A 115,343-nucleotide genomic window follows, 5' to 3' on the forward strand; every position below is an offset into this window, starting at 1 on the left:
GTCTACTTCTCCAATTTTGTTGAAAATCCCTAATGTATTAGGGATCATGTTAATTTATTCGTTTTTATTACAAAGCATGAGGTGTAAAAGTTGGTTAGACCTGTGGATTTTAAATCAAAACCAATAGACCCAGACTTTGATAAAAAATATCCAGTAACAGGCAAACATCACGATCATGAAGTTAGAGCTGAAGGTATGGAAAGAGAATCTGGCGAACCCGGAAAACCTTATCCCACAAAACTTGGTATTCATGGCACGCATGTGGCAGTAGACTGGGATTCTTGTATTGCAGATGGTGCATGCATGGATGTATGTCCAGTTAATGTCTTTGAGTGGGCTTTTAACCCAGGAGCTGCTGGTACAGGTAAGGATAGAATAATAGATCCTAATAATCCAGCTGATAAGGAACTCTGGGAGAAATATAGGACCGATAAATCAGATCCTGTGAGAGAAGCTGATTGCATATATTGCATGGCTTGTGTTGCTGCATGCCCTGTAGCAGCAATTAAAGTAACACCACCATAAGTTCAATTAAAAATAAGTCTCCAAACCTTTTTTAGTAGTTTCCTTATACATTACTTCCTTTAATTTTTTGAAATCTTCCTCAATCTGTGATCGTAATTGAGGATTATAGAGAGCAGCGGCCGGGTGAAGAGTTGGCATCACATGCACGTTGATCCCTGATATTGATATATTAAAAAGTTGTCCTCTAACGCTTGTTATGTTTTTTACTTTAATTCCAGATTTGGTTAGTACATAGTTTGTTGAGTGTTTTCCTAAAGTTACAATAATTTTTGGTTTTATTATAGCGATTTGTTTATCAAGATAAGGTGTGCATGTTTGGACCTCATCCGGATATGGATCTCTATTTTCTGGAGGTCGGCATTTTACTACATTTGTTATGTATACTGATGATCTTGGTATTTTAAGAACATTTACTATTAGCTCAGTAAGAAGTTTTCCTGCGGCTCCTACAAACGGTCTTCCCTGTATATCCTCATTATATCCGGGAGCTTCTCCTATGAACATTATTTCTGCATGAGGATTACCTTCTCCGGGCACAGCATTCTTTCTAAACTGATGAAGACGACATTTAATACAAATTTTAATCTCATTACCCAGTTTTTCTATCTCATCGTTCATACATTATCCAGAGTAGATAATAAATTATAATAATTTATACTTAAACCACAAAAATGAAAAACTCTGCACTGAAAAATTTGCATTCTCAAGAAAAGCAGTAATTAATAGATCTGAACATCTTAGAAGCAAGGATCTCCTAACTTTGGTCGTTGAAAGTGTCGATCTGCTAGAACATGAGTTATGACGAATGACCGTGAGGATCCTCACTTGTTTCCATAAATGAGAGAACATACTTATCACAATGATGTTGAGTTAAAATGATGCGACTATCAGTCTTTCATATACTTATATCTTAAAAAGCTGGATTTTTAATGGTTTTATAAATTTGTTATGAACTTGGTTAGTGCCATTATTATTCCATGTTCATACAAATCAGTTCTGGAAATAATTCCTCTCGTAAGTATGCCTATTGCTCCCTCTTCATACTTTATATTTTTTCTCCCTGATATGTCATCCATAATTAATCCAAGTTCTTCTCCAGATAATAATCTAGGAAGGATTTTGGATGGGCATTCAAACCATCCAGAAAAACCTGTGGATACTTCTCCAGATTTTGATAGTATAACAATAAATCCCATACAATAATACCTTTCAAACAATTTTATGACACCCCCCTCGATACCGACACCGAAGTCAGCGTTTTGAACGAGTTTCAATGCATTTTTAGCACGATTAAAAGAACCATGAAATACTTGTTCATTAATTGGTTGCGAAGGTACATAAGAATTAACATTGACTCCTACTACCTCAATATCTTTATAAAACTTAGAGAACGCTCTCCTTGTGGCCTCAATTTTAATTTTATTTGTTGAACCCACTGCTATGATCATATAGTTAAAATTAATTATAACCAAAAAATAAGTTTTTTGGTTATGCTGACTGAAACCTAAGAAGAGCTTCAGGCTAACCTGAAGCTTGACCCCCATGCATCGGTTACTCTCCAAGTACTTGAAGAGTAAAACACATCTCATCGATGTGTTTTCCGATTACATGGGTTGGTCTTTCTCTTAGGTTTCAGTCAGCAATTATCAGTATTTCTAACATAAATATATCTCTTATCAATTTTTAAGTTGACGTAATTTGTTTCATGTAAAATATCAAATTATTTGTTTAAAATTCAAAAGTATAGTAATAAGTTTTTAGAAATGTTTAGGATATGTTTATTTAGGTCCTTCTTTTTTGTGTATTGTTATGGTCCAGAATGAGTATTTTGAGAGAGACCTCGATCTACTTATAGATAGGATGAAGGATTTTACTGATTCTACTACTATGGATGGTTTATTGAGGATTAAAGATAAGTTGGTTGATATGAGTAGAAGATTATTGGTGAAGATTAATCATTCTGTTATGGAGGTTCTTGTTGCACGCCATCTTTTGGAGAAAGGATTTATAGTTGATGTTGAACATAATTTAAATAATAACATAGTTTGTGATGTATACGGCGAACGAGGGAACGTGATCCATATTGTTGAGGTTGAGACTGGGTTTGTTCCTCCTGAAAATGCTCTGGATCCTGTAACATATTGGAATATAAGAGTTGCCGCAAAAATTGCACGTTACAGTATTTTTTCTCATAAGTTTAGCTTGGCTGTTCCACCATATCACATTCTAAAAATACCTGTGATCTTTCTTGAACCTCCTGAGAATAGAAGTGATGAATCATTGGTTATGTTAAAAGGTCTCGTGGATAGATATTATAGAAATCCTCCCGTTACTATGGATGAGTTAAAGAAAGCTCACTTAGAAACTGTTATAATAGTCAATGTTGATAGGCTTGAAACAAGTGAATTAACACTTAATAATTATATGAAGTTACATAATATAGATTATTTCTATTTTTAATGACCTGAAAAGATAATCTATATGAATTACCTTGAAGAATGAATTTTCAATTATTTTGCTAATGCACATTTTAGTATGAAACTCAAAAGATAGTAGGTTAATAAACTAGGATAACCAAGCTTATATTCTAGGTTTTAGATATAAGCACGTGAATTATTGTGATAAAGCTTAGGTATGTTGGTGATAAAAATATTGAAGTAAGAACATTGATAGCTGGCTTACCTGGCATTGGGCTTGTTGGTAAGTTAGCTGTAGATCATTTAATTGAGGAATTAAAACCAAAACTCGTATGTGAAATATATTCAAGTGATTTTCCACCACAGGTTAATCTAAAATCGGATGGTACTGTTACAATGCCTTTAGCTTATATTTACTATTGGGATTCCGGTGATCCTAATCGTAATTTACTGATATTTACTGGTGATGCTCAACCGTCAACACCACAAGGAAATTACGAAATGGCGTCAGCTGTCCTGAAGTTTGCTAAGAAAAGAGGCGTTACCAATGTGTATACTCTGGCAGCTTTTATGACAGGACAGCATTCTGAAAACCCGAAGGTTTTTTGTGCTGCTACAGACAATGAAACAGCTAGAACATTCGAAAAAATTGGTACTATAATAATGGATAATGGCACAATTACAGGTCTTAATGGTATTCTAGTTGGACTTGCGAGACTTATGAATATGAGGGGGGCGTGTTTACTAGGAGAGACATCAGGTTATGTTGTGGATGCAGGTGCTGCAAAGGCGGCACTCAAAGTACTTACAACAGCGTTATCTATAGAAATCAACTTAAATGCGCTCGAAGAAAAAGCCAAAGAACTCAATATGTTCATGAGAAAAATGGCCGAAGGAGCAGAGCGTGAAGAATATAGAGAAACAAGAAAAGGGAAAGAACCCCCACCACCGTACATAGGTTAATATCTTTACGTTTTAACACTCTCTAAGATTAAAGTTAAAAAGATTCCTGCTTTCGAATTCATCCATTTATTATTATCCTTTTATCTCACTTTTTCGTCCTACTTTTTCAGAGAGATTTCTGCAAAAATAAATTATGAGAAGCTGGATCACAGTTTTTTGGTATCTACCAAAAAAGGCAAACTACTCTGTTATTCTGATATTGAAAAGGAAGATTTTTGCTTTAATTTTTACTAAGAATATTCGAAAGAAAGTCTAAAACTTTACTTCTAATGAGATGTATTATTGATAGGCTTAAGCATGTATGATACTTTTAGACAAGTTGTTCTCAAGCAGGCTATGAACATATAGCTCATGTAGGTGTTGCATTTGGTACAGTTCGGAAAACGGTACAACAAAAGCCCTTAGAGTCTGAAGAATAGGGAATTCTCTGTCTTTAGACTTAACGAATGTCAATAAGAAGAAAATCATTACGTTAGATGTAGATTGTTGAGAGAGCGATACTCTTCTTGACTAAGGTCGAGAGGTTCCTGCTTCTAAGAAACTTGTTGCTTTTTTAGGATCTTGCATCATTCCATCTGAGAAGTGTAGTGTGTCATGTACTGTTTTGCTTCAGGGAAGGTGAGCAATACTCAAAAATCACATCCAAAACACCTATTAAGCACATCAACAATTCACTCTAAATAATAGACTTTCTTATCGAGCTCTTTGCACTCATCATTTCTAGCTTTAAATAAAAACTCTTATATATTGATTTTAATACTATAATTTTAGAATGAGAAAGAAGACATCAAAAGCAATACTTATGCTTATCCTATTAATTCTTGTTATTATGATTGCTTCACGGCATTATTCTTATCATGGTTATAATATTAACTCAATAGCTGAAATAAGTGCTTTTTGGAGTTCTAATTTAGTAATTATTATCAATGTGTTGTTTTTATTTTTCTCATTTTTACCATTAGTTATTGAATTAGGTCTCATTTTATTTTTAATTAAGAATAGACGTGAAATAATAGAACTCATGAGGAATTGGAAAAGTGATGGAATGAGGTCTCAAAAGAAGCAGCGTAACTTATTAATGCAGATTCTTGCATGGACTTTAGTTATCGCTCTCTTAGCTTTTACTAACATTAGCAAGCGTCCATTAACAACAGGAATCCAATTATCTAATTCGACAAAATTTTCTGGTGCCAATTTAAGCATAAGCACAAATTTCTTTCCATCATATATTCAAGAATCTATGCGTAATGTATTTTCTATTATCAATAATTTCTCATTAGTTGCCTTTGGTATTTTATTGCTGATAGTTGTTACATTCGGCATTTGGTCGTTTCATGGTAAGAGAGAACTTTACAGTTCGAGTAATGATTCAGATAAGCAACTTGAGAATATTATTATAAATACATTGCATGAATTAGAGAATCCTTTTATACAAAGTGATACAAAGAATATAATAATTAGGTGTTATGATGAGATGTGCAGAATTATAAAGGAGGCTGGTAAAGAACCAAAATCATACGAAACTGTAAGAGAATTTGAAAAAGCATGTCTGCAAACTTTTCAATGGTTACCAGCTAAACCACTTCATGCCTTAACGCTATTATTCGAGGAAACTCTTTATAGTAACCATGAAATTACTGATGATAAAATTAAAATTGCGATAAGTTCTCTTGAGGAAATACGTAAAAGTATGGCTGTTAAAAATGCTAACCACTAAGTTCGTAATAACGGCAACATTTGTGTATATTATATCTATGGTATCAATAATAACCTTTGCAGATTATTATTTAATTAAATATTTGATAGCTTTAGTCTCGGCGTTATATCTCTTTTCAATAGGTCTAAAAATTTTTAACACACAAGGCGATAAGAATCAAGAGAATATACTTATTAAAGAACCTAGGAGTAGGACGGAATATTTGCAATCCCTAATTGATCATCTCATAAAAAACAAAGATAAAAATGCAACATTGACCATACTTACAGAGGAGATCAGGGATATTGGATCTAGAATATTAGCCGCATATTTCAAAATCAATGTTTCGGAAGTTAGATCTCTGCCACTAGAAACGCTCCTTAGTGTTGTGAATAAGACTACAGCAAGAATTATTAAAGGCGAAGATCAACTTCATAACGAAAAAGAATTATTTAGTGTGATAAGCGATTTAAAAAGATTGCTTCAAAACTTTTAAAGCTAAGATGCATGAATGATAAAATGGAAAAGTAAAAAACAAAATATACATTTAACGTGCATTCTTATTTATTTGCTATGGTCTTTCACTGAACAACCTCGGCTAATGCAAATCTATTTCCAACACGTGTAATCTTCACTTTTACGTGATCGCCTTTCTTAGTGTTAGGCACAAAAATCACGAAACCTTTTATTCGTGCCACACCATCTCCACGTTGACTCACTTCTGTAATGTCTACTTCGTGTACCTCGCCTACGCTAACTGGTTTTGGTGCGTATCGTGCTGGAAATCTTCTTTCTCCCATTCTATTTTCACCTCCTTCCTACGTTAACGTGATCAAGAACTGAGCACTACGTAAAAGAACGCAGTGCACAGCCCTTAACCACGCTCAGAATTAATTCCACTTGGCTATATTTAAATCTATGCACACCTTAAAATGATGCTTTTGATATGAATAGTTATTCTTGAAATCTTAAAGTTTCTATACCTCTTTAATCTTCATTACACTGTCTCAATATGCTCTTGACTGAATTAGAAATTAAAGGAAATTTTTATTTAGCTACTTTATAGTACATCTAGTGAGACATGATGCAGCCAATAGTGGTATTTATTACGTGTCCTAATGTATTTGAAGGGCAACGCATTACTAAGATACTTATTGAAAATAAACTTGCAGCATGCATCAATTTAGTAAAAGACATAAAATCGGTTTATTGGTGGAAGGGGAATATAGAAACATCGAACGAAGTATTATTAATTGTTAAAAGTGATGCAAAAATATTGGATAAACTCATAGAAGTAGTAAAAAGTAATCACAGCTACACAGTACCTGAAATTATAGCAATACCGATCGTTGGTGGGAATCAAGATTATCTGAAATGGATCAATGAAATCATATCATGAAATTTAGCAAAGGGTTGGACAGCAGCTCCCAAATAGATAGATTTTTTATAGATGTTTAGTGTATTAAAGAATGCATGAACGTGCCCGATATGTGGTGGTAAATTGGCACCGAATGGGCACGTCTAAACATGCTCAGGATGAGGGGAGCCCCGTTGCCCCAGAAAGCCCTCTATGAAATTGAGGGGGAAGGGACGAAAGTCCATGAATCCCACAACGGTAGAATTCTTAGTTATAACTGAAAACCTGTTTTTAGAAATCACTAAAAAGGCTTTATGAACAAATGTTAATTAATTCTACTTGTTATATAATAAGAGATGATACGGTACTCGCCACGTCGTAGAATTTCAGATAGTGTTGCAGATGATAGATTAAGTTTTTTAGCTAAGGATGTTAAATTTGTTTTTCTAGGAAAATCATAATAACCAAGTTCATAAGCAATCCTAATTATACTATCTTGTTTAGGTGTTAAAATAGTCTTATTTCTAGCATAAGTTATGCTCTTTACTCTCATCTGCATACCAATCTCATGCAACTGTTTCAAGATCTTTCTTAAAATCTTATTATTTGGAATTATCAACACCAATTCACTCCAACCATCATGAAGATTTCTCATCACCGAAATGAACACATCAAAATTAGCAAAGATCTTATAAATCTCATTAAAAACACCAACAACATTAACTAAAACCTTAGTACTATCTGAATAAAGAATTTTCACACTTAAAACGTTAGGATTCTCTTTTAATTTACTAATAATATCTGAAAGCTTATTAATTGGCACACCTAGTTCAATAGTCTCCTTAATAACATAAGGACCAAACTGTTTTACTTTTAAGATTCTCACCGGTACTCCATTATTAATAAGCGATGAAACTAAGTAGTCAATAGGCATTCTTACATTTATTATAATCTCTTTAATACTAACCACCACAATAAACTTAGCAGCACATACAAAAATCTTTTAACATAAAAACTGATTAGATACAATAACCTTACCCATAGAATAGAAGAATCATGGAAAAGATAGTTTTATTTTTTATTATAAAAGTAAAGAAGAACATATATTAATGCAAATATTGGTGTTAGCCATTCATAGGGTGTAAGATTTGCTATTCCTAATATTATCAACACTACTCGCTGAAGCTTACCGATCTCCTTTCCATGCCATCCTATTATTCCAGCACTTAACATTAACATGGTAAGTATTGAATTAAATAAACCATATAATATTCTATAATAAGCATATAAATTCCATTGCTGAACAGGTATTATAAGTAAAGTAGGGTCTAGAACAAAAATGTATGGTACTAAATACCCTGCTAAAGCAAAAATGGTTGCATTTATAGCAGTTCTCCAAAATTTTGACCTTGCCAGCATAGCTCCAGCATATGATGCCAATGCGACGGGTGGTGTGACGTCAGCTAAAATACCGAAATAAAATACAAACATGTGAGCTGTGAGGAGTGCTAGAGGCATAGATAAATTATTCCATGATGCTATAGCAAGTCCTAATGCCACACCTGAGATTGTTGAGGTTATTATATAGTTGGCCGTTGTTGGAACGCCCATTCCCAGTATTAAACTGATTATCATCGCTGATAGCATAAGTAAATATATATTACCTCCCACAAAATCTATTAACCTGTAACCTATCAGAGTTGCCCAACCTGTTAGTGTAAGAATGCCCTGGATAATACCAGCAGATGATGCAGCCAAGAATACTGTTATGGAGCTTCTTAAGGATGCATCGAACGATTTTATAACACTTCTGAACATCTCACGACTACCTTTATGAAGAACAGCTATAATAATTGAAACAAAAAGTGACATAACTCCTGAAAAGTATACAGAGGCACTTATAGGTATTCCTAAAAAATATGAGATCATGCCAATGATAAAAATTATAACAGCAAATAGTATCTTAACCGGTAATATTAATGATGGTTGGGCGAACCATGCTGTAATTAATGCAACTCCTAAAGAACCTATTACTGCATATTGTGGTTCTAATCCAGCGAGAAGAAGGTAAGTTATAACAGGTATGGGAAGGAGCAGGTAGCATCGGCTTATTATAGATCTGAGAGAAGGCAGTTGTTCCTTACTTAATGGATAAACTTTTAACTTTTTAGTTACTCTATCAATAAAAATGTAAACCGATGCGAAATATAATATAGCTGGTATTGCAGCAGCAATCATTATATCTCTATAAGGCCTTCCTAAAAATTCCGCCATAACGAATGCTGCAGCCCCCATTATAGGGGGCATCAGTTGACCACCTGTTGATGCAGCGGGTTCAACAGCTCCAGCGACTTCCGGAGGATAACCTGCCTTCTTCATTAAAGGTATAGTGAACGTGCCAGTAGTTAATACATTCGCTACAGAACTACCTGAAACAGTACCAACTAACGCGCTAGCGACTACAGCAGTCTTCGCTGGACCACCTGTTCTTTTCCCCACTATACCTAAAATTAAATCAGTAATGTATTTACCTATTCCCACATTCTCCAAAAACGAACCAAAAAATATAAATGCGAAAACGTAGGATGTCATAACGTACAAAGGTATTGAAAAAATACCCTCTCTTGCATAGTACAAGTGATTTATTAACGGTCTTAAATTAAAGCCTTCAGCATACAATCCCATTAATATGAAGGCTAATGCTATTAATGGTAATGCCCATCCTAAAACCCTTCTCGTGGTCTCTAATAGAAAAAATATTGCTAATAATGGAAATATCAAATTTAGGAACGTTAGTTCCAGATAACCAGATCTTACAATTTCTGGAAAAATCAAAAAAAGATAAAAGACAGAAAAGAATGCTAACAGCCCTAATAAATAATCGTAAATTGGTATTTCTCTTATGCTCTTTCGTAAAGGATGTATTATGAACGTGGAAAAAAAGATTAACCCGAGAAGAAACGCCATACTTTGTTGTATATCAGGAGTGATTAAAATAAAAGGCAAAACAATCCCAAAACTTCTTAAAAAATTATATAGAATAAAATTAAGTCCCATCACTACGATTATTTCATACAGCGCAAAAATTATACTTACAAGCAATATTAAAAATGCAGGCAATCCTTTCCTTGCTCTTTCATATTCCGAGTATGCCTCACTCATATATATCACCTTTGAACTTAATGTATAGTAATTCAAATAAATTTATCTTTTCTACCTCGAGCGTTATATCTTTACCATTTATCTCCATACCGTTAACTGTTATGTTTGGACTAATCATGAAAGCAGTATTAATGCTTATCATGCTCCCAACACTAACGTTCAAATTATCCAAAACGTATTCTCCATTTATGACCCTCATGGTACTGTTCGTTATTAAATCGTTAGTCGAAGAAGCCAGACCAGCACCATAACCAGGCCATTTTAAAGTCTTTAGATAGAACTCATTATTCTTTAAGACAAACGTCTCATTAATTCTTAATAGTTCTACACTATGCATGTAAGAGATATTAACAACTATGCGCTGCGAAAAAATAAAGAATCTCTTACCATCAACAGATACTTTTAAAACTGGTATAACTGGTGTAAAAATAATAATCAAAAAAATAATAGTTGTTATTATTACTATTAAGCGTTGCATTTTATGGTCTAAGCTCACTGGGAACTGTAATTCCTTTATCTTGGTAGAATTTTACAGCACCAGGGTGTAAGGGTATACTCATACCATTCAACGCTGTATTCAAGGATATAGAAGAAGCTCTAGCATGAGCTTGCTGAAGCTCTGTCAAATGACTAAACATTACGTCCAATATTGTATAAACTGCATCATCGGGTAAATCTGAACGCACTGCTAACATAGCCATAACAGCAGCTGTTGTAACATCAGATGTCATACCGTTATAGGTATTTTTAGGCACAGTATAAGGTACAAAGAACAAGTATCCTTGACTTTTTAATTTGTTAAAGATATCATTTGGTATATTTATCAGATTCACAGGAGTTGTTGCCGCTAATTGTGTAACCGCAGCTGTAGGTATGCCAGCTACGATAAATGCTGCATCAACCTGTCCTAATTTAAGAGCATCTGAAGCTTGCGCAAAATCCAAATTCTGTATTGTCACCTTACCCCAAAGTCCAGCTGCTTTCAAAATTAACTCACCTTCAACCGCAGTACCACTACCTGCTGCACCAATAGCAACTCTCTTATTTTCTAAATCCATCAAACTCTTAATTCCACTATCAGCCTTAACAACTATCTGAATTATTTCAGGGTATAATACGGCAACGCCTCTTATATTGCTGATAGTATTGTTAGCAAACATGTAAATACCTTTATAAGCATAATAGGCAATATCATTCTGGATAAAAACCAGTTGCGCATCTCCAGTACTCAAAGCTCTGGCATTCGTTACACTAGCACCACTAGATTGAGCAGAGGCCTGAATTTTTCCATTAGAATACTTATTTAAAATCTCTGAGAGTGCATTACCTATAGGATAATAAACACCAGCAGTGCCTCCAGTAAAAATCTTTATCTTATACTGCTGAGGGGCTTGTTGTTGAAAATATAAAGCAACTGCTATTCCTCCTAAAATTATTATTACAGCTATCACTAAAATTAATGTTTTTTGTGCAACACCTCTCAAATTTAACACCTCTCAAATCAACATTCTTTATTCATGGTATATATATTTTTGCCTGCAACTATATAATAAAATTGCAGTTGTATAATAAAATTAAAGATTTAATGATAAAGGAATAAGATCGCATTAGCAACTAGCATTGGTATTATCCCTCCTAATAATCCTATCCAGAACCACTTAAAGAATGTCATATGGTAATTAATTTTTTTCTCTAATAAACCTAAAGCAACTATATTAGCGGTTGAACCAACCATTGTAATATTTCCTCCATATGTACCACCAAACAATAAAGCCCACCAAAGTGAGGAACCGCCAATATATTGTTCTAACTCCTTGACAACAGGTATGAAAGCAGCGACAAGGACAACATTATCTAGAACGCTACTACCAAAACCGCTGACCCATAAAATTATAGAGACAGTAACAAAGAGACTATTCCCGCTGAATGTAGCCATTGCTTTAGCCATTTTATCAGTAACACCAGTGTATGCAAGGGTACCAGCCTTAGCAAACAGAAACATAAAGAATGTAAGTGTCCACCAATCGACGCCTTTCTCAACAACCTCTCTGGCATGATCTCTCTTCCATATTAAAGCAACAAAAGCTCCTGTCATTGCAGCTACAATGAGAAAAACATTCTTTTCTAATCCTAAGAGAAGCTCTATACGATAATGCAGAGCAATAAGTAATATAGTTGAAATCATTAAAATTCCACCCCTCTTAACTCTGTTCATATTAAAATGCTCTTCTTCGTTACTTATACTTCCAACAATTTCTTGAGGAATTTTTAGATCTTTCCTATACCACAAAAGAGATATTGGTATTATAGAGATTAATGCTAATAATGCTACAGGTGTAGCATGAAAGATGAAGTCTTCAAATGTGAGCCCGGCCCTTAAGGCTATTAGTATTCCTATAGGGTTTCCCAAGAGTGTTGCTGAACTTCCTATATTAGTTGCTAGGACTGCCGGTATTACAAAGGAGACTACTGGTATTTTATATTTTTCTGTGTATCTAAATATTATTGCCGTTATGAAGAGTATTGATGTTACTTCATCCACTAATGCTGCCATTAATGTTGAGATAGACATTATAACAATTAATACCTTACGTGGATCATTCCCTGTGTATTTCATAATTTTGTATAGGAACCAATCAAAGAAACCCTCTTCTTCCGCAACTCTAACCACTATCATCATAGATATGAGAAATGTTATCACATCAATGCTCATAAATTGAATCATGTGTTCTAAATCTAATGTCCTGGTTATTAGGAGTAGTGCAATACCTAAGAATGCTATTGCTAATCTAAAACGCCAAAACATGAGAGTACCGATCACAGTTGCCATAAAAATAGTAGTAGCAATAGCCTGCGTAATGTTTTGTAAAATATAATAAAGTACAAGAAAATCAATAACATTAATAACAAAAAATATTAGGAAATCACGTTTTGATCCTACCTTTGTTACTTCAAACTCCTCCATTATTCATCGCACTTTTAAACGCTATAGAAGAATAAAAACTTTAATAATTAAAAAAAGAGACCGTGCACATCAGCCTTTATGTTTAGAGTTAGTCTCTCGGAAATATCTGATTATTAAATGTAGAACTTGCGTGATATTTTAAATATAATACAGCAATCAATGCTTACGGGTTAGCATTATGTTTTGAACTTTTTCTTCAAGTTTAATTATTGGTAACATGCAAGCACATCATAGTATTTAAATATGCACAAACCTTAATTTCTTCTAATTTAGCCAACATAATTACAGCTTAAACTCCCCTTTTACGAAGAAGTGTAAAGAAATGCACTCTCAAGATCGTTAATTAGTCTGATGTATTCTTGATGCTTTCTAAGTCCTATTTCCTCCATCTCTATTCTTTCAAATCTTTCTATAAGTTCTGCACTTTCATGCTCATGTAGAACCTCATTACCCATCGGGAATAATATTTCGTTTTCTTTCATTATATGCTGACTTAAAAGGTTGACATAATTCGTAATGTTGTCTATTATTTCTTGCTTTGCTTTTTTCTCTCCGCCATAATAACGTTCGACGGCATCAGTTAATGCTTTAATGTATTTTCTACCATACTCATGCTCAATAAGCATTACACCTATTGGTCCTTCCTTTTTTGGAATACCATGAGCTTCTAGCACCGGAAATAAGACGTTTTCTTCTTTAGAGTGATGACACTTATCAACAAAGTTCTTTATGAAATCCAATATACGTGTAAAAACATTCACATCAACTATCTTATCCTCCTTTAGTCTAACTGAAATCACGTTTAAAATACGTAACATTCTTAATATAATTTCATGTTCTTCTTTTAAGACTTCTGTAGCAAGCATATATCTCATGGTTTAGAAGTATTTTTATTATTTAAATACTAACCCTTAATATTTAGGCATTATTTTGTTATTTATTGGGTTGATTTACAAAATATATCACCAGAAGACTCCCTGCTTTAGTGAGAATGGTATTAATAGGTTTAAATAATGATTTGGGCAATAGTACTATTAAGCAAGATGCTCAAAGATAACTGAATCATGAACATATACTCAAGCGAGCTATGAAAGCAAACTCCATAGCTGGAACTGTCTTGACAGAGCCCAGAACTCAAGCATAATAAAACCTCAGGTAAAAGAAACAGAGAATCTCCATCTCTCGACCTCAGTCGTGAATAGTGATAATTTAATGTCAGCAAAGGATTAATAACTAAAGGGTTTGTTGTTTTCTTCTAATTTCCTCCTCCTAAAGTGATACTCCGTACATATTGTAAGAGAGAATGCGAGCTTATAACTTTCATTCCTACCCAAAGAGTAAGCTTTCAATTGTGACTATATTTTTATATTGAATGAATTCATAACGCTAAAAAGCAGGAAAACAAGTGTTACAGTTATCACAACAGTCGGTATTATTAGTTTGTATACTTTAGGTAGTTCAGCGTTATAATGTTGGCTTGATAAAATTAGACAGCTGTGTGCAGGGCTTAGCATAACTCCCATATATCCTCCAGTGAATGCGAATAAGAGCCCATATCCTGAAAGCAATGGTATTAGTGGAGGAAACGTTAGTGCAACATACGTGAATTCAATTCCAGTTGCAAAACCAATAGAGAATGGTATAAGAAATGCCATAAAATTACCTATAGGTCCAAGAATAACAGCTAAAATACTTGTGATGCCACTCTCTTTGATGTATTGACTAAAAATTAGTGAAAAGATGATGACCAATAGTATTGTAATATTTGTTGCATGTTTAAGCGCTTTTATATAATGAACTTTCTTAGGCTTATACACTAAAATAAAAATTAATACTGTTATTGCAGTAGATATGGCTACATCGATGCCTATGAGTATTGTGAGGAGACCAATTAAAATAAAAGGCCAAAGATGGATTAGACTAGAACCATTCTTTCTAACACTTACCTGACTTTTTAATCTGGGTATAGTTAGTAGAAGCCCTACTGATGCTGCTATGATTGTTACAGGCCATGTAATTTTAATTATGTCCTGTGTTGTTGTTCCAAGTACTCCAGCAGCCAATATTACACCTTGAAAAAGAGGCCATGATGGAATCCAAACATGACGAAACCAATAATTTATGAAAGTCTCTTCATGTGGAGCAAGCCTCATTTCATCATACAGTGATTTTGTCATAACGGCAGAAACATAAGCTCCTCCTGGCATCGGGAGAAGTCCTACTACAGCAGGCGTAGAAACAGCTGCAAATTTTTCACCGAATACACTTAAACCTTCAACCATTTTAGAAGAAATATCTAAAGAACTAAATAACCCAGCCAAAAACATTGCTAAAGTGAGAGCAGCTATGACCTCAATCATGGTCAAATTAAAAGATCTCACAGTTGCACTAAGAACATCATAGCTAAGAGTAAAAACTCCATAAAATATTGTCCCAATACCTAATGAAAATGCTATATTAGTCTTCCTAAATACGAGAACTAATACTAATATAACTGACACAAAAAACGCCAATTCAGTATTCAAATACGACATATAGATGACCCCCTTAAACTTAATTAAACAGAATTTATAAAAATTTTCAATCTCACTGCGAAGTTTAATATCATTCATTTAGAGTATTTGCACTCATAATATGCATTAAAGATCGCATACCTTATAACTTGTCTTCATTAATCTTCCAATAATAAAGAAAACACTTCACATACTCCTCTCAATTATACAATTAGAAGTGACTTTCATTTAAAGAGAGATTTTACAGTTATTTCTCAGATGTGAGAGAAAAGATGATGTGAGCTCCATACCATTGAGCTCAAAATGGAAACCTCTACTAATCTCCTGTGTTCAACCTTAAATGGTAGGAATAACAATACGGAACAAACGGATGTGAGGTGTCATATGTTCCATTTTTCCATTTTATATGACATTTCCCAGAACATGTATTCATATTTACTAGCAATCATAAATATTTTTTCTAGGGTATCGTAATTAGTATAGGGTAAAGTATTTATGATGTCTTTTAGCATGTTTACTAGGTTTTTGTATTCTTCGGAAAGGTATGTTCTCGCCCAATCTTTATATATATCGTTTGTGTTGTTCTTGAGCTTTTCTTTATGATGTTCTGCAATTTCTTTATATGTCCAAAAACACGGTAGTAATGCTACTAAACCTTCAATGGGCGTTCCAAGAGAACATATCCTTACAAGAAAGTTCATGTATGCAAAATTTGTAGGAGCTGGCTCAGTTTTGATAACATCATCAATCTTCAGATTAAGCTTTTCTAACAATGCTAAATAATTATCCATTTCAGTAGTCATATCCATGTAAGCTATTTGAAGTGTTTGTTTAGCAATATTAAAATCTAGTTTAACAGATATTAAAGAAAAACAACGTGATATTTCAACAAGGTAGTTATAATCCTGTATTACATAGTATTTAAATTTCTCCATCAGTAATTCTCCTTTATAAAGCTCTAATACAAAAGGATGCTCAAAAATTTTCCTCCATATTGTATCGGCCCTATTCCTCAATTTTTCTGTAAGCATCATAAATACGCCTCCTTGTAAATTGCATCCCAGAACATGAGTTCATATTTTTGAATAATTCGACTAACATTTTTTAAGTCTTCAACATCATCCAAATACCTCTCAATAATTTTAGCCCCCTTAGTTTCTGACTCACCATATGGTTGCGCAAAAAGATCTAGAAACCCAGTTTCATTAATACCGTACTTATTTTTAAGTGCATTAGAAAGTTTTTTACAGTTACTACCCCAAACCGGTAAATTAATTATTAATGCTATAGCTTGCATTCCTGGATTTCCATAAAGTGCTAACCATGCCAAATAATGAGTGTATGCGACAGCCTCTGGTATAACTTTTACGTTTTTAAGAGACAAAACGTCTAGCCCAAGTGATTTTCCCATTTTCTCTAATAATTTTAATGCATCACCATCACTCTTGGATAATTCTAAGAAAAATTCAAACTCATCATAATACCTTGCGCCTGATGCCATTAATGCAAGACTACGAGCATCATGATACACAATGTAATATTCTTGAGAAACAAATGTTTTGAATGCAGCTAATGGTAACTCACCGTTTTCAGCATCAATTATAAATTTATGATTCAATATTAATTGATTAACACTTTTTAATTCATCCCGAATAATTTGGATTAAATCCTCTGCTTTCACCTTACAAGACCTCCTTTCTGTTTCGAAGGACGAAATCTCCTGAAGACTCCAAGATTCATACTCATTTTATAGGCACTGCTGTTATGCATTTTACTATGCTCATTGAGTTTAACTACCAAGTGGTTTAATGCTAAAAGACTCATCATCACTATAACACTAGAAACATCAAGCATATAGGCTTTTCTGTTTTAAGATGAGATTTATCATTCATGTTGTTACTATAACTGTCTGAGAGAAAAATTATTCTCCAAAAAGAAAGTAAAAAATAACACCGCTGACTATAGCGAATTGCTGGAAGTCATTTTTTCTTATAATTCCTTTATTCTTCACCTGTCATGGTTAAGCAATGCTAAATCCAAAACTAATGAACTATAGATTTTTCTTTATAAAATTCTTTTTCAAATTCTTGCTTCATTAATTCTATATCGTTCTCGGTTAGTTTTCCAAAACTTATTCTAAATTGATTATGATTGCCGCCAAAAAGTTCTCCAGGTATAATACCTATACATACTGATCTGTTCGATGATAATAGCGCTTTACTTAATTCGGTGCTGTTTTTAATTTTTGGGTGTTTAGGAAAAGCATAAAATGCTCCTTTAGGCGCGGGGTATTCAAAATCTAGTTCATCAAGCATTTGTATCAATGCGTCACGTTTAACTTTATAATATGATCTCACATAATCCAAATATGTTTTGGTGACTGATTTTAGCACACGTAATGCGATTCTCTGTGAGAAATCACTTGCACCGGCAGTTGTTAAGTATACTAATCTTCCCACATGTTCTATGTTTTTTGTATTCCAATAAATATAACCAATTCTTAGCCCAGGCAGTGAAAAGGTCTTCGAGAACGAATCTATGAGTATATCACCTGGAAAGTATGGCCTTTCATCAAAATAAATTTCATGATAAACAACGTCGTTTATTAATATTATGTCTCTGGATCTTAGCTCATCCTCTAGTTCTTTTAACTGTTCTGATGGTGGATAGTATCCAGTTGGATTATGTGGATAGTTTATGAGAACTGCCTTTGTATCATCATCTAATTTGCTGACGATCTCTGATGTTATGTCATATGCTGTAGGATTATAAAAGGTGTATTTAACTCCTGTTATCTCTGATTGTTCGAAATAATGCGGAAAATATGGTTTTGGAAGAAGCATCTTAAATCCAGAAAACATTTTAAATGTTACATATAATGCGTGTACAGCACTAGATGTAACTATTACTTTAGAAGACTCTGCAGTCTCATTTCGCCACATCTCTATAAAATGTGCTACCGCATCTCTTAGCTCACTAATACCGACGAACGGAAGATATTCGCGACCTCCATCACCTAAATCACTTAAAACCTCCTTTATTAGAACTGGAGGTTCATGAGACGGAGCACCAATATGAGCATCAACAACAGAGAATCCAAGTTTTCGAAGCCTACTACACTCATCAGAAATTGTTCTAATAGTAACCTTCTCAAATGGCATAATCCTCGTGACTCTAAAAATAATCTGAAATATAAATATTGTCAAGATATGTAATCTTAGAATTATTTTTGTTATATATATTAACTACAAACCTGCACATCATCAATTAAGAATTCAAATTACTTGGCAACTATGAAAAGAGAACTTTTCCTTCAGATCATACACCGTATCTAACAATTTCAGAGTGGATAGAGACGTATTCTCGGCTTAAAATAAGAGAGAGATGACGAACCATCGATGAACGCAAGAAGTTGATGAGTCTGATGATAACCAAGGTCCACACATACAAATGCAGACCAGAATCTTAGCAAGGCTAGACTAGAATTAGAGAAAAATAAAGAGTTATTGTAAAAAGCTTAATTATTTAATTGCATGCGATTTACCAAATTTTTAATCGAATCCTTTATATCATAGCGAACAGTTATTTTGATGTTGAGGACTAAGAGCAATGAAGATAGAAATTTATGGATTGAAGATAAACGTGGATATTAGTCCTGGGATTGACCTTGCGAAGTTAATAGTTGATGAGGCTGAAAAGCAGGCTTATGGAGTAAAAGAGGATGATGTGATTGTCGTAACTTCGAAGATAGTCTCTAAGGCTGAAGGAAGGATATATAGGTTTGCAGACGTGCAGCCATCGAGGAGAGCTAAAGCTCTATCGAGAATTTACCACAAGGATGCAAGAGAAATAGAGCTAATCCTTCGCAATAGTGATAGCATAAGCTTTATCATACCAATCTATAAGTTTATGAAAATTTATGGAAAATTTTTCAAAGATTATGCTAGAGATGAAAGGACTGCAGCAGAAATTATTAGGAAAGACCCTTACATCTTCATGACAAGTGTGAAAGGAATGCTACTTACCGATGCCGGATTAGATTTTTCAAATTCTCCAGAAGGTTACTGCACTCTACCACCTAAAGACCCAGATGAATCAGCCAAAAGAATGAGAGAGAGGATAAGAGAACTGACGAATAAGGAAGTAGCCATCGTCATTACGGATACGGAGTGGAAGCTTGATAAATTCGGATCTATTGACATAGCTATAGGATCTTCAGGTATACAACCAGTTTCAAGAAATTTCGCAAGTAAAGATTTGTATGGTAAGCCCAAATTTGGAGGCGTTGACAACCTAACGGACTTGGTTTCAGCCACAGCTAATCTACTTTTCGGCCAAACAAATGAGGCAATACCAGTAGTAATAATAAGAGGCTTAAAATATGAGAGAAGCGAGAAAGGAATAAAGGATGTTATATATGGCAAAGCGTTAAGAAGAGCCTTCAGGATGGCAATATGGGAAAACGTCAAGTTTAAACTACTCCTACTATTGCTCTCATTACTTAACATTAAATAAGCAATCCTAGCAAACACACTATGCAGAAATTTGCTGCAATATCACAGTTTTAAAATTATTCTAACTGATATAGAATCTAAAGAGACTTGAACTCATTTGGCATGGGGCCAGCTCACTTAAAAATTTGGGAGTTTTTATGAATACGCTAGGCCTTTGTTTTGCATTGCGCTTTGCATGGTTTGGTTGTTTGGGAAATTGTTGTAGAGTCGTTTTGTTCTGGCTTTAAATGTATCGAACCACCTTTCTATACGATTTCAGCCCATATTATGTTTTTTAGCCGTAGAACTTTGCATTCTAAGACCTTCTTTAATTTCTCTGCCACAGCCCCAGAGCATATGATTCCCCGCCATTCAGCTTGAGCTTTGTTTCACTTACAGAGCTACTATTCTCTTAGATTAACGTGTTTATTAAAGTAATTAAACTAAAAACCTATTTCTATTAATGATGTTTTAAAAAGCACATATTTTATTAGATCTTCAGTAGGAATATTATATGATAGATTATAAATTTTAATTAATTTTTCTCTCTTTTCCTTATTAAGGTAAAGAACATCGTCTCTTAAATCACCATTAATCATTTTAAGGATTGTTTCAAAGTATGGGCATTTCGTTTTTCCATAACATATGAGTATAATATTAACGGAATCCGGTTTTACGCCGGCAATTTTTATTGCATCAGAAATTTGATGTGTGCCGCATAATCGTAAAAGCAATTCCACATGTCTCTTATGCGAGATGTTTCTTTTTGAACTAAAAGAACGCTCTGTCCTAATTACTGCAGCGATTAAATGATGGAGAGAAGCGACAACGTCTGCATCAATCAACTGTACGACACAATCGTTACTGTTTGCTTTATCAAGAATTTCTTTAAGTGAGTCAATATTGATTGGTGAACGAACCATCATTCCCTGAATTAGTATCATTAGATCGTTAACATGCACTGTTAACAAATGATCTACCTCTTTGATTTTAACATGAGTATCGCGGCTGCTATATCTCCGTTAGTTTGTACTAGTACTTGCTTTGCTTTTTCCTTTGAAACACCAGTCTGCTCTGCAACTAATATCACATCCTCCTCTGGAATAGTTAATGGTTGTTCTTCTATAGGTTTTGATGGTGGTATTTGAAGAGCTTGCTTCTCCTCAACTATTTTTTCAGCAACTATTTGATATATATCTTGTCCACCAGCTTTTGTAACCATTACTGATGGGTTGACAAGCTTCAGAATCTTATCATCAAATATTAAATGAACCTCTCTAACACCGTTAAGCGGCTCTACGCTAATGCCCATACGCTGTAGAGTCCGCATCATATTTCTGTTCATAATTCTACTCAATCCTCAACACCTCTCCTAACTTTAATAGCTAACCCAGATTTTAAATTTAACATCTCTTCACCATTTAAAATAGCTCTTCCAACAGCTATTAATTCTTTCCTTTTATTAACTATGATAACTTCTTCACCTGCTTTTAATTCCCTAGACGCATTCTCAATAAATTTTACAAACACATTGCGTCCATTTTTTACAAAAGGCACAGCATCCTCAGATATTATCACAATATTTTTCTCTGCTAAATTATTCCCCAACAATATTCTTGCTCCATCCAATGTAAGTGCAATATATCCATCACGCGCACGTATAGTAGCTATCAGCCTATCGTTCAAATAAATTCTTCTCGGTCTCCCTTGTTTTGAAAGCTCAATACTAACATGCTCAGGAAACAATACCTTACCAACCCCTAAACCAAACTGATAGTCCGCTATTCTCCTAATTTGTGATAATGCCATGCTCAGAAGAACCACCACAAGACGATTAAATATATTTTACCTTAAATACTTATATAAATGGTGTAAGCTTTGCTTACATGCGAAATATGCGGCAAACCTATTAAGGGTCAACCCATCACTATTTTGATAGGAGGAGCAAAATTAACAGTCTGCAATGAATGTTCACGATATGGTACACCAATAAAGACCAGACAAATTTCACAAACCCAAATGACACCAGCACAACCTAGAATACAGTCAAAACCGAGTAGCAAAACAACTCAAAGAAAATTCGAAAAGGATATTTTTAATGAGAATATAAAAGTTATTGATGAATACCCATTACTAATAAAATCCGCCAGAGAAAGATTAGGATGGACCCAAGACTTTTTAGCCAGTCAACTAGGTGAAAAGGTTTCTGTAATAAAAAAGATTGAAACAGGTTCCATTGTTCCTAGCATTCAACTAGCAAGAAAAATAGAAAAAGTACTGGGCATCCCTCTCATCGAGAATATTCCTCCCGTTACGAATCTAAGCCAAAATTCTGTGCCAGCAGATTTAACATTAGGTGATATAGCAAAACTTAAAACGCCTAAAAAGACTAATGAATCAAAATGAAAATTTTCGTGTTCAGATTAGGGCATAGACACGAGCGGGACAAAAGAATAAGTACACATTGCGCATTAGTAGCAAGAGCGTTTGGTGCAGATGGTATTATATTCGATACTGTCGATGAAAAAATAGAAAAGAAAATCCATGATGTAGTAAACAGATTTGGTGGTCCATTCACATTAGAAATGGGCGTTTCATGGAAGAACTTCATTAAGAAATGGATTGAGAACGGAAATGAAGTAATACACCTTACAATGTACGGCCTTCCACTACCATCCGTAATAGATAAGATAAAAACTAGCAATAAGGATAAATTAATAATAATTGGGGCATCAAAAGTACCTAGAGAAATTTATGAAATGGCAACATATAATGTTTCAGTGACAAACCAGCCTCATAGTGAAATAGCAGCCCTCGCAGTATTTCTCGATCACCTATTTGAAGGCAAAGAGTTTTACAAAACTTTCACCAACGCTAAAATCCAAATCATACCATCAGAACGTAGAAAAAAGATAATTAATATGAAAACTAAAAAGTAACATTTGTTGAACCTAACTAACATACTACATTAAAAGTTAAATATTTTAGATTAAATAGTAAATTGAGCAAAATGTCAAGATCAGAAAATCAAGCGAGATTCAAATCATACATATCAAAACTAGCTAGAACATTTGTAGGACCAGTAGCAGAACCAGTAATCCTAGCACTATCAGAAAGAAGAGAAACCACAGAAGAATGGTTAATAAAAAGAACTGGACTCAAACTCAGCGTAATAAGAAAAGTACTCTACGAACTCTTCGACGTAGGCATTGTAAAATATCGAAGAGAAAAAGAACCAGACACAGGATGGTTCACATATTATTGGAGCCTAGACTATGAAAACCTAGCTAATGTGATACACAGACGAAAAAAATTCGTCCTCGAAAAACTCAAAAACAGACTAGAATACGAAAAACAAAACACATTCTTCATATGCCCAAATCACCCCGAAAAAAGATACACATTCGATGAAGCATACGATCACAGCTTCAAATGCCCAGAATGCGACACAGTCCTAGAAACCCAAGACAACTCCGCAATCATTAAATTTATAGAAAACCTAATGAAAAAAATAGAAACTGAAAGCCAAACAACAACAATCTCAATAGATGACCCATAAGCCTACACACACTCCAATTATAAAAACAATGACGATACACTTAAAAATCTCGTTCTACTCACATTAAGAGAGGGCCGGTCGTCTAGACTGGTTAGGATGCTGCCCTTACGAGGCGGTGGTCGCCGGTTCAAATCCGGCCCGGCCCACTTAAATTTTTAAGTGAATCCTTAAATATCGAAACATACCTTCCCATAATTGATGGAGTATGGGGTCAAAGTACGCACATCTGCTTGAGGATGCGGATGTAAAGCGTTAGTTTGAAAATTTGGCAGCCAAATCCATTGTGACAGCCACTGTGTATCTTAGAACGTTGGGATTTTACTGTGATATGAATAAAACTAACCCTATGGCTATTCTTAAGGTTACTAAATCTAAGGCTTTCAGGGTGACTTTACAGACTTTATCCGCAGAATGGAGAAAGAGGGCAAGGCTGGCTTCTATTTGTCCAGGTTTAAGAAGGTTTTTAACAGCTGGCTTTCCTATAATGGCGTTAACGTTAAGCTTAAAGTCAACATTAGAGGTGAGTCTGATGCACCACGAATAGCTGATGAGCGAGTGCCAAACAAAGAAGAGTTGGACAGAATCCTCAGGATTGTGACACCAAGAGGAAGAGTTTCAATAGCCAATGGCTTTCAGCGGGTTGAGACCGGAGTCCATTGGAAACTGTGATGGAAGCGACGGCTTGAAGCTTGGAGACTTTGTTGAAGCTGAAATCCACGAGGATGACATAGAATTCGCCAAAATTCCATCCATGCTCGTAATAAGGAAAAAGCCTCAGCAAGGCTAGACACCAATACTTCACATTTATTCCCAAACAAACGATAAATTTAAATATCTTAATATATAATCCTAGCTGAAGATGAAATAGACGATTATGGAGGAATAGGCATGGCAACTCAGGTCAAAATTCTTCCGTTATGCTATAAGGTTGCTGAACATGAAAATGTGATTTGGGTCTGTGATGGAGCAGCTAACGTCGGACAGATAGGGCATGCTGTAGGCGTTCTGCTCACTAACTTGGATAAGGGTAGGATGTGCTGCATAACAGCTGTTGCGGCTGGTTCAAAGCCGCACTTGGAAATTGCGGAGAAAGCAAAAAGGAATATTATCATAAACGGGTGTGGAAACAGATGCGCCTCAAAAGTCTTAGAGAGAGCTGGAAAAAGAATAGATTATGAGATTGACATATCAAAATATTTGAAGAAGGTGCCAACTCTCGACATTTATGAGGCGGACGTGAAGAAAATAGCAGAAGTGGTAATTAAGGAAGCAAAACTGTGACTGGGATTACGGCCTATGAAATTAGCATTACAAAAAGACCCCGTGTGCGCAGGAAATCATAAAGGAAAAGTTAAATGAGCAATGGAAACTTTGTAGAGCTTTTATTTCCTGAATTTTTTTAGTTAAGACAATTGAGATTAATGAGACTTCGCCTTGCACAAATTTGAAAAACTGAGTAAAAGAGGGATGTTCAACAAATCTAGAAAACATAATCGAGATGTAGCAAAGAGTGATTGAAAAATGATATAATCATTCGTTGTTTATAGATCTGGTGTTGTACTCCTCAATCCAAAGAACTCTACGTGCTCCAGGTGTGGGGTGGTGATTGCCTCGAAAGGAGCAGACATTTAAGAAGAGTCACATAAATGACTCTAACCGGGGTTTAGAGAGTGATGACAAACCATTGATAAACCCTAGAGGTGATTGAGCCTGATGGCGGCCAAGGTTCACACATGCAAATACAGACCAGAACACTAAAAGAGAATTCCTTCTAGGAAGAGGTTAGACATTAGGAGGATGCTGGTTTTCTTGAGTAGTTAATGGTTGTTCTGCTCGTGGCTTAACGCTAAACCTTTTATAGAGAATTCCTAAAAAACCACCACACATTAGTGCTACTATTAATCCTGATATCACATAATAGTCGCCTGAAAAAAGATACGTAACCCTTGATATATTTGTTATTAGCCATACTACCAAACTGATCAACACTCCCTTAATCATGTACGACTGTAACGGAATCTTATCATAAAAAACGCCAAAGATTATGCCCATTACAAGTCCTCCAAACAGTCCTAGGGTCATATTCATGACAGGCCCAAGAAACAATATAGTATTATAGAATTGAACTGCGGACATCGTAGAATTCTGAGGAAGAGTTGCATTAATTTCACTTATTATAGCAGCCTTGTACATTATAAAGAATACATAAGTTATTGCCGCGTTTAATAAACCATAAAGTATACCTGAAAGAAAACCAGATTTCAAACTTGCCTTAAAATCTATCACTAATACTCAATAAATATTATAAAAAGAAAGTATTAAATGTATTCTTAGTAACACATATCAAATTTTTAATAAAATGTGAGAAACCTATCTTCCATAAAAATAATAACGCTCTCACTTGTAGAATGTCAGATCAACTAGATTTGTAGAGTGGATAATATAAAGTATATGGCTGTTGCTGATATTGGTACTGTGATGTTATCCTCTATACCATAAAGTTCTGCAATCGTGGCCGTAAGCGTGATTATCAGGGCGTTTACTGGTTTCGTGAGGAATAACAAAACAAGAAGATACGACAAAGCACCTGACAACGTTCCTTCCACCGTTCCGTGGGAGTATGGTATTCTTACTTTACCGAAAGTGATGCCTGCTATGGCTGCAACTCCATCAAGAACTGTGAGCGCTAAAATACCGATCACAAAGAGATCGTTAAATAGAATATAGGAAACGCTTATACCTATAGCACCAGCTAAAAGCCCTATCCAACCAGCTCTTTTTTCATATTCACGTTCTATATCACTGATCGTTTGCTCAACAGAACTTATAGCTTTCTCGATAATCTTAAATTGTTCACTAGCATCTCTCATTTTTTTCACTATTTCATCTAGGCTAATTCCTGGCGGAGGACCTTTCACTTTTAACGCGTAAATCCATGTGGCTAAAGCTATAATAAACCCATAAAACTGTATAGGATTAATATTAATAATACGCGCAATAGGAATAGGAAGATACATAATAATGGAAAAAAGCATGTGAATAAATTTCCTTAATATTTCTGGTCTCATATTTTCATCATTAATAAGTAACAAAACGCTAATATAAAAGGAAATCGATTCTATACAATAAAACACGAACTCTTATTTTGTTATATGAATATAGAGATCATCTAATAAAAATGGGATGCCTGCATAAATTATATGAAAATTTCATGCTTTTATGTTCATCAAGATAAGAATAGTACTTGTAGTATTTGTATACGCATAACTAGATAAAGGACAAGCCAGAAGAGATATACCTTAAACCAATGATAGTTATGGAGGATGCTCTTCAAGACAAGAAAGATATCAAGGAAATATTCATTATACCTTGCTGATGTAATAGTGCTCAATATATTATAGTGATAATAAACTAAAAACTATTGGTAAAGTGTATGCTTTATAAGTTTCTAGATGCACGATTGTTTAAAACCTACCTTGATGACAGTTACATGTTCAGCAGTAAAGATAATCAAGAAAGTTCAAAGTAATTGATGCAAATAACTGTTTACAAATTGTTTAAGAAACATAACAATATTAATTAAATATTATGTTTTAAGTTTTGTATTATTTAAGATATATTCTAATGGTTTATTAAATATTTTATGAATATTCTATGAAAAAGCTGGATAATTTATTTAAATAGTTCATGATGAATTTATATACTACTACTAATATATTAAATTTGAGAAAAAATGAGCTATAGTATTAATAACAGAATTATACGCTTTATACTATTTATTTGTCATTATGCTCTAATCCTTCAATAAGGGTGATGATAAATGAAAATGAGACAGAATAAAGAATTTGAACACGTGAAATTATTACCTAACTCAACTTCATTGCAGGATGCAAGAACAAAAGTAATTACAGATGAACAGAAAGAAAGTATTAGGATTGCAAATAAAGCCGCTTTTAAAAGAAATTTAATGTGGGCAAAGGATGAGATTGAAAAGGTAGCAGGTAAACTAGGATTAATACAACTGATAAAAGATGAGGCGCTTTTAATTTATAAAGAAGCTGCTGAATATAAGCTTACGCATGGTAGATCCATACCTGTTGTTGCTGCAGCATCTCTTTATGCTGCGTGTAGGAGAAGAGGTTTGCCGATAACACTTGATGAGATAGCTGAATATAGTGAAAATAGTCGAAAAGAAATAGCGAGTTGTTATCGAGTGATTATAAGAAGTGTCAAGATAAGGCCTGACATTCCGAACCCAGTAATCTATGTTGAAAAAATAGTAAAAACACTAAATCTTAACCCTGAAGTACAAAAAGATGCATTGGACATAGTAACTAAGGCTAAAGAAAAGGGATTAATTGCAGGTAAAGATCCAGCAGGGTTCGCAGGTGCCGCAGTTTACATAGCATGCTTACAACACAGACAAGAAATAGTACAGAAGGAAATTGCCATTGCAGCACAAGTTACTGAAGTTACAATAAGAAGCAGGTATAAAGAATTAATGAAGAAGCTTGGAATAGTGATACAGAATCCATTATAAGAATCTACAGCGAAAAAGTAAGCAAACAAGGATATGCTAACTTTATTTATTTTTAACACTACTTAAGTATTGGTGTTAATCTTGAACAGATTTGACCTGCCCCCGGATGATATGCCAAAGTATTGGTATAATATTTTACCGGACCTTCCGGAACGACTTCCACCTCCTAAAAATCCTGACAATGATCCGTCAAGATTGGATTTCATTAAGAGCGTTATGATTAAAGAATGTTTAAGACAGGATTCTTTAGATGATCGTTGGGTACCGATTCCAAATGAATTAAGAGAACTTTATATTCAAGCTGGACGACCAAGACCCTTATATAGAGCTTTACGACTTGAGAAAAAATTGGGTCTCAAAAACGTTAAAATATATTATAAAAGAGAAGACTTATCTCCCACAGGCTCTCACAAAGTAAATACAGCTTTAGCACAGGCCTATTATGCATCGAAACAAGGTCTCAAGACACTTGTTACTGAAACAGGAGCGGGACAGTGGGGAACAGCCCTCTCTTATGCTTCTAGACTTAATGATCTTGATTCTGTAATTTTCTGGGTTCGTTCTGTTTATGAGTGGAAAAAAGATAGGAGAACATTCATGAAACTCTATGGTGCAAAGGTTCATGCATCACCAAGCAAGATTACTAATGCTGGTAAAAATGCATTAATGCAAAATCCGAATCACCCTGGTTCTTTAGGATTAGCAATATCTGAAGGTTTAGAATATGCTTCAAATCATGAAGGAACAGCTTATGCTTTAGGTTCTGTTTTAAATCATGTTCTTTTACACCAAACTATAATTGGGCTTGAAGCTATGAGACAGTTTGAATTAGCGGACGATTATCCTGATTTGATTGTTGCATGCCTTGGTGGTGGTAGTAATTTTGGAGGCATTGCATTGCCTTTCATAGGTGAAGCATTAAAGAGTAAAAAAGATATGAGATTCTTAGCAGCCCAATCAGAGGCGGCTCCTAACTTGATAAAAGGTGAGTATAAATATGATTATGGAGATGTTGCGGAATACACACCACTTATGAAAATGTATACGTTAGGTCATAAGGTTGAAATGATACCTATAAAAGCGGACGGTTTACGATACCATGCATCAGCACCAATTATAAGTTTACTTCGAAAACACGGAATAATAGATGCTGTAGCATATCCAGCAGATGAAAAAGCTGTATTTGAGGCGGCAAGATTTTTCATTGAGAGTGAAGGATGGTTACCAGCGCCAGAATCAAGTTACGCAATAAGGGCCGCCATAGATAGTGCGTTAGAGTATGAAAAAAGAGGCGAGAAAAAGGTTATTCTAATGAACATAAGTGGACACGGATTTTTAGATCTTCCCGCATATAAAGAAATAATATTTAAAGGAAAATAAATCATAATCAAAAACTAAAATCATTTATTTAGCACTTTTAATTTCTTCGAGTATTTCTTTAAATATTGAAACCATGTCATCAAGAATATCCAAGAGATCCTCATAATGTCCAGTTGTAATATAACCGTTTTTAAAAAGTTCTTCAACGTTATTCTCGATATTTTCCAAATCATCCAGCATTGATCTTACTTTTTGAATGACATCTTCTTTAGATGTTTTTTCATTACGTTTCATCAAATCACCAAAAATAAGTCATGCAGGATGAATATAAGCTTTTTCCAAGAACTAACATTATAGAAATAATGAAAAGCCTTAACACTACAGCGTAATAGTTATATTCTCTATAGACATAAACACAGTGACTAACAATGGTTAGGCCAAGACAGTACGAATTAGAAGAGCTCATTAGTGTGCTCTTAAAAGAACATAAGATGATAATGAATGATATCACTGAACTTAAAAATGCCATAAATGAGAAAAACCATGAAAAAATCAATGAGATATTTACCAGATTCGACTCATATCTTAATCAACATGTAATTGATGAAGAAGCTCGATTGTTAAAAATTCTCCTCGACAGTTATGGTCGGGGGGGATCAAAAGAGGCAATAAAAGTATTCCAGCAACATTTAAAAATTCATCAATTGATAAATAATATAAAGACATTAGTGAATACATCATTGGAATCATTAAATGCAGAAGAGTTAAATGCAAAAGAAATCGAATTGAATGAAATGTTTAAACTACACTTTGAAAAAGAAGAAAAAGAAATATTTCCATGGGTCATAGAAACTTACAAAAAAGTCATTAAAAAGTAATTTGTTACGTAAAAAGAAAAAGTTCGGATCTTCATTACTGTACTACGCCGAGAGATTTCAAAAACTCAATCTCTTTTGTTTCATTAGACTTTTCAATCTTTTTGTACCATGTTTTGTTATCAGGATTAAACTTGTACCCATTAGCTTTAAGATAATCTTTAATGTAATATGCATTGTACACTACTATTGTACCACTTTCTACCACAAACCTCGCTTTCTTAAACTGTCTACTCCCCATCTTACTCATCATTTATACATAAATGAAGCTAAATATAAACATTCGTAAAGATTACAAAACAAAAAATAAATTTTAAATTAAAAAATTAAGGAATCATTCACCATTTCTTTAAACCAATTAACCTTGTTATTAACACTGTACATGCATTATCTCCACTAACATTGATAGCAGTTCTAATAGCATCAGCAATTGGATCAATAACCAACATTATACCTATACCTTCAAGCGGAAGCCCTATCACAGAAAGTACATAAGCAAGCATTATAGTTCCTCCCCCAGGAATAGCTGCCGTGGCCACCGAACCAATTACAGCAGATATAATTATTAAACTATACTGATAAGATTGAAGTGGTATCCCAAATAATTGTGCTACAAACACAGCGCTTAATGCTTGATACAGTGCAGTACCATCCATGTTCACTGTGGCTCCAATAGGTAAAGTGACACCAAATACCTCATCAGGTACACCAATTTTCTTTGCGGCATCCATATTATAAGGAAGTGTTACTGCGCTTGATCGTGTTGTAAATGCTACTAAAAACGGAGTTAATTGGGCCTTAAAGTATTGAGTCGGATTCAAACCCCCTAATAATACCAGTATTGAATATATTATGAAGAAATGCATCAAAGTAAAGGCATACTGACTCATCAAAAATTTACCGTAAGCTCCCAACATTGCTGGACCATAAGTAGCCATTAACCAAACCGCATACCCAAATATTGCAATTGGTGCATAATACATAATCAATGTCACAAATGATATCGTTATTTTTGATCCTAGAGATAAATAGTTAGCTACTTTTCTTCCCTCATCACCTAATAACAAAACAGAGACTCCAAGCAGTATAGCAAATATTATCATCGTCATCGAACCTCCAACAGTAAGTAAGTTGCTGAAATCTAACTGGAAAAAGCTCATCAAAATATCCACACCACTTGGAGGTGTTGGCGGCTTATAGTCCTTAGGTGGTTGTAAACCAACACCGACACCAGGGTTAAAAATGCTTCCTGAAAGAAGACCCCAGAATGCTGCTAAAGCTGATGTGCCAATGTATAAAATTAGTATCCATAATAGTAGTGTTCCTAGTTTTCTTCCGCTGGTTATGGATGATGTTGCGCTTGCTATGGTGAATAGTATTAGGACTGGTATGATAATCCTGACTAACCTTACAAATATATCGCCCAACACTTTGAACCATGCTACAATGTTAGCTCGCGCAGCAGAATCTGGAACAGCAAAACTCAACACATAGCCAAGAACTATCCCAACAACGAATGCTATCGCGATCGCCAACAACAAAACCGTTGTCCTCCTAGGTTTAGGATTAGACGTGCACACCACCACATTAATACCACATGCAACATTTAAAAACCTTTCTACATAAAAATGCGCCGATGCCCTCTTCGCTTTGAAGAACAGGACTTTCGGGTTCTGAGTTAAATAGAGATAGATAGTGTTTCATTACAATGCACTAAATGCAGGTTCACAGGCGATAGAGATGTAAATCTTTTTATAGTGAAATTAAGATAATAGACATAGCATGGTTAGGGTTAAAGTTGTTTTTTATGCAACGTTTAGAGAGAAATTTAAGGTTAATGAGATAGACTTGGACATTGATGGTACGCTTAAAAGTCTTATAGACTCGCTTGTGAACAATCTAGGTGAAGAAGTTAGAAAAGAGCTTTATGATGATAATGCAAAATACATTAAAGGAGATGTTATAATGCTAGTAAATGGTAGATCAATAGAATATTTGGGGGGACCTAATGCAAGGTTTAACGATGGAGATAAGGTTGCAATATTCCCACCAGTGGCAGGCGGATAAAAAGATTATCTACATTGGATTTAAATATAATTAATCAATTTATAATCGGTGATTGCTGTGGTCTCTGAATTATTACTCATAGCTCTCGGTGGCAATGCATTGATAAAAAAAGGTGAAAAAGGAAGTTTCGAGGAGCAATACAAAAACGTGCAGAGGGTCGCAAAATTATTAATTCAATTAGTAGAGGCGGGCTACAAATTAGTAATAACGCATGGCAATGGTCCTCAAGTTGGAGCAACATTACTTAGGCATGATGCTGGCAGTAAGCTTTTTAATATTCCAATCTTTCCCATGGACTCATGTACTGCCGAAACCCAAGGATTTATTGGTTATATAATACAGCAGGCATTACAGAATGAAATAAGATTAAGGAGAATAAACAAAGAGGTTGTAACAGTAATAACAAGAGTTATTGTAGATAAAAATGATCCGGCCTTTAAAAATCCAACGAAACCTGTTGGACCGTTTTACAACAAAGAAGAAGTTAAAACACTTCTTCAAGAATATCCAGATTGGAAGATAATAGAAGATTCCGGAAGAGGTTATAGAAGAGTAGTGCCTTCTCCGGATCCTAAAAGCATTGTGGAATTTAAAGCAATTAAAACCCTCATTGAAAATGACTTCATCGTAATAGCATGCGGCGGTGGAGGAATACCGGTAATAGAGGAAAATAACGAATTAAAGGGGGTGGAGGCAGTAGTGGATAAAGATCTAGCTAGTGAACGTTTAGCAACACTAATAAAAGCTGATCGATTTGTCATATTAACAGACGTCGATGCTGCATACATAAATTACGGAACACCAAATCAACATAAAATAGGAAATATAAATGTAGAGCAATTAAAAAAGTATTATACCAAGGGACATTTCAAACCAGGCAGTATGGGACCTAAAATATTAGCATCAATAAGATTTATAGAAAATGGTGGAAAAGAAGCTATAATTGCGCATCTTGATAAGTTGGTGGAAGCTGTAAAAGGAATCGAAGGAACACACATATTTCAATAAAAACTATGATCTTCTTGCTTCTTCAAAGCAAAGCTTTTCGGGATCTTAGTACCTCTTTACAAGTGCAACTATTAATGTGAACATCTGTTCATGACATTCTCTATCATACCAAATCTTTTCGTATCTTGATGTCAATAATATATAGGACAACGTTGTAAATAATATAGGCATTGTGAAAATGTTAAATACGGTTATACTTAAGATTGACCCAAAAAACCCTGAAGTAGAAAAAATTAGGCTTGCAGCAAATGTGATAAAAAATGGAGGGCTTGTTGCATTTCCTACAGAAACAGTTTATGGTTTAGGTGCGAATGCGTTGGATGAAAAAGCAGTACAAAAAATATTTACAGTAAAAAATAGGCCAGCTGACAATCCAATCATAGTTCATATTGCAGATGTCAATGATTTATACATTCTCGTAGAGGAAGTGCCTAATGAGGTATTAGAGTTAGCATCAAAGTTTTGGCCAGGACCACTTACATTATTGCTTAAAAAATCTGAGTTAGTTCCAGATATAACTACAGCTGGACTTGACACTGTCGCTATAAGAATGCCTAATCACCCAATAGCATTGATGTTAATAAAAGAATCTGAAGTGCCTATAGCAGCACCCAGTGCAAACATTTCAGGGAAACCTAGTCCAACAACAGCAGAACATGTAATCAAAGACCTTAACAAAAGAATTGATGTGATAATAGATGGAGGCGATGTAACTTACGGAGTAGAGTCTACAGTCCTCGATTTGACATCAAAACCACCGTACATATTACGACCAGGCCCAATAACTCTCGAAGAAATTAAAAGTATAATTAAAAATGTTGAAGTACATCCAGCGGCAAAAGCTGAAAAACCAGTTGAAACGATAATAGCGAAATCACCAGGTATGAAATATAGACACTATGCACCATCAGCAGAGTTAATACTCATTGAAGGAGATCAAAGAAAAATACCACTAAAAGTACAAGAGACAGCTAATAAATATATTAAATTAGGTAAAAAAGTTAGCATAATAGCAACAGAAGAGAACGCTACCCTTTATAATGTACCATACATAAAAATTATCGGAAAAAGAAATGAACCAAAAACAATAGCAAAGAATCTTTTCAAAACACTTAGAGAATTAGATAATGAAAATGTAGACATAATAATAGCAGAAGGCATTGAACCCACAGGAATTGGCTTGGCTATAATGAATAGATTAAGAAAAGCTGCAGGATACAATATAATATGCACATAACAAAGAATTTTAGATTATCAAGAATACTATTGCTAACTAAAAGTTTACCTTTACAACAAAATAAATATAAAATAAATGCTCTCTAAGTGACAGACAATGATCTTGTCTTTATCTCAAATTCACAGTATTCATCACCTATTGATATGCACTTGGTCTCGGATGCTTGACACTCTATATTAAAGTGCTTAGTAAAAAATCCAGCAAACATACCCCTAATAAAATGACTTCCAACTTTTTCATCAATTCCTTTTAATTGGCATTCCCAATTATCCCATATTCTAATTTTTGCATAGTTATTTATAGGGCTATATTCAACGATTTCATAGCGACTCCACCATCCCAATGCCATAATATTTTTTAACATTAATTCTACAAGATCTCTCACAATAGATTTTCGCTGTTCATGATAAAGATCCCACATTTCTTTGCCAGAATAATATCCCATATGCCATAATACGATAGAAGAAACTTCCTCGCCAAGTTGTCTATCGAGACCATGAATGATGCCTTTCAACATAGATTTATCGGTAATTATTGCTCTCGATCCACCTATAGTAAGTGGGAAATGAGTATTATCAATAATAAAATTAGCAAATGGTTCTACAATATCAACAGATATTATACCACTTATTTTAGAAAGTTCATTTTTCAAGACTTCTGGAGAAAACGTACTATCTGTTAAATCTGCTACAAGAAAAAGATGAGCATTACCTCCTACAACTTCAGCTGAGACTATTATATTAACAATGTTTATCAATGCGTCAGCACAAGTTTTCCCTATATTAGCAAGTATCCCAGGAACGTTTTTTGCAATAATGCTAAACCCGTAAATTTTACGACCTAAAGTATTAATACTTCTTGATACATCGATAGGATGTAGTTCATGCGTCACGTATGTTTTTAATTTTCACATAAATATAAATTTATCTATTTCTCATTAAAACTAATTAAAATTATTTTTTATCAATATAAGCATTTTTCTTAAAATTATTCTAAATTAATTATGCAAAAGTTCATATATTTTATATTGTTATAGTTTTATTTATTTTTATTATACAAAAAAGAAGTTTCAAGCATGTATTCCAAGTACTTATCTGAATATTAGTATTTTGTTGTTATATTTATCACAACTTGCAAGAAGACCCCATCCGCAAGGGTGGGGATGAATTGCGTTAAACTTAAATAACTCAGAGTAGCACTTAAGTTTAGGAATGTTTCCTAACCGAGATTTGAACAGGGCTATAAACATAGCCCATGCCTTAATGAGAGGCATGGGATGGCGGAGCTGTGAGCCCCGCAAACCAGCAGATGCGACTGGAAGCGTAAAGCTCCAGGCAAACGCTGGAAGCCCCTTGCGATAGCGAGGGGTAGTTCACGTCCTAATACTTTTTTCGTTTGAATGCAAGTTTAGCTGTTAGTAGTTTTTCTGTTGTGAAACTTTTTGATGCGATATAGAGCATTATTAATGAAAATGCTATCATATAGGTTATTCCGATGATTACTGGAATATAGTTTCCATCGATTAATTTTGTAATTCCAGTGAATGCGTGCGTGAATGGTATTATGTACAGGATGGTTTTTTCTATGGGGGGTAGTTGATCTATATTTACTCCCATTACTATGAATGCTGGTAGTCCAAATAAGAGTGTTACATATGAGACTAATGCTTGTGCACTTCGTACATCTTCAGCGTAGACTGAGAGTGAGACTGCGATAGAAATTGCTGTGAGTAGTGTTATAAACATGAGTATTGCTACACCTCCTATTATTTGGGGACTGTTAACTAGTTGTGATACTTTATTTATTATTTGCGGGGGGATTTGCGATGATGATAATCCTAATATTGTATTCATATATATGGTGAAACCTCCTACGTATGATAGTACTGAAAGTATTGCGATGACCATTGAACTGGTTATTTTACCTGCTAATATGCTTACTCTTGATATTGGTGTTGATAGTAGGATTTCAAGTGTTTTGGATTCCTTCTCTGATGCTATTGCTGCTGCGACTATTTGTGACGATGTTATGATTATTATAAACACGCTTAATGGTAATGTCCAACTTTGTGATGCTAGTAAGCTGTGTACTATCTCTGGTGGTGATGGTATTTTTTCCTCCCTTACTATTGAAATGTAATTTATGTTTATTGGATTAATGATAGTGTTTGGATTTACATTAGGAGCTATTTGTTTTATTTTCCAATTGATAGTGTTTCTAATATAGCTTTGAAGGATCGGATCTAGTGTTTTGATTGCTATACCACCAGTAGCTGATATATAGGAATATAATTCTAACTGAGCCGTTGTGTTAGGATTGTATATTGTTTCTGTAAAATTACTTGGTATTACTAGGAGTTCGTTAATACCCTGGTTTTCATAGAGTTCTCTTGAGAGTTGTGTAAGATTTTTGTTAGCATTATCATTTACTATTATTAGGTTAATATTATTGAATTGTTTTATAAATGATGTTAAGTTGTTTCCCATATTAATGCCATTATATCCGTTATCTAAGTTAAGTATTGCTACGTTGAGTGTTTGTTGAGCTGTGGTTTCAGCACCGGCTTTGAACGCAAATCCTATTATTGGAAAGAAAATTAATGGGATTATTATCATGGTAAATAATGTTGTTCTGTCTCTGAGGAGGTCTTTAAGTTCCTTAATTATTATTGCCACTAATTTATTTGGCAATATTGTTCACCGCCCTTAAGAAGGCGTCCTCAAGGTTTTCTGCATTATAGTTCTCCTTTAGCTCTCTAGGTGTTCCAATATTTATTATGAGACCATCGTTAATAAACGCAACTCTATCACAAAGATATTCAACCTCTAACATATTATGACTGGAGAGTATTATGGTTATTCCGTATTTTTCACGGTAATTCTTTATGGTTTGCCTTATTTGGACCGCATGTTGTACGTCGAGTCCTGATGTTGGTTCATCAAGTAATGCTAACTTTGGTAGATTCATCAGTGAGCGTGCTAACAAAAGTCTTCGTCTCATACCCTTGGAGTATTCCTTTGTTTTATCTTTTAATCGTTCACTAAGACCTGAAATTTCGATGCCTCTTTTTATGGTCTCATTAACATTACTTTCTGAAATTTCTGCAAAGAATTTGAGAAACTCAATACCTGTTAATCTTTCATAAACACCAGCTTCTTCAGGCAGATAGCTTATAATTCCTCTAATTACCTTTGCGTTCTTAGTAACACTCATGTTTTCTATGATTACATCGCCATTTGTAGGTTTAAGAAGAGTTGCTATTATTCGCAGTGTTGTGGTTTTTCCTGCTCCATTGGGACCTATTAATCCAAAAATCTCACCTTTTCTCACATCAAAGGAGATGCCCTTAAGCACCCTTCTTTTGCCAAAATCTTTTACTAAATCCTTAACACTTACAAAATACTCACTCATACATTACTGTATCTCATTTTAATATTTAAACTCGTTTATGAACTGATTCAATAATTTTATCAATGCCACCCTATACTGTCTCTCATTACTCTAATATTTATAAGGAAACAGAAGTTCACAATTTACTATGAGGAAGAATACACATGAATCTTTAATTATAACTTTATGATTTATGAGAGTTTCATCTTATTACTTCCTCTACTTCACGGTACCATGGTTTGTTTATACCAATTTTTGCACGTTTCTCCCAATTCTTTGTTTTTGGATAATTGTCAATGATTTTACGAAGAGTGTCCATTCTTTCTGTGATTATTTTAATCTGTTCTTCTGTTAGCTTTCCAGATTCTAAAAATGTTTTCGCTAATGATTTGGCTTTATCAAGATTTATTATGGCGTCATACCAAAAACCCCAATCATCAGATAGCACTTTTGCAATATATCCTCCATCAATTGTATCTTTGTTGCTGCTATTGCTTACATCGTGGCCCATGAATAATACTATCAGATCAATTAAATCTTTAGTGTTGATAAAATGTATTTGAAGCTTTTCAAGCACTATATCGGCTAGAGTGATTGTAGGATGATCTAGTTCTAATCTTCCAGAACCTGGCTTCTCACCAAATAACACATCATGACTAAATTCAAGTTTATTAAGAAATACATCAACGTGGTATTTGTTTTGTGGATGATAGAAAATTAATCTTTTATCGCCAAATAAAACGTTAATCATACGATCTGGTTGAAAACGCATTTCTTCAAATAGTTTTGTGATCTCTTTTTTTTGCTTACTATATCCTATTAAATCCAGATCTGTAAAAAGTGGTTTCCCTTCACCAAATCTACCTAATGATCTAAATGCATTTATGCAAACTGGTTTGTCGAGTGAATGTATATATACTGCCAACGCTCCAAGAATTCTGAGATAAATACCACGCGATTGAGATTTTTCAATGATCTCTAATGCTTCCTTTAGGAATTCTTCTTCACTTATTTCTACAAAATGGGATGGACCACTCATTCTATTTCACTTATTAACCTTCAACTTTCCAGTAATTCTTTAATCCATTTTCATCGAGCTCAACTATGAATCCTCTTAATATTCCTTCAGTGTATTCACTACCAGGATTGACAATTACTGTTCTACCAATCTTATCGCTTGCGTAACTCTCGTGTATGTGTCCATGTAATCCTAGTAATGGCTGATATTTTTCTATCATTTTGCGTACAGCGGTGCTTCCTACATGTACCATCATTGGTTTCCCTCCTACGTATACAATTTTCATGTTTTTATCTAACTTGGGTGCGAGGTCTAATTTTGTATTATATGGTGGAGGGTGGAAATTAAATATAGCTCTTTCCATATTGTGTACTTTCTTTATTTTCTCCTCAAGCATTTTTTCTAACTTCTTTTCATCAACTTCTCTAGGTGTTTTCCATGGTGTCGGATTTACATAATCGTTACTTACAATCTCATAACCATATGGAAGCTCTACAATTTTATCCAAAGGATATATTATGCCCCTATCAGAATATTCTTTTATGACTTCATCGATCCAAAACTCATCATCATTCCCAGGCATCGCCATAGCTATTACTTCTCTGATGTTTACTTTCTCAATCAAAAGATTCATCCATTTTCTTATACGCTCAGTAATAAGTTCTTTAAACAAGTTCTCAAGCTTCTTTTCATTAGAAGCTATCTCTTGGGCTTCTTGCACTGTCATTACTTTGTAATAATACCCTATACCTTCAATTTGTTCTTGGAGCTTCTTCAATTCTTCAATACTATTTATAGTATACTTTTTTCCTAGGAACTCAGTTTCATAATGCCCACCTTTATCATATATTGGTACTATGGCTTTTCCAGTAAGATCGCCTGAAAGTATCAACACATTGGCTTTATATACATTTACTGCATTAATCCATTTACGCCACACAACAGTATTACCATGCACATCAACTGAGAAATAGCACCTTAATACCATTCATTTCCGCACCACAAAATCTTTGTTAAAACAAGTAAATATATTTTACTAAAACAATAATAATCTATCAAATAAAAAACATAAACCACAATTATTCACTTAGATGACCTTTTGAAGTCTAATCTCTTGAGGTTCAATAATTATTTCTTGCCTATCATTAAACTCATTAGGAATCTCAGCATAAATTTCACTTTTCACACCTATTATTTTATCGTCCACTTTTGTTTCAAATGTGTAAGGATAAAATACATAGCGATCATCACGTAGAGTCTCATCAGGTGGTAATTTTAAAATAAAATCTCCACTTTTATTATTGATAACCTTAATATCTGCAGAAGAAAATTGGTACGCATAGGAATAAACTCGCTCATCAGATTTTAAATATTCAGTAACACGTAGTTCTATAATAGCATCCTTTACATTGCCTTGGTCTATGTTTAATGTACCACGAATAATATCGCCCGGTTTATAAAAAAGTCTATCAATAATGATTGTTTCTGATCTAGACGGAGGCATCATTTTTTGAGGATATACCCTAAACCTCATTTCTTTACGCGGAAAAAGGATCTTGCCGCCCAATCTTGGTATTCCACTAACTAACGACCATTTAATTGCAAATGTTTTTAATCCAAGACTTGGCGGAAGCCATGATGGATAGGTAAGAAGTTGTTCACCTTTTTTAATTTTCCATTTAATTGATTTATTAAAAATCGTTCTAAAGAATTTATTTTTCTTTTCTATATCAAAAAGTAGTGTAATTCCTGAGACATATAAATGTACTTCCATGTTTTCATTAGAAAGAGTATTGAAGATAACCTTTATAGGTTCCCCAACAGTAAGAACATTCTTCTCAATTAGTAATTGCAATTCTAATCCCCCACAATCACTTCACAGAGATAATAATCCCTAAGCCATCCTGGTTTTCTTAGAATTTTTATCCCATCATAATCAGTATTGAACAGATGCAAACGATATTTTTTAGGTGGGATTTTCTCCCTCTTCAAGTATTCGATGAAATTCCTAACCAATGAGTTCACAGTCAATTTGAGTTGTTCGACCTTACCATGCTGATTTGAGATTGCCTTTTCATAATACATAAACATCCTATCTAGTGTGTACCATCTAAGTATTAGCAAGAAATACAGCATTCCTAATGAAGCATAAATTAATAACATTCCAGAATCGGGCCATCTGATTAATACTAAAAAGCTAAATAACAATAACAAATACACAATTCTTAAACCGAATTTAACAAGAACATAGACGTTCGCAAATTTCTTAGCGTCGGGATCTCTAAGTGCTAAGTTAATTAATGTATCGATATCTCGTTGAAGACTGAGCCATTTTCTAGGTAATGAATCCTCGATTTCGCGCCATTGTCTTATTTTCGCATCAACTCTTTTTGGATTAGTATTTCTTCCTACTCTATAACCATCAAACGCCTCTATAACAAAAGCAAAATCAGATAACATTTTACTGATATCCTTTGTCATTCAACCCACGATATATTAAAGTGTAAAAGCTACTTTATTTTCTTTTCTAATTAGCAAACATGATATTTATGTTGGCAAGATTACACATAACCATGATAATTTGTGACTCTACTTCATTAATAGTATTTAAACTTATCGTGTATTATTACAAAAGATTTATAAATTCTTAATGCACAAAATATATTTGATCTGCTATGGGAGAAGCCGCACCACCTACAGTTTTTGTTAGAAGAGCTTCTGGATTAGTAAGGACGATAGGACCATTTACTGCCTTCATGCTAGTATTCAGTCATACTGTGGGAGGAGGCATACATAAACTTTCAGTAATTGCAGCTTATAATAATCCAGGTGCTGACATAGCTTTATCTTTTCTTATCCTAGGATTAATAGCAGCAATCCCAACAGCACTAGTTTACACACTGTTAGGTTCATTAATGCCAAGAACAGGTGGAGACTACATCTTCATAACACGAGGCCTTAACCCAGCAATAGGTTTTCTTGCTTCTTGGGGCTTCTGGTTCACAGAAGTACTCTCCTATGGTATAATAGCATGGTACTCAATTGATTTCTTTGCGACAGCTTTCACTTCCGCAGGCATAGCGCTAAATGATCCTGGTTATATTTATACTGCCAAATGGTTAGCGTCCATGGAAGGGCATTGGGTTATTGGATTGCTTCTAGTGTTCGGCTTTGGTATTTTAGCATTATTAGGAATGAGAATATACGGTCTAATAGTAAGTGTGCTAGGAACAATAGCAGTAATAGGAGTCTTATCAAATGTTGCAATTCTAGCTGGAAAAACGCCGGAGGCCGCTGCAGCAGGATGGGACGCTGTATTTGGTGCAGGAACTTACGATGCAATAATCAAAGCAGCATTTAATCTGGCAGGAAAACCAACAATACCATATGTGGTCACTCCATTTAATATGACGTCAACAATTAATGCTGGAGTTGCAGCTATATGGGCATATATAGGCATCACGGCTGCAGTTTATGCTGGAGGAGAACTAAAAAGTCCTAGCAGAACATTAATAATAGCACAAGTGCTTGGTACATTACTGATAATCGCATATTATATAACATTACCATACCTTGTATATAGCATTTGGACGGTACCTAAAAGTAAGCTCGATGAACTAGGCGTTACAAAATTATTATCAGATGCTGGGATTCCACCTGATCAGGTGAAATTTAATACACTCTATCAATATGTTTATAATAATTTAGCAGGAGGCAATGCTGCAAAATTGCCAGGACTCGGTATTAACTTCCACGTTATTGGAGGTGAAATAGCTGCGCCACCTCCCGGGCTTGTAACACCATATGTAATAAGTTTAGTGCCTGGCTCTGCGCCAATCCAAATATTTAATGCTGTGACCGTCGGTATAGTTCTTTTAAAAGATATCCCGGCATTTTTCGTAGTTAGTTCAAGAATGGTCTTCGCCTGGGCTTTTGATAGATTCTTCCCGGAGTTGTTTGCTGCTGTTAACGAAATGTTCCATAGTCCACACTGGGCTGTAATACTGACTATGTTCGGTGGATTCGCTGGGGTTGTACTTAACATACTTAGTGGTGAGTGGCTGGCATCAGTTGACACTACAATGTTATATCAAGTCGCAGTGATGTTCGCAAGCTTAGCAGCGATCTTATTACCATGGGTTCGCAGAGATCTTTATGAAAAGGGTGCACGCTGGGAAATTGCTGGTGTTCCAATACTTACGATCGTTGGATTAATAGCATTTCCTGTTAACTTTTACTTCCTAATTGTTGCTGGAGCTTGGTTAAATATATTAAGAGACTTAGTTCTTCAATCAACATGGATGGGTTTTGGAGCTCTCATATTCATTGGTTTCATGGTTTATAACTATAAACGCGGAATCGACGTAAGAACCATATACACAGAAATACCACCCGCATAAAAACCAAATAAACTATTTTTTATTCTAACTTACTTATTGCTCTAGTTATATCAGTTTTTGTTATTATACCAACTAGCTTATCTTCACTGTTTACTACTGGAAGTCCACTTATATTATACGTTACCATTGCTTGGGCTGCTTCTGCTAGGTCAGCATTTTCTCTTATCACTATTAAATCTCTACTCATTATTGTTGATACCATTATTGATTTTAAAAGTAATGGTCTTAATATTTTTGAAATTCTCATTGATTTTAATTTTGTAAAAGAGATTTCAGGGAGGCTTCTTACAATATCAGCCAATGTTATTATACCAATAGGTTTATTGTTTGCGTCAGCAACAACAATACGACTGATATTATTGTTAACCATTAAGTCTATAACTCTAAAGACTGTATCGAATGAACTTACTGATATAACATGTTTTGTCATATAATCTCTAACTAGCCATCTACCTTTCATTGTACTACAAAACTTAACTATATCAAATTTTGTTACAATACCCTTCAATTTTGAATCTTCTACAATAACAAGTGAACTGATATTATGCTCAAGCATTTTTCTCGCAGCACTTTGAACCGTATCATTAGGTGATGCTGTTATCAAAGGATGTGACATAACTTCAGAAACTTTAATCTGATTAATTGGTTTTGTGATGTTTGTTAAATAACGTGTTATGTCTTTTTCAGTTACTATACCTATCGGCGTATCATTCTTAACAACTACTAACCGTGAAATGCCATAGAAAAACATTTTTTCGCTAGCTTTATCTAGTGTCTCATCAGGATCAATTGTTATAACAGTTTGTGTGTATATATTTCTAATAAACAAATAAATCACCATATAATACCCTCTTGCTACCTATATTAATACTTATTTACTAATTCTATGCAAATTCTTGCATAATACGTATGATTTATTTGAGTTATTGTTATGAGATCAATTACAGTATCGTAAAAGCTCCGGTTCTTAGGGTATTATTTTATTCATAAAATAACATTCATGTTGAAAAATCAAGCAGACGTTTTCTGATGTTTTTTGTCTTAAAGGATGGAGTTTATCATAGTTATGCAATCTTATGCGATTGCTTGTTTTCTACATAAAAGATAAATATTTTGTGTTATCTTAATTGTGCTATGGTAGATAATGATGAGTTCATTAATGAATTGAAGTACAGACTTGGTGAAAAGGTGAGTAGTGATAGTGTTGATTTATTGCTTCATAATAGGGATGCTACTCTGATTGAGGGGACTGCGATAGCTGTTGTCATGCCTACTTCTGTTTATGAGGTGTCAGAGGTTATGAAAATTTGTTATAAATATGCAGTTCCTGTTTGTCCTCAAGGTTCTTTAACTTCATTGACTGGTGCGTCTGTGCCTCAAGGTGGTATAGCTTTAGATCTTTCTAAAATGAATAAGATTATTGAAGTGCATCCTTTAGATGGTTATGTTGTAGTGGAAGCTGGTGTTAAGATTGAAGAGTTGAATGAATATTTAAAAAGTTATGGCATGTTCTTTCCTATTGATCCGGCCTCTGCTAAATCAGCTACTGTAGGTGGTGCGATAGCTACTAATGCTGGTGGTATGAGAGGGTTTAGGTTTGGGACTATGGCTAACTGGGTGCTTGGTTTAGAGGTTGTTTTATCTGATGGAAAGATTATTAGGATTGGTGGTAAGACTCTAAAACGTCGACAGGGATATAATCTTGTTGGTCTTTTCATAGGGAGCGAAGGAACTCTTGGAATTATAACAAAAGCCATATTAAAAATCACAAAATTACCAGAGGGCATAGTTAGAATAATTGCTACTTTTCCGTCTTATAAAGAAGTTTCAAAAGCAGCTTTGGAGTTACGTAAAAATTTTAATCCACTTATAATAGAATTCATTGACAGTGAACTTGCCTCCATTATATCACAATACACCGACGTAAAGATACCAATAAAACCAGGTTTTATAATGATTGTTGATATTGACGGGCCGCCTGATTCATTGCCTCAAAAAGCTAACGAAGTAGTAGAGCTCTTTAAGAATTTAGGTGCTGTTGATGTTAAATGGAGTATGGATCCTAAAGAAATGGAGAAGTTCTATGAGCTGAGACGTGCGCTGTACTCTGCTGAATTAAATCTAAGATCGATATATTCATTAAATATGATACTAGAGGATTTGATAGTGCCACCGACAAGGGTTTCTGAATTTATTGAAAAGATACATGAGCTTTCGAAAAGTATGGGTCTTAAAGTGGCACTTGGAGGTCATTTAGGTGACGGTAATATACATCCCTCCATATATTATAGTAATTCAGAGAAAGCAAAAATTAAAGAGTTTCACGAAGAAGTTTGCAAGCTTGCGATAGAACTAGGTGGAGGAATCAGTGCTGAACATGGAATAGGATTAACTAAAATTGATGCATTGAAATTTGAACTCGAAATGTTAGGGTCAGAATACGCCCTTGATATAATGAGAAACATCAAAAAACTTTTTGACCCCAGAAACATTTTGAATCCTAGAAAGATGATTATTTTAAAAGAGGCAGTAAACAGTGATGAGTAAAATTATTAATATCTTTGATGAAAATCAGGCATTAAACATAGCTAAGAGATGCTCATGGTGTGGTTTTTGTGAGTCGATATGTCCTACATTTCTTTTAACTCGTGATAAAGCTTTAGGACCAAGAGGAAGAGTTTGGCTGTTTATAGCACTAATGACAGATCAGCTTAGTTTTAATGATCCAACAGGGAATACAATTAAGTCAATTTATAATTGTCTAACGTGCAAAGCATGTACAAATGCTTGTCCAGCACGCATAGATGTGCCCATCTTAATGATAATAGCGAGAAGATTAATGGTTAGGAAAGATTTTTACCACAAATCTTTTTATGTGCAATCAATTTTAGAAAAGACTAGAAATCCACTCAAAGAGGAAAAGTGAATCATCAAAATGGATCAAGGATTTAAACATAACTAGAAAAAGTTAAAAAATATTGCTTGTTTTGCACGTCATGATTCATGTTGTTATAGGCGTTCAAACAAAGGAATTAGTACACGATAAACTGAGTATGCGTGCAATTGGGGATTAGATTGGTACATCAAAACTTGAGAATGAGATTACAAAAATAGAATAAAAAAGTTGGCTAATATTGGAGTGAGTATTATTGTAGCACAGTGCACAACATGTATATTAATGATTAAAGGAGGATTGCGATCATTAAATGCTAATAAAAAAGTTTTAGGTCCAAAGAATTGGTATATAAGCTGGTAGTTGCAAGTGAGTAATATGATGGATCTTAAAAAAAGCGTTGATGTTGTGAAGCCTATTTCAGGGGTGCCTGCGGTAACTATTAGAAGAATTAATCTAACGGTAATCTCGGACATTCATATAGGATATGAAGAAGAATTGGCGAAAAGTGGTATATTTCTTCCAAGATCTCAATTAACATCACTTCTTGAGAGAGTCAATGATCTTTATAATGCATCAAAAACAAAACGTATTGTGGTAAACGGAGATTTGAAACATAGTTTTGCTCGGCCAAGTAAACGCATCTCCATGGAAATATCAACATTTCTCAGCGCACTGTTGTCATACTATGAGGACGTTGTGATTGTGAAAGGTAACCATGATAATTATGTAGCAAATATAGCTAAAAAACATAATATTGATGTAGTTGATTACTTTTTTGAGAAAAACATATTGATAATCCATGGTCATAAAGATCCAGGTAAAGAGTATCTGGAGGGAAATGAGTATATCATAATTGGGCATGAACACCCATCAATAGGTATTAGAGACGATATTGGGCATTTAAATAAATTTATAGTAATACTTTATGTCCCGACAGTAATGAATAATGTGATAGTAGTTCTTCCCCCATTTTCGTTATTATCAGCAGGAACATTAATATCAACAAAATCGCGGAGTTCACTATTATCACCAATACTTAAAAATTACGGAATATTAGAAGATGCAATACCATTCATAATAGAAAAAGAGTTAGGTCTCATAGAACTGCCTAAATTACAATTATTAGAGAATACGATACTGTGAGAACGTGAACGTTAACTTTATTTAAATAAATTTAATTTAAACAATGGTGATTAATTATTGAGGCGATCTCAGAATCGTGGATAGTCATGCTTAAAAATATTATAAAAAGAAGTTTACAGGAAAACATGTTACCACTTCCAATATCAAAATCTGTTTGTCACAAATGGGCTTCCGGTTTAAACTTAAAAAAAGACAGTGACACAATACTGTACACTTCATGTTTATATCAGCTAATTCCCTATATCAACTCTTTTACAGAATACATGGAAAAATTTAATGTGAGTAGAGGTCATTTTTCTTCGCTGATTCCAATTCTCTCAAAGTTTTCATTTCTACTTAAGCCAAAAAAAGAGCTTACCGAAAAATCTGAAAAAATTCTAAGAAACATAGTCAATGAACTTTCTATAACGATAAATTTTGGTTATTTATATGATGAGGAGCCCTATTCTGGAGCATTACTGTATGAACTGGGATTCGAAGATGAGTTCAGGGAGTATGTTAAAAAAGTAGTAGAAATTTTTAAATCAAATAACATAAAAAAGATCATCACAATTGATCCACATACTCATTATATATTGAAAGTTGTTTACCCTAAAGTTGTAAACTTTAACATTGAAGTCGTTAATTATTTAGAACTTATAAGGCCTATGAAGAAAGCAAACCTAAGTGTTGTGATACACGATTCTTGTCTATATTCAAGATTTCTTGATATGCATGATACTTACAGAAAAATTTTAGATAATATGAGCATAGAACGAAAAGAGCATCAAGTATTCACAGCGAAGGATGTTGGTGGGTGTTGTGGTGGACCAATAGAATCTTTAGCTCCAGAAATATCAAGAAGAATAGCGGAAATACGTGTAAATGAACTATCAAAACTTTCAAAGAATATAGTAGTAGTATGTCCAATATGTCTTGCAAACCTAAGTAGAGTACCCAGTAACGTAAATATTATTGACTTGGCCGAACTATTTTAAAGGTGGGTAACATTGAATGATGTTAAATCGTGGAATGAAGCAATAAACAGAGTTCTTGAACCAACCATAATAAAGACAAAAAATATTCTCGATAATTACAAATATTTATATGATATTGCAGACAAGCTTAGAAAAGCTAAAGAGGAAGTGATTAAAAATCTTGGATATTATATAGATAAAACTATGAAGTCTGTTGAAATGGTTGGTGGAACATCATATTTAGCACGTGATAGCGAAGAGGCAAGAAAAATTATCGGCGAATTAGTGGGAACAAATAAAAAAATTGTAATGGGCAAATCAATGGTAGCATACGAAGTAGGTATCAGGCAGTATTTGATAAATATGGGAAATGAAGTGTGGGAAACAGACTTGGGAGAATTTCTTATACAGTTAGCTGATGAATATCCATCTCACATAATAGCACCAGCAATACATATGACAAAAGAAAGAGCAGCTCAGCTTTTAAAAGAAAAAATAGATCCGAACATTGATGAAAGTAGAAGCCCTGAAGACCTTGTGAAATCAGTGAGAAAATTCCTTAGAGCAAAATTCTTAAACGCCGATATAGGGATCAGCGGAGCTAACGCCGTAGCAGCAGATACAGGAGCAGTATTAATGATAGAGAATGAGGGAAATATAAGGATGACTTCCGTCCTTCCACCAACACATATAGTAATTACAGGTATAGAAAAAATCGTTCCAACGTTAGAATATGGATTTTATGAAGTTATGGTGCAATCAGCATTCGGAAGCTTATATCCACCAACATATGTAAACCTAACAGCAGGACCTAGTTCAACTGCAGACATAGAACATAATAGAGTTAGACCAGCACAAGGACCTAAAGAATTTCACCTTATTTTAGTTGATAATGGAAGAAGCAAAGCAGCACGTGATCCAGTGCTTTGGGAAGCATTATTGTGCATCAGGTGCGGGCGCTGTTACTTTCATTGTCCAATATATAAGACAATAGGCCCTTCATGGGGAATACCACCATATAATGGTCCAACAGGTGTCATGTGGAATGCAGTCATACGTGGACTTAATAACAAAAATGTCGGAGAAACTGCAATGTTATGTGTTCATGCTGGTGGATGCAAAGAATCATGCCCAATGAAGATCAACATACCTGAAGTTATACATTACATAAAAACATTATACCTAAGGTCACTATAACCATAGAACGTCAATTTATAAAGAATTAAAGTAATCTTTATAAATATCATGATACTTTGAGAAATATTATGATAGACCCAATACCTGCATTAGGCACAGCCGTAATCTGGGCTATTTCACCGATATATTATAGGGATTATTTAGTCATAAATGACGTTGTCAGAATTAATTTTTATAGGCTGTTCTATGCATCATTAGGTCTCTTTCTACCGTTCATTATATTTGGATTTAATGACGCAATAATTTATGGTTCATTAAGCGGGCTATTAACGCTAGCAGTAGGTGATACACTATATCTCTTTTCAATTAGAGAGGTTGGCGCTTCGATAGCAGCACCAGTAGCATACACTTATGTATTACTAATACAGTTTACTGCAGTATTTCTTGGTGAACAGCTCACTATTAATAGAGTTGTGAGTTCAATGATAATAATACTAGGCATTTATATGCTTTCTGATAGTAAAGGATCAGCACGGAGAAAGGGAATTGTTATGGCGTTGCTCACTGCACTGTTATGGACTGTTGGTCAATCCTCAATAAAACTTGCTACTATGGGGTATATTAATCCATTATCGATAGCATTTGCAAGAACTACTACAGCTATGTCCGCACTAGGACTTTACATGTTAATTAACAGAAAAAATAGATTCAACGCAAAAATTGATAAAAAACATCACATATTGTTAGCTACAATCTCAATATCTGATTTGGGACTTGGATCAGCCCTCTATATTTATTCTATAGGGATAATAGGACTCACTATCACAATTATATTAACAAGTGTATCACCATTATTAACGCAGATTGTATCAAAAATACTTGGAAAAGAGAACCCATCCACCAGGGATGTAATTGCTGGTTTTCTCATAGTAACCGCATTAATAATTGCTGTAATTTAAAAACATTTTCATTGTTTTGAAAGTCTTAGTAATTCTTCTGCTAATCGGTTAACCACTGAATTAACGATTATTTCTCCGTGTTCTTTTAATGCTTTTTCTGGGTGTCCCATGGAACCTGTGGAAGTGTATTTTTTCATTCTTTTTACTGTATATAATGCGGTCTCTTCTCCATAATTCCCAGAACCCTTCATAAGCTCTTTTACAACTCTTTGATTTAGGGCATATGCTACTGCAGTTTCACTTTCATCAGCATGTGTTATTGGAGTACCATATATTGATTTAATAACATCTGAAACAAGATCCCACCAATTTAATGTATACACATTTAAGCCATATTCTAAATTGAGCTCTTGAATAGCGGCTCTTATAGCAGCAGTATTGCCGCCGTGTCCATTAAGTATCAAAATTTTTTTAAAACCATGTCTTGAAAGACTTATACAGATATCTTTAATAACGTTGATAAGAGTCTCATTTTTTAAGGTTATAGTTCCTGGAAAATCCATATGATGTTCACTCATGCCATATGGTATTGGTGGTGCTATGAGAATTTTTAATTTTTCTTTAAGTGTCTCAGTAACGAGCTTAGAAATCTCTAATGCGGTATATGCATCATTATCCAATGGCAAGTGTTCTCCATGTTGTTCTGTTGAACCAATTGGTACGATTACAAAATCCACATTATTTACAATATCAGACACCTCACTCCATGTTAATTTCCCTAATAACATGTTAAATCACACTTTAACAAAACTCTAAAAATATAAAGGTGACCCTTAATAATGTGTTTTCATGAATTTAGAGATTGGTTATTACATAAAGTATATCATCAAATTTCTTAACTATTATATCAGGTTTTATAGTTTCTATTTTTATACCGAGAACATCAGCATAAGTTTTTATTGATGGTTTAAAACCTCTGTCGATTAATATAGTTTTTAATCCAAACCTCTTTGGATAGTATACATCAAATACTGGATGATCACCTACCATGATTTTAACGGAATTGTAATTAGGCAATCTATAAAATTTTTCACATGTTTTAATACATCCAACCTTATCAGATGTTATTATCATGTCAAAATAGTCTTTTAACCTAAATGTTTCAATAATCCATCTTTGATACTTATAAAGTCCATTCGTAGCTAAGATCAGAGTATGTTTTTCCTTAAGATTCATAAGGACATCAATCGCATTATCTAGTATTATTGCGTCACTTATATGCTTTTTAATTAAATCTTTAATGCTAATATTGTTTTTGCATCTAAATTTATGAGCTATCAAATTTACAATGAAATCCCAATCAAATGCTCGCACATCATTATTTCTTATGAATTCTAAATGAATGCTCATCGCTTCTTGTTTTATTAAATCAAGGTTAACATTCGTAATCGAACTTATTTTTTTATATGCCTCAGAGAGAGCAGTAGATACTGCATTATTTTTTATAATCGTATCATCAAGATCAATGTAAATGATTTTATCTTTCATTGTTTTAATACAGAAAAAGCCCAAAATAAAGGTTACGCTAGTGAAACTTTTTACAAAGAATCTTATCTATTAAAGCTTTTACTCATATCTTCTGGTTTTGAGGGCCAATTCCTCCATCTCATAGAGCTCATAGGATTATGAGCTATGTTTATAGTTCCATTTAGGTCTTGATTGAAATTATATCTATGATTTTCTCAAAGAAATCATTTGCCAATTCTTCAAGAATAATTATTTTGTTAATAAGTTTCTTTATCTTATTTAAGAGTTCTACAGAGTGCAGTGTGATTAATGTAATGTCTTATTTCATAAACCTAATAATTTTCGCTGTATAAAAATTCATAAAGTAGAATTTTTATATTAGAATCTCTTTTAAAACAAAGGAGGTTATAATGAATGATAAAATTAATAAGCTTTGATGTATGGGGCACATTACTTAACTTACATATATTTTATAATGAAGTTGCAAAAGAATTCTCGCTTCTTACTAAAAATGATAATGTTAGTACATTAAATATAATTGAAAATGCGTATGATAAAGCTAAAAATCTAAGGCGAGCAGGTAAATTCAGTGAGCATAATATATATGAAGAAAGTTCTAAATTTTTGGCTTCTAAACTCAATAGTTCTCCAAACATAGTTAAACGTGCATTTCATAGAGCCGCATTGACCGTTAATGTAGACGAGTTAGTTATGGATGATGCAAGGAATGTTCTCGAAGAAATAAGAAAGTTGGACATAAAAATTGTAACGTTAGGAAATACACTTTTCTGGCCAAGCTCTATAACGAGGATACTCTTAGAACGAACACAACTAACTAATTACATAGATGATGAATTCTATTCTGATGAAATTGGCTTTTTCAAGCCAAAATTTGAAGCATTTAACACAATGCTTACTACAATGAACGTCCCGGCATCACAAGCACTACATGTAGGAGATAGTTTGCATGAGGATTTCATTGGTTCAATTAACTCTGGTTTAAGAGGTGTCCTTATTGATCCTTCAGTGAGCGGTATTATAAAAGTATCTAAGTACGGTTTTATAATCCCTCAACTAAAATATGTTCTAAAACTTATATACGATGTCTAATTATTATCTAATATTTCAGCTTTTTGCAACTAAAATCCTGTCCTTTCAACATGAAGAAGAACGTTAAATAAATGCATGTCACGAGATGATCTGCTCTAAAGAATAGATGATTCATTATGAAGTACTGAGATAAAAAATATATAGTGATTAATTTTAAATGAAATTGCCATGACAACGATACACAAAGCAATTGGGAAAGTAATCTTTTATTTTATAGCAACCGCAATAATATTGTCATTAGTAAGCCCAATCTTAGGTTATGTAAAACCATTTTTAATAAATTACTTTGATATAACAACATATGCTCCATACATTAACTCGATAATAATAGTTGTATTTGGTTATTTAATTGTGAATAATATAGCTGGTTTATTTTATGAGACATCAAAAGATAAAATAGGAGTGCATAATGCAAATCTCATTAAAACTCTAATTAAGATATCAGGTATGGCCATTATTTTATCTATTTTGACTTCGGTGTTTAATGTCAGTGCATCAGCAGCTCTTACAATGGGTTCCTTTACTGGTCTAGTAGTAGGATTTGCCACGCAACAGGTTCTAGGACAGGCAATTGCAGGTATATTTCTACTATTTGCAAGACCATTTAAACCTGGTGATAGAATAAGAGTAGCAGGGCAGAATGGAATTGTACAAGAGATTGATATAATGTATACTGTAATTCTTAGCGAAGATGGAAAAAATCAGATACTAATACCGAACGGAAGTGTAATAGGACAAGTAATAATTAAGAATATTCAATAACTTAATAATTAGAGTTCTCACAATGTTCTTAAGTTTAAAATTTATACATTATTTTTGTGCAGAGTCTTGTATCATTCATTAAAGCCAGGAAAAAGAAAAAATAATATAAAAAGATGATAATTATTCTTCAAAATGTTATGAAACTTTTGTTATTAAAAATTTCATACTTTTCTGTTACTAAAGGAATTATTATCTTTTTAATGGTAATGTTTTTATATTGTTCGTAAGGTTCAATAAAGTATTTAAGCAACAATGTAAAATAATTATGCATGGCAAAATCGGCATTATCATTATTAGCATTTGTTTTTTATTTAATGTTTTCATTTTATGTAAAAATAGTAAATGAACCTAATATACCAGAAAATTTAGTTGTTTTTCAGTTTATTATCAGTAATAGGCTACAATATTTAAATGATTTCATGATACTATTAAGTAAGTATGGAAGAGAGTATTTTTGGACATTTGTGGTGATTTTATTATGGGTCTTTGGAAAAGAAAAAGAAAAGAAATCGAGCATATTAATGGCTTTGGGATTTATTATTGCGATCATTTTTGGTGAATTCTCTAAAATGCTTATTATGCAACCAAGACCTAGTGTATTATTTTACTTAATTCCTGAAAAATTAAATGATTATAGTTATCCGTCGGGACATGCACTGATAGTTGCTACTGGTGCAATTATAGCCTTATTAATGTTACCGTTATTCGTTTCAATTCCTCTTCTTATTGAAGCAATAGCTGTCAGTTATTCGAGAATATATATTGGAGTGCATTGGCCTATTGATATACTTGGAGGCTGGATTTTAGGAATTGCTATAGCATTATTTGCAGTATCGATGTATGAAAAAATAGATCCGGTTTATAACTTATTAATAAAAACTTGGAATAAAATAGTAAAATTTATTCATTGGTCTATTTTTTCTTAACAACATCTAATATGTCATCCAACCATTTTTTCCTGACCATTTCTTCATAAATTTTCCAAATGCGTTTAACTGTTAATAAACCAATATAAAAACCCTTGTCCTCAAGTTTTTTATAAACGTGTTCAGGAAAATCATCAGGATGCTCTATGATATCTTTCGACAATACTTCAATAATCGCGTTTCTGACATCTGAGTTTCTGGGATACGATTTTTTCATGAATAATTAATATGATTCCACAATTTAAATGTTATCTTTTAAAACAATTAAAAAATAAACAGGAAGCTCTTAATCCAAGATTCGCAGAATTTAATAATGAAATATTAACATTAAAAATTGTTTTTCTCTTAAATATTCTGATAAAAAATATATATCTTTGAATCGATTGAATACTTGGTGTCTGAGTTGTCAGAATTTGATGTTATAAATTTTGTGCTATCTAAACCATGGGTTAAAAATTATGATCCTGATGTACCATCAGAGATTGATATACCAGAAAAACCTCTTTACTCATTGGTTGATGAGGCGGCAGAATTACATCCAGAAAGAATAGCAATAATATTTTTTGGCAAGAAAATCACTTACAAGCAACTTAGAAACATGATTGATAGTTTTGCACATGCATTGCAAGAACACGGTGTGAAGAAAGGTGATGTAGTGGCTTTATTACTCCCTAATACACCACAATTTGTAATATCATATTATGCTATACTGAAAATTGGTGCCGTTGTTACACCTATAAATCCTCTTTATAAATCAGCAGAAATAAAAAGACAACTACTTGATAGTGGAGCAGAGACGATAATACTACTTGATATGCTCTATCATGAATTCGAGACTATTAGGCATGAGGTAAAAGTAAAAAGAATTATAATAACCAGCATAAAAGACTTTCTACCATTCTTTCTAAAACTGTTATACCCACTAAAGTATAAAACACCTAAGATAAAATTTGATCAATACATTTATCATTTTTTGGATTTTCTTAAGTATGCACCTGAGCACAAAGCCGTTGAAATAAACCCTAAAGAAGATATTGCAGCATTAATGTATACTGGTGGTACGACGGGAGTGCCAAAGGGTGCTATGTTAACACATTACAATCTATTATCTAATGCGCTTCAGATCAAATACTGGTATAAGCCTAAAATTGAACCAATGGTAGTGCTTTCGCTTCTTCCATTTTTCCACATCTATGGTCAGACAGCAGCTATGAATTATGTCTTTGTACATAGAGGTACCATGGTTATTCTTCCGAGATTTGATATTACTGATGTATTCAAAAGCATCAGCAAATACCATGTAACGATTTTTCCTGGCGTTCCGACATTATACATACAAATTATAAACTCTCCATTAGTAAAGAAATACAAACTAAGTACAATCGAATCATGTATTAGTGGAGCCGCACCATTACCTATCGAAGTTCAAAAAAAGTTTGAGGAGCTTACTGGAGGGAAATTAAGAGAAGGTTACGGTCTTACTGAGACAAGCCCTGTAACTCATGTAAACCCAATAATGGGTAAATTTAAAGTTGGTTCTATAGGTTTACCGTTACCTAATACCTTCGCAGCGATAGCGGATGTTGATGCTAATAAGCTATTACCTCCAGACGCCGTAGGTGAATTAGTAATTTCAGGTCCTCAGGTTATGAAAGGTTATTATAATTTGCCGGAAGAGAATGCTAAAGTGTTTTTTGAATTAGGTGGAATTAGATGGTTCAGAACTGGTGACATAGCGAAGATGGATGCAGAAGGATATTTCTATATTGTTGAACGTAAAAAAGACTTAATAAAATATAAAGGTTATTCAGTTTATCCAAGAGAGGTTGAAGAGGTTTTATATCAACATCCTGCAGTTAAAGAGGCCGCTGTAATAGGTGTTCCAGATCCTGAAGTTGGTGAGCAAATTAAAGCGTTTGTAGTGTTAAAGGATGATTTTAAAGATAAAGTGAAAGAAGAGGAAATCATAAAATTTATGAAGGATCGCATTGCACCTTACAAATATCCAAGAATTATTGAATTTAGGGATTCATTGCCTAAGAGCGTAGTTGGTAAGATATTAAGAAGAGAACTTAGGGAGGAAGAAATAAAAAAGGTTAAAGAGAAATAAATAACATTAGGGAGTTAGTTTCCATAGTTATTGTGCTTTTTTCCAAGTTTCAATATTCAATGTTTCATATTTCCATTGTACTTCTCCATTAAGGACTTCGTAGTCTATTTTTATCCTAACTACATCACCTTTATCTATCTTTCGTTTTATGATCTCATCTAATAATTTTTGATTTAATATTGCTGCACCTCTAATTGCTGCTGCTACATCTAATCCGACACTTTTAGCCTGTGCTGCCATTACATTTCTAACTTGCTTGGCGTACGCACCTGCTATTACAAGGCCTGTATTCATTGTAGGCATTTTACCACCCTCCTAATTTTAAATTGAAAGTTATTGATAAACATGTCGTCTTTTATTAATTACTTTTTAATTTTTCTAGAACAATAAACATTCTATGTGGTTATGTAGAATATACTGTGACATGTCGCAGTATAATTCCTATATATAAAACTAACTTAGACTTTTTATGTAAGTAAAAAGAAATATACTTAGAGACTGGTGAAATCCATTGTCTGACGTAGATCTAAAAGATAAAATTCACGAAGTAAGTCAAGTGCTTCGCTCACAAATTAGAAAACTTGATGAAAACTTCAAAAAATTAAAAGAGAGACGTAGTAAAATGTTTAATAATGTTGTAGATGCTGTACTGAAAAATGATATTGAAAGAGCAAGAATCTACGCGAATGAAGTAGTAACTATAGAACGTTTTAACAAACTAGTTGAGCAAAGCAAAATTGCATTAGAGTCAGTGGTCACTAGATTAGAGACAATTAGTGATATTAATGATTTCATGTCAGTAATACAACCCATAACAAGTGTAATCAGGGGTATACGTGATAAATTGAGCAATATAGTTCCAGAGATAAGCAGAAATATTGATGATGCATTGGGAGCACTTAACAACATTTACACAGAACTATCAGTAAAGACAAATATAACGATGGGCGACTTCCAAGATGTAGCAGCTGAAGAAATTATGAAAGAGGCTAAAAGCTTTGTGGAGGAAAGATCAAAGAAGACAACGGAGCCTCAAAAGGAGAAAAAGAAAAAAGAATCTTCATTAGAGGGAGAATCACAACATTAAAAATTAATTAAAGAAAATAATTCATATCAAATAAAAATCATCTGGAGGTAGAAAAATGGTTATTGCATCAGCACCAGGTAAAGTAACTTTATTTGGGGAACATGCGGTTGTTTATGGTGAACCGGCTATAGTAATGGCAATAAATAAACGCACTTACGTAGAAATGAAAGCAAGGGAAGATTCTAAAATCCGTATTAATGCACCAGATATCATAATAAGGGGTATCACATTAACGTTTGATAATAACACATTCTCAATAGAAAGTGATTCAGCAAAAATACTTTCAGAATTGAGTTATGTAACAAAGGCCATTGAACTTGTAGTAAAAAAGACTAACACTTTCAAAGGAGTTGACATAAAAGTATGGTCTGAAATGCCAGTTGGAGCAGGATTAGGTACGTCAGCATCAATAGCGGTTGCTACAATCAAAGCCTATAGTGAGATCCTAGGTTTAGAATTAAATGAAAAGGATATAGCATTCTTAGGCTGGCAAACTGAACTAGCAATACAAGGAATAGCAAGCCCCATGGATGCTACTATCACAACTTATGGAGGCATAATTCAAGTACAGCTAATAGACAATAACATTGCCATAGAAAAAATACGCACATCAACTAAACTACCAATAGTAATTGGATATATACCAAGAGAATATAAAACAAAAGACATGGTTATTAAAGTTAAATCATTAAAAGAAAAATATAACAATGTGATAACCCCCATCATTACAACTATAGGTAACATAACCAGAAAAGCAAAGCAGGCCCTTGAATATGGAAACCTAGATGAAATTGGAGATCTCATGAACATCAATCATGGTCTACTTGAGGCTTTGGGAGTATCAACAAAACAATTAAATGACATGGTATATGCGGCTAGAAAAGCAGGAGCGCTAGGATCAAAACTAACAGGTGCTGGTGGAGGAGGATGCATAATAGCATTGGCATCAAAACAAATCGAAAATGTTACTTCGGCGATAAGATCAGCAGGAGGACAAACTTTAGAATCAGGCACATCAGAAAAAGGCATCATAATAACTAACGAATAAATTATAGTCACTAAGTAATATGTACATAATTAGATACTTTTATTGTTTTAATTTATCCTTAAGCTCTTTAATACTTCTCAATATCTCTTCTTTCCCTTTTGTTTCATAAAGTATGTAATCTATAGGAAAAGCATGAATTATATCTTCTGGTCGTTTTAGACCAAAAGCTTTAAACCAGTCAACACGACGCCCAGACATTTTCTCTATAGGAAAGATTAAATCGTGAATAACAATACCATAACGCTGACCTTTGAAGAAAATAGTTACCTTTATACCTTTATTCTTAATAAGCTTTTGAAGATCAACTAAACTAAAAGACACATTAAATAGAACAAACACTCTAATATATTTCTATTTTTTATCAATACCTTCCTTATACTCCTTTCTATAATTTTTCAAGATAAGTTCCAAGCTATCTTACCACACTTTATGAACCGATTGTATGCTAGAAATATAACCACAAAATTTTGTAAAATAGAAAAATCTTCACAATTTAGAGCGCACTTGGTTTTAATTGAGTAATAGGGATCATGACCTGTTTTCCTGTTAGTAGATTTTTTACGGTTATAGCGTTTTGTGATAATTCTTTTTCACCTATGATTATGATATGTGTGAAATTTTGTGATGATGCGTATGAGAGAGTTCTTTTAAGCCCTTTTCCAGAAACATCGATTGTTACTGGTATTCCAAAGCCTCTTAGTTTTAATGATAATTTATTCATCATTTTTAATGTTTCTGGGCTTATTACGAGACTTGTTACCATTATCTTTTTTGCGTTCTTTTTAATGTCGGTTTTAAGTATTTCTTTACATGCTAATTCTACTCTATCGAGCCCTATAGCGAAACCTGATGCTGGTGTTGGATTACCACCGAATAGCTGTATAAGGTTATCATATCTTCCACCACCACCTAAAGCAATGTCGAGTCCTGGAGCATAAATCTCAAATATTACACCAGTGTAGTAAGCTAATCCTCGAGCAAATCCTAGGTCAATTAAGATATTTCTTTTATTTACTCCAAAATATATGATGTGATTAATTATTTCTTCTAAGTTTTTAAGACCGTTTTTTGCTTGTTCAAAATCTTTTAGTATTTCATGCGCTTTCTTAAAAATATCTTTTTTTGGCGTGCTTCTTATTTCTGATAGTTGTTTGAGCGTATTAATTTTTATCTCGTCAATTTTATTTTCTTTTAAAAGATTATAGGCTTCATTGGATTTGTTACGATCTATGAGTCCTGCAACTTCATCCTGTAATGATTCATCAATGTTGCTTAATACTCCTCTTAATATACCCATATGTCCGATTTTGAGGTTGTAGTTTTTAAATCCTGATTTCACAATGAAGTTAACTAACATTGAAATGAGCTCAGCATCTGCTAACGGTGAGTTTGTTCCTATGAGCTCATACCCTGCTTGCCAGAATTCTCTGTATCTGCCTTTTTGTGGTTCATCATACCTAAAAGCGTTAATTATGTAGAAAAGTCTTAAGGGTTTAGGTTCGGATGATAATTTAGTGGCAACGATCCTTGCGATTGAGGCTGTAGCTTCCGGTCTTAAAACTACTTTTCTACCACTTAAATCATTGAAAACGTACATTCTCTCTTTAATTTCTCCTCCGGATTTTGCAGCAAAAAGTTCATAACTTTCTATTGTTGGTAATATTACTTCGTCATAACCATAAAGTTTTGCTAACTTGCGAGCTCTATCCATTAATGATACTAACATTTGCGATTCGTTAGGAAGTATATCTCTCATCCCGCGTACTGTTTGGAACTCAGGCATTTAGATCACTCTTCCAATAACAAAAGCGATCAAGGATAAAAGCATTGCTTTCAAAAGACCATTTTTCACAATGTATGCATTTTTAGGATCAAGATTTCTTAATAATTTAATCATATAATAAATAAAAATGATGTCTGCGAACATAACAATGATAATATATGAGATACCAAGCAAACCAAAAACATATGGAAGAGGACTTAATGCTATAGCGCTCAGAATGAACGCAGTTGCAGCTCTACCAGCAGTTTTACTACCATAAACTATAGCGATTGTCTTTATGCCTGCTATTCTATCACCTGATATATCAGCAATGCCTTTTACAATTTCACGTCCAACATTAGATAAAAACGCAAGAATACTAAGAAGTATTGGAGTGACCCAAATACTATCGTATAGGTTTATTATATAATTGATACTTACATAAATTTGTGAATTACTTATGAAACCAGTTAAAACCCATGCAACAGAACCGCCAAAAATAAAGGGAATGGCTGTGTCGAACGCAACCATAAGATTACCTATGAATCCCATTCTCTTACCCCATATATTATATATTAATGAAACGATTAAGGCTATGGCTGCTATTATTAATGGTAGAAGACCTAAGTATAATGATAAAAAGATACCAATGCTTATCAGCACAGCCGCTAAAGATAAAGCTTCATCAGGTTTTACAATACCTTTTACTAATGGTCTATCAGGTCTATTGATCAAATCTATAGGTCGATCAACATAATCATTTACTATCATAGAGGCACCGTTAAGTGCGAAACCAATAATAAAAATAATAAGTATTGTTCTAATATCAATAAAGAAACCCATTACCACAAAGGCACCAATAAACGCCGCAATCCCCATCATGAGCCCATTAAGAGGTCTGGTCATTTTTATTAGATCAATAATTTTCTCGATAGTCCCCATCACACATGCACCTCACTTACCTCATAATAAGCAATGTCACCTTGCGCATCTATAATAGCTATTACCAAATCTTTCCTAGAGTCTCTAGCATTCTTAACCATGTCCATTAATTTTTTCATAAAAATTGGTTCACCCTCAACAAGGACCCTAACTAAATACTTCGCTGGTTCTTTGCCAGGCTTAGCATCCCTTTCATAAACCCTAAACTCAATATCATCATGTGCAAAACCAGATTTAACTATATACCCCCTATTCCTTAAATCACTATAAATTGTGTACTTTATCCATAGTTTCTGATCAATCTTAGAAAGGCGATCAATAGATTCTTCAGGAGTTAAGACACGATCGTTGTCAATAAGAATGATATTTCCTTTTTCAATTAAGTATAATGCCTCAAAAGTCTCTAATTTTAATTGATGATTAACGATGACACCATAACCTGAATCATAAAGTTCTTTAATCATCTTCGGATCATCAATTATTATCTCATTATCCTTAATCTTCGTCTGGCCCTTTTGCTCTACCACACTTATACTTCAAAAATATTCCTTAAAAACTTAAACTCATTGATGTTGGTACTACCACATACTTCTAAATAATTTCATTGTGAGAAAAGGATTTAAAATTCGACATACCAGGCTAAAGAAATCCAAAAGAATGATGTTCATCAGTAAGAAATAATAAAGCGTAGTTTTATATTTAAGAGTATTAACTATAATTCGGTGTCTGTGCGGTGAATGTTCCTCTCGTTAAAGTGTCTGAGAATATTTGGGAAATACCTATGAATTATAGTCCAGACATGAGAGTGCCTGTTAGAGTTTATGCTAGTGAGGAATTATTAGGCAAGATGAGGAGTGATAGAACATTATGGCAGGCTAGTAATGTAGCAAAATTACCAGGTATACAGAAATTTGCAGTTGTTATGCCAGACGGTCATGAGGGTTATGGTTTTCCGGTAGGTGGAGTGGCTGCATTTGATTATGAAGAGGGCATAGTCAGTCCGGGTGGAATAGGTTATGATATTAACTGTGGTGTCAGGCTCATTCGAACAAGTTTGACAAAAAAAGATGTAATACCAAAATTAAAACAATTAGTTGATTTATTGTATGAAAATATACCGTCCGGAGTAGGTAGTGAAGGAAAAATAAAGGCCAGTATGCAACAATTAGACGAAATACTTTTGGGAGGAGCTCAACGTGTTATTGAAATGGGATACGGCTGGAGTGAGGATAAATACAGAATTGAAGAGTATGGGAAGCTTCCCTACGCAGATCCAAGCAAAGTTTCCATAACAGCTAAACGACGTGGTGCACCAGAAACTGGAACTCTAGGTAGCGGAAACCATTTTCTTGAGGTTGATATAGTAAGGGAAGTTTATGATGAAGAAGCAGCAAAAGCATTCGGACTTTTTGAAGGACAAATCACTGTATTAGTACATTGTGGTTCTAGAGGGCTCGGTCATCAAGTATGCAGTGACTATTTAAAAATACTAGAAGGTTATGCTCGACAAAAAAACATTAAACTGCCTGATAGAGAACTTGCATATGCATTTCTTAAGGATAGAGCAGCTCAAGATTATATAGGTGCTATGGCTTCCGCAGCAAACTTTGCATTTGCAAACAGACAATTCATAACATACTGGGTCAGAGAAACGTTTGAAAAAATATTTAGACAAACTGCAGAAAGCCTTGAGATGCATCTTGTATACGATGTAGCTCATAACATATTAAAAATCGAGGAACATGATGTTAATGGGAAACGTTTGAAACTAGCAGTCCACCGAAAAGGCGCTACACGAAGTTTCCCCAAAGACCATCCAGAACTCATACCACAGTATAAGCCTGTAGGACAGCCTGTGCTTATTCCTGGTTCGATGGGGACAGCAAGCTGGGTTTTGGTCGGTAATGAGCAAGCTATGCAGATGTCTTTTGGAAGCACAGCGCATGGAGCTGGTAGAACAATGAGCCGAGCAGCTGCGACGAGGACACATAATTATCGCAAACTACTTGAAGAACTAAACACACGTGGTATATATATAAGAGCTGAAAACGTTGGGACAGTAGTGGAAGAAGCACCAGATGCGTACAAAAATGTAGATGAGGTAGTAGAGGTTACAAGTAATGTAGGAATTGCGAGAAAAGTTGCCAAACTCACACCAATAGGAGTTGTAAAAGGCTAGGAAACATAAAACACGATAAATGTTTTTGAATTTAAAAACATTAGATTACTATTGGTTCGATATTTTTGAATTTACAAAACTCTAATAAATTATCTACATGATAACCATACACCAAAATCTGATGGTTACCTAATGCGTTTGAGATAAACTTTTCTATATCACCATTAAGTTTGATCTCTACCTGTGTTCTACAAAGGTTCTTATCATTAAGATCATTTTTAACAATCTTTCCAGTAGTTACAGTCATTTTATTCAAATTTTTTCCTCCTAATCGCACGAGAGTTATGTCGGATTTCTTTAATAAACCTTGAATACTAACACTTTTACCTGACTCAAAATGGCTTCTCAAAAAACTTTTCTTTAAATCATCTAGCATCTTTGTAGCTACAGTACAGTGCGCTAAGGTTATAGTGTTATCTTTTGGATTAATCCTAACAACATTCGCCATCCAGACAGGTTCTTTAGTTAATTCATGAACAATCATCATAGTAAGAACGGAATCTAAGTCAGACTCACAACCAGCAACTATTCCGTCATCGTTACTCAAACTAACACCGATACAAGCTGTTACATTATAAGCAATAAGATCAAAACATCTAACAGTGATACCAGAAGCATTATATTGAGACGTCAAATTTTTTATTGCAAAATAAAATTCAGCAGCTTTAACCAAATCCTCCATGTTAGGTTCAATAATTCCTCCAAATTTATTTTTTAATTCATTTACAATATTTTTAGCATCATCCTCACGAACATTTTTAGCATTTTCAATTAAATCAGATACCTCTAATTTGATCACATCAATTCCAAACCTACTTTTTATGATCTCTGGATTTTTACTAGTTAGTATCCATGGTGATGGCAAACCTATTTGAATAAGTTTACTATTCTCAATGTTGTATATGACTTTGCATATATCAATGAATTTTCTTATATCATGCAAAATATCTCGATCAAGATTGGAATAGATCAATTTTACAGGAAGACCTTCATCATGTAATACTGCATATGCTTCTATTGACGATGCCAGTGAATTATTACTTGGATGAGCAACTAAGAGTACCGGTTTTTCAAGAGATCGCGCAATTGACTTAATAATCCTCTCAGTACCACCAGTAGCAACAACAATAATTGCACCAGCTAAAATAGACTTTAGTCTTTCAACAATTTGATCAGCTGCTATAACATTGGTCACGATGCCAGCATTTTCTAAACCAACATTTTCTAAATCCTCTTTCAACGCACTAACTTTTTTAAAAACATCTTGGGCTATCTCACTCTGATACCCCATCATAGATGAAACCACTATTAACAATATTTTAGATTGTTTCATATACACACGTATAATTTATAAAAACAGCTTAAATAACTTTTGTATTTAAAAAAGTAAATCTTACTTAAAAACTTGGCAAAAAGAGTCTCCTTCACGTTGAAGGCCAGGCTTTCGGTTGTACAGGAAAAGATATACAATGATTTCATGAAATAGTGGTTGTTTGATTTAATTTTTCCATTAGTCTTCTATGCAAGTTTTGTAGTATTTTTCTTCTGTCTTCCATGAGTACTACATCACTATACCCTTGTGTAACTATTGAATGGGAGAATGGTGATGGTACTTCATTGGCTATGAAGAATTTTATTTCTATGTCATCATTTTTCATTTGTTTAAGGATTTGTTTTGCATTTTCGATGTCCATTTTATCCTCTAATATTTCTCTGTATGCCTCCTTAAGTATCGGGAAGTTGTTTATTTCTGTAATAAGACTTAGAAGGCTTTGTGCACTTAGTTGTAGTTTGTTCACACTTTTTTCGGTTCCCATGTATCGTTTTAGTATCATGAAAGATCTAACTGCACAGTGACGAAATATTCTTGTGAGCATTTCTGTTCTTGATAGCGCTTTGTTAAGTAAGGGTTTGATGTTTTCTGGTGTAACACTTCTTACTAACCATTCCAGATCTGGGTTTATGTATAGTGGTATTGTTAGCATGAATCCATTGTCTGTTACTGTTATTCTTACGTTGGTATTGTATTCTTGTGAGAGTTGGTATGCATAGGCTTTACTGAGAGCTTGGTTGCATCTTCTTCCGAATAATGTATGAAATATTATATTTCTCACTGGTTTTTCTTCAAACGTTTCTATCAGAATGAGTTTGTCGGAAGGTACTAATCCGTTTGTAAACGTTAATTGTTCCCATATGTATTCATATATTGTTTCTGCAGCGTATCGTGATAAGTTATATTCTTTTTCGAGCCATGTTATTACACTATTTCTACTACGTGATTTGATCAATTCCACAACTTTTCTCCTGAAAGCTCCTATTAATAACGCTGAGTCGAAACTTAATGGTAACATTTCGCTAAACCAGCTAGGTACTGTTGGTCGTTGTCCTTCAGCTGGCTTTACTATAGCTTTTGAACCTCTACTTTTTAGGAACTCATAAGTTTTTCCTCCTAATACAAATATGTCTCCTGGTTCGAGTATTTCTAAGAATTCTTCTTCAAGAACTCCTATAAATTTACCATCTGTAGTGTGCACTTCGATCTGAGCTTCATCAGGTATTGTGCCACTGTTTAAGTAATATATCATGCGTGTTTTTCCACCGCCTTTTCTTCCAAATATTCCTTCTTCCTCATCAAGCCAGATTTTTGCGTATACTTTCATGTCCTTGAGTTGCTCATAATGCCCAGCTAGATATCTTAATGTTGAGATGAAATCTTCATATGGTAATTCATGATAATTATAGCTTCGTTTAATTAACTTATATGCCTCATCTGTCCTCCATTTATTTTCAATCGCCATCCCTACTAAATGCTGAGCTAATACATCTAAACAGTTCTTTGGTATTTTTACATTATCAATCAATCTTTCTTCTGCAGCTTTTCCTAGGACTGTTGACTCAACTAAATCATCCCTATCTACAGCAATTATTCTACCTTTACTTATTCGTTGTGTATTATGACCGGAACGTCCCACTCTTTGTAATAATCTGCTTACACTTTTTGGACTGCTGAGAAGTGCCACCATGTCAATTGATCCTATGTCTATTCCTAATTCAAGACTTGTTGAGCATACTACTGCTTTCAGTTGTCCTTTTTTCAATTTTTCTTCAACATCTAATCTTATCCCTCTGCTTAGACTTGAATGATGTGCCTCTATTGAATCAGCATCTATTACACTATTCCCATCTAGTTTCATTTTCTTTAATTTATATACTACTCTTTCTGTTGCACTTCGCGTGTTAGTAAAGATTAAGGTCGTTCTGTTTTCAGAAATTAGTTTGCCTAATTCTCTGTAAATTGAACTGTTTAATTTTTCTGTTGATTCATAAATTATATCTCTCACGGGCATTAGCACTCTGATCTCGAATGGTTTTGAAAAACGCGCATCAACAATTTTGCATTCTCTAGGAGTCCCGTCGTCATCATAACCGGCTAAGTACAGTGCAACTTCTTCAAGTGGTGAAATTGTGGCGCTCATTCCAATTCTAATGATTTTGTTGCCCGCAAGGTTTTCTAAACGTTCTAATGAAAGACTTAAATGTACCCCTCTCTTATTGTTACAAAGTTCATGTATTTCATCGACTACAACCCAACGAACGGATTTTAGTCGTTCTCTAAACTTAGGAGCAACCAAGATTATTGCTAAGCTCTCGGGCGTAGTAATTAGTATATGAGGAGGTTTTCTTAACATTTTTTGTCTTTCATTTTGTGTCGTATCACCAGTCCTAATAGCAACTCTTATTTCAGGAACTTTAATGTTCATTTCTGATGCTACCTGTGCTATTTCAGTTATTGGAACTAACAGATTTCTTTTCATATCATTATCTAAAGCTCTCAGTGGGCTTATGTAAAGTATATAAATTTGGTCACCAAGCTCACCTTTTTCAGCTAATCCATAAAGTTCATCCAATAATCCAAGAAAAACTGCAAGAGTTTTGCCAGTACCAGTAGGAGACGATATGAGCACATTATGACCTTTTTTAATCTCCGGAATAGCCATTCTCTGCGGTATCGTAAAACTGCTAAATTTCCTTCTAAACCATTCTGAGACATAGGGTTTTAACATGGAATAAACCTCATCATCTCTGACGTAATTTTCAACCCACATTATTCTTTTTGATTCCTCTATCTCCACTTCATAGTCTTATGTGAAAAAGGGAAATTTATAGTTTTCCAAAAACACAAAATAATAAAATAAATTTCATTAAAACATCAATCTATGACACCTAAATGTTAATATCTTATAAGAAACTATTGAACTGTGTTAACAATGCCCAATCAACTACCCATTGGAAAGCTTGATCCCAGACTTTTAGAAAATATCGTATTTAAATATCTTGGTTCAGAAAGAAAAGAAGTATTAATAGGACCAAGAATAGGAGTCGATGCCGCACTATTACAAATTAACGACACAAGAATAGTTCTAAAATCAGATCCAATTGTAGGTGCTTCTCGCAAAATAGGACAGTTGGCAATAAATGTTGTTTCTAATGATATCGCATGCATGGGCGCAAGACCTATTGCTGTCACACTTGTAATATTACTTCCTGAAGACTCTGATGTCAAAACAATTGAAACAATAATGAAAGAAGCCAATAATGCATCTAGAACAATAAACGTGGCAATAGTTGGTGGACATACAGAAATAGCATCTGGTCTAAAAAATAGGCCACCAATAATAATCGCTTCAGCAATAGGAATACCTGTCTCAAAATCTATAATCTCAGCATCAAATGCATCACCCGGTGATTATATAATCATGACAAAAACTGCTGGATTAGAGGGAACGGCTATAGTAGCAGAAACATTACAAGAAAGACTTTCAAAAATTCTTAGTAAGAACATAATTGAGCATGCTAAAGACATGATTAATCATACTTCCATTCTCAAGGAAGCTTTAGCCCTAGCTGAAAAAGAATTAGTGAGTGCGATGCATGATCCAACAGATGGTGGTATATTGGAAGGGCTTTATGAGATGGCTAAAGCATCAGACACAGGTTTAATTGTTTACGAGGAAAAAATACCTATCGCAGAAGAAACAAAAATAATCTGTGATCTTTTAGAAATAGATCCATTAAAGTTAATCAGTTCAGGTGTTTTATTAGCAGCCGTTAAACCTGAAAAAATAAACCATGCTATGAATATTTTGAATGATATAGGAATACAAGCATCAGTGATCGGGCGATTCACAACAAAGGATGAAGGTATAAAAATAATAAGAAAAAATAATGAAGAAGTTTATATCGATAAGCCAGTCATTGATGAACTTTGGAAAACATTCTCTCATTGATTTTTGATTATCGATTCATCTCAACATCACTCTCCTGCTCATGTGACAGATACTTTATAACTAAAAACATCATCATTCAGGATGGGGATGAAAGTTTATAAGATGTGTGCAGAAAACCTAGAGCTTTATCTGGGATGAATGGGCAGAGTTTAAATTTCTGGAAGTCGCATATATTTTCGTGGGATGTTCCCATAAACATAGCCCGTAAGTTAATGAGATCTATGGGATAGTGGAGTTGTGAACTCCCCTGAACCAGCAGACGAGGGAACGAGCGTGAAGCTCATCCTAAATGCTGGAAACTCCCGACTTCAGTCGTGGAGTAGCTCACACGTAGTTGAGCAGATTTTTTTGTTTGTGTTGGAATGCTGGTTCGCATCTAACACCTAGTTTTTTGCATAGTTCTTCAATATTTTTGTAATGTTTGATCCAGTATTCATTGAACGATTTTGATAAATCTATTATATGCTCTGATGTTTCTGGCCAATGTTTTTCAAGTACTGGTTTTAAGATTTCTGCAACGTATTTTTTTATGTTAAGTTTATCATAGAGTATGTAACTGTTTGTTTCTTTTGCTATGCTTATTATTTGTTCTATATTATAAGTATCATCATTTATTGTTGGTATAAGAGGCCCTAAAAATATCCATGTTTCGACTCCTAAGTTGGCAAATTCTTTAAGAACTTTAATGCGTGCTATTGGTGGTGGTGTTGATGGTTCAAGGATTTTAGCTAGATTAGGATCAATTGTTGTGATCGTGACTCCCACATCAAAGAGCCTTGGTTCGATTATATCTTTATCCCTGAGGATTAGGCTTGATTTCGTTTGTATGGAAACCCTGAATCTATTTTGTTTTAGAATTATGAGACTTTTACGTGTAAGTTTATACAATGCTTCTGGAGGTTGATATGGATCAGTAACTGTTGAAACTCCTACAACACCACGTTTTTTTACTTTAACTTCTTGCTCGAGGATTTCTGTTATATTCGTTTTGACGAATACTACATCGCCCCAATGCAATGCCAAATCTTTGTCATTTAATGTTGATGCAGCATAACAATAAACACATCCGTGTAAACACCCTGTGTATGGGTTAAGAGAGTAGTCAAGTCCAGGAAGTTTAGATGTAGAAAGAGCTGTCTTAGTTGTGGTTTCTATTATTGTAAATGGGCCTAATTTCTTTGTTATAATGTTTCGTCACCTATGAATTTAGTTAATTTGGTTTGGAAAAGAAGTTTATTTAATATCCAGCTAACTTTAAGCTGACGTTCGAGTTTTATTGAAGATTTTGACATGATGAATTGTAATGCTTCATCGAGAGTATTAAATTTCATCGGTTTTTGTTTAAACATTTCCCTTAAGTTCTCTCTAACGAACCATACTCCGAGTGGTAATGTGAATCCCGGATAGATTTCACGTAAAAGAAGTACTGTTGCTTGACGTTTCATGGATTTTAATGCTTCAACGGCAGCTAATCTCGCGGCATAGTAACAACCTCCAATTTCTTTTGCATATACTGTTCTTCCCTTATATCCTTCATGATCGCCTATTAATTCTGTTGTATCATATGTTAGGTTCCATGTTGTTTGTGGAAACCAGGCCTCTATCCATTCATAGCTCCAGTAATCTGGTATGAGAAGCCCAATAAATAGGTTATCAAGGTGTTTTCTTACATAAACTAAGTATTCGTTAATTATTGGGTAGTGCTTTATTTCATTGATAATATTTTTCGAGAGAATATCGTCAACAGCAGTTATGCTCCATCTAGTAGGTACAAATTTTCTTTCTTTTATTTCTCCAAGAATTCCTGCACTAAATGCTTTTTGTATGCGCGATACAGGAACTTTCTTAGAATATAATTGAAGGACAGCTTCCTCAGCCTTCAAATACTTATCATAATAAACTTTTTCGATTCTTGCATCAACATAGATGTTTCCACCTAATTTGATAGCTTTTAAAGGTGCTGAAGGACCATACGGTGGAGTTTCCTCATTAAATGTAAGTGAGCCAGAGGGTTTTTTCTCTAGAATCATTTCTGCATCAACTGGTTTTTCTCCCATTGCAAATTCTTGGACAATCTCTAAATATTTAGATGGATTTGAAGCATTTTTTACATTGACAACAATTTTTCCACGAACAAGAGAAAATCTATAATCAACTATTTCTTCAATCTTTTTATAAACCCAACCTTCTGGTAAATCAAGTATCGTTGTATCACCTGTGTATGGTGGAGTCATGGGACCCACATAAACTCTGGGATATCCAATCCTACCTACAAAAATGCTTGGAGGACTTGATCCATAAATTTGATTATTGACATTAAGCTTTCTCTTCTTCATATTCTTTACAATAATGGGGCAAAATACTCGTCCACATAACATTCTACTTCCTCGGCATGCTAAACAGAGATCAGGCGTAGGGTCAATAAGTCCATGACTCTGTATATCACGTAATGACACAGGGGATTCCTTCTATTAAAATATCTTTAGTATTATAAAGTTGATGCCCTAACTGAGATTTCATAATAGTTGCTGCATTATCTAAGAAAGTTCCTTTGTTATAATTTTTTATTTTGCTAAGATTAAGAGAAGTTATTGGTGATATTTATTTGATAATTTGTCCTGAGGAACGTAGGAGCTCTTTGTATATTACCATTTTCTGTATCTCGTCAGTGCCTTCCCCAATCTGCATTAGTTTTGCATCTCTGAATAATCGTTCGACTATGAAATCTGAGGAATATCCATAACCGCCATGTATTTGTACTGCCATGTTTGTTATACGCATGGCCATTTGGGCAGCGTAAAGTTTTATCATTGAGATTTCCTTCACGCATCTTATACCTTTGTCACGTAATTTTGCAACTCTATAAAGCATGCTTCTTGTTAATTCTATTTCAGTAGCCATGTCTGCAAGCATAAAACTTATGACCTCATGTTCAGCAATCGGTTTGCCGAATGCCTCTCGTTGAAGTGCATACTTAAAGCTTTCATCGAATGCTCTTCTCGCTAATCCAAGCGAGATTGCAGCAACCGTTATTCTACCATCATTAAGAGCATCCATAGCGATTTTAAAACCCTGATTTTCACCTAAAAGTAAGTTTTCCGAAGGGACTTCAGCGTCTTCGAATATCAATTCTGAATTGCCAGTTCCTCTTATTCCCATGGTTTTTATTTTGTTACCGACTTTAAAGCCTTTTGTGTTCCGCTCAACTATAAAAGCTGATATTCCTCTATGTTTATCCTCTTGCATGCCAGTCCTAGCAAATACTATGAATAAATCCGCATAAGCGGCATTAGTTATAAAAATCTTTGTTCCAGTTAATATATATTTATCACCAACCCTTGTAGCCTTAAGTTTAAGATTAGCAGCATCAGAACCACCACTAGGTTCAGTTAATGCAAACGCACCAATCATTTCACCTGATGCAAGTTTAGGTAAATAGTATTCTTTTTGTTCATTGGTACCATATTTAGAAATCACAGCTTCAACCAGACTATTATGAACTTCAGTGATAATGCCTATAGCTGCACTAGAATACGAGAATTCCTCAATAACAATAGAATAACTGAGCATATCCATAGGAGACCCACCGTATTCCTGAGGCACCATCATAGCCAGGTATCCCTCTCTACCCATTTTCTTTATTAGATCTAAAGGATAACTATCGTTCTTATCTATCTTTGAAGCAATCGGCTCAATCTCAGAATCAGCAAAACGACGAGCTGTAGTTCTCACAACTTTCTCAGTCGTCTCTTCATCAATTGGCAATGTAATAGATGCTATCAAAGACAAAGATCAACACCATGTAGTATAATTTGTTTAGTGAATATAAACCTTTATGATAAAATTCCATATTCAAAAATATTTCATGTATAAGTTTTATAACGTGTGTGTAGGTTAACTTATTGGTGTGAAGAAGATGCAATATGATGCTGTTGTAATTGGATCCGGTCCAGGTGGTTATGTATCTGCTATACGCTTAGGACAACTGGGAATGAGAACAATCTTAATAGAACGTAATGTTATTGGTGGTGAATGTACAAACTATGGATGTATACCGAGTAAAGCACTAATAGAGATGTCAAACCTTTACTGGAATATCAAAAGCTCGCAAATGGGAATAATAAGCGAAAAGATAGGTGTGAATTTCAAAACATTCAAAACATGGAAAGACCAGATAATAACAAAATTAAGAGATGGAATAAAATATTTATGTGAAGAAAATGGTTCAGAAATCATAACTGGGACAGCCCGCATAAAATCCTCAACACAAGTAATAGTAAAAACAAATAATAACGAGCAAGTCATAGATACAAAAAATATCATAATAGCTACAGGTTCAACACCAATACAACTCCCGAATTTAATTTTTGACAATAAGCATGTACTCTCATCAAAGGATATTTTCGAAATGGATGATATACCAAACAGCTTATTAATAGTTGGTGGTGGCGCAATAGGAATAGAGCTAGGAACAGCGCTCGCAAAACTAGGAACACAAGTGACAATTGTAGAACTTATGAATCAAATATTGCCAGGAGTAGATCCAGAAATTGCACGCTTTGAAACGAGAATCTTAACAAGACTAGGAATTAAAATACATACAGAGTCAACAGTATCAAATATAAACATATCTAACAGAACAATAGAGGCCTCTATTAGAAAAAAGACTGGCGAAGATTTTAAAGTGAACATTGAAAAAATACTAGTCTCAGTAGGAAGAAGACCTAACTCAAATTCACTGGGTCTTGAGAACGTTGGTGTAAAACTTGATGAGAAAGATTTCATAATAGTTGATAAGAAGATGCGGACAAATATACCAAATATTTATGCTGTAGGTGACGTTGTTGGCCCACCATATTTAGCTCACAAAGCTTTCAAACAAGGTCTAACAGCAGCAGAAGTGATAGGAGGATTACCAAGCGAGTACGACCATAAGGCAATACCACAAGTAATATACTCAGATCCTGAAATAGCACTAGTAGGTTTATCTGACCAAGAAGCAAAGAACTATGGTTATGACACTATGATAGGTAGATTTTCTTTTGCTGCATCAGGAAGAGCTCTAACCGAAAACAGTACTGAAGGATTTGTAAAGATAATCGCTGACAAAAAAACAGGCGTAGTGCTTGGTGCTCAAATGATAGGCCCTAAGGTATCAGAATTAATCAGTGAAATAGCCCTAGCGATAGAAATGGGTGCAACAATGGAAGATTTAGGTTTTACGATGCATCCACACCCTACGCTATCAGAAAGTATAATGGAGGCAGCAGAGGACGCTCTAGGCAAACCTGTACACATGCTAAAGAGGAAAACAAAGTAATCATCTTTTCTCAAAATAAGTTGTTAATTTCGACATAGACTGTATTAGATCATGGGCTCTTTTTGCCTCAGAGATCATAACTTCTAAATCTTCTATAAGACGCCTATTCACATCAACCTTATGACGTAACCCAGGAACTATTGCATCAGGCAAATCCCATTTACTTAATTCATTATTTATACTTCTCATCAAATCAAGAATTTTCATTGCTTCCTTAAGTTTCCACTGATCAACATTCTTTATTGCCTCACGTCTGAGCTCACCTAAAGCATCAGAAACGCCAAGCAGATAAGAAGCAGGATCCACATCTAATTCAGTAAAACTCATTAACCTATTTTCATAAAGAATAGCATTAAAAATAAGAGCCTCTGAGTATTCCTGCAACGAACTTCTAACAGAATCAATAAGATCAGGATGATCTTTCAAGATAAATAACATCTCATTAACCATCTTTTTAGCCTGCTCTATCAACTCTTTAACATCGTCTCCATTATGAACACCAACAACTATACTACGCGAAACTCTAATAAGTTCTCTTGATATTTTAATAAGATTTTCTCTAGCTAAATCCTTTTTCCTCAACAAATCTATTGCATTCTCTATAATATCCTTCATATTCACACCTACAAAATACACCTATTTATTCTTATTAACTCACACATATACCTGATTTACGACTGTAAATCTCGCCTTTTTAGAGCAGAGAAAGCTAGCCTCTTAAATCCTTATAAATAAAATAAATTCCTACAGTTTTAATCGCATCACCTATCATTGGTATCAACGCAAAATATACATTATAAATCATAAGAGGCATCGAAAGTACAAAAATTACCACCCCACCCACAAAAATTCCTGACCATTTACTATCAGATATCATAGCTAAATCATCTCTAAGTTTCATACCGGTTATTATTTCAAAGATGTACGCTATAAATATCAAAAAGAGCCCCACAAAATTACCTAAGTAACCAACGATTATACCTAACCCAGCCAATATAAGTGATATCGGAGTCACATTTTTGAAGAAAATCCTTGCATAATTAGTTGATTTTAAAAACATGATATTATTTACCGCACCTAACACTAATAATGAAAACAAGAATATCACATATGGAAAATTAAAGATCATCATAATACCTCTTAGTAATATAATTATAAAAACCAATTCTATTAGCACTGCAGCTATAATGCTGATCGCTAACGCAAATGATAAATATACATATTTATTTTTTTCATTCATTTCATACTTCACCTTTTAAGTTTATTCATGACCAGTTAGTATATTTAACAATCCGTCAAAATATAAGTCTTCACTAACTACATTATCTTTCAAATAAATTTTAACCATTAACATTATGCACTTCTGCAAAATATGAAATAATCCCTTTTATTTTAATAATAAACAAAGATAACAGATCAGACGTATTCGTAATATACACAGCGATACATTTAAGTTTCTTAACTACAACTTATCAAGAAGGTGTGGGGCCATGTTCATTATTTCTAGGAAGGAAATAGAAGATAGGATTTCCAGAATCACCTCCTTAATGAAGAGTAAAGGTCTTAACGGCCTTTGTCTTATTTCGCCGGCTAACATAGCTTATACTACAAACTTCATTTTTATTCCTACTGAGAGACCTATTACAGTGTTTATTGACGATGGTGGTGAAGTTACTTTATTTGTTCCTCTCCTTGAGTATGAGCACGCTCTCAAGTATTCTTATGCTGATAACATTGTATACTATGAAGAATACCCTAGTGAGGTTCACCCTATTACATTCATTGCTAATGAACTTAAAGAGATGGGCTTTGAGGGGAAGCGTTTGGGTTTTGATGCAGATGGTTATGGTCATATTTTCGGCTATAGAGGTCCTAGGTTTAGCGATGTACTAAAGGCTACCTTCAGCTACGAGCGTGACCTTGTAGAGAATCTTAGAATGATTAAATCAATGGAGGAGGTCACGCTTATTCGGGAAAGTTCTAAGTGGGCTTCCTATGCTCATAGGCTTCTCCAGGATTACACTAAGCCCGGACTCATAGAGGATGAGATTTCACTTAGAGCTAGCATGGAGGCTACGTTAGCTATGGCTAAAGCTTTAGGGAACACTTACAGGTCGTGGGGCTGGACTAGCGGTGTTCATGCAGGATTTAGAGGTCAGGTTGGACCTCACTCTTACTACCCTCACTCACACAATATCCATGCTAAGATTAGGAGAGGGCATGTCTTAATAACAGGAGCCACTGCTGTGGTCAGTGGTTATGGCGCGGAGCTTGAGAGAACAATGATTATGGAAGAGCCTACAGGCGAACAAGAGAAATATTTTAAACTAATGTTAGAAGCTAGGAGAGTAGCATTTGAGAATATTAGGGCTGGGCTTAGATGTAGCGATGTAGACAGGGCAGTAAGAAGACACTTCAAGGAAAAAGGTCTATGGAATTACTGGAGACACCATACAGGTCATGGGTTAGGACTTGAATACCATGAAGCACCATTCCTAGATATAGGTGATGATAGAGAGCTCAAGCCTGGAATGATACTTACAGTAGAGCCTGGAATATATGTTAAAGATATTGGAGGATTCAGACACTCGGATACAATACTGATACTAGAAGATGGATACGAGAAGCTAACATATTACCCAGAAGACATAGAAGAGCTAATAATAAGAGATTAAAGAACCAGATCTCCTCCCCGCCCTACCTAAAGGTCTAGGGTTCCGGGGAGGTTTAGGGCTACATTCCCAGTTCTTGCTGGGCTTAGCTCTGCGCCCGGCCTCGGGCGCGTTACCCCTATCCCGCACAGTGCGGGACTCGGGTATATGCTATACCCAAGGTATGCTAAAGGATGCAGAGCTTATATACTTTGCCACACAATCCCCGCCCTAAAGAGGCGAGGCTTTCAGGTTGTAAGGATATTTATATGTTAATGCATTTTTTATAAGTTAAATAATTATAGATGGCTTGTGTTTCATGCATGGTGAATGTTATGGGTGCCATAAAAAGTATTGATCTGTATACTGGTGTAGTTTACTATCAGGCGCCATTCAGAATTTCGCTTGGTACATCTGATCAAAGTGAAGAGATTGTTGTGCGGATAGCTGATTCGGAGGGATTTGAGGGTTGGGGGGAGGGTTCTCCATCAACTCATATACTTGGAGAGACGCAAGGTACAATGCTCGCTGCCGCAGAAAGCATTGCACCAAAACTTATAGGTCTTGATTCGAGCATGCTATCAGGTTTACTTGATGAGGTTGATAATGCTATTTTTAGTAATACTGCAGCCAAGGCTGCATTTGATATCGCTCTTTATGATTTGTATTCTAAAAGGTTGGGATTACCACTTTTTAAGTTTCTTGGTGGTTTTCGGGATATGGTTGAAACGGATTTTACTATTGGAATAATGCCGGTTAGTGATGCTGTTAAAAAGGTGATTGAACTGGTGGATAAGGGTTTTAAAATAATTAAAATAAAAGTTGGTCTTGATCTCAATGATGATATTGAGCGTGTTAGATCAATAAGGGATGCTGTCGGTGGCTCAATAAAGCTCTTTGTGGATGCCAATCAGGCGTGGTCTCCTAAACAAGCTATAAAAGCTATTAATCAGCTTAGGCGATTTGATTTAGAACTCGTTGAGCAGCCTGTGAAGGCTCATGATATCAGCGGTTTAGCCTTTGTCAGAAAGAGCGTTGATATTCCTATAATGGCTGATGAATCTGTTCGCAGCCCTTATGATGCGATAAATGTAATCAGGTCAGAGGCAGCCGATTTTATTAACATAAAGTTAATGAAAAGTGGTGGAATAAGAAATGCTTTAAAAATAGCTGCAATAAGTGAGGCCGCAGCTATAAAAAATGTAGTGGGGTGTATGATGGAAGGAGCAATATCCATTGCAGCAGCAGTTCATTTTGCAGCATCTACACGAAATATAATCTTCACAGATTTAGATTCTGATATAAGTCTTAAAAACACACTGGTCAAAAGTGGTATGATCGAATACAAAGATGGTTTTAGAATTTTATCAAATTATCCAGGACTTGGAAAACTTGAAATCGCAATGGATGAACTACAATATGTAAAGACTTTTGCGGAAAAGCGTGTAAAAAAATCTTTTTAATTTCTGTAATAAAAAGAGATAATTCTTCAGAAAGCATCAAAATGTTTGAGATTTTGATTATTTATTGGTATAGTAAGGCAAGACATATTTTCCTGTTCTGAAAGCGGCCTAACGTTCTCTTATCAATGTTCCAAGAAGCTCTTGTTGTGTGATTTGAAATAGATTAATAGTTTCTTATCCTAAAAGAAGATTATATGATGAAACTTAATAGTAAGTATGCGTTTAGTGCAATTATTATTATTGTCGATATTAATGATAGAATAGTAGTTATTTTTTTGTTAGTGTACATGCCCATGATTCTTTTGTTGCTCGTGAAGTATATTAGTGGGATTAATGGAAGTGGTATCATCATGCTGAGTATAACTTGACTATAGACCAACAATGATAAGGGATCGTAACCCAGAGTTATAGCAATGCTGGTTGGTATTACGTTTATTACTCTTATAATGATTCTTCTTATCCACGGGCTAACCTTAGACCCTAGTAAATCTTCTAGTATAGCTTGTCCTGCTAGTACGCCTGTGGTTGATGAGGATAACCCTGATGCTAACAAAGTTATAGCAAAAACTTGGCTCGCAACTATACCAAAAAGTGGTTCTAACGTTATGTATGCCTCATCTATAGTAGCTACATGAATACCATTTTTATAAAATGCTGCCGCGGCCATAACCATTATAGCTACATTAACTAAACCCGCGAGCGTGAAATTTAATACAGTATCATATAAGTGATATCTAAGAAGCTTTCGTTTTTCATCATCATTATTATATTTAAGTTTATTCTTGGTTAATCTTGAATGAAGCATTAATGCATGAGGCATTACTGTCGCACCAATTATGCCCACTGCAATAAAAAGTTCTTCATTAGTTGTGAGTACAGGAACGAATGAGTGATATACCATTCTATAATAATCTGGTTTCGTGATTAAGATCTCATAAATGTAGCCGAAGCCTATTACTGATACTAAATAAGTTATCAGTAATTCAACATGACGAAATCTTTTACCGGCAAGTGCGAAGATTATAATTACATCGAACGCTGCGATCCATGATGCAATAAGTAAAGGTATCTTAAAAATTAGGTAAAGTGCTGAAGCAACGCCTAAGAATTCTGCTAAATCAGTAGCAACAGCAAATGTTTCTGAGGCTAACCAGTACAAAATAATCTTTCTATGAGACTTTAATTTTTCTGCGGTAAGCATTGCCAGTGATTTACCTGTTATAATACCAATTTTACCCGAAAGATACTGCAGTAACATGGCCATTAAGTTTGCAAGCCATACCACCCATAATAATTTATACTCATAAATAGCACCACCAGAAATGTCAGTACCAAAATTTCCTGGGTCCATGTAAGCAACACTTACAACTATTGCCGGACCAAAAAATTGCAGATAACCATTATTCTTAATAATCTGAACTAATGACACTCTACTGTTATTTCTTATAAAACGCATTAAATCACCTTAACCAAAAAGCCATATTTTAATAAACTGCTTCATCGGCGATCCCAACTCTTTTTTTGTCCGATTTAATACATTTAAACCTTTCTTTGTGGTCTTGTAATATTTATGAATTTTTCCATGCTCTTTTTTTACTCTAATCTCAAGCAAACCAGTTTCAGTAAGTTCTTTGAGAACTGGATAAAGTTTACCAGGACTTAATACATGTCCATGCTCCATTTCTAAATGTAGGAAATCATCACCACAACGCTCCTCAACACTACACATCCATAGTACATAAGCCCTAAAGATACCTCTCTCTAAATGAACAGTTATTGGATTCATATCTAATCTAGATATCAGAAATTGATATTATATTTAAACTTATCTATAGCACTTTATAACTAGTAATGAAAACAATACCAACGATCATCATAGAGAGCTTTTGAGAATTGTTTACAACTGAAAAATCTTGCCCTTCAGAGCAAAAGAGGAACAGCGCGCTCCCTTCTTCATTATGAAGAGCCTTAAAGTAACTAATTATTAATCATTACTATCATTTTCATTATTAGTTTTACAAAATTAAGTATTATCATGAAGAACAAGTTTTGTGTTGTTTAGAACTTCTTAAATGTTTTTACGTAAATTCCAGTCATTTTTTAGTACTTTGTATGCAGTTTGTATATCTTGAATACCCAATACAATAAGCGATGCTAATCTTACATCATTAGATATTTCATAAGCAAGTCGTGCATCATCATCGACCCAGCAATTTCACGAATGATCATGATGGCTCGTTCACGAAGTTTATTGTTTAGTAATTTTACCATAATCATCATTTTTCCGTATATCCTCTCAAGTTTGACCACAACTGTTTTAACACTAGCTTTTGTGCTGATTCTATTGGGTTGATATAATAGATGTGGTTTTTGTACCCCTAAGCTTTGTAGCTTCTGAAGCCTCAATCACATATAACGTCATACATCCTAACTATAAGATCAGCCAGTTAATATTAAAAATTTTACATCAACGATTTAACAAAACACTCCACATCGTTCCATCTTAAAAAAGACATAAACATAATAATAAACAGTTTCCATTTCTGATCAAAAGCTTATATTATACAAGCTGTTAAAAAATATAGAGCGGGGGTGACCGAGTCAGGTCAAAGGTGCAGGGCTTAGGACCCTGTGCGTTAGCGCTGCGTGGGTTCAAATCCCACCCCCCGCACTATGAAAAAAGCTTTAAAAAGAACACAAATTGAGCTTACTTTTTGCTAAAACTGCTAAAAGTTGAACAAAATTTTCCATGATAATTTTATACTTCCAGATTTGAACCCACTGTATCAAGCTCATTTAGCTATCTACGAACAAAATTGAGGAAGAAATCAACGAGAAAGAAAACGATCACTCTGCTCAGTGATGGAGAGTCAAGATCCTATAGGAAGACTGTTGAAGTAACGTCAAAATTTATTGGGAGGTCGGAAAAGTATCTAATTTCACGAAAAAACACTTTAAAGGGCAGAGAAGTTATTCATTGATGAATAAAATTTCTCATTAATGGGGGCTTCATGAATTGCGCATGAGTCTTCCTCTCTAGTTTATCTTCAGTTTCATCTTCACTGACTAGTAACCTAAACTTAAGTTTAAGTACTATTTCATCTTAAAACAAACATATGAAAGATAAAGTTATTGTGTCTTGGAGCGGTGGCAAAGACAGTATGCTTTCATTATATAAAGTTGTTCATAATGATTTAATGAAGCCACTAGGTCTCCTAACAACTGTAACAAGGGAGTATGATAGGGTTACGCTGCATGGTGTAAGGCGTTCATTGATGGAGATGCAAGCTTCAATGCTTAGGATGCCCTTAGATTTAGTTTACATACCGGAAAATTGTTCTATGGAAGAGTATGAAAATATAATGAGGAGTGCCTTAAGCAAATATAAGGGTAAGATTGAAGGTTTTGTCTTCGGAGATATTTTCTTGGAAGATGTGCGCAAGTATAGGGAAAAGATGCTTGCATTAGAGGGATTTAAAGGCTACTTTCCACTCTGGGGAAGAGACACAAAAGAGCTTGTGCTAGAATTTATTAAATTGGGATTTAAAGCTATCATAACTAGCGTAGACGCAGAGGTTCTCGATTCATCTTATGTTGGGCGTGAAATAAATGAGGAGTTTATCGAAAATTTACCATCAAATGTTGATCCAGCTGGAGAGAAGGGGGAGTATCACAGCTTTGTATACGATGGTCCATTATTTGAGAAGCCAGTACCAATAAAAGTTGGAGAAGTTGTAGAGCGAGTGCTAGGAGGTAAAAATTTCCGTAAAAAGTTCTACTTTATCGATCTCCTTCCCGCAAATAGATGATTCCTTTTCAATTAACTAAAGATGTGAAGATGGGGGTGAACTACCCCACTCTTACGGATGGGGCTTCCACGCAAGCGTGGTTAAGGGCTGGTTCACTTGCAGCCCCGTAGATGGGCATATAGCTCATCCACCTCTCAAATTTTTTAGCGATGTTGATGGCTCCGTTTAGGTCTGCGTTGTATTCTCCGCAGTGGGGGCAGACGAACAAGCCCTGAGTTTTGCGCTTTCCTTCACACCCGCAGACATGGCACGTTATTGAAGTGTAGGCTTCGCTTGTGGTTATCACTGGTATGCCTACGAGCATAGCTTTATACTCTATCATTTTCGTTAAGCGATAATATGGCATGCTGTTTACTATCCTGTTTAAGCGTTTGCCTTTGCCCTTCACTCTCCTTCTTATTCCCTTTAGGTCTCCCAAAACTATGTAAGAGTTGGTTGCAAGGGCGAAGTTGACTATCCATTTGCTGACTCGATGAAGGATGACGTTAACCACCCTTCTCTCCTTGCTTCCAACTCTCTTCACGACTTGGGTTAGACCTCTCTCTTGAAGCCTCTTACGGAGCCATGCGTAATGTCGTCTTATGCCTCTTATTTCCTTACCGTAGAATTGGGCTTTCATTACGTTTTCATTCTGCCAAAGCACCGCAGTGGCAGCGAAACGCTCGCCCAAATCCACAGCAAGGATGGAGGAGCATTCTCGCATGGGCGGGGCTGGAAACTCGAAGGTTAACATGGCGATGTAGCGGTCTTTTCGCTTTACGATTTTGCTTTCGCATAGTTTAGCGTTTTCTGGAAACTTCCTGTGAGGCTTAACTGGAACCTTTATTCCTCCCCTTACGCCATAGACTGGAATCTTCAAAAACCAAAATGCCTTAGCCTTTCTAAGGTTAATTAAGTCGTTTCTCAAGCTAAGCGGATACTCTTTATGCTTAACTCTTTGATAGTATCTAAGAGCTTGTTGCTTATTCGCCGAATACAACGGAACAGTCTTGTCTCCCCTAAGAAACTTCTGAAGGTTAAAGTATTCCCTATCCAACAAGTCTTTTTTCCTTCGAGTCAGTCCAACAACACCCGCTTGGATAGTCAACTTCATAGCAAGTTTTAACTAACTTTTTAGATATTAAAGTCTAACGCAATTCATCCCCACGCTTACACATGGGGTCTTCTTGCGAGATTAGAATAAAATTAGAAACTTAATGATTACTCACCGAATATTTCGTGGATAAACTTTAATGCAGAAATCCACATCTTCCTCAAAATATAGGCTTCCATTAATCCATATTTCGTACGTCTTTATGCATTTTTAACAAATTATTATTGTGTGTTCTTGATGTAAACGGTTTTCTTCACTATCCTCGGCTTGTTAATAGCTCCCCCTTATAAAGAGTTATCCATCCTTTGACCAACATGATCACTGAGTTTATGGCAGAGTCAACGTAGTGTTTTGAGTACTTCCATTCCCTTAGCAGTTCATTCCTTAAACTTTCTCCTATCTTCTCTACCAAATTCTAGATGAGCCTTTTCGGAGAGTTTAACATAGCAAAAGATAAGTTTAAGGGCTTCCTGTTTAACCTTAAAGTATTCGTTGATTAGATCTCTTGGAGCTTCTACTGGGATTTTTTAGCTCTTAACACTTCCATGGTCTTTCAGCCTCAGTTTCCGGAAGAAGTGGACGTCAATGCTCTTCTGTACTCATAATTAAACATATCTATTTTGAAAACGCTGACAAGGGCAAATTGTCTTTAGATGTGCCTAAAATTTTGTTAAGGCCGATGCTATCATGTTGTGTATTTTTGGTCTTAGTTCTATAAGTTTTGTATTTTGTCTTGTTGGATGTACTCTGTTGGTAAGTAGAACTACTATTAGTTCTTTTTCTGGATCAACCCAAAGTGATGTTCCTGTAAAGCCAGTGTGGCCGAAAGATTTCTCAGAAAAGAGGTCACCGGCTGATGTTCCATTGGGCGTATCATTTATCATCCATCCTAAACCATAACCAGCACCTAAATGTTTAACATGATTTTTTATCATAGTCTGAACAGAAGGTTTCGATAGAATTTCTTTTGATCCGTAGATTCCACCATTAAGTATTGTTTGTGCTATTTTAGCTATTTCTAATGCTGTTGAGAAAAGTCCAGCATGTCCGCTCACGCCACCCATTGCGTAAGCATTCTCATCATGAACAGAACCAACTAAGACTTTTCCTCTCCATTCGCATAATTCTGTTGCTGCTATGCGGAATTTTAAATGATCTGGTGGATTGAACATTGTATCTTTGAGATGTATGGGCGATGCTACATATTCTTCAAATAATTTGTCAAATGTTTTACCGGAAATTTCTTCTGCAATGCCAGTTAAGATAATGTAGCCTAAATCACTGTACATGTATTTTTCACCTGGTTTGTTTGTAGGGGAAGCATTAAGCGCAGCTTTAATTATCTCTTTTTTGTTTTTAAAGTCTTTGTAAAAAGGTTCCCATGCAGGTAACCCGGATGTATGAGTGAGTAGGTGCCATAGTGTGATTTCTCGTTTTGTTTCGTCTTTTTCTATTTCGTCGAATATTGTTGAAACTTTTTGTCTTAAATTTATAAGACCATCTTCAATTAATCTCATAATGATTATCGATGTCGCTAAAGGTTTAGTGAGTGATGCTATATCAAATATTGTGTCTTTAGTCATTACCCTTTTTATTGGTATGGTTTGTGAGTTACCGTATGCCTCATGAAATGCAATCACACCTTTACGTGCAATGAGAAGTACAGCACCTGGAAAAGCATCATTAACGTATTTTTTCATGAATTCATTGATTTTATCTAATCTAATCTTGTCTAATCCAGCTTCTTCAGGGCTTCCATAATGCAATTCCATGGGATCACCTAAAAATCTCTCATCCCATAACCAATTTTATACTCTTCGTTCAGGTTAACTGGCAATCTACCATTAGGCTTAATTTTTCCTGTAATAAGTTCGCTAATTGCAACAATCATGCATGGTGTATGGGCATATCCTATTACTATTGAATCACTGAGATTGGTATCTAAATAATTTATGAGGAAAGGATTCTTTAAAAGGATTGTTACAGTATCATTATCATATTTATTATTTCGCACTATTTTATTAAAGAATTCGGCGTCTTCTTTGGACAAAATTACAGCTAAAAATACAGCTGTATTATCATCCTCTAAAAGTTTAAAAACTTTGCTATAATCATTGTTACTTAAATCCTTGTTAATAATTATGCTTTTTATTTTTTTAAGAGAATTTTTAAGTACTTCAGATAAATATAGTGGTTGTTGTTTCTCTTCAACTTGTAATAAAACACCTATTTTTGATTCAACAATTATAACAGCTCGCTTATTCTCAATTGGTAGTACTCGGTTATCATTTTTTAATAATATGACAGACTTTTTAGCGACCTCTAATTCAAAATCACGATGTTCCTTTTTACCAACAATCAATGGATCTATTTTGCTCATGTGATCTGTAATGCGAAGTTTAAGTTGATGAACTCTTCTGATTTTTTCATCTAACTCCTTGTTTGTGATATGTTCATTTTCTACTGCTTTGAGAACGGCATTATAAGCTTCAACCTGTTTAGAATATGTGTGAGAGAAAAGTAAAAGATCGGCGCCTGCTTTTAAAGCCTTAATAGAGGCATCACTAGGTGAATATCTATCACTTATTGCTTTCATCTCCATATCATCTGTCATTATAACACCATTAAATCCGAACTTTTTACGTAATAAGTCTGTTAATATTTTACTTGAAAGGGTTGCAGGATTTTCCTTATCAAGAGCTGGATACACTACGTGCGCGGTCATTATAGCATCGACATTAAATATATTAATCGCATCTATGAATGGTTTTATATGGATTTTCATTAGTTCATCGAGTTCCTTATTTACTATTGGAAGATCTAAGTGTGAATCTAACGATGTATCACCATGTCCTGGAAAATGTTTTGCAACAGCGAGCACACCTTCAGAATGAAGACCTTCAATATATGCTCCACCTAGTGACGCAACCATTTCAGGATCGCTACCAAATGATCTAATACCTATCACAGGATTTCTAGGGTTCGTGTTTACATCTAAGACTGGTGCCAAATTCATGTTTATTCCTACCGATATTAACTCCCTACCGATAATACGACTCACCTCATAAACAATTTTTTTAGAATTTATAGCACCAAGGCCCATATTACCAGGAAATATTGTACCATCCTTTAATCTAACCACGTTACCACCTTCTTGATCTGCAGCTATAATAATGGGTAGTTTATGATTACGCTTCACTACTGATTGTATAGATTGAGAGAGCTCAGCAGCTTGTTTAGCGCTCTTTAAATTTCTAGAAAAATAAATTACTCCCCCAACATGATACTGCTCGATGAGAGTTCGTAATTCTTCCGTAACTGTTGTACTATCACCAGTATTGTCAAACCCAAACATAAACAAATTACCAACTTTTTCCTCAAGACTCATCTGATTGCTAAATTTCTCTTCATCCTGAAGCGTTTTTCGATATCCCAAGCATATCTCCTTATACTTAAAGCACTAATATTTAAATAAACTTTCACTCTCTTCTGAAAGCAAGATTTCTTGTCACTCTATCAATTTTATTGGATAATTTGATTGTTTATTAATAATTTTAACTATTCTTCGAAAAGTATTTTTAAAGTTTTTGTGTATAAGGTTTGGAAAAATGTCTTATGCAATAAAAATTAAGGTTAAAGAGTTAATGACGCCTAAGGATAAGCTAGTAACAGTAAAGCCTTCAATAACAATACTTGAGGCAGCAAAAATACTAATTGAAAAGAATATAGGGTCAGTCTTAGTAGTGGAGGATGATAAGCTTGCAGGCATATTTACCGAAAGAGATGTAGTCAGGATTGTAGCTAATGAAGTCAGTCCAAATGAACGTTTAGAGAAAGTAATTACAAGGAATCTTATTACTATTAATGAAGAGGACTATCTATCTAAAGCATCGTTGCTGATGAGAGAAAAGAACATCAGACACTTACCAGTTGTTAATAAAGAAGGAAAAGTAATTGGCATCATTTCTGCAAGAGATTTAGCGGTATACTTCTACACAATAAGTGAAAGAATTTTAAAAAGCATAGAGAATTACTTCAAAAAACAAGCTAACACGGAAAGAGAGACTTAAGATTTAATTTCTAACTTAATTTTTTCTAACAAGCTTCTAGGTTCTACGCTTCTTAACCTCTCTAAGGTTTGTCTTGGACTGAATGATATGCGGATTGGTACTTGCTACTGCAACATTAAAAAAGTAAGGAAGAATCGTGTTATGCAATAAAAAATATAAGATAGAACTAGTTGGAGTTAATAGATACGTATGAGCCGTCTTGTTAGAGAGTGGCTTATGAATCTTGGACTATTTTATGAAACTACTCATGAGGATAGATTGGAGATAGATAGGGAAATTGAGAGAAGAAGTGGTATGAATTGTGATGAGGCTTTAATGAGAGGTTTAATAAGCATAAATGAATTTTTGGAGATAGTTAATATGGTTCTAAAGAAGAAGAAAAGAGCTCGTGCACAGTTGTATCAATAAGCTATAAGGTGCATCAAGTTATGGGTAGGATAAGTTTTAAGTTATTGATAATCTTATTATAGTAGGGAATAAGATGCTATTTGGCACTTCTGGTATAAGGGGTATTTATCCGTTTCAAATTTCTAGTAATTTAGCTGTAAGGTTGGGTTTTGCTGTTGCTAGTTATGTGAATCATGGTTTTATTGTTGTTGGGTGGGATGGTCGTAATACTTCAAAGCTTCTTGGAACGTCTATCATCTCTGGTATTATTAGTGCTGGATTAGATGCTGCTGTTGTCGGTATGGTTCCCACACCTGTGATGGCATATTCTGTTAAGTATTTTGGTGCTTCAGGAGGAATTATGGTCACTGCTAGTCATAATCCACCAGAGTTTAATGGGTTCAAAGTTTATTTTAGTGGCGGCAGAGAAAGTATAGAGAATGAAGAACAAGCTATAGAATCGATTATGAACAAATTTAATAGTAATGGCCCCCATGGTGAACATGGCCGAGTCGAATTTTATGATGTGTCAAATGTATATGTTAGGGATTTGTATAGTACGTTGTCTGTCAAAAGATTATGGAGGCCTAGGATAATTATTGATTGTGGTGGAGGTGTTACTGGTTTATACACTCCTAGAATTCTCAGGACATTATCTGATGTGCATGTCATAAATGATTATGTTGATCCATTTTTTAGTGGACGTGAGGCTGAGCCTAGACCTGATGTTTTATCATGTTTTTCTAAGTGTGTTACGAATTTGGGTTTTGATATTGGATTAGCTCATGATGGTGATGGGGATAGATTAGCTGTTATTGATGAGAATGGAAATTTTGTCGATATGAGTACGATAATTGCTTTTATGGCTAAGAGGAAAGTTGAGGAAAATAATGGTGGTATTGTTGTGGTTTCTGTTGATACCTCGATGTCTGTTAGAGAAGTTGTTGAACGTGCTGGTGGGCGGATTGAAGTTACAAAACTTGGTAAAACGCATGCGAAGTTACGTTCTGGTGTTGTGCTTGCTGCTGAGCCTTGGAAGATCATTGACCCTTCATGGGGTTTTTGGCAAGATGGTATTTATATTGCTGGACAATTAATTGGGTTTATGGTATCTGAGGGAAAACGGTTAAGACAAATTCTGAATGAGGAGAAAATACCAGTTTATCCTGGTGTTAGGTTAAGTTTTTATCATGATAATATCAAGAGGGACGTTTTTATGGAGTTTATAAAAGAGAATTTGTCATCTGCTTTTAAAGATGTTATTAATGTTGTTGATATTGATGGTGTAAAGGTCGAGACAAAGCGAGGATGGGTTCTTGTAAGAGTTTCAGGAACTGAACCCAAAGTTCGCTTATATGCCGAAGGTTTCACTGTTGAAGATTTAGAATACATTGTGAAAATTTCGCAGGAGATAATAGGAAAGGGGTTAAAGAAATAATGGTGTGTTAAAAATGAGTGTTGAACAAATCGTCAGGAAATTTAAAGATTCTGGTTATCTAATCTCTCCTGAAGCTATTAAATTAATCATGGGCAGTACGGATGTTGATAATGTAATAGAGGTGGTTTTGAAATATTTGGATAGTATCAGTCCGAAGCCTGTTGTGGTTAATGTATCTCACATTAGTAATGCATTGACTTTAAGCGGTTCTAAAGATAAGAAAATGATTATAAGAGAGTTGAAAACTTGGCATGTTGATTTTGAAATTAAGTTTACATTCACGGGTTATAAGGTTGATAGGTCTATGAAACTTATTGATGGATATTCGCGCTTACTTATTGATAGATATCAGAAGTTGAAAAGGATTCTTCTTGAAAGACCTGACATGCGTTATGCAGTTCCATTGAAGGATATTAAGAAAAGTGTTAAAAGATTTTTTGAGAATGAGTCATCTCAACAAAGAAAGACTGCAACATATGGACTCGTGCTATCTGTCACAAGAAACAGTAAAAAGGTTGAAATTGTTCTTGAGGATATAACGATTGAAGATAAAGAAAGTGGAACTGTTAATAGGATTATTGCTGAAGTTCCATCATCATCTCAAGCATTTAAAAAGGCTGCATGGATAGCAGAGAATGAAGTTATTGGTCTTGTGGGTGTTTTAAATAATGATAAATTCGAAGTTGATGACATACTTTTACCTGGTATAACATTAAAACCTATTAGAAGACCGAATGATGATTTTTACGTTGCTTTTCTTTCAGATCTTCATGTTGGTAGTTTAAAGTTTGTTGAAAATCGTTTTAAAACATTCATTAATACTGTGCAAGGTAACACTGATGATCCTAAGCTTAGAAATATTATTAAGAAATTACGCTTCATAATTATCGCTGGAGACTTAGTTGATGGATTCGGTGTATATAAAGATCAAGAAAAAGAATTATTAACAATGAATGTTGATGAACAGTATAAAATGTTAGCTGAACTTCTTTCCGGCATTCCTGAGGATATAACTATTTTTTTGATACCCGGCGAACATGATGTTTCTGGATTATACGCTCCATCACCACCTATACCTAGGGAGTTCGCTCAAAAACTTTATTCTATGAAGAATGTTCGTATGTTAGGTGATCCTAGTTTTATTAGAATTGCTGGTGTTGATATTTTAGTTTCTCATGGTAGAGGACTTGACGATGCTGTAGAATTATACACATTAAAAGGTTTTACAAGCGAAGGTATTATTGATGCAATGGAATCGCTTCTTCTTCGTAGAAATTTAATAATTCCTATTAATAGTAAGGTTATTGTTGCTCCATATCCTCATGATTTCAACGTGATAACAGTCATGCCTGACATAATGCACATGGGGCACGTTCATATTGCGGCTGCTGCTAAGTTATATAAGAATATTTTATTAATAAATAGTGGATCATGGCAAGAACAATCAATTAAACAAAAAATGAAAGGATTAAACCCATCAGTCGGAACATGTTATTTTGTTAATCTTAAGGATATGACCTTATTAAAAGCTGTATTTTAAATTCTTCATATCAAGTTTGTTTGCGGTTAGTAAAAAATATATTTTTATGTAGTGCTTGATAGGAAAGTTTAGGGCTTTGTTTCTTGTATAAGTTGTTGATAGGTCTAAATTGTGGAATTTGAACGAGTAGCTTCCAAGCGAGCTATATGTTCATGCAGGTGCTGGTTTAACAAATCCCAGAACCCAATACAACAAAACATCAAACAGAAACAACAGAAAACCCCTTAAATTCAGCAATGAAGAGAGTTAACCTTTTTAATTTAGTATAATGAAAAATTCTGGGAGAGGTGTCTGAATGGCATTCTTTGCAGACAGAGAAATATTGATAGGGAGATACAAACATGCAGCATATAAGCCATGTTACTGGTTTGAACAGAGTCTCAGAACTGGTGGTAGAAGAATGTGCTACAAATCACCTTTTGGAATAAAAAGTCATCTTTGTATACAGTCAACAACCTATAAGGGTTGTAATCTCCACTGTGTTTTCTGCTGGAGAGATGTGGAAAATAGAGAACGATCATACAAATTTTTCGATGAACCAGCTGAAATAGTTAACGATTTAATTAAGAACCAGGTGTTAATTGTTACAGAGAGTCTAAAAAAATCCTTAGAAAATTATGAAAACATGATTTCGATAGTAAAAGTGCTTTCAAATTTTAATGAACCAGTAAGTGTTGGTGAAATAAGTGATGTGGTTACCATATCACGTACAAAAGTTAGAGGTGCATTGGTTGATCTAGCTAATGCTGGTATTGTTAAGAAGATTGACAAAAAATATCTTCTCGATAAATCAATATCACGAAATCTAACCTATGGTGATGCGCGCGCGATTATTGAAAAATATGTTACGACGCGTGATGACATCTTAAAGGTTCATAAAGAGGCTATGCATCCTAAACATGTAGCTATATCATATGATGGTGAACCTATAATGTATCCCAGAATAGGAGAAGTCATAACTGAATTTCGAAAAAGAGGTATATCAACATTTTTAGTCACAAATGGAACATTTCCTGAGAGAATAGAGGAATTATGGAAAACTGATAACCTACCTACTCAGCTCTATGTTACTTTAGCAGCACCAGACCCAGAAACTTATATAAAAGTGACTTCAACGGTCTATCCACGTATGATGTCATCCTATGCACATTGGGAACGATTAAACAAAACTCTTGAGATGTTAGGAAAATTACCTTGCAGGACTGTAATACGAATAACAGCTGTCAAAGGTGTTAACATGATAAATCCTGAGGGATATAGAAAGTTGGTTCTAAGATCTAATCCGAACTTCTTAGAAATTAAAGGTTTCGCAATAAGCGGATATGCACCAAGAATAAGTATAAGACTTGGGGTCCATCAACCGAATTATAATAGCTCCATATTGATGAAAGAAGCGTTAGTATATAGCCCTACACACGAAGAAATTTTCGATTTTGCGAGACAAGTTTCCAATGATTGGCAAACATTTCCTTTAATCTCTCAACAACCAGAGAGTAGTGAAGTGCTAATGGCTGTTAACTGGAAAGATCCTAAGAAAATAGAGATTCCAGAATGATTATGATTTTCTTAAAATGTTTATTAACTCAGGAACTACCTGGTACAAATCTGCGACAACCACATAATCAGCATTTCTATTAATGGGCGCGTTTTCATCCTTATTAATTGACACTATTATCTTGGATTTATTAATTCCTGCAATATGCTGCGGCTGGCCGGATATTCCAATTGCTATATACAACTTAGGTTTCACCTTTTTACCTGATAGGCCGATCCATCTCGATTCATCCATCCATTTCAGATCTGTTGCTAAAGGCCTACTGCAACCAACTTCTGCGTTTAAAACTTTTGCTAACTCATAAATAATATTCAAATCCTCCTTAGACTTTAAACCACGCCCAATACTCACTATGATATCAGCATCTTCAATGTTAACATTTTCAGCAACTTTCTTAACACGATCAACAATCTTAACACCCTGAACGCTGGATTGAAATTCGATGACTTCAACTTTAGCTTCAACTCTTTGAACATTTTTAATTACTGGAGGAGAAAACGTAACAACAACAGTAGCAGTTAATGGCTCAGCAAGTTTCATGACCATAGAACCTAATGCTTGAACCTGATAAATAAGTTTACTATTCGAAAATTTAACTTCACTAACATCATTTAAATAACATGAGCCGATCCTTTGAGCAATTCTTGAAGCTATTATTTTATTAATTTTTGTGTTTGAGAGTACAATGATACCTGGTTTTAATTCGCTCGCTATATGAATAAAAAGATTTACAATATTATCAATGTTTATTTCATCTTGTAATTTATAAACTTTTTTAACTCCTGCATAACCGTAAAACGATATCTGCTCCTCAGGATTAGGTGAAGCTATAACGCCTATTATCTCATCAGCTATCTTTTTTGAGAATTCAACAAGACCAAGGATATGATCGCTTCTGTTAGAAAAAACAAGAGCTAACATTATTTTTCACCCTATAACTTTTTCAACTAAAAGAGCTTGAACAAGGTTTTTAGCAATTTCTTGGGGTGTATCACCCTTTATTCTAATTCCTCTTCTCTCAACTTTAAGAGGCTTCATATCAACTATGTTCACAACATTAATAATCCCAGACAGACCAACATCATTCAAATTCCATTTAACAAATGGTTTTCTTGATGCTGCTAATATCTGTGTTATAGTAGGCAGGCGAGGCGTGTTTATTTCTTGAGTAACAGTAATCAACAAAGGAGAATTAACTTCTACAACCTCGATATAATCTTCATAGTCACAATAAACACGAAATGTATTATTATTTATTATCTCAATTTTTCTTGCATAGCCCACACTTCTTATACCCAATATTTCAGCTACCCTATAAGGAACTTGAGAGCTAAAACTATCAATAGTGCCTTCACCAGCGAAAATAATATCAAAACCTCCTAATTTCTTTATCAATTCAGCCAGAACAAAAGCTGTAACCGATGGATCCGTATCGTATATTTTCTCATCATCTATCACATATGCCTCGTCAGCACCAATCGCAAGAGCACTCTTAATTAATTCACGGACTTCCCTCTCTCGAACACTTCTAGGACCCCATTTAATAATACTTAAAACAGTAACTTTACCGCCAATTTTTTCTTTGAACCGTATAGCCTCTTCTAATGCGTTTTTATCTACATCATTTACACGAAGGGGCGTCTCGATTTTAGGTCTTCCATCTTCATTAAGTTTAATCTGAGACATGTCAAGAGATAATTTTAACAATACACCAAACTTCATTTGATCACCACAATCCAAAAATCCAAACGTAATATATACTTAATTTTTTAACTAATGAACACTCTATGTGTTGAAACTAATACTACTGAACATGTGCTTATTGCGTTCTTTTTCAGTTAAAATCTTAGGAATCAATTCTCTTAATCCTGACTTTTGTTATATACATAATCAGTTGAATTGTTATATTATTAGCTTGGTTAAGACTACTGTCATATCATAAACAAGCTATTGATGGTACTGATTAACATGCGGCTCATCGATCCTCTAATGGAAAAGAATCATGAGATGTTTTTAACGTGACGGAAAAGCTATATTCTAAAGCAAAACTATTAGGTATATGAATTATAGAAAGGTTGCAAATACAAAAATAGAGATATCGGAAATAGGTATTGGCATTTGGTCAGTAATTACTGATTGGTGGGGTTCAGACGTTAATAAAGCTGAAGATTTATTAAAGAAAGCTTATGCTCTTGGAATAAATTTTTACGATACTGCTGATATGTACGCTGACGGAGAAGGTGAAAAAATTTTAGCTAAAGTGTTTTCGTCTAAAAGAGACAAAATAATAATACTAACGAAAATTGGTTATGATTTTTATAATAAAAAAGATGGAAAAGCTCAACAAAACTTTGGCATAGAATACTTAAACTTTGCAGTAATGCAATCACTAAAAAGATTAAATACAGATTACATTGATATACTAATGTTACATAATCCTAAAATGGGGATAATTAAAAATCAGATAGTTAGGGATTTCCTGATGCAACTTAAAAAGGACAGTATAGTAAGATTAATCGGCGTGGCATTAGGCCCGACATTAGGATGGAAAGAAGAGGGTTTTGAAGCAATTAGGCAAGGTTATGAAGGTTTAGAATATATTTACAACATAATTGAACAACAACCTGGAATTGATTTCCTATCTTTTCCTAATTCAGATCAAATAGGACACTTTATACGAGTCCCACATGCATCAGACGTATTACTAGAAAGCAAATGGCCAATAACTTATGATCCAAAGTTGCATAGAAGTTTAAAAGATATTAACTGGATAAAGAGAGCTATAGAAAATAGTAAAGAATTATTAAAATTTGCAAAATCTAAAAATATGAAACTCTCGCAACTGGCAATAAAATTTGTACTATCAGAAAAGAAGGTCACATCAGTAATACCTAGCATATCAAATTTAAATGAATTAGAAGAATTTGTAAGAGCAGTAGATTATCCAGACTTATCGACTGATGATCTGAAATTCATCAACATTTATTACAAGCAATACTATAAACAATTAAATGACGAAAGTATAAATGAAACAATAAAATTCAAATGAACACTTTAGAGCATGTCTGGGTTAATCAAAAACTGATTCGTTGTTTTTTCATAACCTAAGGTAGTAACAGGACCATGCCCTGGATATACAATAAAATTATCTGGTAACTTCTTCAATTTTTTTAAGCTTATTTTCATAAGATTTACATCACCACCGAAGTCCATTCTACCTATGGAACCCTTAAATAACGTATCGCCACTAAACAATGTATTATAACTAAGAAAACATGAACTACCCAGAGTATGTCCTGGTGTTTCTAATACTTTTAACGAAATCTTTCCCACACTAATAATGGATCCCTCTCTAAAGGTGCTATCAGGTCTAGGATCCTCAACATAATCTAATGTGCTTAAAACACTTCTAACGTCATACATTTCTATTAAATTTTTAACTATTCCTTTAATATTCCTAAGAAAGGTCACGTCTTTTGAATGTATCATAAATGGTATAGAATATTTTTTCTTAAGAATACTTACACCTAAGACGTGATCAAAATGACCATGTGTTGCTAATATCAACTTTGGTCTAATCAATTCATCATCAAGAAAGTTTATTATTGGTGTCGGATCGCCACCAACATCAATTATTATGGCCTCTTTATCTTCATATACTACATAACAGTTAGTATTCAGTGGGCCAATAACAAATGTCTTAACTTTCAAACACCTCACCTATGTACTCTCTTTAAATGAACAAAATAAACTTGCTCTAAAATATGAAAATGCTATTGAATATTCTGCGCTGCATTTATTAATTGTTCATAGATTGAGATCCAGACCTTTCCATCTTTTCTAAGTTTATTTTCAAAGTTATTCTCTCCCACCCATCTTTCAAAAGCTTTCTTTAATTTTATACTCTTTGAACTTTTCGGCATAGTTTTTAAGTATCCAAGTTTTACTAATGCGATAGCAATTTTATCCCACACATGGTCCCATTCATATACAGCTGATGGGGGTTCTCTTGATAACAGTGTTAAATCCCATAACTTAAATATCCTTCGTAACTCTGAAACTGGCTCAGGATGATCATCTACCCTGATGTCTACATACCTTCCGACGCCTTCCTTACAACCACCGTATCCTCCACATTCCCTCATTACTATTATAGCTGCTGACTGTTTACCTCTCTTATCACCGCCGGCCTTTTCACCAGCTTCTAGAGATACTAATAATTTGTCAACTAACTCTCCGGACGTTTTTTCAAATGCACTAGCCATAGATTGTATAACACTTTCACCAGCTAATATGTTACCTTGAACTGCATATCCATTACCGACAATATGCCCCGCCCAAGAAAGACATTGCGAACCAGTATAAGCCGCTGCTTCTCCTTTCATATTAACTACGCCGATTTGTCTATGTTCTCGTTTTGGATCTTTCTCAATAAGCTTTTTTATCACATCAGATGGTGATAAACCTCGCGATAAATATCTTAATGCAGTAGGACCATACTTAACATTAGCCAATGCTTGAGTTGCTACAGCTCCTATTTTAATCTTCACCCACGGAACAACATGTCCTACTGCGATAAATTTCGATGCGACAGCTACACCTAAATCTCCCATCTCAGGATCAGCCGCAACTATCGAAAAAGTTGCCATTATTCTTAATAAGTTTACGTTGTTGTTAATAAGAGAGGGCATGTTAATAACTTTCATATAATCACCTAACTAAAATAAACTCTAATGTATATAATTTTTAGTGTTTGTAGAAGATCAACATAATGTAACTCGAGAGAGTATGCTAAGTACAACTATGGAGATGGAAGAATCAATTTTAAGGAGTAAATCGTTATAGGGCTTTGACACTCTCCACGGCTGAAGCCGGGAGATTCTCGGTTCCTCAGGCTCAAGCCTTCATCATACCGAGTTCCGGGCTGTGTCAAAGCAGCCCCCGCCATGGACATGTAGCCCATGGCCCGCTTGCTGGAACCATCCCCCCTTTCTCGGCTCGGAGCCTTATTCCAGCTTTCGGACTTCCGAACCACATGCGAGCGACCCGCTCAAGAAAACATTGTTTAAGCATTTATTTAAACCTGTCGACGATTCATCCCAGAACTGAAGCTCTAGGCTTTCCTGTCGCATTTCTGTAATGTTTTTATTTAATCTATTTAAATAATTTAATATGAATATTTATCTGTGTCCATCTCTGTATTATTATTATGAAATATTCTGATAAGGAGTTGATCAGAGGTTCTAAGGGTAATGAATTGTTAAATAGAAAAATAACCTTGTGTATTACTGGTAGTGTATCAGCTTATAGGAGTATTGATGTTGCCAGGGAATTGATCAGGTTTGGAGCTGATGTTTATGTAATAATGTCTCATTCTGCAACGGAAATTGTTCATCCATATGTTTTTGAGTGGGCAACGGGTAACCCTGTAGTGACTGAGCTTACTGGTGGCATTGAGCATGTAGCTCTTGGAGACAAGACTGATTTAGTATTAATAGCACCTTGTACCGCTAATACATTGGCTAAAATTGCCTCCGGCATTTCTGACACACCAGTCACTGCTACAGCATCAGTCGCCCTGGGTTCTCAGACACCCATAGTTATTGCACCAGCAATGCATGGACCTATGTACAAGAATAAAGCTATAGTCAACGCGATTGAACGTTTAAAGTCCATGGGTGTAATCATCATAGAACCAAAAATGGAAGAAAACAAGGCAAAATTTCCTGATACTGATGATGTTGTGTTTAATGTTATTAATGTTTTATATCCAAAGGATTTGAAAGGTATGAATTTTTTAGTAACTGCGGGAGCTACTATTGAATACATCGATCCTGTGAGAATTATAACAAACAAGAGCAGCGGTAAGATGGGTGTTCAGATTGCTGAAGAAGCTTATTTAAGAGGGGCAAACGTAACGCTAATACTAGGTCGTTCCACTGTAAAGCCAAGGCGTGGAATACGAGTAATTGATGCAGAAACTACTGAGGACATGCTTAATGCTGTACTAAATGAACTAAAACATTCTAATTATCAAGTTTTCATCGCTGCTGGAGCACCAGCTGATTTTAAAGCAAAAAATCCAAGCCCTGTTAAGATAAATTCCAGATCCGGCAATATACATCTAGAACTTGAATCAACACCAAAAATAGTTGAATACGTAAGAAAGATGAACGACAAAATACTATTGGTGACGTTTAAAGCTGAGTATAATGTTTCAAATGAAGTCCTCATAAAGGAAGCAGAGAAGTATCTTAATTTGGTTAATGCGGATTTAGTTATTGCTAATGACGTTGGACGTTCTGGTGTAGGATTTGGAACCGATACTAATGAAGTCTTTATAGTAGGCAAGAAAGGCTTAATAATGCATATACCACTCTCATCTAAAAGAATCATTGCGCAACAGATTATTAATGTAGTGAAGAGCATGTTAGAGGTTGAGTAGATATGTGCACGATAATAGGTGTCATAGATCCTAATTCATTAATAAAAGTTATTTTTATGGTTAATAGAGATAAACCAGTAGATAAACCTTTCACAGGCGAAGATTTGCGTATTATGGATGAGAAAATTGTAGGAGTCTATGATTATCGATCAAAAGGGATAGCCAGCGGATTCTCTTTAAAGTCTGGAGTATATGGGGCAGTTGCCAATATTTTAGGATACATGACCGAAAATTCGAGGGGAGTACTCCTATATAAAGCTCTAGCTTATAGTACAACATTAAAAGATGCCATCAATATTCTTTATGATGAAGCTAAGACTGGAAAATATAGTGCAGCAGTTTATGTACTTGGAGATGAGAATAACCTTGTCAAAATAGAGAACTTTAAAGAAAATATTAGCATAAAACGATCTAACAAACTCATGATAGCCACTAATTTTCTAGAATCTCTTGACTCTAATTATTATGCAAAAGACTCAATAGAACGGATGAATATTGCTTTAGATTATTTGTCAGTAAAAAATGAATATACATTAAATGACTTTTTAATACTCGCAAAATACCATGGAAAAACAGCATCAATATGCAGGCATGGTAACAAAGGACAAACACTTTCAAGCACAATCTACATCATGGATAAAAATAAAAAATTATTTGTAAAATATGCTAAAGGAAATCCTTGCACGATTCCTCACAAAGAATTTATGTTCTCAATCAAAGATTGATACTAGTCTTCATGATAAAAATCTAGATAATTACAAAATTTTAAAATATTGAGCGTAAATGGTCTCTAAAACAGTATGAGATAAATTTTTCAAGCTCAAGAGTTTCTCATCATAAGGAATGTAAGAAACTTTAAAGAAATAAAACTCTTAGATGCGATAATTAAAAATTCGTAAATATCAAACTCTCAATTGTTCGAAGTATGTAATAAACAACATCATTAGGTTATTAGTCTATCAAACTGCCTTGGGTAAGATTTAAATTGGGCGTACTAAAACATTATTGGTTTGATAAAAATGTATTGGCAAACTCACATAAGAAATTTATATAAAAACGATAATAACTACTTATATAAAGAAGTTAATTCCATAAGATTGTGGCATGATGGGGTAATCAGACATGAACTCAGAAACTACAACACTAGAGTTTTTTAAGAATGTTTTCCCACATCATTCCCCTCCAATTTTAACTTATGAAACATTTGATCCTATTAGGAATAAGATCTTTTTAACTGATACTACTTTAAGAGATGGACAGCAGGGTTGGAGAACGTTAACTGTTGAAGAATCACTGGAAATCTATGAAATACTTCATAAACTTTCTGGAAAAAAAGGTATTATCCAAACTATTGAATTATTTCCATACACTTCGAAAGATCAAACCGTAATAAGTAAAATAATATCAAAAGGTTATGAATACCCCAAACCAATCGGATGGATAAGAGCAAACAGTGATGATGTGGAGCTCCTTTTACAGACTGGATTAAAGACAACAGTAATGTTATGTTCCATCTCCGATTACCATATTTATTACAAATTAGGAATAAGCAGAGAAAGGGCCACGGAAAGATATTTATCGGTGATCTCAAAGGCTCTGTCTAAAGGCATCTCTTTAAAAATTGCTCTTGAAGATGTTACTAGAGCTGATGTTAAGCGTGTGGTTATACCGTTTATTAGAAAAGTCAAGGAATTATCAGAAGAATACTCACTTCCAATTATTATAAAGTTAGCAGACACTCTAGGTGTTGGAGTACCATTTTCCGAAGTACCATTACCAAGAAGTATTCCTCAGCTTATCAGAACTATAATAAACGAGACACCTATAAGCGGAACGTATTTAGAATTCCATGGCCACAATGACTTTCATTTAGTTGTAGCTAATCATATTTCTGCATGGCTAAATGGTGCTATGTACTCAAACTGTACACTTTTTGGGATAGGTGAGAGGGCTGGGAATTGTCCATTAGAAGCAATGCTTATAGTGTACAAAGAATTATTTGGCACTAACGCTGATATAGACTTAACACCTATAAACGAGGCAGCACAGCTTTTTAGAAAGTTAGGTCTAAACATACCAGACCATTATCCTTTGGTCGGTGAGAATGCTTTCAGAACAATGGCAGGTATTCACATAGATGGATTACTTAAAAACCCAGAAGTCTATTTACCATTTGATTCTGAGAAAGTGCTAGGAATAAAACCAAAGATCGCAATCAACCCCTACTCAGGAAGAGCTGGAATAATATACTGGATTACTAACAGCCTCAATATACATTATGATCATATAAAGAATGATGAAAGAATCAACATGATCTACTCCGAAATCCTACAAATGTTCAACAACGGCAGAAAACACTCACTCTCAGATACCGAAATGCGCCAACTAATCTTTAAATACATGCCAGAACTTTTCGAAAAAGCACAATCAAAAATGCATAATCAAAAATTTTCACATTAAAAATTAGTTCGGTAGTGAATTCTTATGAAGTATAAAATAGGTGTCATATATGGTGATGGAATAGGCCCCGAGGTTATCTCCTCAGCCTTAAAACTTCTAAATGAACTCAATTTTAATGCAGAGTATATAGAAATAAAAGCTGGGCTTAATTTCTATAAAATAAGCGGGAAACCTATCGAAGATTCTGCCTTCGAAAAACTTAAAGAATGCGATGCAATACTCAAAGGACCAATAGCCACATTACCTGAAAGTTCCTACCCAAGCATCACAGTCATGTTAAGAAAACATTTTGATCTGTACATAAACTTCAGACCATTCATAAACATAATTAACAACAAATTTCCGTACTTTAATCTAATTATATTCAGAGAAAACACGGAAGGCCTATACTCCGGTGCTGAATGGAAATCAAACGACCTAGCCATCACACTCAAAATAACTTCAAGAAAAGCTACCGAAAGAATAGTCAAATATGCCTTAAATTATGCTATGAAAAATAACAGAAAAAGAATAACAGTCGTTCATAAAGCAACAGTAATAAAAGAAACAGATGGCTTATTCAGAGAGATATTTTTCAATGAAGCAAAAAAGTACAGTTCAATAAAAGCCGATGAAATTTTAGTCGATTCAGCTGCTTACCAACTAGTAAAAAATCCTGAGGAATTTGACATTATAGTAACACTAAACTTATACGGAGACATCCTTTCCGACCTAGTTGCGGGTCTGATTGGCAGCTTGGGACTATGCGGATCCGCAAATATAGGCGATGAATATGCACTTTTTGAGCCAGTGCATGGTACAGCATTAGACATTGCAGGTAAAGGAATCGCTAACCCAATAGGTGCAATTCTTGCCTCCTCATACTTACTAGATTGGTTAGGCGAAAAGAAAAATGATCAAAAACTAAAAACATTAAGCAAAGCAATAGAAAAAGCAGTAATCACAACATTAAAATCAAATAACCTCACTAAAGACCTTGGTGGCAATTTAAACACAAACGAGATAACAGAAATCATAATTACCAATACAAAAAATATATTAAAAACAGATAGCACGCTCACCTCTTAATAGAATTTCACTCAATGTAACACTACATTCCATAGATCCTTTAAGTGAAAAGTATTATGACGTAAATTGAAGTGAAATAAAAAATCCTAATAAAGATATAATATTGATATAAAGAGCCTTATGTAAGAGCAATGCACTACAGCGAGGCCTGAAGGGGGGCTAGTCCTTCAGAGAGGAGAAGATCAAGAGGCACTAAAGAGTTGTCTTAATATACGATCTGATGAGGAATTAAGCTAATTAGAGAATAAGTTTCATATTTGTTTGAGTTACTAGAGAGTTACGAATATATCTTTGTTTCTTCAAAATTAATTAGGTGGGAAGCCATTTTGAAATTGTTGTCTGATGTATTTAATGATATTTATAAGGTCGATCCCGATGGTATTATAAGGTTTAAGGTTTTCTTGGCTGGTAAGTGGGTTGAAAGTGATAAATGGTTTAATGTGAAATCGCCCATTGATTTAAGTGTCATATCTAGGGTTTCAATACCAGTAACAACTGATATAGATGAGTCTCTTGAAATTCTTTATAAGTATGGTAGATGGGATATAAGAAATATGCCTGGTTATAAAAGGTTAGATGCTCTTTACAAAACAGCAGAGCTTCTTGAAAAATATTCAGAGGATTTTGTTAACGCATTAATAATTAATGCTGGGAAGACTGTCCAGAGCGCCAAGGCGGAAGTTGCTGCATCTATAGATAGATTAAAGCATTCGAACCTCGATCTGAGAAAAATTGCAGGTGATTATATACCTGGTGATTGGATTGATGAGACTATTGAAACAGAAGGAATCGTTAGAAGAGAACCTGTTGGCGTAGTTTTAGCGATAACACCTTTTAATTATCCTCTCTTTGATACTGTTAATAAACTTTCTTACTCAATATTAGTGGGTAATGCTTTTGTTGTCAAACCCGCTTCGGCTGATCCAATACCAACAATTCTTTTATTTAGAATTTTAGAGTTAGCTGGAGTTCCTAAAAGATCATTAGCACTTTTTACGATCCCTGGAAGCGAGATGGATAGAATTGTTTCAGATGCGAGAATATCAGCAATAAGCCTCACAGGTAGTTCAGAAACAGGTACAAGAGTATTAAAATCAGCCGGAATCAAACAATTTATAATGGAGTTAGGTGGTGGAGACGCAGCTATTGTGCTTTCGGATGCGGACCTTAAATGGACATCCCAAAGGGTTGCCAGAGGAGTGTACAGTTATACCGGACAAAGATGTGATGCTATAAAAATTATCCTAGTTGAAAACTCAGTCTATGAAGAACTCAAACAGTTACTCGCTGATGAACTTAAAAACGTTAAAGTAGGAGATCCTAGAGAAAACGTCGACATGGGACCTTTAATAGACGTTGAGACAGCTGACGAAATGATGAAAGCAATTGACGATGCTGTTTTAAAAGGTGGCAAAGTATTAGCGGGCGGTAAAAGATTGGGACCTACATACGTTGAACCAACGCTCATAGAAGTTCCCAGAGATAAAGTTGAGGATATGATGCTCTTTAAAAAAGAAATTTTTGCTCCAATAGCATTAATAACTAGTGTAAAAAACTTTAAAGAAGCGGCAGAGCTAAGTAATAAAAGGCTCTATGGACTTGATGCGTCAATATTCGGAAAAGATATAGTAAAGATAAGGTACCTAATCAGACATCTTGAAGTAGGAGCAATATACATCAACGATTACCCCAGACATGGTATAGGATATTACCCATTCGGTGGACGAAAAATTTCTGGAATAGGAAGAGAAGGAATAGGCTACTCAATAGAATACACAACAGCCTACAAAACAATAGTTTACAATTATAAAGGAAAGGGAATCTGGGAATATCTGTAAAATGCTTTCATGGATTATCCATAATCCCTTAATAGAGCTATAAATATTTAGACATCAGATATCCTCCCAACTTTAATCGTAGAACAATACTTAATATGCTAAATCTTATATTTAACCGTGAACATTCACTCTAAAGTAAATAGGTTTTTCAGTATTCCATCAACATAACATTGCTTTCTGCACAAGAAGCAAAAGTTTCTTTAAATTACTAAATTATAAGAGACATTTAAGTGTTTTTGTGTTTTATAAATTTATAAAATTGTCTTAGAGCTTTTATTTGTTCTTGCATGCTAATACTTCCTGGACGTTTATTTCTTACGTAATTTATGGCTTCTTCATCGCTCATGCCCTGTGAAATTAGGTAACAAGCTACTATAGTTCCTGTTCGTCCTAGTCCGCCTTTACAATGAACTAGGACTGGCATCTTTTCTTTTATTTTTTCATTGATCCATTTTACTGCTTGTATACATGTCTCTAGAGTCGGTGCTGTGAAATCAGGAATTGGTATTGTAACAAATTCAAGACGTCTCTTTTCTAATTCTTTCAAATAATTACTCATACCGCCCAAGTGTGTTGCTTCATTTGGTTCGATCAAAATCATGACTGCTCTTATGCCCATCTCTACCCATTTATCAAGATCATCAATGTTTTCAGGTATACTACCTGCAGCCAATTTCTTATCGACAATCCATGAGATGCTCATCATAATATTCCATAAATTCTTTTAAAAAACTGAGTATTAAACTTAATAGAATCTATGATTAATTATTTTCTAATGTCAAATTTTAGTTATTTCGGAAGAGAAAATTTTGATGCTATTATCAATAGTTTCGATAGTATCATGATTTTTGTCAGATTACATACTCTTTATACAAAGATTGTTCTTTCTGATGTAATATTTAAAATGATTTTCGAAATAAAAAATTAAAGAAATAATATTATATATTTAATAATTTTTAATCATTTTTAGATCTGCAATTCTTTTTATTCTTCGTTTTGTTGCATCTTCGCATGAACGTTTTTCGTCTTCAGTCTGTGGTTGATATCTAGGTAGGGCTGATGGGTTTCCATGTTCATCGAGGTGGACAAATGTCATGTAAGCTGTACCTACATGTCTGATGTAGTTATGAATTATTGATTCAGTTAGTATTTTTACTTTAATTTCCATAGAAGTATTCCAGACACAGGTGACACCGGCTTCTAATGTAAGCACATCACCAATTCTTATTGGTGAATAGAATTCCATGTTATCAAGGGAACCAGTTACAACAATACCTTTAGCGAATTTTGTAGCCAAAATGCCTGCAATTTCATCAATATACATAAAAAGTTTCCCTACGAACATTATGTTGCCTTGTAATGCGTCTTCAGGCATGACAGCGCGTATCGATTTTAGTTTCCATGTTAAATTACCTATATCACTGATGTTTAACGCTTGTTCTTTTCTCTTTAGAATTCTTGGTATTCTAGCATTTCTTCTTGCAATTGCTTTTTCGTAAATTTCATGTTCGTCATCAGATGGTTCTAATGAAACTGGTACCGGACGTGGTTTTCCTTCAGGATCTACAGATACAAACGCCATGTAAGCCTTTGTGGCGGACATGCGCGTTCCTTTTATATGATCTTCAACGTCAACATCAACACTGACCTCCATTGAACTTCTTCCAATGTATTCTACACGTCCAGTAATAATAACTGTATGACCCACCTTAACAGGGTTTAAGAAATATATGCTGTCCATTGAAGCTAACACTGTGAATCCCTTCGCAACTTTTGATGCTGTTAATGTTCCGGCCATTGTTATCCAATGCATCATTCTACCACCATAAAGATTACCAAGTGGATTAGCATATTCTGGAAATACGTATTGTGTTACAATGACCTCTGTTTCCTTAATCCTAACCATACCTCACCATAAAAGAAACGAAAAAAGATATAATTTAATTTACCGAAAAATCTGTTCAAAAACTTATAATCCGGTGTTAGCTGCTTTAAAGTATTCTGTTTTATTGATTTTTATGCAACAAGTTTGTGTAAAAATGTGATTCATAATTTTTTAAACATTGTTGTAAAAATATCTAGCAATGTTTCTCTGTTTAAATCTTTCCATATGTTTGAAAAGAATGTCACTGAGAATGATAATGTATGTTGACGATTATAATTTTTCTCTCTGGTAATATTGAGGAGAGGCCATATCATTGAATCAATGTGAAGAGGAGGAATTTGTGATGTGTGAGCTACAATATTCCATGCTTCTTGCGCATTTTTATAGTTTCTCATGATGATTTCTGCAATTTCATTTAATGGTTTTTTCGTGTATTTAGTATCAACTATATTAGTAATATAACTCATTATTGCAATTCTAAGATCGATAGGTATTGGTATGTCCATTGGAAGAGGATTAACTACTCCAGTAGATGCTCTGAAACTATAATATAACATTTTGATAGAAAAAACTATGGTTTTTAAATTAGCATCGGTATTCATGTTCGTGGCTAGATGAAATCTTAACGTATTTAGATTATTAACATAGTAGTTGAAGTTCTCTTTTAATTCCATTAAAAATCCGGAATCTCTTAAAATCTTAAGACGTTGATACTTTTTTTCTATGAGAAGTTTATTTCCATTAGAATTCCTCATAAAGTCAAGCATAACCTCTGGTAACGAGTACAGATCCTTTGGTGGATTGTGAACAAAATATTTTGCAAATTCCATCCAGTAATCTTCACCTTTTGATGAAAGTTTATAACTAACGAGAGCATTTGCTAACGATAAAATACCAGCGAGCTCTACATTACCTATTTTTGATAACAATTTCATAGCTACAAACTGTGGATCATGCTCCTCTAACATTAAAATACGTTTTAATCCAATCGATCTAAGTTTTTTACCTAATTCAATAGCATTCTCACTATTAATTCTCACCGACATACGTAATTATTACACAAGAATTGCTAATATTTTTTAATGATCTATTACGAAACTCATCATTCCAAAATCATCTACTGTAGAACTCGATAAAAACCTTTAAAATATTGTCAAAAGTTATGAAGTATTGCTATTTTTCATTCAAGTGAGTTACTCCACGATTGAAGTAAGATGTTCCCAGTGCTCACTGAGACCTTGCATCCATCGCTTCATTCGTTGGTTTTAGGAGTATACTATTTCCTCATACCACAAAGCTAATTACCTTAGAGACTATATGCATATGAATTTGAACCTCTATTTTCCCTATGAAAAATTTCTTATTCTTTTGAAGTTTGACATATTTAAAGTTAACAATTCATCCTAGAACCAAAGTTCTAAAAATTCTAGGCCTTCATTTATTATAATAATTATGTCGAAAATTCTAAATTCAATTCGTATAAATAATGAGAGAACCACTAAAACAACACAAGATTTATATTTAGGTTCAGCCTAACTTAGGTTGAGCCTAACATGATAGCAATCTCACAAAGAGAAGCCGTTTACTTGAGGATAATTGGGGATCTCACAGAATTAGGTACAAAACCTACAACTAGTGGCGAAATAGCAAAAGCGCTTGGTATAAAAGCACCTTCTGTAATTGATATGATAAAGCGATTTTCTGAAATTGGACTTGTAAAGTACACACCATGGAAAGGTATACGATTAACCGAACAGGGAATACATGAAGTAAGAATGTTAATAAGAAGTCATAGAATTCTTGAGACGTATCTTTATAACGTGTTAGGTATTAATGTAGAAGATGCTTGTGAGGAAGTTTCTGATTTTGATTCTTATGTATCACATAATATTATAAACAACATGTGCTCACGTCTAGGGCATCCTAAAAAATGTCCTCATGGATTAGAGATACCGGCTGCCCCAGAATGTTGTGGAGGTGTTTAAATTGAAGAAAACTGTTATCATAATCATTATTACAATGTTAATGGTCACTATATTCAACTCGCCGGTATTTGCTTCTTCACAGCATGTTAAGGTTGCTGTATCATTAGGAGTTTTCGTTCCAATAGTGAAAGATATCGGAGGAACGTATGCTGAAGTTTTTTCTATAGTTCCTCCTGGTGTAGAACCTCACGAGTTTATATTAACTCCTGGAGTTATTAATGAAGCATCACTTGCAGATTTGATCATAATAGATGGACACATCGAGTGGGAAAATAAACTATTAGATGCCGTTTCTCAGGCAAAGGATAGACCTATCAATAATTTTTCGCTGAATCTTATCAATTATTCTTCGAATATGACAATACTTGACATGCCAAGCGGATCTGGATTATACGGTAAAAACTATCATGGTTACTGGCTTTTACCTGATAATATGAAAGTTATTGCTAGATTAATATATGAAAGATTATCGAGCATTGATCCTGCCCATTCAAGTTATTATAACTCAAATCTTCAAATGTTTCTTGACAGAGTCTCATTTTTAGAAAATATGTTATCAAAGGTTAGGAGCCTGCTTAATGGTAAACCTGTTGTTCTCGGATTTTTAGAGGAAGATTATATCGCATATAGTATGGGACTTAAGGTTATAACAGTGTTATCTGCTAGCGAAAGCCCAACTGCGAATCCTAACGCGCTAAGTTTAGCATATAATATGTTAAAAAGTGAAAAAGGCATTATAATGGTTTCAGATGTTGCAGCTGAGATGCCGTTGTACAACTCTGCTGTTCAATTATCTAAGCAAACTGGAGCTCCGTTAGTAACAGTTGATACTACGGTCAATATAGATTATGTATCAGCGATGATGTATAATATAGGAAAAGTTGAAGGTGCAATCAGCATAGAAAACATCGTGCCAACTTCACAAGTTCAAATTGTGGATCCTATGTTAATTTTTTCGGTAGGTCTTGTTGGCGTAATTATAGTGGAATCTGTGTATATCTTTAGACTTAGGAGGTTATTAAAATGAGTATTATTGATGTAAAAAATTTAACAGCTAGTTATAATGGAGAACCAGCAATATTAGATATTAGTTTTCAGTTGAACGATCCTTCAATAACTGTAATATTAGGTCCTAATGGCGCTGGCAAGACTACATTACTTAAGGCTTTAATAGGTATTATTAAGCCTGATCATGGGATTATTAGAGTTCTTGGTTTTGATCCTGTAAATGATTCATTTAGGCTACGTCGATTTATAGGTTATGTTCCTCAGCGTGATAAAATTGTAAGAAATCTACCTCTTAAGGTTAGAGATGTCATTCTTATGGGTCTTTTGACTAAACGACAATGGCCTCGTATACCATCAAAAAGTGATGTAGATAAGATGTATAAAATGTTAGAATTGTTGGATTTAAATGACTCTGTTGATAAGACATTTGGAGAGTTAAGTGGAGGTCAGCAGCAAAAAGTCCTGCTTGCTAGGGCGTTAATCTCAGAACCTAAAATCCTATTTTTAGATGAACCATTTAACGGTGTTGACATGAAAAGTCAAGCGTATATAATAGAAAAAATAAAGTCGTTACGATACACTAACAAGATTACCATTTTGATAGTGACCCATGATATAAATCCTTTAATAGATATTGCAGAAAACTTAATAATTCTAAATAAGAGCGTAATAGCTATTGGAAAACCGCTTGAGATATTAACTGAACAAACATTGTCTAAGGCGTATGGTGGTGGTAAAGTAATAATAATACAAGATAGATGTTATACTATAACCGGTGATGTACATTCAAGGTGATCGATATGATTAATCTAACAAGTCCCTTTATAATAAATGCTATAATTGGGATCATTTTGGGAAGTTTTGCAGCCCTTATAGCTGGAACTATTTCCATGTTAAGAGGTGTCCATTATCTTTCTGCAGAGGTCACTCATGCTGCTCTTGGTGGAGCAGCAATAGGTGCATTAATTTATGAGATTACTCACGTTGATTTAATATTTTTTATTGCTGCTTTACTTTTTAGCGTGCTAACATCCGTGTTTACTGGTTATATAACTAGAAAAGGTGGTATTGAGATCTCTGGATTGGCCATAGGATTAGCGCTCGCTTTTAGTTTATCTATATATGCTATAGTAATAGGTTTAATTCCGGCTGAGTTACAAATTAAGGTTAACAGTTATCTAATTTCTGACATTTTACTTCTCACAAACGTAGATCTAATATACATGGCAATAACAGTAGTAACTGGTTTATTAATTGTCCTCTTTTTTTACAATGAAGTTATTTACACATGCTTTGATTTAGAGGGCGCAGAGGCCTTAGGATTGAGGACAAAAGTTTACGATTACGTTATATTTGCTTTAGTAGGCATGACTGGAGTTGTAATTGCAAAAGCTGTAGGTGCATTATTAGTATTCGCTTTAGCAATAGTACCTGCAGCAACAGCGAAGGAATTATCAGATAGTATACCTAAGCTTTTCTTTTACACCCTTATAATAGCATTAGCATCCGGATTTTCTGGATTATTTCTTTCAGTCTTGATAAACTTTCCAACAAGCGGTATGATAGCAATGGTTGCATCACTAATATACTTAATAGTAATAATAGTTCGGAGACTAATTAACAAATAAATATTTTTAACTTTGATGGTGGGAAGTCCTCATCCGTAGGGGTGGGGATGAAGGCCGATAAGCTTATATTTTTTCTCGTTGTATTTATCGTTGTCTGCTTGGTTGGCAGACCTAGTAGGCATGGGACAGGCCGAAAGAGACGCCTGCTGAGGGCAAGACCTCCATAACCCACCTTCCACACGGGATTCCCGAAACGGTCTCACTTGCCGAGACCTCCGCTGTGGGTGAGTGGAGATCGAGTCTGTCCGTGGAAGCAGGAAGCCACCTGCGAAAGCTGGTGGTAGTTCACTATAAATCCTTTATACCTGTCTCCACAGAGACAAGGTTAACAGGTTAGTGATAGAGTCTTTGCTTCTAACTGGTCTATTGCTCATTGTCCTCTTAGGCTCTTACCTCATTTTATTTTATCTTGGAGGCAAAAATTTCCTGACCTTAACAGTGAAGAGTGTCAACTAATGCTAATAATCTTTAAATGATTCAAGAAAATTTGAATATGTGGTGTAACAATGAAGTTTATATCAATAGCTTTGGTTGTGTTAATATTCATGTATTCTATTACGATAGGTGTTCATGCTGTTTTAGCACAAGAACTGCATGAACAATATTCAGAAACGCTTCATATATATCAGATTTACAGTAAAACAATAGTCATGGGCATCTTTAGCGGTGATCGTGTAAAACAATTACTTCCTGATGCGCTTGTCCAAGGTTTACAATATTTCTCTATTTCTGTTGCTAAGTATACACCAGATACTGCCAATGTTTACTGGTTAATTAATGATAACCCTGAAAAAGAGAGTACACACTATCTCTATTGGAGAGGTATACAAGTAAATGTAACGTATCAAACATCTAATTATGATCCCAGTAATTTAATTAACTGGCTTTGCGATAGATTCCAAACAGTTTTTCAGAGATTGAACTCAACTTCTAAATCATATGTATTCTACAGCGGTGGAAATCTTAATGTATTCTCCAAGTTGTTAATCGATAGCATCATGGATAAAAATGCACAAGGATTTTTCAATCTATTTGAAAATCGTACAATCGATTATGTCGAATACAGATTCTCTAACAGAGAAAGTAAGCTCATAGTAGTTACGGTTATTAACACGCCACAATCGATGATTCCACGTAATATAGGGTCAATCAGCGTGCTTAATTATACAAAAATATTGAATACCATGTTACAAACGTCACAATTCTCTGGTAATTCATCAATAACGTTTCATCTTTATGGATTGAGTGTAAACAGATCCGATATAAGTTATGCTCAAAATATTAATTGGATTTCTGGACCAAACAATCACTGGGTTACAACAGGATTCTATAAATTAATGCCGAATACAGTGATTCAAAAAATGAACATCTATGTGATGTTATTTAACCAACCGTTAATTTTTTATTTAATGCCAGATAAATCCCATTTACCAGATAATGAGACACTACAAGTTACTGTTAATGTTACTAATCCAAATCAAACAGTAATCAACAATGTAGCTGTCAATTTAATTATTCCTAGGGGTTTTATTGAATCACCGTCAATAACTGTTCACGTAGGGAACATGCAACCAAACTCAACAATATCTAAGAAAGTACTACTTCATTATGTACATTCAGAAGAAAGCATTCTGCGTATTAGGTCTATGTACAGTTATCATGATGGTGCTACCATAGTTCAGGGTTATGCTAACGATATGATAATATCGACAGAATTTGTGCGTTTTCCATCAATTGTATATTATGTGAGACCATTGACTACTACACCTCAGATAGATGGTAGTACTGCTGTCACGTATGAGGTAAATATACATAATATGGGAGATGGTGATGCAAAAGATGTAACACTTCATATGAGCACTTATTACATCAATCTAGGAGAGATAAACAAGAATGAATCAATTACTTATAAAATGAAGTATGATCCTAAAAATGTAACATTTTCACAGATAATACCATCTCACTCTGATGCGACACCACCAATATACATTACCTTTATTTACAATAATCTTTCATTCACGTTACTTAGTAATACAACTTTACCATCATTAGTAAGAGTATTTTCTAATTATCAAATATTTATAGGAACTCTTACGCCTCAATCAATCTTGTTCACGTCAACATATACAACGACATGGAATATTACTAACATGGGTGGCCTAAGAACTACTCCAATAATACTAAATAAAGCATGGTTAACTGAAATAGGACTCATTCATAATAAACCAGACAGTTTTAGTGAAATACCCGAATATCTAGTAGTAAACACGAGTGTTCCTTTTAATTATTCCATAACGATATCATTATCATTAACTGCTACACATAATGATACATTTATTTTACCTCCACTTCTTCAAAATATCTCTGGATTACCACCAATAATGATGGAACCAGCTATTTTTACTAATGCTATATACATCAGTAAGAATGTGAGTAAAACATCACTAAACATTGGCGATACACTGGATGTTCTGATAAAAGTTCAGAACTTAGGTAATAAACCAATATTTTCTATAACAATAAATGATACAATACCTCAAGGTTGGGAGTTAATAGGAGGAATACCAAAAAGTAATATAACAAAAATTGATCCTAATAGCACGTATATATTAAAATACTCAATAAGGGCATTAGATCCACAATCTCAAACATTACCTTCTCTTGAGGTTCGGTTCTCAATTAATAATTTTAACTTGAAATATTTATCAAAACAAACTATGATGTACGTTAGATTATTAGTAAATCTAAACATTGTTGCATGGAACGATGAACCTCTCAAAAGTGGATTTTTAATAATTAAAGACTCCATTAATAAAAATAATACTGAAATGCCTATTAGTAATGGAAAAGTTGTTTGGAATGGATATGTGGGTTATTTTAATGTTCAAGTGATTTATAGGAATATCACTGTTTATAACAAATCAATAAGCATAACTAATAGTAACTCTACTCTTACACTCAAAACTTCGGTATATCCGTTCATAATACGAACGGTTGATCTTTTGGATAATCCAATAAACTCCGAAATTTATATTTATTCGAATAAAACATTACTTGGAAAGAATAACAATGTGATTAGCATACTTTTGCCTTCAGGTTCTTATAACATTCTTGTTAAATCTAACGGAAAAATATTTTCAATGCCTCTTGATGTAGTGGGACCTGCTGGTGAAACGGTTAGCATTAGGTTTAATGTAATACAAGTTGGTAGTTTAAGCATTAAGGTACCGATCTTGATGCTGATAATTACTATATTATTCATAGCAGTTATAGTTTACGCATTAAGAGACATTACTTAATTATTAACAATGATTTTATTGGGTATGGATATTCGTTTCTTAAATTTTCTAATGCATTACCTATTGAGACTAGGGAATATATTCCTGCAATCTCTGCTCTGACCTCTCTGCAGATACTAACCAATGCTTTTATAGTGGAACCAGATCGTATTATATCATCCACTATTAAGACTTTATCACCTCGTCTTATAAGATTTTTTGGAACATAGATGTATGTATAAACACCAGAAACATAGGTTTGTTTAGCCTCAATAAAATTATCAATACCTAGTTCTTTTTTATTTTTTGCAACAATAACTGGAACACCTAGTTCATTACCAACGAGTGTTGCTAATGGTATACCATCGGTCTCTTTTGTGAGAACTTTGGTTACTCCAGTGTCGCTGAATTCGTCAGATATTAGTTTTGCAATGTATGAGAGAAGACGAGTATCAGATAAGAGAGGAGTGATCTGTATAATATTTTCTCTTTTAATAATTTTGCTCTCAGCTGCTTGTCTTAAATAAATGGATTTAAAAAGTTGAATAAACATTTTTGCTCGTTCTAGGCTAGGAAGAACATAACCATTAACATATCTACTTAAAACAGGCGGGGGTAATCCAGTTTCACGTGAAAGTTCATTATATTGATACATTGACTTAAGTAACCTAAGAATCTCAATGCTATACATTCTTGTTTTAATTTCTATCAATTTATCCATTTCAATCTCATATCAATCATAGCGTATCTAGATAATTAACTTTACTCTGAAAATTGATATACAACATGGTTTAAAATAAAATAAATAACAAAAAATTGATCATTAATTTTCTTTAGAAAAGTAAGACATAAATAATATTGATTTTTACATATGCTGTGGTGTATCTTTATGGAGTACAAAAAATTTCAAAAAATTAATGAAAAAATTTCTGCAATAGGTCTTGGCACATGGCAATATAGTGAAACGTGGGGAATGCTTGATTACAATACTGCTAAATCAATAATAGCTAGCGCAATAGAAAATGGTGTAAATTTAATTGATACAGCTGCAGTGTATGGAAAAGGTAAGAGTGAGGAATTTATCGGCAAGGCTCTTAAAGAATTAAACACACGAGATGATGTGTTCATCGCTACAAAAATTCCTG

Annotated in this window: 112 protein-coding genes and 2 tRNA genes (1 of these 114 only partly in view); 56 read left to right on the top strand and 58 right to left on the bottom strand. The window is 34.3% G+C overall.

Annotation, left to right across the window (positions count from 1 at the left end; all coding sequences use genetic code 11):
* The first annotated feature begins 90 nt into the window (after window positions 1–90).
* Window positions 91–525 carry a ferredoxin family protein gene (locus QW128_03360; GenBank protein ID MEM3832623.1) on the top strand — a complete coding sequence of 145 codons (435 nt, stop codon included), beginning with the start codon at window positions 91–93 and terminating at the stop codon, window positions 523–525.
* Window positions 526–531: 6 nt separating this feature from the next.
* On the opposite strand, the gene udg is transcribed toward QW128_03360, so the two are convergent.
* Window positions 532–1,143, bottom strand: a complete 612-nt coding sequence (gene udg, locus QW128_03365) for a type-4 uracil-DNA glycosylase (GenBank protein ID MEM3832624.1) — start codon at window positions 1,141–1,143, stop codon at window positions 532–534.
* 317 nt (window positions 1,144–1,460) lie between these two features.
* Window positions 1,461–1,973 (bottom strand): inosine/xanthosine triphosphatase, encoded by a 513-nt coding sequence (gene yjjX, locus QW128_03370; protein MEM3832625.1) that lies wholly within the window; start codon window positions 1,971–1,973, stop codon window positions 1,461–1,463.
* 361 nt (window positions 1,974–2,334) lie between these two features.
* Here yjjX and QW128_03375 point away from each other — a divergent pair, with 361 nt between their 5' ends.
* The 4 genes from QW128_03375 to QW128_03390 all read left to right on the top strand — a co-directional run bounded on the left by QW128_03375 (window position 2,335) and on the right by QW128_03390 (window position 6,097).
* A complete protein-coding gene (locus QW128_03375) occupies window positions 2,335–2,985 on the top strand; it encodes a hypothetical protein (GenBank protein ID MEM3832626.1) in 651 nt (216 codons plus the stop codon).
* Window positions 2,986–3,143: 158 nt separating this feature from the next.
* Window positions 3,144–3,905: a proteasome assembly chaperone family protein gene (locus tag QW128_03380; protein ID MEM3832627.1), complete on the top strand. Its 762-nt coding sequence runs from the start codon at window positions 3,144–3,146 to the stop codon at window positions 3,903–3,905.
* A gap of 772 nt (window positions 3,906–4,677) precedes the next feature.
* Complete coding sequence (locus QW128_03385) at window positions 4,678–5,622, top strand: DUF4129 domain-containing protein (GenBank protein MEM3832628.1); 945 nt, start codon at window positions 4,678–4,680, stop codon at window positions 5,620–5,622.
* Window positions 5,609–6,097 (top strand): hypothetical protein, encoded by a 489-nt coding sequence (locus QW128_03390; protein MEM3832629.1) that lies wholly within the window; start codon window positions 5,609–5,611, stop codon window positions 6,095–6,097. Before QW128_03385 ends, QW128_03390 begins: the two co-directional genes overlap by 14 nt.
* 85 nt (window positions 6,098–6,182) lie before the next feature.
* Here the strand turns inward: QW128_03390 and QW128_03395 are convergent, their stop codons facing one another.
* Window positions 6,183–6,401, bottom strand: coding sequence for a TRAM domain-containing protein (locus QW128_03395; protein MEM3832630.1), 219 nt, complete (start codon window positions 6,399–6,401; stop codon window positions 6,183–6,185).
* 281 nt (window positions 6,402–6,682) lie between these two features.
* Between QW128_03395 and cutA the strand changes: the two genes are divergently transcribed.
* Window positions 6,683–7,000, top strand: coding sequence for a divalent-cation tolerance protein CutA (gene cutA, locus QW128_03400; protein ID MEM3832631.1), 318 nt, complete (start codon window positions 6,683–6,685; stop codon window positions 6,998–7,000).
* Between the two features lie 283 nt (window positions 7,001–7,283).
* Here cutA and QW128_03405 read toward each other — a convergent pair whose 3' ends face one another.
* From QW128_03405 to QW128_03450, 10 genes are all read right to left on the bottom strand, one after another.
* Complete coding sequence (locus QW128_03405; protein ID MEM3832632.1) at window positions 7,284–7,928, bottom strand: helix-turn-helix domain-containing protein; 645 nt, start codon at window positions 7,926–7,928, stop codon at window positions 7,284–7,286.
* A gap of 101 nt (window positions 7,929–8,029) precedes the next feature.
* Complete coding sequence (locus QW128_03410) at window positions 8,030–10,120, bottom strand: TRAP transporter fused permease subunit (protein MEM3832633.1); 2,091 nt, start codon at window positions 10,118–10,120, stop codon at window positions 8,030–8,032.
* Window positions 10,113–10,598, bottom strand: a complete 486-nt coding sequence (locus QW128_03415) for a DUF1850 domain-containing protein (GenBank protein MEM3832634.1) — start codon at window positions 10,596–10,598, stop codon at window positions 10,113–10,115. Before QW128_03415 ends, QW128_03410 begins: the two co-directional genes overlap by 8 nt.
* Before the next feature lies 1 nt (window position 10,599).
* Window positions 10,600–11,604, bottom strand: a complete 1,005-nt coding sequence (locus tag QW128_03420) for a TAXI family TRAP transporter solute-binding subunit (protein ID MEM3832635.1) — start codon at window positions 11,602–11,604, stop codon at window positions 10,600–10,602.
* A gap of 98 nt (window positions 11,605–11,702) precedes the next feature.
* Window positions 11,703–13,085 (bottom strand): SLC13 family permease, encoded by a 1,383-nt coding sequence (locus QW128_03425; GenBank protein MEM3832636.1) that lies wholly within the window; start codon window positions 13,083–13,085, stop codon window positions 11,703–11,705.
* A 302-nt stretch (window positions 13,086–13,387) separates the two neighbouring features.
* On the bottom strand, window positions 13,388–13,960 hold the full coding sequence (locus QW128_03430) for a hemerythrin domain-containing protein (protein ID MEM3832637.1): 573 nt from the start codon (window positions 13,958–13,960) through the stop codon (window positions 13,388–13,390).
* A gap of 480 nt (window positions 13,961–14,440) precedes the next feature.
* Window positions 14,441–15,619, bottom strand: coding sequence for a DUF401 family protein (locus QW128_03435; protein MEM3832638.1), 1,179 nt, complete (start codon window positions 15,617–15,619; stop codon window positions 14,441–14,443).
* A 359-nt stretch (window positions 15,620–15,978) separates the two neighbouring features.
* The gene (tenA, locus tag QW128_03440) at window positions 15,979–16,629 is read right to left on the bottom strand and encodes a thiaminase II (GenBank protein MEM3832639.1); all 651 of its coding nucleotides are present in this window, start codon (window positions 16,627–16,629) and stop codon (window positions 15,979–15,981) included.
* Window positions 16,629–17,279: a TenA family transcriptional regulator gene (locus QW128_03445; protein ID MEM3832640.1), complete on the bottom strand. Its 651-nt coding sequence runs from the start codon at window positions 17,277–17,279 to the stop codon at window positions 16,629–16,631. Before QW128_03445 ends, tenA begins: the two co-directional genes overlap by 1 nt.
* Before the next feature lie 361 nt (window positions 17,280–17,640).
* Window positions 17,641–18,759, bottom strand: coding sequence for a pyridoxal phosphate-dependent aminotransferase (locus QW128_03450; protein ID MEM3832641.1), 1,119 nt, complete (start codon window positions 18,757–18,759; stop codon window positions 17,641–17,643).
* Between the two features lie 448 nt (window positions 18,760–19,207).
* Here QW128_03450 and QW128_03455 point away from each other — a divergent pair, with 448 nt between their 5' ends.
* On the top strand, window positions 19,208–20,113 hold the full coding sequence (locus tag QW128_03455; protein ID MEM3832642.1) for a coenzyme F420-0:L-glutamate ligase: 906 nt from the start codon (window positions 19,208–19,210) through the stop codon (window positions 20,111–20,113).
* 421 nt (window positions 20,114–20,534) lie between these two features.
* Here QW128_03455 and cgi121 read toward each other — a convergent pair whose 3' ends face one another.
* From cgi121 to QW128_03470, 3 genes are read right to left on the bottom strand one after another with little or no spacing between them, the layout of a single operon-like run.
* Window positions 20,535–21,053, bottom strand: coding sequence for a KEOPS complex subunit Cgi121 (gene cgi121, locus QW128_03460; GenBank protein ID MEM3832643.1), 519 nt, complete (start codon window positions 21,051–21,053; stop codon window positions 20,535–20,537).
* A gap of 14 nt (window positions 21,054–21,067) precedes the next feature.
* Complete coding sequence (locus QW128_03465) at window positions 21,068–21,448, bottom strand: nascent polypeptide-associated complex protein (GenBank protein MEM3832644.1); 381 nt, start codon at window positions 21,446–21,448, stop codon at window positions 21,068–21,070.
* Window positions 21,445–21,918: a PUA domain-containing protein gene (locus QW128_03470; GenBank protein MEM3832645.1), complete on the bottom strand. Its 474-nt coding sequence runs from the start codon at window positions 21,916–21,918 to the stop codon at window positions 21,445–21,447. Before QW128_03470 ends, QW128_03465 begins: the two co-directional genes overlap by 4 nt.
* 51 nt (window positions 21,919–21,969) lie before the next feature.
* On the opposite strand from QW128_03470, the gene QW128_03475 reads away from it, so the two are divergent.
* The 6 genes from QW128_03475 (at window position 21,970) to QW128_03500 (ending at window position 24,931) form a co-directional block, all read left to right on the top strand.
* The gene (locus QW128_03475) at window positions 21,970–22,497 is read left to right on the top strand and encodes a multiprotein bridging factor aMBF1 (GenBank protein ID MEM3832646.1); all 528 of its coding nucleotides are present in this window, start codon (window positions 21,970–21,972) and stop codon (window positions 22,495–22,497) included.
* Window positions 22,494–23,030, top strand: a complete 537-nt coding sequence (locus QW128_03480; GenBank protein MEM3832647.1) for a tRNA (cytidine(56)-2'-O)-methyltransferase — start codon at window positions 22,494–22,496, stop codon at window positions 23,028–23,030. Before QW128_03475 ends, QW128_03480 begins: the two co-directional genes overlap by 4 nt.
* 71 nt (window positions 23,031–23,101) lie before the next feature.
* Window positions 23,102–23,650 carry a transcription factor E gene (gene tfe / locus QW128_03485; protein ID MEM3832648.1) on the top strand — a complete coding sequence of 183 codons (549 nt, stop codon included), beginning with the start codon at window positions 23,102–23,104 and terminating at the stop codon, window positions 23,648–23,650.
* Window positions 23,651–23,721: 71 nt separating this feature from the next.
* A tRNA-Val gene (locus QW128_03490) sits at window positions 23,722–23,796 on the top strand.
* Window positions 23,797–24,091: 295 nt separating this feature from the next.
* The gene (locus QW128_03495; protein MEM3832649.1) at window positions 24,092–24,319 is read left to right on the top strand and encodes a hypothetical protein; all 228 of its coding nucleotides are present in this window, start codon (window positions 24,092–24,094) and stop codon (window positions 24,317–24,319) included.
* Window positions 24,320–24,538: 219 nt separating this feature from the next.
* Window positions 24,539–24,931 carry a putative zinc-binding protein gene (locus QW128_03500; protein MEM3832650.1) on the top strand — a complete coding sequence of 131 codons (393 nt, stop codon included), beginning with the start codon at window positions 24,539–24,541 and terminating at the stop codon, window positions 24,929–24,931.
* Window positions 24,932–25,432: 501 nt separating this feature from the next.
* On the opposite strand, the gene QW128_03505 is transcribed toward QW128_03500, so the two are convergent.
* Together QW128_03505 and QW128_03510 are read right to left on the bottom strand one after the other, a co-directional pair.
* The gene (locus QW128_03505) at window positions 25,433–25,936 is read right to left on the bottom strand and encodes a hypothetical protein (GenBank protein ID MEM3832651.1); all 504 of its coding nucleotides are present in this window, start codon (window positions 25,934–25,936) and stop codon (window positions 25,433–25,435) included.
* A gap of 134 nt (window positions 25,937–26,070) precedes the next feature.
* The gene (locus QW128_03510; protein MEM3832652.1) at window positions 26,071–26,667 is read right to left on the bottom strand and encodes a hypothetical protein; all 597 of its coding nucleotides are present in this window, start codon (window positions 26,665–26,667) and stop codon (window positions 26,071–26,073) included.
* An 803-nt stretch (window positions 26,668–27,470) separates the two neighbouring features.
* Between QW128_03510 and QW128_03515 the strand changes: the two genes are divergently transcribed.
* Window positions 27,471–28,190, top strand: coding sequence for a hypothetical protein (locus QW128_03515; protein MEM3832653.1), 720 nt, complete (start codon window positions 27,471–27,473; stop codon window positions 28,188–28,190).
* A 72-nt stretch (window positions 28,191–28,262) separates the two neighbouring features.
* Window positions 28,263–29,570 (top strand): TrpB-like pyridoxal phosphate-dependent enzyme, encoded by a 1,308-nt coding sequence (locus QW128_03520; GenBank protein ID MEM3832654.1) that lies wholly within the window; start codon window positions 28,263–28,265, stop codon window positions 29,568–29,570.
* Window positions 29,571–29,594: 24 nt separating this feature from the next.
* Here the strand turns inward: QW128_03520 and QW128_03525 are convergent, their stop codons facing one another.
* Window positions 29,595–29,804, bottom strand: a complete 210-nt coding sequence (locus QW128_03525) for a hypothetical protein (GenBank protein ID MEM3832655.1) — start codon at window positions 29,802–29,804, stop codon at window positions 29,595–29,597.
* A gap of 134 nt (window positions 29,805–29,938) precedes the next feature.
* Here QW128_03525 and QW128_03530 point away from each other — a divergent pair, with 134 nt between their 5' ends.
* Window positions 29,939–30,388, top strand: a complete 450-nt coding sequence (locus QW128_03530; protein ID MEM3832656.1) for a hemerythrin domain-containing protein — start codon at window positions 29,939–29,941, stop codon at window positions 30,386–30,388.
* Between the two features lie 34 nt (window positions 30,389–30,422).
* Here the strand turns inward: QW128_03530 and QW128_03535 are convergent, their stop codons facing one another.
* A complete protein-coding gene (locus QW128_03535) occupies window positions 30,423–30,635 on the bottom strand; it encodes a hypothetical protein (protein MEM3832657.1) in 213 nt (70 codons plus the stop codon).
* Window positions 30,636–30,723: 88 nt separating this feature from the next.
* Window positions 30,724–31,968 (bottom strand): dicarboxylate/amino acid:cation symporter, encoded by a 1,245-nt coding sequence (locus QW128_03540; protein ID MEM3832658.1) that lies wholly within the window; start codon window positions 31,966–31,968, stop codon window positions 30,724–30,726.
* A 199-nt stretch (window positions 31,969–32,167) separates the two neighbouring features.
* On the opposite strand from QW128_03540, the gene QW128_03545 reads away from it, so the two are divergent.
* The 3 genes from QW128_03545 to QW128_03555 all read left to right on the top strand — a co-directional run bounded on the left by QW128_03545 (window position 32,168) and on the right by QW128_03555 (window position 34,697).
* A complete protein-coding gene (locus QW128_03545) occupies window positions 32,168–32,452 on the top strand; it encodes a MoaD family protein (GenBank protein ID MEM3832659.1) in 285 nt (94 codons plus the stop codon).
* Window positions 32,453–32,500: 48 nt separating this feature from the next.
* Window positions 32,501–33,460 carry a carbamate kinase gene (arcC, locus tag QW128_03550; GenBank protein ID MEM3832660.1) on the top strand — a complete coding sequence of 320 codons (960 nt, stop codon included), beginning with the start codon at window positions 32,501–32,503 and terminating at the stop codon, window positions 33,458–33,460.
* Window positions 33,461–33,638: 178 nt separating this feature from the next.
* The gene (locus tag QW128_03555) at window positions 33,639–34,697 is read left to right on the top strand and encodes an L-threonylcarbamoyladenylate synthase (GenBank protein ID MEM3832661.1); all 1,059 of its coding nucleotides are present in this window, start codon (window positions 33,639–33,641) and stop codon (window positions 34,695–34,697) included.
* Between the two features lie 82 nt (window positions 34,698–34,779).
* On the opposite strand, the gene QW128_03560 is transcribed toward QW128_03555, so the two are convergent.
* From QW128_03560 to QW128_03590, 7 genes are all read right to left on the bottom strand, one after another.
* Complete coding sequence (locus tag QW128_03560; GenBank protein MEM3832662.1) at window positions 34,780–35,589, bottom strand: V4R domain-containing protein; 810 nt, start codon at window positions 35,587–35,589, stop codon at window positions 34,780–34,782.
* 487 nt (window positions 35,590–36,076) lie between these two features.
* Window positions 36,077–37,387, bottom strand: coding sequence for an ABC transporter permease (locus QW128_03565; GenBank protein MEM3832663.1), 1,311 nt, complete (start codon window positions 37,385–37,387; stop codon window positions 36,077–36,079).
* Window positions 37,377–38,108 carry an ABC transporter ATP-binding protein gene (locus QW128_03570; GenBank protein MEM3832664.1) on the bottom strand — a complete coding sequence of 244 codons (732 nt, stop codon included), beginning with the start codon at window positions 38,106–38,108 and terminating at the stop codon, window positions 37,377–37,379. The genes QW128_03565 and QW128_03570 overlap by 11 nt, the downstream gene beginning before the upstream one ends.
* 181 nt (window positions 38,109–38,289) lie before the next feature.
* Complete coding sequence (locus QW128_03575) at window positions 38,290–39,126, bottom strand: hypothetical protein (protein ID MEM3832665.1); 837 nt, start codon at window positions 39,124–39,126, stop codon at window positions 38,290–38,292.
* Window positions 39,127–39,139: 13 nt separating this feature from the next.
* Window positions 39,140–40,093 (bottom strand): phosphoesterase, encoded by a 954-nt coding sequence (locus QW128_03580; GenBank protein MEM3832666.1) that lies wholly within the window; start codon window positions 40,091–40,093, stop codon window positions 39,140–39,142.
* 99 nt (window positions 40,094–40,192) lie between these two features.
* On the bottom strand, window positions 40,193–40,960 hold the full coding sequence (locus QW128_03585; GenBank protein ID MEM3832667.1) for a hypothetical protein: 768 nt from the start codon (window positions 40,958–40,960) through the stop codon (window positions 40,193–40,195).
* A gap of 2 nt (window positions 40,961–40,962) precedes the next feature.
* Window positions 40,963–41,586, bottom strand: coding sequence for a hypothetical protein (locus QW128_03590; protein ID MEM3832668.1), 624 nt, complete (start codon window positions 41,584–41,586; stop codon window positions 40,963–40,965).
* A gap of 194 nt (window positions 41,587–41,780) precedes the next feature.
* On the opposite strand from QW128_03590, the gene QW128_03595 reads away from it, so the two are divergent.
* A complete protein-coding gene (locus tag QW128_03595; GenBank protein MEM3832669.1) occupies window positions 41,781–43,505 on the top strand; it encodes an APC family permease in 1,725 nt (574 codons plus the stop codon).
* Window positions 43,506–43,524: 19 nt separating this feature from the next.
* Here the strand turns inward: QW128_03595 and QW128_03600 are convergent, their stop codons facing one another.
* Window positions 43,525–44,346, bottom strand: a complete 822-nt coding sequence (locus QW128_03600; protein MEM3832670.1) for a CBS domain-containing protein — start codon at window positions 44,344–44,346, stop codon at window positions 43,525–43,527.
* Between the two features lie 293 nt (window positions 44,347–44,639).
* Between QW128_03600 and QW128_03605 the strand changes: the two genes are divergently transcribed.
* From QW128_03605 to QW128_03630, 6 genes are all read left to right on the top strand, one after another.
* Window positions 44,640–46,052, top strand: coding sequence for an FAD-binding oxidoreductase (locus QW128_03605; protein ID MEM3832671.1), 1,413 nt, complete (start codon window positions 44,640–44,642; stop codon window positions 46,050–46,052).
* Window positions 46,045–46,431 carry a (Fe-S)-binding protein gene (locus QW128_03610; GenBank protein MEM3832672.1) on the top strand — a complete coding sequence of 129 codons (387 nt, stop codon included), beginning with the start codon at window positions 46,045–46,047 and terminating at the stop codon, window positions 46,429–46,431. The genes QW128_03605 and QW128_03610 overlap by 8 nt, the downstream gene beginning before the upstream one ends.
* A 345-nt stretch (window positions 46,432–46,776) precedes the next feature.
* Window positions 46,777–47,544, top strand: coding sequence for a metallophosphoesterase (locus tag QW128_03615; protein ID MEM3832673.1), 768 nt, complete (start codon window positions 46,777–46,779; stop codon window positions 47,542–47,544).
* Between the two features lie 86 nt (window positions 47,545–47,630).
* Window positions 47,631–48,521 (top strand): (Fe-S)-binding protein, encoded by an 891-nt coding sequence (locus QW128_03620; GenBank protein MEM3832674.1) that lies wholly within the window; start codon window positions 47,631–47,633, stop codon window positions 48,519–48,521.
* 12 nt (window positions 48,522–48,533) lie between these two features.
* The gene (locus QW128_03625) at window positions 48,534–49,697 is read left to right on the top strand and encodes a lactate utilization protein B (protein MEM3832675.1); all 1,164 of its coding nucleotides are present in this window, start codon (window positions 48,534–48,536) and stop codon (window positions 49,695–49,697) included.
* Window positions 49,698–49,765: 68 nt separating this feature from the next.
* Window positions 49,766–50,596 (top strand): DMT family transporter, encoded by an 831-nt coding sequence (locus QW128_03630; GenBank protein ID MEM3832676.1) that lies wholly within the window; start codon window positions 49,766–49,768, stop codon window positions 50,594–50,596.
* Window positions 50,597–50,604: 8 nt separating this feature from the next.
* On the opposite strand, the gene QW128_03635 is transcribed toward QW128_03630, so the two are convergent.
* Both QW128_03635 and QW128_03640 read right to left on the bottom strand, forming a co-directional pair.
* Window positions 50,605–51,324: a creatininase family protein gene (locus tag QW128_03635; protein MEM3832677.1), complete on the bottom strand. Its 720-nt coding sequence runs from the start codon at window positions 51,322–51,324 to the stop codon at window positions 50,605–50,607.
* 67 nt (window positions 51,325–51,391) lie between these two features.
* On the bottom strand, window positions 51,392–52,084 hold the full coding sequence (locus QW128_03640; GenBank protein ID MEM3832678.1) for an HAD family hydrolase: 693 nt from the start codon (window positions 52,082–52,084) through the stop codon (window positions 51,392–51,394).
* Between the two features lie 393 nt (window positions 52,085–52,477).
* On the opposite strand from QW128_03640, the gene QW128_03645 reads away from it, so the two are divergent.
* From QW128_03645 to QW128_03655, 3 genes are all read left to right on the top strand, one after another.
* The gene (locus QW128_03645; GenBank protein ID MEM3832679.1) at window positions 52,478–53,173 is read left to right on the top strand and encodes an HAD family hydrolase; all 696 of its coding nucleotides are present in this window, start codon (window positions 52,478–52,480) and stop codon (window positions 53,171–53,173) included.
* Between the two features lie 168 nt (window positions 53,174–53,341).
* Window positions 53,342–53,935: a mechanosensitive ion channel family protein gene (locus QW128_03650; protein MEM3832680.1), complete on the top strand. Its 594-nt coding sequence runs from the start codon at window positions 53,342–53,344 to the stop codon at window positions 53,933–53,935.
* A gap of 269 nt (window positions 53,936–54,204) precedes the next feature.
* Window positions 54,205–54,861 (top strand): phosphatase PAP2 family protein, encoded by a 657-nt coding sequence (locus tag QW128_03655; protein ID MEM3832681.1) that lies wholly within the window; start codon window positions 54,205–54,207, stop codon window positions 54,859–54,861.
* Here the strand turns inward: QW128_03655 and QW128_03660 are convergent.
* Window positions 54,848–55,078, bottom strand: coding sequence for a hypothetical protein (locus QW128_03660; protein ID MEM3832682.1), 231 nt, complete (start codon window positions 55,076–55,078; stop codon window positions 54,848–54,850). The genes QW128_03655 and QW128_03660 overlap by 14 nt on opposite strands.
* A gap of 177 nt (window positions 55,079–55,255) precedes the next feature.
* On the opposite strand from QW128_03660, the gene QW128_03665 reads away from it, so the two are divergent.
* The gene (locus tag QW128_03665) at window positions 55,256–56,971 is read left to right on the top strand and encodes a long-chain fatty acid--CoA ligase (GenBank protein ID MEM3832683.1); all 1,716 of its coding nucleotides are present in this window, start codon (window positions 55,256–55,258) and stop codon (window positions 56,969–56,971) included.
* Window positions 56,972–56,998: 27 nt separating this feature from the next.
* On the opposite strand, the gene QW128_03670 is transcribed toward QW128_03665, so the two are convergent.
* The gene (locus QW128_03670; protein MEM3832684.1) at window positions 56,999–57,274 is read right to left on the bottom strand and encodes a DUF2258 domain-containing protein; all 276 of its coding nucleotides are present in this window, start codon (window positions 57,272–57,274) and stop codon (window positions 56,999–57,001) included.
* A gap of 208 nt (window positions 57,275–57,482) precedes the next feature.
* Here QW128_03670 and QW128_03675 point away from each other — a divergent pair, with 208 nt between their 5' ends.
* Together QW128_03675 and mvk are read left to right on the top strand one after the other, a co-directional pair.
* Complete coding sequence (locus tag QW128_03675; GenBank protein MEM3832685.1) at window positions 57,483–58,058, top strand: hypothetical protein; 576 nt, start codon at window positions 57,483–57,485, stop codon at window positions 58,056–58,058.
* A gap of 55 nt (window positions 58,059–58,113) precedes the next feature.
* A complete protein-coding gene (gene mvk, locus QW128_03680; GenBank protein ID MEM3832686.1) occupies window positions 58,114–59,106 on the top strand; it encodes a mevalonate kinase in 993 nt (330 codons plus the stop codon).
* A gap of 39 nt (window positions 59,107–59,145) precedes the next feature.
* Here the strand turns inward: mvk and QW128_03685 are convergent, their stop codons facing one another.
* From QW128_03685 to endA, 4 genes are all read right to left on the bottom strand, one after another.
* Window positions 59,146–59,427, bottom strand: a complete 282-nt coding sequence (locus tag QW128_03685) for a hypothetical protein (GenBank protein MEM3832687.1) — start codon at window positions 59,425–59,427, stop codon at window positions 59,146–59,148.
* Window positions 59,428–59,599: 172 nt separating this feature from the next.
* Window positions 59,600–60,889, bottom strand: coding sequence for a histidine--tRNA ligase (gene hisS, locus QW128_03690; protein MEM3832688.1), 1,290 nt, complete (start codon window positions 60,887–60,889; stop codon window positions 59,600–59,602).
* Window positions 60,890–61,810, bottom strand: a complete 921-nt coding sequence (locus tag QW128_03695; GenBank protein ID MEM3832689.1) for a UbiA family prenyltransferase — start codon at window positions 61,808–61,810, stop codon at window positions 60,890–60,892.
* A complete protein-coding gene (endA, locus tag QW128_03700) occupies window positions 61,810–62,337 on the bottom strand; it encodes a tRNA-intron lyase (protein MEM3832690.1) in 528 nt (175 codons plus the stop codon). The genes QW128_03695 and endA overlap by 1 nt, the downstream gene beginning before the upstream one ends.
* Window positions 62,338–62,591: 254 nt before the next feature.
* On the opposite strand from endA, the gene QW128_03705 reads away from it, so the two are divergent.
* Window positions 62,592–63,989, top strand: coding sequence for an RtcB family protein (locus QW128_03705; GenBank protein ID MEM3832691.1), 1,398 nt, complete (start codon window positions 62,592–62,594; stop codon window positions 63,987–63,989).
* Between the two features lie 40 nt (window positions 63,990–64,029).
* Here the strand turns inward: QW128_03705 and QW128_03710 are convergent, their stop codons facing one another.
* Both QW128_03710 and QW128_03715 read right to left on the bottom strand, forming a co-directional pair.
* On the bottom strand, window positions 64,030–65,322 hold the full coding sequence (locus QW128_03710; protein MEM3832692.1) for a hypothetical protein: 1,293 nt from the start codon (window positions 65,320–65,322) through the stop codon (window positions 64,030–64,032).
* 142 nt (window positions 65,323–65,464) lie between these two features.
* Complete coding sequence (locus QW128_03715; GenBank protein MEM3832693.1) at window positions 65,465–68,122, bottom strand: ATP-dependent helicase; 2,658 nt, start codon at window positions 68,120–68,122, stop codon at window positions 65,465–65,467.
* Between the two features lie 135 nt (window positions 68,123–68,257).
* Here QW128_03715 and QW128_03720 point away from each other — a divergent pair, with 135 nt between their 5' ends.
* Window positions 68,258–69,277, top strand: a complete 1,020-nt coding sequence (locus QW128_03720) for an AIR synthase family protein (GenBank protein ID MEM3832694.1) — start codon at window positions 68,258–68,260, stop codon at window positions 69,275–69,277.
* A gap of 324 nt (window positions 69,278–69,601) precedes the next feature.
* Here QW128_03720 and QW128_03725 read toward each other — a convergent pair whose 3' ends face one another.
* From QW128_03725 to QW128_03735, 3 genes are all read right to left on the bottom strand, one after another.
* Window positions 69,602–70,465: a radical SAM protein gene (locus QW128_03725; GenBank protein MEM3832695.1), complete on the bottom strand. Its 864-nt coding sequence runs from the start codon at window positions 70,463–70,465 to the stop codon at window positions 69,602–69,604.
* Complete coding sequence (locus QW128_03730; protein ID MEM3832696.1) at window positions 70,459–71,733, bottom strand: Nre family DNA repair protein; 1,275 nt, start codon at window positions 71,731–71,733, stop codon at window positions 70,459–70,461. Before QW128_03730 ends, QW128_03725 begins: the two co-directional genes overlap by 7 nt.
* 145 nt (window positions 71,734–71,878) lie before the next feature.
* A complete protein-coding gene (locus QW128_03735; GenBank protein MEM3832697.1) occupies window positions 71,879–73,066 on the bottom strand; it encodes an acyl-CoA dehydrogenase family protein in 1,188 nt (395 codons plus the stop codon).
* Between the two features lie 127 nt (window positions 73,067–73,193).
* Between QW128_03735 and lpdA the strand changes: the two genes are divergently transcribed.
* The gene (lpdA, locus tag QW128_03740; protein ID MEM3832698.1) at window positions 73,194–74,597 is read left to right on the top strand and encodes a dihydrolipoyl dehydrogenase; all 1,404 of its coding nucleotides are present in this window, start codon (window positions 73,194–73,196) and stop codon (window positions 74,595–74,597) included.
* On the opposite strand, the gene QW128_03745 is transcribed toward lpdA, so the two are convergent.
* Both QW128_03745 and QW128_03750 read right to left on the bottom strand, forming a co-directional pair.
* Window positions 74,598–75,212 (bottom strand): hypothetical protein, encoded by a 615-nt coding sequence (locus tag QW128_03745; protein ID MEM3832699.1) that lies wholly within the window; start codon window positions 75,210–75,212, stop codon window positions 74,598–74,600. It lies immediately after the preceding gene.
* A gap of 94 nt (window positions 75,213–75,306) precedes the next feature.
* Window positions 75,307–75,837 carry a hypothetical protein gene (locus QW128_03750; protein ID MEM3832700.1) on the bottom strand — a complete coding sequence of 177 codons (531 nt, stop codon included), beginning with the start codon at window positions 75,835–75,837 and terminating at the stop codon, window positions 75,307–75,309.
* Window positions 75,838–76,087: 250 nt separating this feature from the next.
* Here QW128_03750 and QW128_03755 point away from each other — a divergent pair, with 250 nt between their 5' ends.
* Both QW128_03755 and QW128_03760 read left to right on the top strand, forming a co-directional pair.
* Window positions 76,088–77,272 (top strand): Xaa-Pro peptidase family protein, encoded by a 1,185-nt coding sequence (locus QW128_03755; protein MEM3832701.1) that lies wholly within the window; start codon window positions 76,088–76,090, stop codon window positions 77,270–77,272.
* 311 nt (window positions 77,273–77,583) lie between these two features.
* On the top strand, window positions 77,584–78,711 hold the full coding sequence (locus QW128_03760; GenBank protein MEM3832702.1) for a dipeptide epimerase: 1,128 nt from the start codon (window positions 77,584–77,586) through the stop codon (window positions 78,709–78,711).
* Between the two features lie 190 nt (window positions 78,712–78,901).
* Here the strand turns inward: QW128_03760 and QW128_03765 are convergent, their stop codons facing one another.
* The 3 genes from QW128_03765 to QW128_03775 all read right to left on the bottom strand — a co-directional run bounded on the left by QW128_03765 (window position 78,902) and on the right by QW128_03775 (window position 81,021).
* The gene (locus QW128_03765; protein ID MEM3832703.1) at window positions 78,902–80,167 is read right to left on the bottom strand and encodes an Nramp family divalent metal transporter; all 1,266 of its coding nucleotides are present in this window, start codon (window positions 80,165–80,167) and stop codon (window positions 78,902–78,904) included.
* Between the two features lie 9 nt (window positions 80,168–80,176).
* Window positions 80,177–80,497 carry a PadR family transcriptional regulator gene (locus QW128_03770; protein MEM3832704.1) on the bottom strand — a complete coding sequence of 107 codons (321 nt, stop codon included), beginning with the start codon at window positions 80,495–80,497 and terminating at the stop codon, window positions 80,177–80,179.
* A 374-nt stretch (window positions 80,498–80,871) separates the two neighbouring features.
* Window positions 80,872–81,021: a hypothetical protein gene (locus QW128_03775; GenBank protein ID MEM3832705.1), complete on the bottom strand. Its 150-nt coding sequence runs from the start codon at window positions 81,019–81,021 to the stop codon at window positions 80,872–80,874.
* Window positions 81,022–81,297: 276 nt separating this feature from the next.
* Between QW128_03775 and QW128_03780 the strand changes: the two genes are divergently transcribed.
* Window positions 81,298–81,382, top strand: a tRNA-Leu gene (locus QW128_03780).
* 445 nt (window positions 81,383–81,827) lie between these two features.
* Window positions 81,828–82,520, top strand: coding sequence for a diphthine--ammonia ligase (locus tag QW128_03785; protein ID MEM3832706.1), 693 nt, complete (start codon window positions 81,828–81,830; stop codon window positions 82,518–82,520).
* A 40-nt stretch (window positions 82,521–82,560) separates the two neighbouring features.
* Here QW128_03785 and QW128_03790 read toward each other — a convergent pair whose 3' ends face one another.
* The 3 genes from QW128_03790 to nagZ all read right to left on the bottom strand — a co-directional run bounded on the left by QW128_03790 (window position 82,561) and on the right by nagZ (window position 87,049).
* On the bottom strand, window positions 82,561–83,607 hold the full coding sequence (locus QW128_03790) for a transposase (protein ID MEM3832707.1): 1,047 nt from the start codon (window positions 83,605–83,607) through the stop codon (window positions 82,561–82,563).
* A gap of 665 nt (window positions 83,608–84,272) precedes the next feature.
* Complete coding sequence (locus tag QW128_03795; protein MEM3832708.1) at window positions 84,273–85,385, bottom strand: serine hydrolase; 1,113 nt, start codon at window positions 85,383–85,385, stop codon at window positions 84,273–84,275.
* An 8-nt stretch (window positions 85,386–85,393) separates the two neighbouring features.
* The gene (gene nagZ, locus QW128_03800) at window positions 85,394–87,049 is read right to left on the bottom strand and encodes a beta-N-acetylhexosaminidase (protein ID MEM3832709.1); all 1,656 of its coding nucleotides are present in this window, start codon (window positions 87,047–87,049) and stop codon (window positions 85,394–85,396) included.
* A gap of 172 nt (window positions 87,050–87,221) precedes the next feature.
* Between nagZ and QW128_03805 the strand changes: the two genes are divergently transcribed.
* From QW128_03805 to QW128_03825, 5 genes are all read left to right on the top strand, one after another.
* Window positions 87,222–87,683 (top strand): CBS domain-containing protein, encoded by a 462-nt coding sequence (locus QW128_03805; protein ID MEM3832710.1) that lies wholly within the window; start codon window positions 87,222–87,224, stop codon window positions 87,681–87,683.
* Between the two features lie 189 nt (window positions 87,684–87,872).
* Window positions 87,873–88,091 carry a hypothetical protein gene (locus QW128_03810; protein ID MEM3832711.1) on the top strand — a complete coding sequence of 73 codons (219 nt, stop codon included), beginning with the start codon at window positions 87,873–87,875 and terminating at the stop codon, window positions 88,089–88,091.
* Between the two features lie 73 nt (window positions 88,092–88,164).
* Window positions 88,165–89,508 carry a phosphoglucomutase gene (locus QW128_03815; GenBank protein ID MEM3832712.1) on the top strand — a complete coding sequence of 448 codons (1,344 nt, stop codon included), beginning with the start codon at window positions 88,165–88,167 and terminating at the stop codon, window positions 89,506–89,508.
* A gap of 13 nt (window positions 89,509–89,521) precedes the next feature.
* Window positions 89,522–91,048, top strand: coding sequence for a metallophosphoesterase (locus QW128_03820; protein ID MEM3832713.1), 1,527 nt, complete (start codon window positions 89,522–89,524; stop codon window positions 91,046–91,048).
* A 295-nt stretch (window positions 91,049–91,343) separates the two neighbouring features.
* A complete protein-coding gene (locus QW128_03825) occupies window positions 91,344–92,603 on the top strand; it encodes a radical SAM protein (protein MEM3832714.1) in 1,260 nt (419 codons plus the stop codon).
* Here the strand turns inward: QW128_03825 and QW128_03830 are convergent, their stop codons facing one another.
* Both QW128_03830 and QW128_03835 read right to left on the bottom strand, forming a co-directional pair.
* Complete coding sequence (locus tag QW128_03830) at window positions 92,604–93,524, bottom strand: electron transfer flavoprotein subunit alpha/FixB family protein (GenBank protein ID MEM3832715.1); 921 nt, start codon at window positions 93,522–93,524, stop codon at window positions 92,604–92,606. It abuts the gene before it with no gap.
* 6 nt (window positions 93,525–93,530) lie between these two features.
* Window positions 93,531–94,325, bottom strand: a complete 795-nt coding sequence (locus QW128_03835; protein ID MEM3832716.1) for an electron transfer flavoprotein subunit beta/FixA family protein — start codon at window positions 94,323–94,325, stop codon at window positions 93,531–93,533.
* Between the two features lie 337 nt (window positions 94,326–94,662).
* On the opposite strand from QW128_03835, the gene QW128_03840 reads away from it, so the two are divergent.
* A complete protein-coding gene (locus tag QW128_03840; protein ID MEM3832717.1) occupies window positions 94,663–95,652 on the top strand; it encodes an aldo/keto reductase in 990 nt (329 codons plus the stop codon).
* A gap of 5 nt (window positions 95,653–95,657) precedes the next feature.
* Here the strand turns inward: QW128_03840 and QW128_03845 are convergent, their stop codons facing one another.
* Both QW128_03845 and QW128_03850 read right to left on the bottom strand, forming a co-directional pair.
* Window positions 95,658–96,314: an MBL fold metallo-hydrolase gene (locus tag QW128_03845; protein MEM3832718.1), complete on the bottom strand. Its 657-nt coding sequence runs from the start codon at window positions 96,312–96,314 to the stop codon at window positions 95,658–95,660.
* Window positions 96,315–96,376: 62 nt separating this feature from the next.
* The gene (locus QW128_03850) at window positions 96,377–97,309 is read right to left on the bottom strand and encodes a DUF1028 domain-containing protein (GenBank protein ID MEM3832719.1); all 933 of its coding nucleotides are present in this window, start codon (window positions 97,307–97,309) and stop codon (window positions 96,377–96,379) included.
* A 503-nt stretch (window positions 97,310–97,812) separates the two neighbouring features.
* On the opposite strand from QW128_03850, the gene coaBC reads away from it, so the two are divergent.
* The 5 genes from coaBC to gapN all read left to right on the top strand — a co-directional run bounded on the left by coaBC (window position 97,813) and on the right by gapN (window position 104,414).
* Window positions 97,813–99,048: a bifunctional phosphopantothenoylcysteine decarboxylase/phosphopantothenate--cysteine ligase CoaBC gene (gene coaBC / locus QW128_03855; GenBank protein MEM3832720.1), complete on the top strand. Its 1,236-nt coding sequence runs from the start codon at window positions 97,813–97,815 to the stop codon at window positions 99,046–99,048.
* 2 nt (window positions 99,049–99,050) lie between these two features.
* A complete protein-coding gene (locus tag QW128_03860; protein ID MEM3832721.1) occupies window positions 99,051–99,773 on the top strand; it encodes a carcinine hydrolase/isopenicillin-N N-acyltransferase family protein in 723 nt (240 codons plus the stop codon).
* Between the two features lie 397 nt (window positions 99,774–100,170).
* A complete protein-coding gene (locus QW128_03865) occupies window positions 100,171–101,508 on the top strand; it encodes a 2-isopropylmalate synthase (GenBank protein MEM3832722.1) in 1,338 nt (445 codons plus the stop codon).
* Between the two features lie 24 nt (window positions 101,509–101,532).
* Window positions 101,533–102,576 carry an isocitrate/isopropylmalate dehydrogenase family protein gene (locus QW128_03870; GenBank protein MEM3832723.1) on the top strand — a complete coding sequence of 348 codons (1,044 nt, stop codon included), beginning with the start codon at window positions 101,533–101,535 and terminating at the stop codon, window positions 102,574–102,576.
* A gap of 323 nt (window positions 102,577–102,899) precedes the next feature.
* Complete coding sequence (gapN, locus tag QW128_03875) at window positions 102,900–104,414, top strand: NADP-dependent glyceraldehyde-3-phosphate dehydrogenase (protein MEM3832724.1); 1,515 nt, start codon at window positions 102,900–102,902, stop codon at window positions 104,412–104,414.
* A gap of 226 nt (window positions 104,415–104,640) precedes the next feature.
* Here the strand turns inward: gapN and QW128_03880 are convergent, their stop codons facing one another.
* The 3 genes from QW128_03880 to QW128_03890 form a co-directional block, all read right to left on the bottom strand.
* Window positions 104,641–105,117: a dual specificity protein phosphatase family protein gene (locus tag QW128_03880; protein ID MEM3832725.1), complete on the bottom strand. Its 477-nt coding sequence runs from the start codon at window positions 105,115–105,117 to the stop codon at window positions 104,641–104,643.
* 243 nt (window positions 105,118–105,360) lie between these two features.
* On the bottom strand, window positions 105,361–106,320 hold the full coding sequence (locus tag QW128_03885; protein ID MEM3832726.1) for an acyl-CoA thioesterase: 960 nt from the start codon (window positions 106,318–106,320) through the stop codon (window positions 105,361–105,363).
* Window positions 106,321–106,460: 140 nt separating this feature from the next.
* Complete coding sequence (locus QW128_03890) at window positions 106,461–107,345, bottom strand: N-glycosylase/DNA lyase (GenBank protein ID MEM3832727.1); 885 nt, start codon at window positions 107,343–107,345, stop codon at window positions 106,461–106,463.
* Window positions 107,346–107,852: 507 nt separating this feature from the next.
* Here QW128_03890 and QW128_03895 point away from each other — a divergent pair.
* The 5 genes from QW128_03895 (at window position 107,853) to QW128_03915 (ending at window position 114,219) form a co-directional block, all read left to right on the top strand.
* Window positions 107,853–108,284, top strand: a complete 432-nt coding sequence (locus QW128_03895) for a metal-dependent transcriptional regulator (GenBank protein MEM3832728.1) — start codon at window positions 107,853–107,855, stop codon at window positions 108,282–108,284.
* A gap of 1 nt (window position 108,285) precedes the next feature.
* Complete coding sequence (locus QW128_03900; GenBank protein MEM3832729.1) at window positions 108,286–109,311, top strand: zinc ABC transporter substrate-binding protein; 1,026 nt, start codon at window positions 108,286–108,288, stop codon at window positions 109,309–109,311.
* Window positions 109,308–110,087, top strand: a complete 780-nt coding sequence (locus QW128_03905) for a metal ABC transporter ATP-binding protein (GenBank protein ID MEM3832730.1) — start codon at window positions 109,308–109,310, stop codon at window positions 110,085–110,087. Before QW128_03900 ends, QW128_03905 begins: the two co-directional genes overlap by 4 nt.
* Window positions 110,088–110,092: 5 nt before the next feature.
* Window positions 110,093–110,920, top strand: coding sequence for a metal ABC transporter permease (locus tag QW128_03910; GenBank protein MEM3832731.1), 828 nt, complete (start codon window positions 110,093–110,095; stop codon window positions 110,918–110,920).
* Window positions 110,921–111,426: 506 nt separating this feature from the next.
* Window positions 111,427–114,219, top strand: coding sequence for a hypothetical protein (locus QW128_03915; protein ID MEM3832732.1), 2,793 nt, complete (start codon window positions 111,427–111,429; stop codon window positions 114,217–114,219).
* Here the strand turns inward: QW128_03915 and QW128_03920 are convergent.
* On the bottom strand, window positions 114,212–114,919 hold the full coding sequence (locus QW128_03920; GenBank protein MEM3832733.1) for a phosphoribosyltransferase family protein: 708 nt from the start codon (window positions 114,917–114,919) through the stop codon (window positions 114,212–114,214). The two genes, QW128_03915 and QW128_03920, sit on opposite strands and share 8 nt — an antisense overlap.
* A 168-nt stretch (window positions 114,920–115,087) precedes the next feature.
* Between QW128_03920 and QW128_03925 the strand changes: the two genes are divergently transcribed.
* A protein-coding gene (locus tag QW128_03925) for an aldo/keto reductase (GenBank protein MEM3832734.1) crosses the window boundary here: on the top strand, window positions 115,088–115,343 show its 5' end (the start). Its footprint extends 692 nt past the window's final position; the window shows 256 of its 948 coding nt (coding positions 1–256); the start codon lies at window positions 115,088–115,090; its stop codon lies off the right edge, out of view.

The organism is Thermoprotei archaeon (genome assembly GCA_038881895.1).
Lineage (GTDB): Archaea > Thermoproteota > Thermoprotei > Gearchaeales > WAQG01 > JAVZOV01.

Excerpts from the sequence above, each read along its gene's own strand:
- QW128_03600 (MEM3832670.1), bottom strand. The coding sequence starts at position 44,346 with ATGGTGATTTATTTGTTTATTAGAAATATATACACACAAACTGTTATA.
- QW128_03510 (MEM3832652.1), bottom strand. The coding sequence starts at position 26,667 with ATGTATCTTCCTATTCCTATTGCGCGTATTATTAATATTAATCCTATA.
- tfe (MEM3832648.1), top strand. The coding sequence starts at position 23,102 with ATGTCAAGATCAGAAAATCAAGCGAGATTCAAATCATACATATCAAAA.
- QW128_03890 (MEM3832727.1), bottom strand. The coding sequence starts at position 107,345 with ATGTCGGTGAGAATTAATAGTGAGAATGCTATTGAATTAGGTAAAAAA.
- QW128_03630 (MEM3832676.1), top strand. The coding sequence starts at position 49,766 with ATGATAGACCCAATACCTGCATTAGGCACAGCCGTAATCTGGGCTATT.
- QW128_03610 (MEM3832672.1), top strand. The coding sequence starts at position 46,045 with ATGAGTAAAATTATTAATATCTTTGATGAAAATCAGGCATTAAACATA.
- QW128_03860 (MEM3832721.1), top strand. The coding sequence starts at position 99,051 with ATGTGCACGATAATAGGTGTCATAGATCCTAATTCATTAATAAAAGTT.
- QW128_03905 (MEM3832730.1), top strand. The coding sequence starts at position 109,308 with ATGAGTATTATTGATGTAAAAAATTTAACAGCTAGTTATAATGGAGAA.
- QW128_03645 (MEM3832679.1), top strand. The coding sequence starts at position 52,478 with ATGATAAAATTAATAAGCTTTGATGTATGGGGCACATTACTTAACTTA.
- QW128_03835 (MEM3832716.1), bottom strand. The coding sequence starts at position 94,325 with ATGAAGTTTGGTGTATTGTTAAAATTATCTCTTGACATGTCTCAGATT.
- cutA (MEM3832631.1), top strand. The coding sequence starts at position 6,683 with ATGATGCAGCCAATAGTGGTATTTATTACGTGTCCTAATGTATTTGAA.
- QW128_03480 (MEM3832647.1), top strand. The coding sequence starts at position 22,494 with ATGAAAATTTTCGTGTTCAGATTAGGGCATAGACACGAGCGGGACAAA.
- QW128_03720 (MEM3832694.1), top strand. The coding sequence starts at position 68,258 with ATGCCCAATCAACTACCCATTGGAAAGCTTGATCCCAGACTTTTAGAA.
- QW128_03500 (MEM3832650.1), top strand. The coding sequence starts at position 24,539 with ATGGCAACTCAGGTCAAAATTCTTCCGTTATGCTATAAGGTTGCTGAA.
- QW128_03920 (MEM3832733.1), bottom strand. The coding sequence starts at position 114,919 with ATGGATAAATTGATAGAAATTAAAACAAGAATGTATAGCATTGAGATT.
- QW128_03575 (MEM3832665.1), bottom strand. The coding sequence starts at position 39,126 with ATGAGTGGTCCATCCCATTTTGTAGAAATAAGTGAAGAAGAATTCCTA.
- QW128_03750 (MEM3832700.1), bottom strand. The coding sequence starts at position 75,837 with ATGAATGAAAAAAATAAATATGTATATTTATCATTTGCGTTAGCGATC.
- QW128_03865 (MEM3832722.1), top strand. The coding sequence starts at position 100,171 with ATGAACTCAGAAACTACAACACTAGAGTTTTTTAAGAATGTTTTCCCA.
- QW128_03915 (MEM3832732.1), top strand. The coding sequence starts at position 111,427 with ATGAAGTTTATATCAATAGCTTTGGTTGTGTTAATATTCATGTATTCT.
- QW128_03555 (MEM3832661.1), top strand. The coding sequence starts at position 33,639 with ATGTTAAATACGGTTATACTTAAGATTGACCCAAAAAACCCTGAAGTA.
- hisS (MEM3832688.1), bottom strand. The coding sequence starts at position 60,889 with ATGCCTGAGTTCCAAACAGTACGCGGGATGAGAGATATACTTCCTAAC.
- QW128_03395 (MEM3832630.1), bottom strand. The coding sequence starts at position 6,401 with ATGGGAGAAAGAAGATTTCCAGCACGATACGCACCAAAACCAGTTAGC.
- QW128_03640 (MEM3832678.1), bottom strand. The coding sequence starts at position 52,084 with ATGAAAGATAAAATCATTTACATTGATCTTGATGATACGATTATAAAA.
- QW128_03745 (MEM3832699.1), bottom strand. The coding sequence starts at position 75,212 with ATGAAGGATATTATAGAGAATGCAATAGATTTGTTGAGGAAAAAGGAT.
- mvk (MEM3832686.1), top strand. The coding sequence starts at position 58,114 with ATGGTTATTGCATCAGCACCAGGTAAAGTAACTTTATTTGGGGAACAT.
- QW128_03615 (MEM3832673.1), top strand. The coding sequence starts at position 46,777 with ATGATGGATCTTAAAAAAAGCGTTGATGTTGTGAAGCCTATTTCAGGG.
- QW128_03390 (MEM3832629.1), top strand. The coding sequence starts at position 5,609 with ATGCTAACCACTAAGTTCGTAATAACGGCAACATTTGTGTATATTATA.
- yjjX (MEM3832625.1), bottom strand. The coding sequence starts at position 1,973 with ATGATCATAGCAGTGGGTTCAACAAATAAAATTAAAATTGAGGCCACA.
- QW128_03635 (MEM3832677.1), bottom strand. The coding sequence starts at position 51,324 with ATGTTATTAGGGAAATTAACATGGAGTGAGGTGTCTGATATTGTAAAT.
- QW128_03590 (MEM3832668.1), bottom strand. The coding sequence starts at position 41,586 with ATGACAAAGGATATCAGTAAAATGTTATCTGATTTTGCTTTTGTTATA.
- QW128_03620 (MEM3832674.1), top strand. The coding sequence starts at position 47,631 with ATGCTTAAAAATATTATAAAAAGAAGTTTACAGGAAAACATGTTACCA.
- QW128_03410 (MEM3832633.1), bottom strand. The coding sequence starts at position 10,120 with ATGAGTGAGGCATACTCGGAATATGAAAGAGCAAGGAAAGGATTGCCT.
- QW128_03415 (MEM3832634.1), bottom strand. The coding sequence starts at position 10,598 with ATGCAACGCTTAATAGTAATAATAACAACTATTATTTTTTTGATTATT.
- QW128_03810 (MEM3832711.1), top strand. The coding sequence starts at position 87,873 with ATGAGCCGTCTTGTTAGAGAGTGGCTTATGAATCTTGGACTATTTTAT.
- QW128_03705 (MEM3832691.1), top strand. The coding sequence starts at position 62,592 with ATGAATTATAGTCCAGACATGAGAGTGCCTGTTAGAGTTTATGCTAGT.
- QW128_03760 (MEM3832702.1), top strand. The coding sequence starts at position 77,584 with ATGGGTGCCATAAAAAGTATTGATCTGTATACTGGTGTAGTTTACTAT.
- QW128_03660 (MEM3832682.1), bottom strand. The coding sequence starts at position 55,078 with ATGAAAAAATCGTATCCCAGAAACTCAGATGTCAGAAACGCGATTATT.
- QW128_03515 (MEM3832653.1), top strand. The coding sequence starts at position 27,471 with ATGAAAATGAGACAGAATAAAGAATTTGAACACGTGAAATTATTACCT.
- QW128_03910 (MEM3832731.1), top strand. The coding sequence starts at position 110,093 with ATGATTAATCTAACAAGTCCCTTTATAATAAATGCTATAATTGGGATC.
- QW128_03795 (MEM3832708.1), bottom strand. The coding sequence starts at position 85,385 with ATGGAATTGCATTATGGAAGCCCTGAAGAAGCTGGATTAGACAAGATT.
- QW128_03545 (MEM3832659.1), top strand. The coding sequence starts at position 32,168 with ATGGTTAGGGTTAAAGTTGTTTTTTATGCAACGTTTAGAGAGAAATTT.
- QW128_03880 (MEM3832725.1), bottom strand. The coding sequence starts at position 105,117 with ATGAGCATCTCATGGATTGTCGATAAGAAATTGGCTGCAGGTAGTATA.
- QW128_03605 (MEM3832671.1), top strand. The coding sequence starts at position 44,640 with ATGGTAGATAATGATGAGTTCATTAATGAATTGAAGTACAGACTTGGT.
- QW128_03655 (MEM3832681.1), top strand. The coding sequence starts at position 54,205 with ATGGCAAAATCGGCATTATCATTATTAGCATTTGTTTTTTATTTAATG.
- QW128_03670 (MEM3832684.1), bottom strand. The coding sequence starts at position 57,274 with ATGCCTACAATGAATACAGGCCTTGTAATAGCAGGTGCGTACGCCAAG.
- QW128_03850 (MEM3832719.1), bottom strand. The coding sequence starts at position 97,309 with ATGAAAGTTATTAACATGCCCTCTCTTATTAACAACAACGTAAACTTA.
- QW128_03455 (MEM3832642.1), top strand. The coding sequence starts at position 19,208 with ATGAAGATAGAAATTTATGGATTGAAGATAAACGTGGATATTAGTCCT.
- tenA (MEM3832639.1), bottom strand. The coding sequence starts at position 16,629 with ATGCTTACAGAAAAATTGAGGAATAGGGCCGATACAATATGGAGGAAA.
- QW128_03650 (MEM3832680.1), top strand. The coding sequence starts at position 53,342 with ATGACAACGATACACAAAGCAATTGGGAAAGTAATCTTTTATTTTATA.
- QW128_03815 (MEM3832712.1), top strand. The coding sequence starts at position 88,165 with ATGCTATTTGGCACTTCTGGTATAAGGGGTATTTATCCGTTTCAAATT.
- udg (MEM3832624.1), bottom strand. The coding sequence starts at position 1,143 with ATGAACGATGAGATAGAAAAACTGGGTAATGAGATTAAAATTTGTATT.
- QW128_03770 (MEM3832704.1), bottom strand. The coding sequence starts at position 80,497 with ATGAATCCAATAACTGTTCATTTAGAGAGAGGTATCTTTAGGGCTTAT.
- QW128_03765 (MEM3832703.1), bottom strand. The coding sequence starts at position 80,167 with ATGCGTTTTATAAGAAATAACAGTAGAGTGTCATTAGTTCAGATTATT.
- QW128_03535 (MEM3832657.1), bottom strand. The coding sequence starts at position 30,635 with ATGAGTAAGATGGGGAGTAGACAGTTTAAGAAAGCGAGGTTTGTGGTA.
- QW128_03595 (MEM3832669.1), top strand. The coding sequence starts at position 41,781 with ATGGGAGAAGCCGCACCACCTACAGTTTTTGTTAGAAGAGCTTCTGGA.
- QW128_03870 (MEM3832723.1), top strand. The coding sequence starts at position 101,533 with ATGAAGTATAAAATAGGTGTCATATATGGTGATGGAATAGGCCCCGAG.
- QW128_03755 (MEM3832701.1), top strand. The coding sequence starts at position 76,088 with ATGTTCATTATTTCTAGGAAGGAAATAGAAGATAGGATTTCCAGAATC.
- QW128_03525 (MEM3832655.1), bottom strand. The coding sequence starts at position 29,804 with ATGAAACGTAATGAAAAAACATCTAAAGAAGATGTCATTCAAAAAGTA.
- QW128_03580 (MEM3832666.1), bottom strand. The coding sequence starts at position 40,093 with ATGGTATTAAGGTGCTATTTCTCAGTTGATGTGCATGGTAATACTGTT.
- QW128_03840 (MEM3832717.1), top strand. The coding sequence starts at position 94,663 with ATGAATTATAGAAAGGTTGCAAATACAAAAATAGAGATATCGGAAATA.
- QW128_03830 (MEM3832715.1), bottom strand. The coding sequence starts at position 93,524 with ATGTTAGCTCTTGTTTTTTCTAACAGAAGCGATCATATCCTTGGTCTT.
- QW128_03435 (MEM3832638.1), bottom strand. The coding sequence starts at position 15,619 with ATGTCGTATTTGAATACTGAATTGGCGTTTTTTGTGTCAGTTATATTA.
- coaBC (MEM3832720.1), top strand. The coding sequence starts at position 97,813 with ATGAAATATTCTGATAAGGAGTTGATCAGAGGTTCTAAGGGTAATGAA.
- QW128_03695 (MEM3832689.1), bottom strand. The coding sequence starts at position 61,810 with ATGGGGACTATCGAGAAAATTATTGATCTAATAAAAATGACCAGACCT.
- QW128_03530 (MEM3832656.1), top strand. The coding sequence starts at position 29,939 with ATGGTTAGGCCAAGACAGTACGAATTAGAAGAGCTCATTAGTGTGCTC.
- QW128_03710 (MEM3832692.1), bottom strand. The coding sequence starts at position 65,322 with ATGAAACAATCTAAAATATTGTTAATAGTGGTTTCATCTATGATGGGG.
- QW128_03430 (MEM3832637.1), bottom strand. The coding sequence starts at position 13,960 with ATGAGATATATGCTTGCTACAGAAGTCTTAAAAGAAGAACATGAAATT.
- QW128_03820 (MEM3832713.1), top strand. The coding sequence starts at position 89,522 with ATGAGTGTTGAACAAATCGTCAGGAAATTTAAAGATTCTGGTTATCTA.
- QW128_03805 (MEM3832710.1), top strand. The coding sequence starts at position 87,222 with ATGTCTTATGCAATAAAAATTAAGGTTAAAGAGTTAATGACGCCTAAG.
- QW128_03385 (MEM3832628.1), top strand. The coding sequence starts at position 4,678 with ATGAGAAAGAAGACATCAAAAGCAATACTTATGCTTATCCTATTAATT.
- QW128_03425 (MEM3832636.1), bottom strand. The coding sequence starts at position 13,085 with ATGGAGGAGTTTGAAGTAACAAAGGTAGGATCAAAACGTGATTTCCTA.
- QW128_03785 (MEM3832706.1), top strand. The coding sequence starts at position 81,828 with ATGAAAGATAAAGTTATTGTGTCTTGGAGCGGTGGCAAAGACAGTATG.
- QW128_03825 (MEM3832714.1), top strand. The coding sequence starts at position 91,344 with ATGGCATTCTTTGCAGACAGAGAAATATTGATAGGGAGATACAAACAT.
- QW128_03885 (MEM3832726.1), bottom strand. The coding sequence starts at position 106,320 with ATGGTTAGGATTAAGGAAACAGAGGTCATTGTAACACAATACGTATTT.
- lpdA (MEM3832698.1), top strand. The coding sequence starts at position 73,194 with ATGCAATATGATGCTGTTGTAATTGGATCCGGTCCAGGTGGTTATGTA.
- QW128_03375 (MEM3832626.1), top strand. The coding sequence starts at position 2,335 with ATGGTCCAGAATGAGTATTTTGAGAGAGACCTCGATCTACTTATAGAT.
- QW128_03895 (MEM3832728.1), top strand. The coding sequence starts at position 107,853 with ATGATAGCAATCTCACAAAGAGAAGCCGTTTACTTGAGGATAATTGGG.
- QW128_03570 (MEM3832664.1), bottom strand. The coding sequence starts at position 38,108 with ATGAGTGAGTATTTTGTAAGTGTTAAGGATTTAGTAAAAGATTTTGGC.
- QW128_03450 (MEM3832641.1), bottom strand. The coding sequence starts at position 18,759 with ATGCCATTTGAGAAGGTTACTATTAGAACAATTTCTGATGAGTGTAGT.